The organism is Pseudarcicella hirudinis (assembly GCF_900115665.1).
Classification (GTDB): domain Bacteria; phylum Bacteroidota; class Bacteroidia; order Cytophagales; family Spirosomataceae; genus Pseudarcicella; species Pseudarcicella hirudinis.
Genome location: NZ_FOXH01000019.1, coordinates 1 through 114,925 on the forward strand (window position 1 = coordinate 1; position 114,925 = coordinate 114,925).

Consider the following 114,925-nt stretch of genomic DNA (forward strand, 5'->3'; position numbering starts at 1 on the left):
TGTGGAAGTACAGTAACGTGGTCACCAGGAAACTTAACTGGTTCATCAGTATCAGTAAGTCCAACAACGACAACAACTTATACTGCGACCTGTGCAGCATCAGGATGTAGCGCACAGTCAAGTTCAGCAATTACTGTAATTGTATTGCCAAATGCTACAAAACCAACTATAGCGACAAATGTTCAGGGTCCGGTTTGTGCAGGTACAGAAGTAACTTTAACAGCTGGTAACTGTAATGGTACCTTATTATGGAATACCGGCGAAACTGCTTCAAGTATAAAAGTAAAACCAACTGCGATTACTTCATATACTGTTAAATGTTCTGTAAATGGATGTGAGAGCAGTGTAGTATCAGATGTGACAACAATTACAATAGGTAATCCGGTAACACCATCTGTAACGGCGTCATCGACATTAATTTGTACAGGAGGTCAGGTAACATTAACAGCTTCAGGATGTACAAATGGAACGATATTGTGGTCGAATGGTAAAACAGGTTCAACAATTACAGAGACACTAGGTTCAACAGGCACATTCTCTGCTGTTTGTAAAATAGCAGATTGCAGCAGTCCTGAATCCGCAAAAGTAACTGTAAACGTAAATATTCCGGGTATTCCGATTATCTCATGTTTTGCAAGTACGATTTGTAAAGGAGAAAGTTTAACGTTAACTGCATCCGGATGTGCCGGGGTAGTTAAATGGTCGAACAACCAGGAAGGAACTACAATCACCGTGAGTCCGACTGAAACGACTGATTACTATGCTACTTGTAAAATAGGAACCTGTGAATCTGCTCACTCAAGTGTGGCAACGGTTAATGTTGGATTGCCGGCGGCTCCTCAGGTAAAATGTAGTAATACACTTATATGCGCAGGAACTGAGGTAACACTTTCAGCAACCGGATGTTCGGGAACTACAAAATGGAATACGGGAGATATCGGAGCAACAATTTTAGTTGCACCAAATGTTACAACTACTTATTATGCAGTTTGTAAAACTGAAAACTGTGAGAGTCCGATCTCAAATAAGGTTACAGTAACAGTAGGAGATGGCTTGAAAACTCCTGTTACAACCGACCTTGTTAATGTTTGCCCTTTCAAAACGGTTGATCTGGCTTCGGCAGTAACAAGTTTGATTTCAACAACAGGAGGCGTATTCGAATTCCATACCGGAATTTCACCAACATCTCCGCTGGTTTCTAATCCAAATGCAGTTGCCGTAACAGGAACATATTATGTATTTGAAAAATCTAACGGAAGTTGCTACTCATCTCCTGCAGCAATTCATGTTTATATCAATAGTAACTGTACAACAGTAAGTTGTATTACGAACCCGGCTACAGTAAATGCTGGCCCGGATCTGACAACCTGTGCAGAGAAACTGATTAAACTCAATGCAACGTTTGGAGGAGCTGCAACAAGTATTAAGTGGACTTCAACAGGAACAGGAACATTTGATAATCCATTGTCACCAACGGCAACCTATCGTTCTTCTCTGGCTGATGTGATTGGCGGAACAGTAAAACTGATTGCTACCACAAATGATCCGGATGGCGCAGGTTCTTGTAAAGCAGCCTCTGATACGCTTGTGTTCACGATGACAGGAATTAAGTTTAAACCTTTGGTTGATGTTACCGGACAACTGAATCTTTGTGGAACCGATTCTGTAGTACTTACTGCTAAAGAGGGTTATCAATACAAATGGTATAAAGTTGGAGATGCTTCATTTGCAGCCTCGACAAGATCAATTGTTGTAAGAGGAACAAGCGGAGGAAGTTACTACTATAAATTAGTTGATCCGAATAAGTGTTGTTCAATTGAATCTGATACCATTAAAGTAAAAGCTGTTTTAGAAGGAGTAACTATTCCTCAGTTTACCGTGAAAAACGGAACAGTAAAAGTACCGGGTACGATAGATTTGACAACCTTGATTCTAGGTCAGATTGATAAGAGTACGATTGTGTTTAAAACATCAGCATCGGCCACCTCTCCAACAATTGCGAATCCGAAAGCAGTGGGTGTAGGTACTTACTACGCATTTGTTAAAGTATCAGGTTGTTTGGTAGGTGCACAGAAAATAGAAGTACTTTCTGAAAGCATTAAAGATGCCGATGTAGTTGTTACGATTACTACAAATAAATCGACATATGCAGTTAACGATACAGTTACGACTACAATCAATGTGAAAAACTTAGGTTTAGGTGTAGCAAAAGGAATTAATGTTCAGACAACGATTCCAGGCACTGTAGTTTATCTGTCAAGTACAGGAGGACTGGTTAAAAATGGAAATGTTCTTTCTGTCAGTATCGATAGCTTGTTGAAAGATAAAGACTCTACTTATACGTATAAGTCAATTGTAAACGGAACCGGATTAACGAACTTTGGTGCATCTGTTACCACAACTTCACCTGATCCGAATACATTGAATAACACGACTAAGGCGCCAGCTACCTTCAACAGTACCGGCGGAAGCTCAGCGATTGCAGATCTTCAGGTGACGATACTAACGAATAAAGTATCTTACGCTTTGGCTGATACGGTTACAACAACCATTACAGTTAAAAACAACGGACCTGCTACTGCGAAAAATGTTAAAGTAATTTCTCAGATCCCTGGAAGCTGGACTTATGTTTCTTCTACAGGAGGTTTAGTTAAAACCGGAAATTCTTTGACAGGTGCTTTGGATAGTCTGAAGAAAGACAGTGTGAAGGTTTATGTTTACAAAGCTGTTATCAATAATACAGGTCAGACACAGGCAGCAGCTACGGTTTCGTCTGATAATGTAGATAACAACCTTGCAAATAATACATCTCAATCGCAGGTTATCAACTCAGGTAATACAGGAAGTGCAGATGTCGCAATTACAATAACAAGTAATAAAGATTCTGCAAGTGTTGACTCAGAAGTGATTTATACGATTTCGATTGTAAATAACGGACCGTCTACTGCGAAAAATGTCAAGGTTACCAACTTGCTAAGTGCAGATCTTGAATTTGTTGCGACAACTTCAACACCGGCTCTGAGCAAAACAGGAGATACTTTGAGTATCAAACTTGACTCATTGGTAAATGGTGCTACCGGTACATACTCTTACAAAGCGAAACTTAAGAAGATAGGTACAATAACAAATGCAGTAACTGTTGCTGCGACAAATGATTTCACCTTGCCAAATAATGCAGCTTCAATTAATGTTCAAGGCTTGCAGGCTGTTGAATCTGACTCTGCAGATATTGCACTTGAGTACACAGTTGACAAAACTGTCGCAGGTAAGGATGATGAATTGACATTTGTTATTACGGTGAAAAATAAAGGACCTAAAACTGCAACGGGCATTGTTGTGAATAGCTTATTGCCTAAGTATTTAGACTTTATTGCAGAAGGAAGTGCTCCTGCTAAATTAGGTGACACATTGAGATTGAGTATCGGAAGCCTTGCAAACGGTAATACAAATCAATACACTTATAAAGCAAAAGTTAACAAGGATACAATCATAGTAAGTACAGTTACTGTTGCCAAGTCATCACCGGCTGATCCGGTTCTTTCAAACAACACGGCTTCTGTAACAATTGCACCTGCAAGTGATACAACCTTCGCCGACCTTGCTGTAGCAATTGTTCCAAGTAAATTGACAGTGGTTAAAGACAGTTCGCTGACTTACACGGTGACATTGACAAATAATGGAGCTGGAAATGCTAAAGATGTTGTGCTGACTAACTTGTTGCCATCTGGTTTAGTCTTTGTTTCAAGTACAGACTTTACGAAAACTGGTGATACGTTGAAAGCAACTATCCCGGTTGTTAATAAAGGAGATGTTAAAGCATTAACATTCATTGCCAAAGCTACTCAGTTAGGTGCTGTTACAGATTCAGTAGCAATTACCAAATCAAGTAAAACAGATATTGTTCTAAGCAATAACAAGGCTGCAGCAACAATTACGGTAATTGATAAAGATACGGCTTCTGCTTGTAAACTTGGTTTGGCAATGTCAGTCGATACTTCTGCGAAACAGTCTGACGGAAGCTACTTTGTAACCTATAAACTGATTGCTAAAAACTTCTGCACAGATACACTGAAAAATGTATCATTGACGGATAGCTTAAGTAATGCCTTCCCGTCACCGGCAGTGTTTGCAATCAGTGTAGCGCCGACAAACCTGAATCCAGCGACTCACTTAGTCTTGAATCCGGGCTTTAACGGAACGAGCGATGTGGCATTGATTAATCCGACAACAAGCTTTATGTTACCGGGTGCGGTTGATTCACTTGCTTTTGTAGTGAAACTGACACCGAATAATAATGGTAATAAGAAAACATTCCTGAACCAATCTGAGATCAAGGGTAAAGACAAAGCCAATAATGTCCTTACCGCTAAATCAAGCAATGGAACGGATGTTAACGCGGTCTCTGGCAAAACTCCTTTGACCTTCGGCTTGCCAAATACAAGATTCGGCTTAGCTAAGGATGTTGATACATTGTTGACTAAACAGGATTCAGTTAATAAAAACCTATGGACAGTTACGTACCATGTATATGTTCAGAACTTAGGTAATAATGACATCAGCAACATTCAGGTAAGAGATAGTCTGGACAGAGTGTTTACCGATAAAGGTGTGGTGATTAAAGGAAAACCGGAAGTATCAGTTATTAATGGTACAGTATTTGTCAATCCTAATTACACCGGACAAGGGGCATTGACCAACTTACTTGCTGATTCAAGTAAACTGAAAAAAGGTGAGTCGGCTGATATTAAAGTGGTCGTGAAGGTTGATGTAAGTCATACTACGGTTTCTGATAATGTCTATAACAACGTGGCAGTCGGAACAGCGAAAGGTACAGACGGAGTTACGTACAATGATGTTTCTACCAAAGGTAAGTTATCAGATCCTGACGGAGATGGAGATCCATCTAACAACTTTGAAGCTACTCCGGTTACCTTACCAGGTCTGAATGTGATAGTTCCTTCAGTAGTAGGTTTAGCGAAGAGTGCACATGTTGATTCTTTAGCAAACGGAACGTTCAATGTAACTTATACTTTAACCGCAATCAATTACGGTGATGCTAAAGTGAAAAATGTTCAGATCGGAGATACCTTGAAAAATGTGTTCAATGGCATAGACGCTAAGTATACTCTTCTGGGCCATCCGACAATCCTTAAAGGTACAGCGAAAGCAGATTCAAACTTTAATGGTTCAACTAAGCTGGGACTGATACGTGCAGATACTAATGCAGTAATGAATGCTAAGGATACATTGGTAGTCAGATTCGTAGTAAATGTTTACAACATAACTAAAGAGTTGTTTGAGAACCAGGCGATCATCTCAGGTGTAAATACAAGTGATGAAACCAATTTCAGCGACCTTTCTACAAATGGTGATAATCCTGATCCTAATGGAGACGGCAAGCCAACTGAAGACGAGAAAACACCGATTATGCTTAAAGTTTCTGAGGAGCTATTCATACCTGAAGGGTTCTCTCCAAACGGCGATGGTGTAAACGATGTATTCCTGATCGGAGGATTCAACAAAGACATCCACGTAGTAGAAGTGATTATCTACAACAGATGGGGTAATGTAGTTTATGCAGTACCTGAATATGACAATGCAAATCCATGGAAAGGTGAAGCTAACCAAGGTATAACTTTATCAAAATCAGGATTACCTGACGGTACTTACTACTACAGTATTACTAAGAAAGATAAAGCTACCGGTGCGATTATCGGTAAGACCCATGTGAGATACATGACAATTTTAAGATAAAACAGGTTGAATGGTTTAGACTTCGGGTTTGAGTGTTAAAACTCAAACCCGGATAAGAGCCGGATTCAGACCCCATCAAAATTTTAAATAACAAACAGAACTCGATATGAAAATCCTAATTATGCTTTCGAGAGCTAAAACCATTGCAGTGTTGACAGTAGCCGTAGTGTTGGGACTGAGCAATAGAGCTAAAGCCCAGCAGGAGGCGTTGTATTCCCAGTACATGTTTAATATGATGGCGGTTAACCCGGCCTATGCGGGAAGTCGTGACGTATTAAGTATGACAGGTTTATTTCGTCAGCAATGGGTAGGAGTAGAAGGGGCGCCAACAACGCAATCCTTCACTATCGATATGCCTCTGAAAAAGGAAAAAGTAGGATTAGGTTTACAGGCTTATAATGATAAAGCCGGAGATATTTCCAATACCGGTGTTTATCTGACCTATGCCTACAGAGTTAAAGTTTCTGAAAAAGCAACACTTGCCATGGGTATAACCGGTGGTGTTACTAACTTAAGAGCAGATATTATTGGTACAAAACTGACACAGGACGGAGACGTTGCTTTCAGTCAGAATGTAAGCCGCTTCCTTCCAAATGTTGGTACAGGTTTATACTTGAGTACAGACCGTGGGTATATCGGGATTTCCTGCCCTGCATTGATTCAAAATACTTTTGGCCAGGTCGATACTACCAAAAAACAACAGGGAAAACAGGCCAGACACTATTTTGCAATGATGGGATTTGTAGTAGGTCTGAGCAATTCTTTGAAATTGAAACCTTCATTATTAATTAAAGCCTCAGAAGCCTCTCCGCTTTCTTTTGATGGAAATATCAACCTGTGGATAAAGGACAGAGTGGCACTTGGAGCCTCATATCGTACTACATTAAAAAGAGATCAGACATTGAGTAATGGTTGGACAGACAGACTTGGAGATGCTGTAATTGGTATGTTGGAATTACAGGTTTCGGATCAGATACGTTTTGGATATGCTTACGACTTTATGGTTAACGGATTGCAGAATAAGCAAAATGGTAGCCATGAAGTAATGCTTAGATATGAGTTTGGTTTCAAGAAAGCAAAGATTCTTACGCCTAGATATTTCTAGGAATTTATTAAACAATAATAGTTTGGCATCTTTAAGCTTTAAAACATAATATTCTTTGCCTAATCTGCTTAGTCAAAACTTTGTACCATAATACCATGATTAATTTGAAGAAATCCGGACTATCACTCCTGTTAGCGCTTTTGATATTGTTTAAATCCTTCGGACAAACTGCTTTACAGCAAGCCGAAAAACAATACAATAATTTAAGCTACCTGAATGCTACCGAATTGTTTGAAAATGCACTGAAAGGAAAACTTTCAGATGCAGAAAAACAATCAGCAAAGATTAAACTTGCTTATGCTTACCGGCAAATCAGAGATTCGCAGAATGCTGAACGTGTTTATCGGGAAGTAGTTGAAAGTGGTGCAGATCTTTCCGGAGATGCTTCAAAAGCATATTTATATTATGCACAGGCACTAGCCAGTAATGGTAAATACAAAGAGGCTCAGGAAATTTATGATAAATATTCAAAAATTGCTTCTGCTGATACCAGAAGCTCCGGTTTTCAGAAATTATACCAAAATCCGGAATCTTTGAGTAGAAATGCAGGCTGTTATAAAGTAGATTATCTGAATATAAATTCCGGCAAAGCAGATTTTAGCCCGATGTATTATAAAAACGGACTGGTTTTCTGTTCAGGACGTACTGAAGGAGTTGGTTTGAAGAGAGTTTTCAGCTGGGATAATTCAAGGTTTTTGGATATGTATTATCTGCAGGATCTTACCCAGCTTACGACAACAGCATCCGGTTTGGGTGGTTCTAACAGCAATACGGGTAAGGTTAAAAAAAGCGGAGGGCAACTTGGATCAGATGAATACACCCCGCTTACTGCGAATGATTCCAAGACACTTGGATATTACGGGGGAACATATATTACACAGGGTGCTAACTATTCTGAGGAACCAAGTGTTGATTCAAAAATATTCAGTAAAACTATTAATACGAAATATCATGAAGGCCCTATGACCTTCTCAGGTGATGGTTCGAAAATGTATTTTACCAGAAATAATTACAATAACGGAAAATATAAAACCAGTTCTGATAAAATCAATAAGTTGAAAATCTATACAGCTGAGGATAAGTCGGGCACCTGGACCAATATCAAAGAGGTTCCTTTTAACAGTGATGAATATTCAACAGGACATCCGAGTATTACAAGAGATGATAAGTTGATGTACTTTATTTCTGATATGCCAGGAGGTATCGGAGGAACGGACATTTATGTAGTGCAGAATACAGGAGGCTCGTGGGGTGTACCGGTTAACCTCGGACCTGAGATTAATACGGCCGGAAATGAAATGTTTCCCTTTGCAGATGAAAAAGGGAATTTATATTTCTCATCAGATGGACATCCGGGATTAGGAGATCTTGATGTTTTCTATGTGGAATTAGCAGACGGAAAGGTAAAAGGAAAAGTTAAAAATCTTGGAACACCGATCAACTCGAGCAAGGATGATTTCGGATTTATTGCAGATGGAGAAAGAAAAACAGGATTTTTCAGTTCTAACCGTAAGCGAGGCGGCTTAGATGATGATATTTACAGATTTACAAGAGAATGTGATGAAAAACCTGAATGCAGAGAACTACAGGTATTAGTATTTGATGCTGATTCAAAAATGCCATTGGATAATGCGGATGTGGAGGTTGCTACTGGTAGTAAAATAGAAATGAAGAGAACAGACACAAACGGCCAGTTCAAGTTGTGTCTGGATGATGATAAGGAATATACTTTCCGTGCATCAAGAGATGGCTATCTGCCAAATCAGGTAGGATTCTCTACAAAAGGAGATAACAATCAGTCGACGCTTGATATCCCTCTTTCAAGACAGAAAACGGATACTACTAAAGTGGCGAAAAGTGTTTCTTTGCCTTGTAAAGTCACAACAATCAGAGGAAAAGTGACGGCCAATCGTGATAAGAAGCCAATTGAAGGAGTAGTTGTTACCCTGAAAAATGAATGTGACGGAACCACCCAGCAAGTAATTACTGGTAAAGACGGAAGTTATCAATTTGATATTTGTGAGGGTTGCGACTATCAATTAGATGCTGCTAAGGAAAACTTTGGGTCACGCAGTAACAAAATTAAGAAAGTCGGTAAGGATGCTCCTGAGTTTATCAGCTCAAATCTGAGCATGTTTGAAGAGAATGAAGTGGTTCAGATGGACAATATTTACTACGATTATGGCAAGTATAATATCCGCCCTGATGCCGCTAAAGAATTGGAGAAAATTGTAACAATGATGAAACGTTATGGCAAAATGAGAATCGAAATACGTTCTCATACAGATAGCAGATCATCTTCTGAGTTTAATCAGCAGCTTTCAGAAAATCGTTCTAAATCAGTAGTAAGATATCTTCATAAAAGAGGAATTGCGCTTCACAGAATGGAGGCCAGTGGTTATGGAGAAACACAGTTACTCAATGAATGTGCTGATAACGTGGAATGTACGGAAGAACAGCATGCTGTAAACCGCCGTTCAGAATTTAAAGTGCTTCAGTTGAAATAGCAGATTTTATCTCAATAATGTAAGAAATCCCCGGATCACGACCTGATCCGGGGATTTTTGCTTTCGGGGCTTGATTTTGAATCCATTCAATAAATAATTGGAATTATTCAGCAGATATTGGTTTGCGGGAATTTTCTGAAAGAGGATTTTGACCAATTCTGACAAAATAATTGTACTTTTTTTATTTTATTAATCTGTAATTGAATTAATGATATAACTTTTCCGTTATCTTTGTGTAGAGATTCAACCTCAAAACACTACAGTCATGTTGGAAATTATTGGTTACATCGCTGGTACTTTAACGACAATAGCTTTTGTACCTCAGGTCTTGCAGATATACAAGACAAAGTCCGCTAAGGATGTTTCCTTAGCAATGTTCCTTTTATTTACCTTAGGAGTATTCATGTGGCTTGCCTATGGTATTATGACAAGATCATTTCCAGTAGTTGCAGCCAATGGAGTAACACTTTTGCTTTCACTGGTTATTCTATATTTTAAAATTAAATACAGAAATGCTAATTCCTGAGGGAATGATATAAATACGATTTTTGTGAACAGACCTGTCGAAAGATAGGTCTGTTTTTTTGGGAAGAAAATCATAAGAGCTATGTAATGGTCGTTAGGTTCTTAAAGGCTTTTGTTTTAATCTTACAAATTGTAACTTCAGACATTTTTCAAAATTCCATGCTATGAAACTACATAAACTGTTCTCTTCTGTCATCCTGTTATTCCTGATAATTACAAAAAGCTTTGCCCAGCAGGAGCAGCTTTATATAGTGTATCCTTTTATGCCTTTAAGCGTTAACCCTGCATATGCGGGAAGCAGGGGAGTCGTTGATATTACAGGGATTTACCGGAGAAAGCCCTTATTTCAAAACCTGGGATTTAGTTCTAATCAGCAATATCTGAGTTTTGATATGCCGATTGCCCAGGACAAGATGGCGATAGGTTTTCAGGCTTTTAATGCTTCGCAGGCTTTCGGAACGGTTGGAGGAATTTCCGGAAATCTCGGTTTTTATGGAGATTATGCTTATAAAATCTATTTACCGCATGATGGAGTTCTTTCATTAGGGGCACAAATAGGATTGACTCAGATTCCTGTAGTTGCACAGGGTAGTACTTCTCAATTCAAAACATCACTTGGTTTAGGAGCTTATTACAGTAACAAAGACTGGTATGCAGGTTTATCATTTTTGAACCTTGCAGGAAGCACAGAGTTTAATTATACCAAACCTGTTTTCCTTACGGCTGGTTATTTATTCGATTTGTCTGATATGGTAAAATTAAAAACAGGTATTCTGGCAAGAAGACTTTCGGGGGGAAATGTTAACACCACAGATCTTGACTTTAATGTAACAGCCTGGATTAACCAGCGTTTCGGCATAGGAGTCTGGTACCAGAATACCGGTTCGGAATTTTCTAATAAAGCCATTTTAGCCTCATTGGAAGTGCAGCTTGGTGACAATATCAGAGTCGGGTATTCTTATGATTTTGACTCAAGTGATGTTACTGCCGGAAGCCAGACCGGGCAGATAGGGGTGGGAGGTTTTCATCAGCTGATGTTCAGGTACCAGCTGGATTCAGGAAACGGGAAAATAGCTACGTTCAAGTATTTCTAAACGTTTCTCTGAGTATTCGGATAATTAATGCCCGAAATTATATAGTTTATCTGAAAAAAACAGAATAAGCCTGTCTTGAAACGCATTAGCTATATAATAAGGTAAATATTTGACAGTTTCAATTCCAGATGAGTATCTTTGAAAGATAAAACTTTTTGATTAATTTATATAAATTATCAAATACGTAAAATCAGGTATGAATCTAAGTAATCATTGTATTTTATCAAGAAAAACTAACTTGGTAAAATGATATTTAAATGTCTATAGTAATTTGGCAAACTTATAGCAAAAAAGGCTTGAAAATTTGTACTTTAATTTGGCATCATCCCGTAACTTTGCCAAACTTATTTTAAGTTTAGTGTTTTTTATAAAAATAGAGATTTAGATTTCTCGAAATATGGACCAATTTTCGTATATCGCCAACGCTGACACGGCGGTAATTGCTGACCTTTACGAGTCATACCTGCAAAACCCTGCTTCGGTTGACCAAAGTTGGCAAGATTTCTTCAAAGGTTTTGATTTTTATTCTTCCTGGAATAATAATGGTTCTTCAAATGGAAAAGCAGGTACTGCAACGGTAACAGCTGCTCCTGATGGAGTTATGGTGCAGAAGGAGATGGCAGTAATCAGTCTGATTAAAGCATTTCGTTCAAGAGGACATCTTTTAGCAAAGACTAATCCGGTTCGTGAACGCAAAGATCGTCGCCCGAGACTAGATTTAAAAGATTATGCTCTTTCTGATGCTGATCTGGACACTGTTTTTCAGGCGGGAAACTTCCTGGGAATCGGTGCAGCTACGCTCCGCAATATTCTTGAAACACTTTATAAAATTTACGCAGGTTCTATCGGTTTTGAATATTCATATATCCGTGAATCTGATGTAAAAGACTGGTTGAGAAATAAGATTGAAAAAGAGGCAATTGCATTTAACCCATCTTTAGATGAGAAGAAACAGATTCTTCAAAAACTAAATGAGGCAGTTGTTTTCGAAAATTTCTTAGGTACAAAATATTTAGGACAGAAACGTTTTGGATTAGAAGGTGGTGAGAGCACAATTGCTGCCCTTGATGCCATTATTAATACTTCTGCTGAATTAGGTGTGCAGGAAGCAATGATCGGGATGGCTCACCGTGGCCGTCTGAATGTGCTTGCCAATATTATGCACAAATCTTACGAAGCTATTTTTGATGGATTTGAAGGAAATCTTCCTGATCAGATTCATGGCGACGGCGACGTAAAATACCATTTAGGTTATTCTTCAAAACATATCACTCCTTCCGGCAAAGAGATTTCTCTGAAACTAGCGCCAAACCCTTCACATCTTGAGGCTGTAAATCCATTGGTAGAAGGATTCTGCCGTGCCAGAGCGGATGCACATTATGAAGGTGATTATGATAAAATCTTACCGATTCTGATTCATGGTGACGCTGCGGTAGCAGGCCAGGGGATTGTATATGAGGTAACACAGATGGCGAAATTGCGTGGTTATGAAACAGGTGGTACCATCCACTTTGTTATCAATAACCAGGTGGGTTTCACGACTGATTTTGAAGATGCCCGTTCTGCAATTTATTGTACGGATGTAGCTAAAATCATTGATGCTCCTGTATTCCATGTGAACGGAGATGATCCGGAAGCTGTAGTTTTCGTGTCAAGAATGGCTGCGGAATTCCGTCAGCAATTCAATCGTGATGTATTTATTGATATGGTTTGTTACCGTAGAAACGGTCATAATGAGTCTGATGAGCCTCGTTTTACACAACCAACCTTGTATTCTAATATTACCAATCACCTGAATCCCCGTGAGATTTATACTCAAAAGCTGATTTCACATGGAGCGATTGATGCCAAACTGGCAAGTCAGATGGATGCTGAGTTCAAATCAGAACTTCAGGCTCGTCTTGATCTGGTAAAACAAAAAGTTCGTCCTGAATACAAACCTTTAAAATTAGATAATCGCTGGGCTGAACTGCGTTATGCAGAGCCTGAAGATTTTGAAAATTCTCCTAATACAAGTATTACTCAGGAGGAGATTGACAAAGTTGCCGCAGCGATGACAAAATTGCCGGAAGGTTTTCATGCCTTAAAGCAAATTGAAAAAGTAATTTCAGATAGAAAAGCGTATTTCGAGAGTGGTTCACTTAACTGGGCAACAGCTGAATTGCTTGCATATGGCTCTTTGCTGGCTGAAGGCAAGTCAGTTCGTGTATCCGGACAGGATGTTCAGAGAGGTACTTTCTCTCACCGTCATGCGGTTTTACATGATGCAGAAAATAACGCCAATTATAATTCATTAAACTATATTCAGGAAGGTCAGGAGCAATTCCAGATTTTCAACTCATTGCTTTCTGAATACGGGGTTTTAGGTTTCGAATTCGGTTATGCTCTGGCCAACCCGGATGCTCTGGTGGTTTGGGAAGCACAATTCGGTGATTTTGCCAATGGCGCTCAAACAATGATTGACCAGTTTATTTCTTCTCATGAATCGAAATGGGGAACAATGAATGGTTTGACCATGTTATTGCCTCATGGTTATGAAGGACAAGGACCTGAACACTCAAATGCACGTCCTGAGCGATACCTTCAGCTTGCTGCAGAATACAATATGATTGTGGCGAATTTAACTACTCCGGCAAACATTTTCCATGCATTGCGTCGTCAGTTGTCATGGGATTTCCGTAAGCCTTTGATTGTAATGTCGCCGAAATCTATTTTCCGTCATCCGAAAGTAATGTCGCCTATTTCTGAGTTTACCAATGGATCTTTCCAGGAAGTTTACGCAGATACCTATGCTGATGCGAAGAAGGTGAAGAAAGTATTGCTTTGCAGCGGAAAAGTTTATTATGATTTGCTGGATAAACAGGAAAAGGATCAGCGTAAAGATGTGGCGATTGTCCGCATCGAACAAATTCATCCATTCCCGACAACAAAGGTTGAAGCTGAATTAGCTAAATATCCTAAAGCGAAAGTTTACTGGGTTCAGGAAGAACCTGAAAATATGGGTTACTGGTCATTTGTGATCCGTGAATTTGGATGGAAACCGTTTGAAGCATTGATTGCCCGTAAGAAAAGTGCATCACCTGCAACAGGATTCCTGAAAATTCATAATGAAGAGCAGGCTGCTTTAGTAGAGAGAGCTTTTAGTTAATTTTGGAATTTTGATTACGAATTTTAACAATTATAATTCGTTCAAATAACCATCTCAATATTCACACAGAAATAATTAAAATTAAGATAAAGTCAGGGATTTGAATTTCGCAGTCTGATCAGGCTAAGGAATTCAAATCCCGAAATCCGAAATCGAATTATGGCAATCGAAATGAAAGTTCCGCCGGTAGGCGAGTCAATAACGGAGGTAACAATTGCTTCCTGGAACAAAAAAGATGGTGATTCAGTAAAAATGGATGAAGTTTTGTGTGAACTGGAATCAGACAAAGCTACTTTCGAATTACCGGCAGAGGCAGAAGGTATTTTGAAGATTGTTGCAAAAGAAGGTGAAACCCTTCCTATCGGAGCTGTAATTTGTATCATTGAAACAGTTGGAGCGAGTGCAGGCCCATCAGCACCTGCTGCCGTGCCGGCAACGGAAGCTGCTGCTCCTGTGGCAGTTCAGGCCCCTGCTCAGGTTTCAACTGAAGCTAAAGTTATTGAAATCAAAGTTCCGGTAGTCGGAGAATCTATTACAGAAGTAACAGTTTCTTCATGGAATAAAAAAGAAGGAGATACTGTAAATATGGATGAAGTTTTGTGTGAATTAGAATCAGACAAAGCTACATTCGAATTACCTGCCGAAGCAGCTGGTGTACTGCACATCATTGCTGAATCAGGAACTACTTTACCAATCGGAGGATTAATTGCCACGATTTCTGTCGGAGCCGGTTCTGCTGCCCCTGCAACATCAGCTCCTGCAGCGGCACCTGCTGCCGTGGTATCTGCCCCGGTTGCTGACAATGGCTATGCTGCCGGTCATGCTTCTCCTGCTGCTGCAAAAGCATTGGCAGAAAAAGGAATCGATCCTGCAACGGTTTCCGGTTCGGGTGTTGGTGGAAGAATTACAAAAGAAGATGCTCAGAGTGCTCAGAAACCTGCCGTACCTGTTGCAACACCTGCTCCTGCAAAAGTAGCTGCTCCTGCGGTGGTACAGGCCGGAGAAGGAAACAGAACTACCCGCAGAGAAAAAATGACTTCTCTTCGTAAAACTGTTGCCCGCAGACTGGTAGCTGTAAAAAATGAAACAGCAATGTTGACTACCTTTAATGAGGTTGACATGAAGCCGGTTATGGATTTACGTGGAAAATATAAGGATAAATTCAAAGAGAAACATGGTGTTGGTTTAGGTTTCATGTCTTTCTTTACCAAAGCTGTTTGTGTTGCTTTAAAAGAATTCCCTTCAGTAAATGGTAAAATTGACGGAGATGAGATTGTTTTCCATGATTTCTGTGATATTTCAATTGCCGTTTCAGCTCCGAAAGGATTAGTTGTTCCGGTAATTCGTAACGCAGAAGCCTTGTCTTTAGCAGGTATTGAGTCAGAAGTTGTTCGTCTGGCTGGCCGTGCAAGAGATAACAAATTGACCCTCGAAGAAATGACCGGAGGAACCTTTACCATCACTAATGGCGGGGTATTCGGTTCAATGATGTCAACTCCGATTATCAATGCGCCACAAGTAGCTATTTTAGGTATGCACAATATCGTTGAGCGTCCTGTGGTAGTGAACGGAGAAATCGTGATTCGTCCGATGATGTACCTTGCCCTTTCTTACGATCACCGTATCATCGACGGACGTGAATCGGTAAGCTTCCTGGTTCGTGTAAAACAACTATTGGAAGATCCGGCTCGTTTGTTATTAGATGTTTAGGACATAATTCAGGTAGGGATGCAATCTTTGTGTCCCTACTATTTTTTTTGTGAATACTGACTCTTTCCTGTATTCACATTTATCATGTAAAATCAGTTTATCTATATATTTCTCTGATTTTACAATGACTCAGGATTAATATTTATACCATATTCTAAAAAGTTAGAAACACAAATATTTTGTAATTCTTCCTGCTTTAAATTGGGCAGTTTCCCGCCCAAAATCAGAAAACTAACATATGCAATACGACGTAATAGTTATCGGCTCTGGTCCTGGTGGTTATGTAGCAGCCATACGTGCAGCACAATTAGGCATGAAAACTGCCATTGTTGAGAAATACTCAGTTTTGGGAGGTACCTGTCTTAATGTAGGCTGTATTCCATCAAAAGCTTTGCTGGATTCATCAGAGCATTTTTATAATGCTGCTCATTCTTTCAAAGAGCATGGTATTGAAATTTCAGATCTGAAAGTAAATCTTGAACAAATGATTACCCGCAAACGCGGAGTCGTTGAGAAGATGAACAATGGAATTTCATTTTTGATGAAAAAGAACAAAATCACTGTTTACAATGGTTTTGGTTCATTTGTGAATAAGAATACTGTAAAAGTGGCAAAAACAGATGGTTCATCTGAAGAAATCACTTCTAAAAATATCATTATTGCTACAGGTTCAAAACCAACAGTTTTGCCTTCAATGCCTGTAGATAAGAAAAGAGTAATTACTTCTACCGAAGCCTTGAATCTGACCGAAATTCCTAAACACCTTGTAGTAATCGGCGCCGGAGTAATCGGAGCAGAATTAGGTTCTGTATATGCCCGTTTAGGAGCTAAAGTAAGTTTTGTTGAATTTGCTGATTCGATGATTCCTACGATGGACAAAACGATGGGTAAGGAATTACAGAAATCTATCAAGAAACTTGGTGCAGAGTATTATTTCAGTCATAAGGTAACTTCCGTTGTAAATAACGGAGATGATGTAACCGTAACGGCGAAAAATGCTAAGGATGAGGATGTGACAATCACCGGTGATTATGTATTGGTATGTATCGGCCGCAGACCTTATACTGACGGTTTAAACCTTGAGGCAGCCGGACTTGCCGCTGACCAGAGAGGCAGAGTCGAAGTAGATGAGCATACTTTACAAACGAAGGTAGAAGGTATTTATGCAATCGGAGATGTTATCCGTGGTGCAATGCTTGCTCATAAAGCTGAGGAAGAAGGTGTTTTTGTGGCTGAAACTATTGCAGGCCAAAAACCTCATGTAAATTATTTACTGATTCCGGGTGTAGTTTATACCTGGCCGGAAGTGGCATCAGTGGGTTATACAGAAGAAGAATTGAAAACTTCAGGCCGTGCCTATAAATCAGGTTCTTTCCCATTCAAAGCATTAGGCCGTGCAACAGCCTCAATGGATACAGATGGTTTGGTGAAAGTGCTTGCGGATAAAGCTACTGACGAAATCCTCGGAGTTCATATTATCGGAGCGAGAGCTGCGGATATGATTGCTGAGGCCGTTGTTGCGATGGAATACCGTGCAAGTGCAGAGGATGTTGCCCGCATGTCACATGCGCACCCTACTTATACAGAAGCGATGAAAGAAGCTTGTCTGGCCGCAACTGAGAATCGTGCGATTCATGCATAGATTTTGCTGTTCAAATCATCAGAAAGGCCTTTGGAAAACTCCGAAGGCCTTTTTGATTACAAGCTATTTCCCCCACCGGCTTTCTGCCCAGATTCTTTGTTGCGTCTTATCCATAAATGTCCAGGCAACTATCCGGCTGATTTTCTGACCTTGTGCCATTTCAATGGTTTTAACTTCCTGTGCCTTCACTTTGTTCAGCGCTTTATAAATACCGGGGAGGTTGTCCTTTTTTGAAATCAGGGATGAATACCAGAGACAATTTAAGGGCAATTCAGCGCTTTCTCCGATCATTGATCTGACAAATTTTACTTCGCCTCCTTCACACCACAGCTCACCGTTTTGTCCCCCGAAATTCAGTACAGGATTTGATGTTTTTTGCCCGCTGAGGTTTTTAACTTTTCTGATACTCCCGGCATTTGCCTCTTGTGCGGAGGTATGAAAAGGAGGGTTACAAATTGTAAAGTCGAAAGTTTCTCCGGGCTTTATAACTCCTCTGAAAATATGATCGGGAGAAGGCTGATGCCTTAGTTCAATGAAAGATTCCGGAAGGCTGTTAGCATTTAAGGTTTCCTGTGCTGCATTCAGAGAAATCCGGTCAATATCAGAACCTGCAAAACGCCATCCGTATTCCTTATTTCCCAGCAGGGGATAAATGCAATTAGCCCCGGTTCCGATGTCCAGTATCCTTACAGATTCATTTTTCGGAATGACTCCTTTATTCGAATCACTTAAAACATCAGCTATATAGTGAATATAATCAGCTCTTCCGGGAATAGGAGGGCAAAGATAACCGGCAGGAATATCCCAGTGCTCTATTCCGTAAAAATGTTTCAGAATGGCTTTATTGAGGACTTTAACTGCTTTTGGATTGGCAAAATCAATGGATTCTTCCTGAAATTTGTTCAAAGCCACAAAAGGTTTTAATTCAGGAAGTGTGGCAATCAGTTGAGGAAAATTATATCTGCCGTTGTGCTTGTTTCTGGGGTGTAAACTTTTCTTCTCAGGATTGGTATGTTTATTCTGCTGAGTCATTTTATACAATTAGTCATTTAAATCTTTTGATTTCAGAGATAAAGTTAAACAAATGCACCGGAAGCGACACTATTTTCGGTGCAAAGGCTGATCCCCGCGGTTGCAATCGGGAAAAACAGAGCATTTCTCAGGATTGTATGAAGTAATTTAAGCTGTTTTTTTCTTAGAAAGGAGACTGATGAAAATGCTTTTGTTGAAAATTCATGAAATACTATGACTTTTCTCATTCATTTAAAAAGCTTTCAGGTTTGCTCCTGAAAGCCTTTTTTGTTAGTTTTGAAAAATCTTAACCAGTCCTGAATTATGAAAGGTTCATTTCTTTGTATTATCACATTTGTCATTTTTGGATTAACTGCCTGTAATTCATCTGATTCAAGGCAGGAAGCGAAGAAGGATTCTATTCAGACGGGCAAAGATTCTTCCGGAACTGGAAATGTGGTTTCTCAGAAAAAGATTGAGAAATCGCTGTATTTGGAGGATGTACTTACTTGTATAAATCTGGAAGGACTTGAAAAAAAATACGGTAAGGAGAATATCAAGAAAGAATCGAAAATTGAATCAGGAGAAGGCGTTTTTGAGGTAACCAAGTTATTTCCTGATACAGAGAAAGAGGTTTTGATTTATTGGAAAATTAACGAAAAATTCAGGCAGATCGCTGACGCAATGGTGATGGTGAAATATGGCCGGGATGAAAAAGAGAGTTTTAGTAAAGAATGGGTTTCTAAATCAGGGATTCATCTGGGAATGAAACTTTCTGAAGTGGTGGCATTAAATCAAAAAGCTTTTACCATAACTGGTTTAGGCTGGGATTTAGGAGGTAGTGTAGTGAGCTGGGAGGGAGGCAAACTGGCCAATCAGAATCTACATGTACGCTTTAATGATTTCAGCGGAAATAACGGAGGATTGACAGAAGAGGAGTACAAACAAATAAGCGGAGAATTAGAATTTGATGTATCTCATCCTTCCCTTAAAAAACTGAATCCTGTAGTTGATCAGCTTTCTGTTTCTGCAAAAATTACGCTTGACCCGACTACCGGGAAAAAGATGGGGGCTGAAGTAGAGCGAAAGCAGATTAAAAGATAACATTATGAAATGCCATATTACTCTTTCCTGAGTTTATGGTACATCCGGACAATTACTTACCTTCCCTGTCTAAACTATGTTAATGGGCCTTTCTTCCTGAAAGGCTCTTATATTTTCAACAAGAGTATATACAATTCTTTGCCTTGCCTCAAAACTTATCCAGGCATTATGAGGTGTTATCAGGCAGTTTTTAGCAGAAAGTAATGGATTTGAGGCCTGAGGAGGCTCTGTTGAAAGTACATCCAGTGCAGCTCCGGCTATAATGCCTTCATTAAGTGCTTTGACCAGATCTGCTTCATTAATAAGCTGACCTCTGGAAGCATTAATCAGAAAAGCTCCTGCCTTCATAGAGGAAAGTAAACTCAGATTTACAAATTGGTTGTTTTCGGGAGTTAAAGGGCAATTGAGGGAAATAAAATCGCTTTGACTGAAAACAGCCTCAAGACTGGTATAATCGGCATAGGGGCTTTGTTTGGGTGTTCTGTTATGGAAAATAACCTTCATGCCGAAAGCATTGGCAATTTGAGCCGTTTTTTCTCCGATTTTGCCTAAACCGACAATACCCATAGTTTTTCCTGCCAGTTCAATAATCGGAGATAAGGAATACGACCAGTCACTTGCTGTTACCCATTCTCCCTTCGCTACACTTACGGCATTTTTACCAACATGATTGGATAATTCAAGTAGTAAAGCTATACTGTGCTGCGCAACAGAATCTGTTCCATAAGCCGGAACATTGCAAACAGTTACCTGTTGTCTGGCGGCCTGCATATCTATTACATTATAACCTGTAGCCGCTACCGCAATTAATTTCAGATCAGGTAATTGACGAAGGGTCTCCCCGGAAAAAGGGACTTTATTTGTAATTACAATGCTTGCCTCTTTACAACGTTCCACAATGTTTTCAACCGGAGTGCGGTCATAATAAACTACTTCCCCGAATTGATTGAAAATCTCATAGGAAAGGTCATTGGAATGAAGTGTATAGCCGTCAAGAATTACAATTTTCATAGATTTTCGATGTTTTAGAGAAAACAGACTTATTTCAGTTTTTCATTTTCCTGATGACGTGTAGCATCACGTCTGGTTTTCTTATCAAGATTTTTCTGCAAAGCTTCTGTCAGATTTATACCTGTCTGATTAGCCAGGCAAATCAAGACAAACAATACGTCAGCCATTTCATCACCCAGGTCTTTGGCTTTATCAGATTCTTTTTCTGATTGTTCGCCATACCTGCGGGCAATAATTCTTGCCACTTCTCCTACTTCTTCGGTAAGCATAGCCATATTGGTAAGTTCATTGAAATACCTTACGCCTACAGTTTTAATCCATTCATCTACTGTTTTCTGAGCTTGTTCAATGGTCATATGTTGACAGATTTTGAAGATTCTTAATTATTTGCTGAGAAAACCCGCTTATTTCCCTTCAAGCGCTTTTCTGAAAAATGATCCCATAAAACCACCAAAAAGTACAGGCAGCGGAGAAATATAGGTTGAAAACTGGTTGATGCCTGCTGCTTTGGGTTCAAAACCGGCTATCTGACCAATAAAATATCCCGCAAATATCCCGATTACAAATTGAAGCGCAGAAATCCAGCCTTTTTGAGGTTGTAAATAACCAAGACCTAATGAGAGTAATAAAACAACTAAAAGCGGAATATGAACAACATCGCTGTTAAGATTGGTATAAACAACGATTATCGTAGCGAGAAGGGTTAAAAGGGTATTTCGTATCATGCCTAAATTCTATTCTTAGAGTCGATAATAATCGTAACCGGGCCATCATTGAGAAGGGAGACTTTCATATCTGCCCCGAATTCTCCGGTTTGTATGGTTTTTCCCAGATCACTTTCCAATTGAGTTATCATAGATTGATATAAAGGAATAGCAACTTCTGGCTTTGCTGCTTCCAGAAAACTAGGTCTGTTGCCTTTTTTCGTACTGGCATGAAGGGTAAACTGGCTAATCAGCAGGATGCTTCCTTCAGTTGCCAACAAATCCAGATTCATTTTTCCTTCTGAATCTGAAAATACCCTGAGTCCGATGATTTTCCTGGAAAGCCATTCGGTATCTTCCTGCGTGTCAAGGTGTGTGATGCCTAAAAGGATGAGAAAACCCTGCGAAATGGCTCCTTTTATTTCTCCATCAATCCTCACAGATGCTTCCGTTACTCTTTGAATGACTGCTATCATATTTGTTTTATTGTAACTCCATTGTAACCACATAGGAACATAGATCACATAGAGATAAAATTAGTGTACCGAATTGCAACCTCATAGGAATATTGATTACAGATTACGTAGAATATAACCACATAGACATATAGGGCATATAGATATAGAATGTAACCATATAGACTCATAGAAATAAACTCTTGTGTTTCATTTCTAGAACATATTTTTCAGAATATGGGCAATGTAAAAATATACTCCATAACCAACCAGGTCGTTTGCGGTGGTAATAAACGGACCGGAGGCTACGGCCGGATTTATTTTAGTTTTTGAAAGAAATATCGGTGTAACGGTTCCCATGAAAGAGGCCAGGAGGATTACTGAAACCAGTGATAATGAGACGATTGTACATATTTTCAATTCATTCCCTACCAATAAATTAATCAGAAAAACCAGACCCGAACTCAATATACCATTCATCAAAGCTACTTTGAATGTTTTGACTAATCTTTCAGAAAAGCTGATACTTAAACCTGATTTATCGGCAAGACTTTGAACCATCAGTGAGGAAGACTGGATTCCGGCATTTCCTCCTGTAGAACCGACAATCGGAATAAAAGCTGCCAGAATCGGGTAGAGTGCAATATCTTTGTCGAAAAACTGAATAAATTCTGCGCCAAGTAAACTGCCGCCCATTCCAATCAATAACCAGGGAAGACGGGAACGTACTAACTTCCAGACAGAGTCATCTTCCTCAACATCTTCTGAAATACCCGTCATGGCCTGCACATCTACAATGGCCTGCTCTTTAATAAAATCTACCACGTCATCAATGGTAATTCTTCCCAGTAATCGTCCCTGAATATTCACAACCGGAATGGCTTCCAGGTCATATTTCTGCATAATATCGGCTACTTCCTCACCTTTCATGTAAGTTTGAACGGAGACAATATCAGGTTCGTAAACATCTGAAATCTTAGAGCCACGTTTGGCAAGAATGATTTTTTTCAGGGAAACTGTTCCCAGCAAAATGCCGTCATCATCAACTACATATACGGAATACACTTTTTCCACATCCTCAGCCTGCCTCCTGATTTCTTCCACACATTCTGTTACAGTCTGTTTTACATTAATTTTGACAAGCTCCTTTTGCATCAGACCACCCGCACAATCCTCGTCATAATGCATAAGATCGATAATAAACCGGGCTTGTTCACGATCCTTCAGCAGTGCAATGACTTCCTCTCTGATTTTAACAGGCTGTTCGTTAATAATATCAACCGCATCATCAGAGTCCAGAATATTGATGTACTCAGCAATTTCCGCAGAAGAGAAGTTTTTAAGAAGCTTTTTCCGCTCATCAGAATCAAGATCAGATAAAATTTCGGCAGTTACTTTGGTATCAAGCAAACTGACTACATAGTGCGCTTCTTCTCCTGATAATTCATAAAGAATGGAAGTAATATCAGCCGAATATAATTCTTCCATCTCAGCCTTAATCAAATCATGATTTTCCTCAAGAATTGCTGACTGAATTTTTTCTATATACTCTTTGGTTAATTCAAACGGTAAGTGTTGATTTGATACTTCCATCGACCGATTTCTTTTAATTTACAAAAATAAGTTTTGAGATAATACTTTGTAACTCAAGGGTTAATTTGCCGGCAATAACAGCCAGTCAATCAAGAAATCAAGTGGTTTGTCCTACTCTTCTTCAGGCTCTTCTATCTCCGAAATGGCCTGATCCGGAACATTGGCAGCCATATTTGTCAGGATGATAAAGTCCTGTACACCAAGCTGTTCAGCTCTTTTGTCCATCAGTGGATTATCCGGTAATCCTAAAGCACGAAGTGCATTTCTCAAAGTTTTTCTTCTTTGATTAAAGCCCATTTTTACGACCTGAATAAATTTCTTTTCATCGCAGCCCAAATCAGAGATATTATTTCTCTTCAGGCGGATTACACCGGAGTTGACTTTCGGAGGAGGATCGAAAACATGAGGGCCTAAAGAAAAAGAATATTCTATGTCATAAAATGCCTGTAATAAAACGCTCAGAATGCCATAATCTTTGTTACCTGGCTTTGAGGCAATTCTTACCGCTACTTCTTTCTGAAGCATACAGACAACCTCCGGAACGAGATCTTTATTCTCAAGTACTTTAAAGAAAATCTGTGAGGAAATATTGTAAGGGAAATTCCCGACAATTCCGAAAGTTTTCCCTCCGAAAAGTGTAGTCAGGTCCAATTTTAAAAAATCCGCTGAAAAAATCCTTTCTCTTAATTGCGGATAGAATTTATTAAGATATTCAACTGATTCACGATCCAGTTCAACTACAGAAGTGGTATATTCTTTATGTTCCAGTAAAAATTGGGTTAAAACACCCATTCCAGGGCCAATTTCCAGAACATCATCATAGCCGCCATGACGGGACATCAACTCCACAATCCTATGGGCTGCATCAAGATCCCGCAAAAAATGCTGACCCAGACTTTTCTTTGCTCTTACTTTCAAACAGTTTATCCGGTTAAAGTTACTTCAGCTGAAGTAACCATAATGAGTACTTATTTTTGATACCTTAAAATTACCTCAAATTTTGTACTTTTAAGGCATAAATGCTCATTAGAAAGGTAAATTTAATGAATGAGAGACTTTCAGAAGTAGTTGGCAGATACCTAACATTGCTTGAAAGCAGAGAAAACCTGTTGGTAATAGAGCAGTTTTATGCTGATGAGATTATTCAGTACGAGAATTATGAAGAGCCGATTACAGGTAAAAAGCATTGTTTTGACCTCGAATGTGATAACCTACGGAAAGTAAACCGGGTCAAAACACAGATAAAGTCGGTATGTATAGATGAAAGCAGCGGGCTTGTGACGGGAGAAATAAAGATTGTATTTGAAAATAAGCAAAAAGGTTTGAAATTACTGGAAGAAGCATTTGTTCAGCAATGGTCTGAGGGAAAAATTATCAGTCAGAAATTTTACTATCAGGAAATCAGGGAGGCGGAGGGAGAAATTTGATTTTTCATTTTGAGAAAATTTATGTTAAAAATATGCGCTGGTCACATAAATCCAAAGAACAATTAATCACAGAGATTCGCCATTTGAAGAAAGAGCTTGCGGTGCTTGAAAACAATGATAAAGCGAATTTTTTTACGCCGAAGGCTGGTTTCGATATTGCTAAAACTGTCGAAAGCCTGAATCTGGTAGGGCTTATTCTGGAAGCTGACGGGAATATCGTATTTTGTAATACATTTACCGAAAAAGCACTGGGTTGGACGGCAGAAGAATTGGTGGGACAGAATTTCTTCGATGTACTTGTTCCGCCTTCTCAGCGGGAGCAAAGGCTTGATGCCTTTAAAACTGCTATGGAAAACGGAGGTATTTTCGGAACCAAAGAGCGCACATTACTGGCTAAAAATGGACAGACACGTTATATTGAACTGAATTCAACCATTTTTAACAGTGCCGGAGAAGATCAGTATCTTACCATTATCGGTGAAGATGTAACAGAAAGAAGAAAAGTTTCAGAAGCACTGACACGCTCCAATTCTCAGCTACAGGATTTAGTAAATAATACCTCCGATTTAGTGCAGATCATCAGCATTTCCGGTCGTTTCCTGTATGTAAACAAATCATGGCAGGAAAGTATGGGGTATCAGTCGGATGAACTGACCTCTTTAAAACTGAAAGATGTACTTCACCCGGATTTTGCGGAGGATACACTTCATAAACTGGAAAGAGTTAAAAACGGAGAAAAAATACCGGATTTTGAAACCGTTTTCAGAAGAAAAGACGGAAGACGGCTCTATCTTTCCGGTTCGGTAAACTGCCGTTTTGAAAAAGATGTTCCGACTGCTTTTCGTTGTATTTTCCACAACTCTACTGCAAAAGTGAGAGCGGAAAGAGCGACGAAACTCTATTCAAGTATTGCACAAACAACTATTAATTCTACTAACCTCGATAATCTTTATGAGAATATTCATAAGGAACTGGGAGAAGTAATTGATGTGAAAAACTTCTTTATTGCGCAATACGACCCTGCCAAAAGCTTCCTGTATTTCCCATATTACATAGATGAATATTTTGACAGCAGGGTGCATTTTACAAAACGTAAACTGGGGAATGGTCTGACAGAATATGCGATTATGGCTAATCAGCCTTTGATTTTGCAGGATGTTGATATACAAAGACTTGCTGAGGAAAAGAAGATTTATTTGTACGGTGTGGTTCCTAAAGTGATGCTCTGTGTTCCGTTGAGGATTGGCGACAGGGTTACCGGAATTATCGGGGTGAAATCATATGAAAGGACAAATAAATACGAGCGAAAAGATTTGGAACTGCTCGACTTTATTTCCAGACAGGTTGCGCTGGCAATTGAACGTAAGCAGGCAGAAGAAGCTCTGGCACGTGAAACGGCTCGTTTGAATGCTATTTTTGAGGGAAGCTCGCACCTGATGTGGTCTGTCAACCGTAAAATGCTGCTTACTTCCTTCAATCAGGAATACAGTAACCTGCTGGCTAGTCAGATAAATGTGAGGCCACAGCTGACACTAAGTACAGAAAGTATGGGTTTCAGAATGCTTTCGGCACCGGACAGAAGGATTTTGGAGGAGAAATATAAACAGGCTTTCAAGGGTTTCCAGCAACATTTTGAACTTCAGCTTGAAACAGCACTAGGAGATGAGAAATGGGTAGAAATTTACCTGAACCCGATTTTGCTGAATAATGATGTAATTGAAGAAGTTTCAGGGATAGGCAGGGATATTACAGACCTGAAGAAATATCAGCAGGATATTGTAAAAGCCAAAGATGAAGCCGAACGCTCGTTGAAAGTGAAAGAACGTTTTCTGGCCAATATGAGCCATGAAATCCGGACACCGATGAATGGGGTAATAGGAATGATTGATTTGCTCAATGATACACCATTGGATATTGAGCAGAAAGATTATGTTCAAACGATCAAGAAATCTTCTGAAACGTTGCTTCATATTTTGAATGATATCCTTGACCTGGCTAAAATTGAGGCCGGGAAAATGGTTTTACATGAAGCCCCTTTGGTTTTCAGAGATCTTTTTGACCGTTTACTGGCACTGTTCTCTCAGATTGCTGCCAATAAAAGGAATAAAATCGTCTGCGAATTTGGGGAGAATTTACCTGAATTTGTCATTGCAGATGAAACCCGCCTGCTTCAGATTTTATCTAACCTGACATCGAATGCCCTGAAATTCACGGAGAACGGGGTTGTGAGGATAAAGATCAATCTGTTAGAAAAAAGAGGGAAATTCAACCGTTTGAAAGTAGAGGTATTAGATTCCGGCATCGGAATTACCAGAGAAAATCTGGCGATTCTGTTTAATGCTTTTCAGCAGGTTGATAATTCTACAACAAAAACTTTTGGCGGAACTGGTCTTGGTCTGGCTATTTCAAAAGAACTTTGCCGTCTGATGAAGGGAGAAATAGGCGTGGAGTCGGAATTGGGAGAAGGAAGTAATTTCTGGTTTACGGTAGAGTTGAAGCAGACAGATATCAGTCCTTCGATGATGATCAGAAATAATGATGAATTCCATATCGTAGATCATTTCAAAAATTATCAGCCGCATTTACTTTTGGTGGATGATAATGCTACTAACCGTAAAGTCGCCAGTCAGATTTTAATCAAAGCAGGCTGTAAAGTAATCACAGCTGATAGCGGTATGAAAGCCATTGAATTGGTAAAAAGTTCTGTAAATGAACGTTTTGATTTGATTCTGATGGATATTCAAATGCCTGAAATGGATGGGATTGAGACGACAAAGAGACTCAGAGAGATGGAAGGTGCAGGACTGCCTCCTGTAGTTGCAATGACGGCTTATGCGATGAAAGAGGACAGAGACAGATTCTTATCGAACGGAATGAACGATTATATTTCCAAGCCGATCCGTGCGGAGAATCTGGTGAGAAAAGTAAAAGAATGGGTTGATAAAAAGCTTTCAGTGAAGACAGTAACTTCGGTTTCGGATCAGGAAAAACCCAAAAGTGAGGAAAACCTGGTTGCTGAAGCCGGGAGCCCGGAACTTTTTGAAGAAATTTTGAAAAAACTTCCGGTACTTGACAACGAAATTCTGAAGCAGCTTGCCGATAGCGTAGGTGGTGAAATGGATTTTGTTGTTTCAATCCTTGAAGGATTTGAAGAAGAAGCACTTGAACAGATCCGGAACGCGAAAACAGGTTTCCTGGAAAATGATTGCAGAGCTGTTCAAAGCGAGCTCCATACCCTGAAAGGAAATTCAGGCACATTGGGTGTAATGCGTCTGCATGAAATTACGAGACATATTGAAGTAAAAGCCAAAGTTTGTGATTTCAGGGATTTTGAAGAAGAAATCAGGATTCTGGAATCTGAATTTGAGGCGTTTCAGGAGGTTTACAGAGAATTGGCCCAAAAAGTATCGGAAAAGTAATAGAGATTTTGTAAGATAAAATTCAGGAGTTGACATAAATAAGGCACAGCATCCGGATGCTGTGCCTTTTGACTTTTAGGATTGGCGGTTCCATTGAGTCAATAAAATCAGCCATTGGTAATCTATGAGAGGCAAATAATTTTTAAAACTAAATTGCCCTGACTGACAATTAGTTATCCCGATATCCGTAGATTAAGAAGTCTGATGTTGTGTTATGAGATAAAGATAGTTTATAAACCTGATTTTGCAACTTCTTTTGGGATAAACGGTGTTTTAAATAAGGTGAAAATACCTATAAACCCCTGCAAATATTTCTTAATAGAAAGGTCGTTTCAATCAGCACCAGGTAAAAGGATGATATGATTTAAAAAAGCCATTGCGTCATTGTTTTGAATAAAATCCAGTCATTTCGTCCTGTTTTTCTGCAATAAATCTTTTAAAAACGGTCAAATTTTCCGAAAAAGCACTTTGGCTTTTGGTTTGTGGAAAAGTAAACATCTGAGTAATAACAAGACATTGATAAAAATGAATTTCGATAAGTACACCACCAAAACCCAGGAAGTAATCCAGCAAGCAGCTTCGATTGCTTCAGCAGGCGGCCAGCAAGCCATTGAAACGGGGCATTTGCTGAAAGCCATTTTATCAGAAGATATGAACACTTCTTCTTTTTTACTGAAGAAGCTCGGTGTAAATGCTAATCTGCTGAACACAAGATTAGAAAGCCTGATTAATGCTTATCCCAAAGTTTCGGGCGGGCAACCCTATTTATCCAATGAACTAGCCGCTGCCCTGCAGAAAGCAGAAGGCTTTATGAAGGAATTTAATGATGAATTTGTAAGCGTAGAACTTGTTCTTTTGGGAATTCTGGCAGGAAAAGATGCCGTTTCAACTTTGCTGAAAGAGAATGGTTTCAAGGAAAAAGAACTAAAATCCGCTATAAAGGAATTGAGAGGAAATAATAACGTGAAAGACCAAAACGCAGAAGCTACCTATCGTTCTTTAGAAAGGTACTCAAAAAATTTAAATGAATTAGCCCGTTCCGGAAAGATTGATCCGGTAATCGGACGTGATGAGGAAATCAGGCGTGTGTTGCAGATTTTATCTCGTCGTACAAAAAACAACCCGATCCTTTTGGGTGAGCCAGGTGTCGGTAAAACCGCCATTGTCGAAGGCCTGGCTCAAAGAATTGTAGCCGGAGATGTTCCTGAAAATTTGAAATCAAAGACCATTATGTCGCTTGACATGGGTTTATTGATCGCCGGAGCGAAATACAAAGGTGAATTTGAAGAACGTTTGAAAGCCGTTATCAAAGAAGTAATCGATGCTGAAGGTGAAATTATCTTGTTTATTGATGAGATTCATACCCTGGTTGGTGCGGGAGCGGGTGAAGGTGCGATGGATGCGGCCAACTTGCTGAAACCTGCGCTGGCTCGTGGAGAATTGCATGCAATCGGTGCCACAACGTTGAAAGAATATCAGAAATACATTGAGAAAGATAAAGCGCTGGAGCGTCGTTTCCAATCTGTGAACGTAGAAGAACCTGATGTTCAGGATGCGATTTCAATCTTAAGAGGTATTAAGGAAAAATATGAATTGCACCATGGCGTCAGGATTCAGGATGATGCGGTAATCGCAGCAGTGGAATTGTCAAACCGTTATATTTCAGACCGTTTTCTTCCGGATAAGGCCATTGATTTAATGGATGAGGCTTCTGCCAAAATGCGATTGGAAATTGATTCCGTTCCTGAGGCAATTGATGATATTCAACGAAAAATCATGCAGCTGGAAATTGAAAGAGAGGCGATCAGAAGAGAGAATAATACGGAAAGACTTGCTGTTTTGAACAAAGAACTGGCTGATTTGCAGGAAAACAGAGATGCTTTGAGAGCGAAATGGCAAAGTGAGAAAAGCGTACTGGATGCCATTCGTGCGGAAAAGGAGAATATCGAACGTTTAAAACTGGAAGCAGAACAGGCAGAAAGAGCAGGAGATTATGGAAAAGTTGCAGAAATCCGTTACGGAAGGTTGATTGAAAGTCAGAATAAATTTGCAGAACTTCAAAAGCAATCTGCCGGAGAAGGAAGTATGTTACAGGAAGAAGTAACGGCTGAAAATATAGCAGAAGTAGTGGCAAAATGGACAGGAATTCCGGTAAGTAAAATGCTGCAAAGTGAAAGAGAAAAACTGCTTCACCTGGAAAGAGAATTAGGAAAAAGAGTAGCGGGCCAGGAAGAAGCAATAGAAGCTGTATCGGATGCTGTTCGCCGCTCAAGAGCGGGAATGCAGGATCCGAAACGCCCGATCGGTTCGTTTATTTTTCTTGGAACGACCGGTGTCGGTAAAACCGAACTGGCAAAAGCCCTGGCCGAATATCTTTTCAATGATGACAGTGCGATGGTCAGAATAGATATGTCTGAATATCAGGAACGTCATGCGGTAAGCCGTCTGATCGGAGCGCCTCCGGGATACGTCGGATACGATGAAGGCGGACAATTGACCGAAGCGGTAAGACGTAAACCTTATTCTGTAATTTTGCTGGACGAGATAGAAAAAGCACATCCGGATGTATGGAATACTATGCTCCAGGTGCTTGACGAGGGCCGTTTGACTGATAATAAAGGAAGAATTGCCAATTTCAAGAACACGATTATCATCATGACTTCAAATATAGGAAGCCATATTATTCAGGAAAAAATGACTGAAATGGAGGGCTGGAATAATCATCTGGTGATGGAACAGGCAAAAACAGAAGTAATGACACTGTTGAAACAAGTAGTCAGACCGGAGTTTTTGAATCGTGTGGATGAAATTGTAATGTTTGAACCTTTGACACAGAAAAACATTCGCAAAATTGTCAATATTCAGTTCAGACAGATTCAAAAACGGTTGGAGGAACAAGGGATTACGCTTGAAGCTTCAGACGAAGTACTTGATAAATTTGCTGAGGAAGGATTTGATCCTGCCTTTGGTGCAAGACCTTTGAAGAGGGTTCTTCAAAAACAGATTCTCAATGAGCTTTCAAAAGCGATTTTATCAGGATCTATCAATAAAGATGCGGTAATAATGATAGAATTGGCAGAGGGGGGCACTTTAAGATTTGAGAATGTAGGGAAAGTGGAGATGTAAAATTAAAAATAGCATGTAGTAACAGAGGTCAGGCCGTTAAGTCTGACCTCTTTTGTTTTCAGTGGATTTCTTAAGGTTTCGCCCATTCATTTCTGATATCGGCTAAAATCTCATAAGAACGTAATCTTGCCTGATGATCAAATATCTGGGAAGTAATAATAATTTCGTCAGGCTCAATATCTTCCATGATCTGCTGCAACTGCATTTTTGCATACTCTTTGTCACCGACTATGGCATATTGAAGTGCCTGATCTACCCCAAATCTTTCCATGGGAGTCCAATACGAATCCATACTTTTCACCGGAGGAGGAATTTGTCCGGCACTTCCTCTTCTGATGTACGTGAATTGTCTTTGTACAGAAGTAAAATGAAAAGCAGCCTCTTCTTTAGTATCTGCCACAGAAGCGCCGAGCCCCATCATGAAATAGGGTTTCGACAGAAATTCGGATGGTTCGAACTGATTTCTGTAAATCTGTAAGGCCATTTTAAGATCTTTCGGGGCAAAATGCGAAGCAAAAGAATAAGGTAGTCCTAGCTTTGCAGCCAGTTTAGCTCCGAAAAGGCTGGAACCAAGTATCCAGACGGGAACATGAAGACCTGCACCCGGTACTGCACGCAGCGTTTGTTGTTCCTCTTCTTCCTGAAAATATTCCAGTAAGGTCATTAGATCATGTGGAAAAGTATTATTGGTCTCCATATCTCTTCTTAAAGCCCTTGCTGTATCCATATCAGCACCCGGAGCTCTTCCTACTCCAAGGTCGATTCTCCCCGGATAAAGAGATTCTAAAGTGCCAAACTGTTCTGCAATAACCAAAGGAGAGTGATTGGGTAACATAATCCCACCAGAACCTACACGGATAGTGTTAGTTCCGGCCGCCACGTAGCCGATTACTACCGAAGTTGCGGCACTGGCGATACCCGGCATATTATGATGTTCGGCCATCCAGTAGCGATTGTATCCCCACTTCTCAGCATTTTGAGCAAGATTCAGGGTATTTTGAAAGGCCTGTGCCGCAGTACTTCCTTCAAAAATGGGAGAAAGGTCTAGTATTGAAAATGGAATCATTGTTTTTTTTTCTAAATGATGATAAAGCAGCCCGTCTTTAACGGATTCTGATAATACCTGTGTTCTGCTGCCTGATTAGAAAAATGAGAAATAACCGGTTCTGGTTCCCGGAAATGAATCTGATTATCGATGAAACCTGCTTTCAATAAGGTAGGCTGCTATATTTTGAAGGAATTTTAGTTTTTTCGAAGCCTTACTCAGGAAAATAAAACTTATGCACTGCCCTTTTTATACCTTATTATTTCAAAAGATATTCCTTAAAAACACTGATTTTAGTGATGTTCATATAATAAAACACGGTATTTATTGTAATATCTTGCTGATTTAGCTTTATTGCAAACATAATCCTTTAGCTTCCTGATACTATTAAACCCCTTGCAGATTATTATGAAACAGAAATTATTACTCATTTTCGGATTAATTATTCTTACTTTTTCTTCGGGAAAAGCACAGCAATTGATTACCGGTAAAATATCCGAAAAGAACGGAAGTCCCATCGTCGGTGCGACAATTCTGGAAAAAGGAAGTTCAAATGGAACTTCTACGAATGGAAATGGTGCATTTTCACTGAAAGTTAACAAATCAAAAACCCGCCTTGTGATTTCTTCAGTCGGATTCCAGACAATCGAGATTGATGCCTCACCCGGGACGGAGGTTTCGCTGGTTTTGGAAGAAAGCTCAGTGAATCTGGATGCGGTACAGGTAGTTGGTACCAGAAGTTTGAACCGTTCCGCCACTGAAACTCCTGTACCGGTAGATATTATCCCGATTCAGCAGGTTACCAATTCAGTTGGTCAGGTAGATCTGAACCAGATACTTCAATACGTTGCCCCATCTTTTAACTCCAATCGCCAGACTGGTTCGGATGGTGCTGACCACGTTGACCCTGCTACACTAAGAGGTCTGGGTCCGGACCAGACGCTTGTGCTCATTAATGGAAAAAGAAGGCATCAATCAGCTTTGATTTACCTTTTTGGTACCCGCGGACGAGGAAATACCGGAACAGATTTAAATACCATTCCGGCTTCCGCCATTGATAGGATCGAAATCCTGAGAGATGGGGCCGCTGCGCAATATGGTTCCGATGCTATTGCCGGAGTAATTAATATTGTGTTGAAAACAGATGTGGAAAAATTGACAGGAGGAGTGAACACCGGAATTTATGACAAAGGTGATGGAAAAATGATTAATGCTTATGCTAATTATGGCGTAAAAGTAGGAGAGAAGGGCGTAATCAATTTTACGGTTGATTATTTAGGAAGGGGAAAAACCAATCGCCCGTCTGTTCCGGATGGTCCGCGCGCTTATTTCGGAGATGCCTCGGCACAGAATACTTCCGTTTTTGTCAATTCTAAAATTCCGGTCGGACAAAAATCAGAGTTTTATTTCTTTGGAGGATATAGCTACAGATTTTCAGATTCTTATGCCTGGACAAGAACTGCAAAAATTGATACCGGAGATGTGAATGTAGGTACGATGGATAATCCCAGAAACGTTAAGGAAATCTATCCCAATGGATTTACACCAAGAATTCAGGCTACGATTAATGACGCTTCAGGTTCAGTAGGTTTAAGAACTAAATTTGGCGCCTGGGATGCTGATTTCAATACAACCTACGGTTCAAACAGATTTCATTATACGGTAGACGGAACGTTAAATGCTTCATTGGGAGTAAGTTCTCCCACTCATTTTGACGCAGGAGGCTTTGGGTTTAGCCAGCATACAATCGGAGCGAATTTTACCAGAAATTTTGCAGATATAGCCTCCGGATTTAACCTCGCATTCGGTTCTGAATTCAGAAGAGATGCTTATGATATTGTAGCGGGAGAGGAGGGATCCTGGAAACAATATCCTACGGCAGATAACAGACCGGGTGGTTCACAGGGTTTTCCGGGCTTTCAGCCTTCAAATGTATTAGATGTTTCCAGAACAAATATCGCCGGGTATCTGGACACAGAACTTGATGTGACAAAGCATTTCCTTGTATCAGGTGCGGTTCGTTTTGAAAACTACAGTGATTTTGGAAGTACGTTTAACTATAAACTGGCAACGCGTCTTAAATTGTCAGATGCTATTTCTTTCAGAGGTTCTTATAGTACCGGTTTCAGAGCGCCATCTCTGGCACAGCGCTATTTCAATACCACCTTTACAAATTTTGCAGGTGGGGTAGCCGTTGACCAGATTATCGCCAATAATGAAAGTGTTATCGCTCAGACAGTGGGTATTCCTAAATTAAAGCAGGAAACCTCTCAAAATGCCAGTATCGGTTTTACTGCAAAACCTGCTTCAAACTTTAACGTAACCGTTGATGCGTATCTGATTAATATCAAGGACAGAATTGTATTAACCGGAACATTTAGTGATCAGGATGATGCAATCGGGAGTATTCTGAAAAAAATGAATGTCGGAAATGCTCAGTTCTTTACCAATGCTCTTGACACTAAAACGTATGGTCTGGATGTTATTTTAACCCATCAGGCTTATGTAGGAAGCGGACGCCTAACAACCTCTTTTGCAGGGAATTTTAATTCTATGGAATTAGGTACAGTAAAAACGACAGCGAAACTGGCCGGAAAAGAAGATACTTATCTGGATGCCCGCGAGAAAGCGTTTATTCTGGCATCTGCTCCTAAGAGCAAACTTAATTTAACATTGGATTACAAAATCCACAGATTCAATACAAATTTAAGATTAGTTCATTTCGCTGCCGTTGATCTGGTAAACTACAATTATGTAATCAATCATTACAGCGCAAAAATGACTACAGACCTTGCTTTTGGATATGAGCTGAGTAAGAATTATACTTTGTCGATTGGCAGTACAAATATTTTTGATGTTTATCCGGACAAACAGGATCCGTTTAATACTGAGACAGGCGGCATGTGGGATCCGGTACAAATGGGCTCAGCCGGACGTTTTTATTTTGCCAGATTAAGGTTTAAATTCTAAAATAATACTAATTTTCACAAAGAATCCCAGACAACCTCATGGTATCTGGGATTTCTGCTTTATTGTTTTCCGGATTGATTACTCAGCTGCCTGCGATAATATTTTTTATTTCCTGAACTTTTTCCTCAAAAGAAACTCCGATCGGAATTTCGGTCGTTCCGATCCAGATGCTTTGGCGACTGATTTTGTTGATTTTCCCGATGGGAACAATATAAGAGCGGTGAATACGCATAAATTGGTTTAGAGGTAAGAGATTTAATACTTCGGTAATGGTTTGCCGTGAAAGTAATTTTCTGGTTTTCAGAACAAAGGTCATGTAATTGCCTGCTGCTTCGATGTACGAAATCTCATCCAGCATCACTTTTTCTTCTTCGTATCCGGTTTTGATAAAAATATAATCTTTGGCTTCTCCGGAGTAAGCCCTTTTGAAATCAAGCGCTTTATTGCAGGATTTAGTAAAACGAGCCAGTGAGAAAGGTTTTAACAGAAAATCTATGGCATCTAATTCAAATCCTTCCACAGCATATTCCGAATAAGCTGTGGTAAAAATAACCATAGGTACTTTCTGAAGACAGTTGATGAATTCAATACCGGAAATATCCGGCATTTTAATATCCAGAAATATCAGGTCGATCTTATGCTGTTTCAGAAAAGTAATGGCCTCAAAAGCATCTGTAAATGAAGCCGCTAATTCCACGAAAGGTACTTTTGAGGCGAATATCTGAACCACTTCCAATGCCAGGGGTTCATCGTCAATAGCGATAGCTGTTATTTTCATATGCCGGTATTAAAATTATATAGCCAGAACAAGAGATATAAAGAAATCATGATCAGATGATTGAATATCAAGGGAATAACGATCCGGGTATATCAGGTCGAGCCGCTTTTTTACATTGTCCAGGCCAACACCACTGTGTTCTTTTTCCGGATCATGCTCGTTTTTCTGAAAAAAGCTATTGTGTACTTTAAAGTACAGTTTGTCCGGATCATAGGTAAGTGTAATATAAATCCAGGAAGGTTTTCTGAAACTTATACCATGTTTGAATGCATTTTCCACGAAGGGATTCAGAAGCATGGGAGTGATAAAAATTGACCGTTCCGGTTCCTGAATATTAATCTTGATTTCTACAGAATGCGATTCATCCAGTCTCATACGCTGAATGTCAATATAATTGTATAAATATTCTATCTCTTTGCGAATGGGAATCCCTTTCTGATGGTTTTCATGTAACATAAACCGCATCATATCTCCCAGTTTTTGAATGCCTTCGGAGGTTTTTTCTGCATTTTCCTTCAAAGCAACAGCATAAAGTGTATTCAGGGCATTGAACAAAAAGTGAGGATTAATCTGTGAATGTAATGAACTCAATTTGGCAGAAGAAAGAGAAACTTCTGTTTCAAGTTGTCCTTTTTCCCGGATATTAACCCGTCTGATATAAGCTATTGCCACCGAAGCAATCAGTGCTATAGTGAAAAGCAGAACAGAAGTTTGTGGTCTGCTATAATCAAACTGATTGATAATGCCCCAGATAAACATGGCTCCCAAAAAACTGAAGCAAATAAACAGGAATATATTTGTTAAGAATTTCTGAGATTTCGGGGTTTGAATATACGGGAAAACCTGATCCAGAAAATAGGATTGCAATAGATAAACCAGGCCGGATAAAAGAGAAAATATAATCAGATTCTGCATTCCTGAATGTCTCATATTCCGGGTAATATTCCAGAAAGTGTATGGCAACTTTCCGATGAGCGCAAACATTATCAGGAATATCATGGCGGTGCCCAGCATAAAATAACTGATGTAGCGATAGTTTTTTTCTTTTTCCTGTAACAGCCTTTCATGCAGAAAGTAGAATGACTGACTAAGAAATTCGTATATGGCCAGAAATATCAGGACAACAAAGGTTCCGGTTAATACAAAAAGCTTCCGGTAATTTGAAAAGACGACAAAACCTGTTATTGACCCGTTATAATGTGTTGATATTCTGTAATACATGCGAAAATAATCATGCAGAAAGATGCTCAGAAAACAGAGCAGCAGTAAAGTTCCGCCGGAAATGAACCATAATTTTTCCTTGGATTTTCCAGCCCTGATGGAAGGATAAAAGATATAATGAGAGACATACCAGGCACAAAAGTAGAAAAGACCGCCTAAAATAATGGGAATTGTTGTGTTGACAAAAAAATCATAATGCCTTAAATCAAATAGTACTTTCTCAAAACTTATTTGATTTTCCTGAACATTTTTTACATCAGACAGAAAAATACTTTCTGCTGCAAAAATGGTTCGTTGAATATAATAGACGAATAGTATTAAAATGAAATAGAATTCGAACTTCCTGATTTTATGTATTTCTTCCATAGTTTTGACTTTCTTTGTTCAAAAGTAATAAGAGAAAGTAGACGCCTGTTATAAATGTGCCGGATGCATTAAAAAATGGGGTAAGTTTTCAGGAAAGATATGCCCCGGCTTTTAAAAATAAATAGTCGCCACCTGTCTGAACAAGTGACGACTATCTGAAACGTATAAATTACCTGGTATGTTAAGTTAAAAGTATTATTTTTCAAGAATCCCTTTCAGATTATTCAGTCCGGTTTCAAAGTCTCCCCCGATTTGCTTTTCCATATTCATAAACAAAAGCATCAGGTTCATAGGATAAGGCATATTCCCGCTCATACTCCAGGTTACTTTAGTCTGGTTGTCACTGATACTTTGGGTTGTCATAAAAACAGGACTTGTTGCTTCGAAAGGTTTGATAAACCTTAGCTCAAAGTCTATTCTTTCCCCTTCAGTAATTTTCTTGATTTCCTGTTCTCCTTTCCCAACATCATCATTTCCCTCCCAGGCTGAGATAAACCCTACAGTGCCATCTGTTCCGCTGTAAGTTTTTTTCATAGCAGGGTCTATTTTTGCCCAGACACTCCAATTGTCCTGATTCTTCAGCAATTTGAGATAATTGAATACCTCTGTTTTGGGTTTGTTAATGGTAACAGATCGTTCAACTGTGTAATCTTTGGGAGCGACAAGAGCAATAATGAGGAGCAAAGCGACAATCCCTAAGAGAATGTAAAGAACTTTTTTCATGATATTGATTTGTTTAAGAAGAAAGAACGGTTTAAAATAGCACTTTGAAGATATTTTTTTTCAATTTAAGCATTTTTTAGATTGTAGGATAGGCGTACCTTAATAATTTTTCAAAGAATTGCCTGTCAAGGATTTATATAGATTTAACGGTATTTATTTGGAGTTTGCGGAATAGTGGAGAAATTAGAATTTTCAAATATATTTATAGATGTTTAACCTGTTTGTCTTATTTAACGCATTCTATCAAAAACCAAAATTCCTCATGAAATACCTGTTAGCATTACTTTGTCTGATCGCTTTAGAGAGTGCCGGACAAAACAAACCTGTTTCTGCAAAATTTATCGGATACCAGACTATACCTTTTGAAAAAGATAAACAAGGAGGTATTTCCGGCATAGAATATAATCCTAAAGACGACAAATGGTATCTTGGGTCAGATAAGGGAATATGGGACCTTTATACTTTCAGAATCACTTATGACGACAACGGTGTAAACCCACCCGTCCGGCTGGATTCATTTGATCTCGGACCAATCAGAAATATAGAAGCGATTCGCTTGGATACCAGTGGTAATCAGCAGAAGTTTATCTTAGTGAATGAACCTGATGATATTAACGAACTGGCTGATATTTTTTCATGGAATCCTGCTGAAAAAGAGGCCAGAGTGAAAATGCAGATTCCTTCGAAACTTCATCCGTTTAAAGATAATAAAGGTTTTGAAGGGCTGGTACTGGACAAATCCGGGAATTACTGGATTGCTTCTGAGCAGGCAAGAGAAGCGGATGGAAAAATGATTCGGTTTTCCCATATTGATAAAAATACTTCCGGAATTATAGAGCAATATGCTTTTGAATATGATGCTTCTGTTTGCAAAGACAATGGTGTTTCAGAAATTCTAATGATTGATGAAAAGCGGTTTTTAGTACTCGACAGGTGTTATGATGGCTGTAAAGTATTTGCAAAGCTTTATCAGGCCGAAATTACTTCGCAATCAGTTGATGTAAAAGACAAAGAAGCATTAGCCAATATGAATCCGAATGAGTTGATGACCAAAAAAGAAGTTTTGAATATCAATTCAGTTTTATTTCCTGATAACCTTGAAGCAATGACCTGGGGCCCATCTTTCCCCGATGGCAGTAAAGCGCTGGTTATTGTGTCAGATGACAACCTGAAAAAGAAAGCACCTCAGATTACGCAGGTTGTTGTCTTCAAAATCAGTGGATTTTGATTTTTGAATTGTAAGGGTTCTCGAAAACGAAAAATAAATCGGTATTTTAATGCTGATTTATTTTCTGTTTTGAGAAAAAATCATCAGAAATGCCTGTTTCTTGACCTGTATTGCCTGTTATTGTCCATTATTTTCTTGCTAACTTATAAATTAATGGTCAACTTGAGAAAGAATTTACCTTAAACGTAACCAATCTTTCTTCATGACCAAGCTACCTTTATACATTCTGGGATTAGTCTGCCTGATTTTTACTACTAAAATACAGGCCCAGTCCAAAATTGATACATTACTTCCCGTCAGAGGGTTTTGTATCGCCGCTCCCCAGCCAAAACAACTTGACACATTTATCAGGTTTATAAATGAGGAACTGGCCACTCGCCAGATTAATATGCTGATTTTAAGAGTTGATTTTAATTATCAGTTTGAAAGCCATCCTGAACTGCGTGACAGTATAGCTCTTTCAAAAAAAGAAGTAAAAAGACTGGTGCAGGCCTGCCAAAAGAATAAAATTAAGATTATTCCTCAGATTAACCTATTAGGACATCAATCCTGGGCAAGTACCACTTATAATTTACTGAAAGTTTATCCGGAATTTGACGAAACACCGGCCGTGAAAATGCCCGAAAAATATGTCTGGCCAAATGCTGACGGACTTTATTGCAAAAGTTATTGCCCGTTACACCCGGATTTGCACAAAATTGTTTTTGCCTTAGTAGATGAAATCTGTAATGTTTTTGAATCGGAAGCCTTTCATGCAGGCATGGATGAGGTTTTTTACCTCGGTGATGATAAATGTCCGAGATGCGGAGGCAGAGATAAAGCAGAATTGTTCGCAGGAGAGGTTAACCAGATCCGCAATTTTCTGGCGCAGAAAAACAGAAAATTATGGATTTGGGGAGACCGTCTGATTGATGGAAAAACTACCGGAATCGGTATGTGGGAAGGCAGTTACAATAATACTTATCGTGCTATAGACCTGATTGCCAAAGATGTAACGATCTGCGACTGGCATTATGAAAGACCGGATCAGACGGCTGTTTATTTTGCCATGAAAGGATTGAATGTTATTACCTGTCCATGGAGAAAACCAAAATTTGCTGTGACTCAGACGCAGGATATGTTGAAATTCAGACAATCGGCAACACCGGAAATGAAACAACATTATCTGGGAATGATGCAGACTATCTGGTCGGGAGCGGGGTCTTTTTTAGATGAATTTTATGGCGTAAAAGTTAATAAGGAGGCTGGAGAAAATACGCAGGCAAACTGCTTTAAGGCACTGACAGAGGAGATTAAGAAAATTTCTAATTAACCGGAATCAAATTAACCTCAACTATAAATAACTATGGAAAACCAGTTAAAAAGAGTTCGTTCAATCGACGTGTTCCGGGCATTGACCATGCTTTTAATGATTTTTGTGAATGATTTATGGTCATTGTCCGGAATACCTTACTGGTTAGAGCATGCCAAAGCTGATGAGGATTTTCTGGGTCTGGCAGATGTTGTTTTTCCCTGTTTTCTGTTCATTCTTGGTATGGCAATTCCTTTTGCTATTCAAAACCGGATTGCCAAAGGAGAGTCTGATCCGGAAATCGTAAAGCATATCATCATCCGTTCGGTCGCCCTGCTGATTATGGGCATTTTTACTGTAAATGTACCGGATATCAATGCCCGGGCTACCGGAATCAGCAGTCAATGGTTTCAGATTCTGATGGTCATTGGTTTTTTCCTGATCTGGAACGTATATCCCAAAGCCAATGGCTCAAAAAAAATGTTTTTTCATGGTTTGCAAATTGCCGGAATCATCTTGCTGGTATTTCTGACTGTTATATTTAAAAGAGGAGAGCAGGATAATCTGACAGGAATGCTGCCAGCCTGGTGGGGGATTTTAGGGCTTATCGGATGGACTTATCTGGTTTCTGCACTAATCTATCTCTTTTTCCGTCAGAAACCTGTTCTTTTAATCGCTTCATGGCTCTTTTTTACCATTTTTACGATTGCCGGTCATAGCGGATTCCTCCAAAGTATATGGAAGGACGGTCCGAGAGACTGGATTTTGGGAAATGGTGCTTTTCATGCATTTGCTTTTGCCGGGATAATGGCGACTTTACTGCTGGAAAAATATTATACTCATGAAAGTAAAACCAAACTGCCTTTGATTTATGTATTAGCGGGCTTTGCCTTTCTGATTGCAGGATTTGCAGCAAGAAATTTTTTCATTATTTCAAAAATTCATGCCACGCCAACCTGGATATTTCTGTGCTGCGGTATTGCTTTTATCTTTTTTGCATTGGTATATTGGGTTGTGGATCTGAAAGGCAAAAATGACTGGTTTTCACCGATAAAACCTGCCGGAACAAGTACCCTTACCTGCTATCTGATTCCGTATTTGTATTATAGTCTGGCTGATTTATCGGGAATCGCCTTGCCTGGTTTTTTGAAATACGGACTGGCAGGTTTGGTCAAATCGCTTATTTATGCTTTTATTGTAATCGGAATTACGGCCGCTTTGGGAAAAATTAACATTAAACTGAAAATCTAAAGAGAGAATGCCATTTCAAAATCCCTGAAATTGCATTCAGAATCAATTATGAAAAAATTACTCATCATCTGCTTTTTACTGTCAGCCCGGTTTGGTTTTGCTCAGCATGCTTTCGAAAATGAAATCCAGACCTTCGAAAAACAGGATGCCGATGTTAAACCGGCAAAAGGAACTACCCTTTTTGTAGGAAGCTCTTCCTTTAGACTTTGGGTAACCTTTACGAATGACATGAAAGGCTTCCAGGCTATTAACAGAGGTTTTGGCGGTTCACAGATGAGTGATGTTCTCTATTTTTTCGACAGGGTAGTAAAGCCTTATCAACCGAAATGGATTTTTCTGTATGAAGGTGATAATGATATCAATTCCGGAGAAAACCCAGAAGCTATCTATGCTGAATTTCAGGAGTTTGTAAGCAAGGTAAAGCGTGAATTACCGGGAACCAGAATTGCTTTCGTGGGATTAAGGCCCAGCCTGGCCCGGTTACAGAATATGGATAAGCAAAAGCAGTTAAATTCTCTGGTAAAAAGCTATTGCTCACAGACTGAAGGCATGTATTTCATAGACACCTTCAGCCCGTTTTTTGATGAAAAGAATGAATTGCTGAAAGATATTTTTGTAGCAGATAATTTACACCTTAATACAAAAGGATACCAGATCTGGACAAATACAATTACACACTTTATGGCTGAAAAAGGGGTTAAGTAAAATTATTTTATTATGAAAAGTCACTATTAATCTAAATTTCATTCTATGAAACAGTTAATTGAAATTGCTAATCAGCTTCATGTTCTTGAAAAGAAAATAGCAAAAGCTCCTGATACAGCTCAATGTATTCGTCATATTCAAAGAATCAAGAAATCGCTTGAGGAAATGGAATTTACATATTATAGCCCTCAAGGTGAAAAATATACTGATAGCCGAACTGATGTTGAGGCTAATTTAATGGGGGAATGCTCTGATAATATGAGAATAACCGAGGTAATTAAGCCTATAGTTATGCAAAATAATAAAATTGTTCAGGTTGGAGTTGTAATTGTTGAGGCGATTGTCTAAGAATAGACAAGGCTCTTAAAGAATTATTGGATTAGCTCGGTTATTAAAAGAATTTCAGTAAAGTACAGATTTTAATTAATTTCCATACCTCAAAATATAAATTTACATCTAAAACTAACCCTTAGGCATGTACTTATGAAAACAATTAATTTTGCAATAGATTTAGGTACTACCAACTCATTAGTGGCTCATTTTACCGGAGTAAATGTCGAAGTTTTTAAAAATCCAATAGGCTTAAAAGAAACATTACCCAGTTGTGTAGCTTTTCGTGGGGATCGCGTAATCGTAGGTGAGAAAGCTCGCGAATGGCTCTTAAAGGATTCATTGAATGTTTTTTCAAGTTTCAAACGTAAAATGGGTACCGATGAAAACTATTTCGCCCCTTCTCGCAATATTTCAATATCGCCTTTAGAATTGTCTTCATTTGTTTTGAAAGAGTTGAAAAATTTTATTCACAGTGGAGAAATACCTGAAAGTGTAGTTATTACTATTCCAGCAAGCTTTGATACTGTTCAAAGTAATGCTACCAAGCAAAGTGGTTATAATGCTGGTTTTAAAGAAGTAACTCTTCTTCAAGAACCCATTGCAGCCTCCTTAGCATTTTTCAACAAGTACAATTCTACAGAGAAAGCAGAAGGGAAATGGCTTGTTTATGATTTAGGAGGAGGTACATTTGATATAGCTTTGGTTGGAGTTAATGAAAGTGAATTACGAGTTCTTGATCATCAGGGAGATAATTATTTGGGAGGGATAGATTTTGATCGCAGTTTAGTGATGAACGTTATCGTTCCAAAATTGATGCAACAAACAGGTAATCTTCAACTTCTGGAGAAAATAGATACTAAAAACAGCAATTATGAAAAGCTTTACCACATATTGTTATTGAAAGCCGAAGAGGCCAAAAAAGAACTTAGCAGCCAATTAACTAGTGAAATAGAGTTTATTTATGCTTCTGAAGAAGGTAATGAGGAAGATATCTACTTAATAATTACTCGCGAAGATCTGAAATCTGTGATAGAGAATAGTATTGAATCTACCTTATCAATGTTGGAAGCTATTTTAGAAAGAAACCAATTGTCTTCAGCCGACATTGAAGAAATAATTATGATTGGAGGAAGTACTTATATCCCTTATATCAGAGAGACAATTAGTGAAAGAACTGGTATAAAGGTAAACACTCAAGCTGATCCTACTACAGCAGTTGTCGTAGGAGCAGCATATTTTGCCGGGAATAAGCCTTTATCAAAAGCGATTACATCAGATACCCGAAGTGATGATGTCAATAGAATATCTATTTTAACAGGATACGGTGCAAGTACCAAAGACGCAGAAGAATATATTACCGCAAGCGTCAGTAATTTTAAAGAAGGACTTTTTTATCGTATTCTCAGAAGTGACGGAGGATTTGATTCAGGTTTAAAGAAATTAAACCAAAAGTTTGGAGAGTTTGTATTACTTATGCCAAATAGAGTAAATTCTTTTCAAATAAAGATATATGATAAGGATAATAATCCTGTCGATGTGGAGGTTGATATTATAAATATTGCTCAAGGTTTATTTAGCCTGTACGGACAACCTTTACCTGAAGACATTTGTATTGAGGTAGATGATTTAAATAATAATTCAACTAAATGTGAAGTTATTTTTGCTCGTAAAAGTATTTTGCCGCTCTCCAAGACTATTTATAAGGAACTTAGCAGAACAATCAGAAAATACTCTGACGATAGTTTAATTATAAACCTTTTAGAAGGTGATGCAAATCAGTATCCTAGCACAAACAAAGTAATAGGAGTAATTGAGATCAAGGCAGATATGTTAATGAATGATCTTGTAAAAGGATCTGATGTTGAGATAAAAATAGAAATGAGTGAATCTCGGGATTTATCTGTAAATACGCATTTGGGTATTAGTGACCAACAATTTAAGGGAATTTTTAATCCAACAATGCGATATGTTAATATAGCAAAATTAAAAGATGAAATCCAGGAGCTGCGAAGAGAATTGGAACTTGATCTTAACAAAGCCATAAGAAAGGAAGAATTTGAATATGCGGCTGAAATTCAGACAAAATTAGAGAGTGCAAATAGTTTATACAATCAGGTAAGGGCCTTAAAAGAAGATTCTTTTACAGATGAAAAGTACCAGTTAGATGAAGCAAAACGAAAATTAGCTAGGCAAATTTATACTAACGGGAGTATTAATAGTCGTGTTTTGAAGATTAAGGAGACATATTATGAAGAGATAGAATTACTTAATTCCTGGTTGTTTTATTTTGAGGATATTCCGGAAAAATATCAGAATGATATTAACAAATTAAAAGAGGATGGCATACAAGCCATGAGAAGTAATAGCTATATCACTGTTGAATCTCATGCTAAAAAAGCGAGTAAGCTACTACAAAACATAATACTTTATACCCCAACTTTACTATTCACATATTTTAAGATATTTGCCGAATTACCGCAAGAAAGTTACACTGACTTTAACAAGGCAAAAAAAGAGATCGAACGTGGTGAAAAAGCCATGGATAGACAACATAATGATGAACTTAGAGCGGTACTAATTTCGCTTCATAATCTGACTATTAATTCAGAAATAATAGAAACTAAAATTAAAGGAACCGGACTAGGTTAAAATGTGAAAGTGATATTACAAAATCAATTTTTTAAGCAAAAACCCTTTCATTGAAAAATGTCATATCATTCACCATTACATTTACTTGTGTGTTTGCAGATTTCTCCTGATGAAATAAACGCAGAAAGCATTCTTAGATTAAAAAGTAAATTATTAGCAGAATTTAGTTTAACCACTGATATTACGATAAACATTAATGGAACCGCTTATACAAAAGATGCTATTTTAAAGATTATTGACCAGTTAAAAGTGGTTGATGATTTAACAATTCATAAAGAAATATATAGTAAGACATCTTTGTTAAATTGGATGGAAAACCCTACACAGAAAGTATTTCCGATTGATTTGGCAAAAGACATCTTAAATACAAATACAAACAATGATTTGCTTCAAAACATAATGCTTGAAGCCTTTGGTGAATATGTTAAATTCAATTTTCAGAAAGGAAGGTTTCGATTATTTGCGAATATTTTAGATTTTATTCCAAATTTCAGCGAGGCTCATAGTTTGATAATTTATGAATCACTTTATTACGGAATAGAAAATGTTATCAATGATATTAATAATGCTAAGAAATTACCGGATATAAAAACTAATAAACTTGCATTTGGATTTATTTCTGAACCTAATTGGACTGATTTTCTGAATAATTTGCCAAGCTCTTTTGAAGAAACTCGTAATTTATATTGTGTCAGTGCTATTGATTATATAGTTCGAATTCAAAAAATAGATTATGAATGGACATATGAAATAAGTGCTCAACTTGAACAAACACTTTGTGAAGAATCATTGAAGCAGGTTATTTCCCAAAACCATGAAATTTGTGCCCGAAAAAGTAAAAGTCGTCGTGAATCTCAACTAGAAGGTCCTTGGATTTGGTTGCCAGTATTTATATTTACAGCCCTCTCTCGTATAGTGTCATGCAATAATTCTTCTAAGCCAAAATATGATTATGATCAACGGGACAATTACAAATATTCTGTTCCTGCTCCTTCTTACAGACAACCATTAGATTCATTACTTCACTGATTCAACTCAGGCAGATAGTTTTATTGACCCAGCATTGCCAGATTGAAGAACTTAGACAGGCTATATAAAAAACTTATTGTGCTGCGAATAAATGTGTAAATTCATAGACACCTTCAGCCCGTTTTTTGATGAAAAGAATGAATTGCTGAAAGATATATTTGTAGCAGATAATTTACACCTTAATACAAAAGGATACCGGATCTGGACAAATACAATTACACACTTTATGGCTGAAAAAGGGGTTAAGTAAAGGAATATCCGGAAACAATCGCCCAGATTTCTCCGGCAAAATAAAAGACAAAAGTTGCGGATAGCAGTATCATGATCCAGGCAAATACTGAAATGAAGAAGTTACTTTTTTTAGAAATGACTTCAAGACTCATGGCCATCATCAGTACAAAACCAAAAAAGGCATGAGAAAATAGCCTGGAATGGAAAAAAGGCCAATCGTCGTATTTTATTCCGGCAGCAATGGTAAAACCAATACTCGAAAGAAGAAGCAGGAAGACTGTAATATAGAAAAAGTCAATCTTAAAAGTTTCTTCTTTCTGTAAACTATAGTTTTTTAAGACCATAAAAGTCTTTTTGCAAAGTAGCAGACCTCCGTGTGCTAAAAGCAGGGTTGGAATAAAGGCAAGCATATAAATTACGCTCCCGACGTATTTGAAATTGGTTTTTGCAGCCAGTTCAAAACCATTCTCAAAACTAATATGCTTGCTCCACCAGAATGTTGCATACAGCATTAATGGATAAGAATGTCTGCTTGAATGGATCTCATCAAAAACCGGATTTTCAATGAGATTTGGTAAGTTGAAATTGATGACAGACTTAATGCCCTGATAAATATCCTGACCTCCTAATGGAAAGAAATCCAGGTTATGAACAAAAGGATTCCCTTCATAATACCAGTTTTCCAGCAGTTTATAAGAACCAAGGACCAGCATTATTGCTGAAAAACCTGCCAATGCTTTAAGGATAGCCAGCCCGGAGTCTTTCCGTCTGAATCTGACCAGAATAAGCACCCCTAAAATAATTGGTACAAAACTGATAAATGTTGTCTTGGTAAGTAAAGCCAATCCCGTCAGTATTGCCAGGAAGCGCTCATTTTTCAGAGATTGATCTTGAATGTAATCATATACTTTTGAAATAATCCAGGTTCCCATCATAAATGACAAAGGATCATTAGAAACGTAAAGTGAGTAAGTCAGATAGGTATAAGAAAAGACCGCAAGCATAAAGCTCAGGTTTTTGGAAAGCATCGGGATCGGTAATTTCCTTAATAAGTTGTAAATCAGATACAGATTGACACAGGAAAATATCAGCGAAAGAAACTGGGTATGTTTAAGTTCGGTTGGTGTATCAAAGAAATAAAAAGGCTGTGCTAATAAATAATAGAGAGGAGGATGGCAAGCCAGAAAAATTTGCCTTGTTAACGGAAGACTATGATTTTGAGCAATATAATTTACAATTTCAGCATGAGCATCTGAATTGGCCGGAGGAAGAAAGATGTAAACAATAATTCTTAGAATGAAGCCGACCCATAATAAAGATCTGAGAAAACGTACCGAATTAAGTATTCTTTTTATCATGTATTGAATCAAGTGGTATAACTGGCGGCAGGAATTTCTTAACAATAAAATTAACAAAAGATGATTTAAAATATGGTGGAAAGAGGGAAAAAGATTGTAACTCATAGCCTCATTACCATCTGTAAAACTGATTTTCAGGTAAAAAGTAACAAGCTGTTTTCAAAAATTAAGCTATAGACTGAAGTATTTCGCGGGATTTATAAAATTTTAAATAGTCAACTTGGAATATTCTGATTTTTTCATAACTTAGTCCTAATCTTTCAAAAACCATCATTCTATGGAAAATAGCCACTCACATTCATCAGATTTACCAAACTGGGTTTTAGTAGCCACGTTTGTCTTTTTTTTATTTATTCTCTGGTATTTTACCGACACTTTTACCGCCGTTTTAGGAACTATATTGGAAGGAGTAGTTTTTGCAGTTGCCTATGACGCTGAGCATGAACATTAATTTTAGTATATTTTAGTTTTCATTTTATTAGCTAATGGATCATGAGCTCATTAGCTAATTTTTTTGCCCTAGTTCTCCGGCAATTTTCTGTTCCCATTTACTCTGCTCCGCCTCATTCAATCCATGTAAGGTTTCCTGATCATATTTTTTCTGCATGATATTCATTTCCCGGTATAAATCAATGAATAATAACTGAAACTGGCTGTCGTAATCTTCAATGGAAAACTCTGTTTTCAGAACTTGGGCTTTAAAACGTTCTACAATAAGTTTGGTCAGATCAAAATGGGTCTGTTCATGTTTCAGACTATAATCTCCCGGTGCGTCAATGGATTTCCACGACATGTCTTTAAGCATGTAAGTCTTCATGGTCAGTTCAATCACCAGACTATCATGTTCGTATTTTACCGGAGCGAGATATTCGAAGTTGCTAAAAATCTGAGCTGTGTATCTTGACGTGCTAAGTGGTTTTGCCTGAAAATCATTCCAGGTCAGTTTCCGATCAGGATGATAGAAGACCGTATCAGTATCATTACCGAAATAGTAATCCGGTTTAACTAAAACCCGAACACCTTTTGCAAATTTCGGGTTGATATATTTCTGGATGCCAAACCATTTATTATAGAATTTTGTGGCGGAAAGCATGGCATTTTTAACCAGCCAGTCTATATGTTCCGTGTCATCTTTGCTCGGCCTTGAATAAATAAAATTAGTTTTAAAGTTGCATAAAGGTACATAAGTTGAATCTCGGAATATCTGAAAATCAATATCTACTCCCAGGTTCCCTTTTATTTTGGCTGGAGATTCAGGAATTTCACGGATATTAAAGTCATTAATTTTCAGGATGATATTATAGTCCGTGTCGGCATTCTCCGGATTTTTTGAGAAAAAACTTCTGATTGCGGTAAGATAATTCTTTTGAAGAAACAGGGGACGCTTCTCATTGTCGGATCTGATAATGATTTTAGATGATTTATCAGCAGATTTACGGTTATCAATTATTCCGGTAACGGAACTTTTGGTAAGGATAAGAGGCAGTGGTATTTTTTGGAAAGTGACCTGGACTTCGCTATTTTGTCCGGACAGCGAAATAGAAAGAAACAGCAAAGGAATGATATATTTCATTTTCAGGAAATTATGGCATGAATTGGCTCATGCCATAATCCAAAAATAAAGAAATTATTTCATATTATGATATACGTTTTGAACGTCATCATCTTCTTCTAATTTCTCAATAAGTTTGTCAACATCAGCCATTTGCTCATCTGTAAGCTCCTTGGTATCGTTAGGAATCCTTTCAAAATCTGCTCCTAAAATTTCATGCCCGTTTTCTTCAAGAAACTTTTGAATTGCTCCGAAAGCAGTGAATTCGCCATAGATGTTTACCTGATTGGTTTCAAGATCAAGGAAAATTTCTTCCGCACCATAATCAATTAATTCCAGTTCAAGTTCTTCAACATCAATGGCATCTGTTTTAGCAATTTTAAAAACAGATTTACGATCGAAAATAAAGTCAAGCATACCTGAAGTTCCTAAACTTCCTCCGGTTTTATTAAAATAGCTTCTTACGTTAGCGACAGTCCGGTTTGTGTTATCGGTGGTAGTTTCTACCAAAACAGCAACTCCGTGCATGGCGTATCCTTCATAAACAATTTCTTTATAATCTTCCTGATCTTTAGAAGTGGCACGTTTAATAGCTCTTTCAACATTGTCCTTAGGCATGTTGGCTGCTTTAGCATTTTGTATAATTGCTCTTAAACGGGAGTTTGAGGTCGGATCCGGTCCGCCTGCTTTTACAGCTAATACAATGTCTTTACCAATTTTCGTGAAGGTTTTTGCCATTTGCCCCCACCTTTTGAATTTTCTAGCCTTTCTAAATTCAAATGCTCTTCCCATTTTTTGAGTTTTTGATTATTCAGTTATATGTAATTCTGTTTGAGATTAGGAAAATAGAAATTATGAAAATTCTTCCCGTTTTCTTAATGTGAATGCAAAGTTAAAAAAAGATGTGAAAACAGAGAAGCACTCCTTTATTCTCTGTGCTATTCTCTTTTAAAGTTTGCGCCCTTACAACTTTAAAAATATTTAAAAAAATTTTACTTCAGATTATTGTCTCAATTCATATAAATACAATGCCAATTGTCTTATTCTCTCCGCGAACAACCAATTTATTATCTTAACAAAAGTTAACCGGGTGCCTGAGTTTTGATTAATAAATGTTAATATTATACTTTTACGACAATATTTCTACATTCACAATAATAATTAATCAGTGAGCATAAAACATTTACTTCATTTACTACTAACATTTATTACATATATTGCATTTGGGCAAAAAAAGAACGAGGGCTTTCAGATACATGTTGAAAGGACCTCTGCTGCTATTTCAGTGGACGGAGTTCTGAACGAATCTGCCTGGACAAAAGCTCAGACAACTTCAGATTTTTATATGGTTACTCCTGTGGATACTGGCCTGGCTTCCGTAAAAACCATTGTAAAGCTCACCTATGATAATCAGAATCTCTATATTTCAGCCGTTTGTTATAATAAATTTAAAGGGAAAAATATCGTAGAGTCACTTAGAAGGGATTTTACTTTTAATAAAAACGATCACTTTTTGATTTCTATAGACACTTTTGATGACCTTACCAATGGCTTTACTTTTGGGGTAAATGCTGCCGGAGCACAATGGGACGGACAAGTGTATGAAGGAAGTAAAGTCAATGCCAACTGGGATAACAAATGGCAGTCTGCTACTAAATCTGATGATGAAAAATGGGTTTTTGAAGCGGCAATTCCATTTAAAACCATGCGTTATAAAGCAGGTATCGGCAGATGGGGAATCAATTTTACCAGGTATGATATAAAAGCGGGAGAAAAATCTTCATGGGCCCCTGTACCGCGGCAATTTGATCCTGTAACGCTTGCCTTCACGGGTGTGCTGCTTTGGGATACCCCTCCACCCACGCCTAAAAATAATATTTCTGTTATTCCTTATGCACTTAGCGGCGTTTCCAAAGATTTTCAGGCTGAAACAAACACCAGCTTCCGCAAGGATCTGGGGGGGGATGTAAAAGTGGCTGTAACTTCTTCCATGAACCTTGATCTCACGATCAATCCTGATTTTTCTCAGGTTGATGCCGATCGGCAGATTACCAATCTTAACCGCTTTAAGCTGTTTTATCCTGAAAAAAGGCAGTTCTTTCTTGAAAACGGTGATTTGTTTGACAATTTCGGGTTTGACGGATTAAGACCGTTTTTTTCAAGGCAAATAGGATTAAGTCTTAATCCGAACACCTGGCTTTATGAACCTGTGAGGATTCAGTACGGACTTAGATTGAGTGGAAAACTTGATAAAGACTGGAGATTGGGGCTGATGAATATACAGACAGAAAGCAATTCTGAGGCAAGTTTACCAACGCAGAATTTTTCGATTTTCTCTTTACAACGAAAAGTATTTTCCAGATCCAATATTTCTTTACAATTGATAAATAAGGAATCGTTTGGACTGGATGAGAAACTCCATCCTAATTCTTCAAAATTCAACAGGAACCTCGCACTTGAATATAACCTTGCTTCCAAAAATAATAACTGGACAGGTAAAGTGCTGTATATGAAATCTTTCTCTCCGAAAGATTCCTCTGATTCTTTTGTACAGGCTGCCAATGTGACCTACCAGAATACGAACTGGTATTTGTCGTGGCAGCATGAATACGTCGGGAAAAACTATAATGCTGAAGTCGGATTTATCCAGAGAACCGGGTATTATAAGATTAATCCTTTTGCAGGATACTATTTCTATCCTAAAAACCCACATAGCAAGATCGCTAACCGGGCTGTTTCAATTAATTCAGTTTTTTACTGGAATAAGCAGAATCTTACAGATAATGAAACTACACTTTCCTATGCTGTAACTTATAAGAACCGTTCCGCCTTTCTGATTTCAGGAGCAAACAGCTTTATAAAATTACAGGCACCCTACGATCCGACTAATCAGGGAATACCCAATATTACCTTACCGGCAGGTTTCGACAGCCGATGGACTTATGGATTGGTGAATTATATTTCTACGCCGCAGAAAATGCTGACCTATTCCTTACTCGGACGTTACGGAGGATATTATGCCAATGGGAATTTGCTGACAATCAGCGGAGAACTGGGGTACAGGTTTCAGCCATACATGAGTTTTTCGGTCACGTATGAATACGACCATATCAGAAATATACAGATTCCTGATAAAAATTCAATGGACGGAAGTATTAAAACCACCTCCGGTGTGGAATTATGGCTTATTACTCCCAAGCTGGATTTTACCTTTACAAATAAGCTGTTCTTCACAACCTTTATTCAATACAACAAACAACTCAGTAACCTGAATATTAATGCCCGTTTGCAATGGCGTTATAAACCTGCTTCAGACCTGTTCCTGGTTTATACGGATAATTACTTTTCAGATAATCTTCTGGCTAAAAACCGGGCAGTGGTATTGAAATTTACCTATTGGTGGAACCTTTAATTATGAATAAAATGCATCGTAAGATTATCCCAGCAATCCTGATAATAGCTGCAATAGTAACTTCCTGTTCGGCAGGAAAAACTATGAAATTTACGAAAACCGAGCTGTTTTTCGGACTGTCTGTTCCGGATGGAACTAAAGTTACTGCGCAGCAGTTTCAGGCTTTTTCTGATACAGTAATTGCTAAATCTTTTTCAGAAGGATCTACCATTTTTGATGCCAAAGGACAATGGCTGGGGAATAATGGCGTTTTAGTTTCTGAAGATACCAAAGTCGTTATGGTTCTCAATAAAATGACACCTGAAACTTCCCGGAAAATCGATGAAATCAGAGAAAAATATAAAAAATATTTTAAACAGGAAGCTGTGCTGAGAATCGACGCAAAGGTAAAAGGAGCATTTTAAGAAGGAAGATTTGCCAGGGCTCTTTGATAACATTCCTGGATAAAAGAATTTTCCTGATAAATTCTGGACATCATCACAGCTCCCTCAAACTCTATTACCGTTTGCTGGGCCAGTTTTAAGGCATCTTCTTCTGAATGATTGCTAAGGTATAAGTGAGTTAAAGCAATAATCCAGCTCTCGAAAATTTCTTTAATAATTGTTCTGAAATCAGGATAAATGGCAACAGTTTCCAGGGTGATATTGCCAATAATACAACCACTTTCCTTACTTAGTAAAGTCTTCCCAAAAGACTTCAGTAGTCTGGAAAGTCGTTCCCTGGGAGAAAGACTTTCATCAAAAACTACCGGATTTACCCGTTCATTCAGGTAATTTTTAAGTTCAGTAAGTACGGCTTTCATGATAGCTTCTTTGCTCTCGAAATAATGATAGAAACTACCTTTCTGCAAACCTACCGCTTCAGCCAGGTCCGACATAGAAGTATTATGATAGCCTTTTGAACGGAAAACGTCCGTTGCTTTACCAATAATTTCTTTTTTTGTTACTTTTTGAAGGGGCATCTGCTGAAAAGAATTTTCCGTATAAACAAACGGTAATGCTAAGATGAAATTTTATCTTTTTCCCGGCAAATTTATCTTTGATTTTGTAATAAAAGCTAAATTGCCTGAAAAGACTTTCATAAAAACATTTAAAAACCGGGAAAAATAGTAATGTGCAGAAACTAATTACTCATATTTAATGATTCAGAAACCTAAAATAACGATAGAATATTGTCCGAAATGCGGCTGGCTGCTTCGATCGGCCTGGATGGCTCAGGAATTGCTCAATACTTTTACAGAAGAATTGAAAGAAGTTGCGCTGAGACCCAGTGAAGTAAGCGGACGTTATCAGATTTTTCTGGAAGAAACCTTAATTTTCGACCGTAAAAGAGAGGGCCATTTCCCGGAAGCAAAAGAATTGAAACAAATTGTCAGAGATCTTATAGCACCAGGCAGAAATCTTGGGCATATCGACAAACATTCATCAAATCAAGATCAGTCATAAGGATTTAATAACCTGTAACAATAATGAAAAAAATACTCTATTCTTGTTTAATAGCATCTTTTGCCCTGTCATCATGTCATTCCCAGAAATCGGAAAAGAAAAATGAAGTAGTCAGTGATTTTAAACTAAATTATAATTTCAGTAAACCGGATCAGAAATATATTTTACCCGATGTCCTGGAAGAAATTTCGGGACTGTCATATTATAAAGGTAATCAGCTGGTTTGTCTGAATGATGAGGAAGGAAAGGTTTTCTTTTTTGATTATACCACCGGAAAAATAGTAAAAGAGATAAAATTTGGTAAAAAAGGCGATTATGAGGGTATTGAAGCAGTTGGGGAGAAAATATATGTCATGAAAAGTAATGGCGAACTTTACGGCTTTTTGCCTGAAGAACCCCGTGAATCTATTATTTCGGTAGATTTTGATGGCCAAAATGAATTCGAAGGTTTATCTTATGATCCCAGACATAAGTATTTTCTGATGGCAGTAAAGCAAAGGGAAAAAGAACTTGATGATGTAAAAGTAGTTTATGCTGTAAGCGCAAGTCAGAAAAAAGCATGGAAAGTAATAGGAATACCTTTAGAGGCCCTGTTTGATAAAAATGTAAAGAAAAAAGAACGGGTTTTTAAGCCTTCAGGGATATCTGTTCACCCGCTTAGCGGCGATATTTATATTTTGGCATCAGTAGGGAAAAAATTACTCATTATCGGAGACGATGGAAAGAAAAAAGCCTTCATCAGTCTGGATCCTTCACAATATATTCAGCCGGAAGGGATCTGTTTCAGCCCGAACGGAGACCTTTTTATCTCTTCTGAAGGAAAAGGAGGAGCAGGATATATTTTGAAATTTAGTTATAAAAAATAAAAATATTGTCATTTTATAGAACTTTATCTGTAAATTTCGTTTATTCGATTAGTACTAAATCTTAAACGTAACATAATAATCCAATTTAAAACAATGAAAAAATTATTTGCAATTGCCCTTACAATGCTTGCATTTACAAGTTTTGCACAAGAACACAAAACTCTTGCTTCGCCTCCTGCCTCAACCTCAGCTAAAATTGGTAATGCCTCGTTAACAATTACTTATCATCAACCGGCAGTAAAAGGAAGAAATGTTTGGGCCGGAGATCTTGCACCTTATGGTAAAGTTTGGAGAACCGGTGCTAACGATGCAACAAACCTGACTGTATCCGAAGATGTAACGATTGAAGGTAAAAAACTTGCTAAAGGTACATATGCTTTATTTACCATTCCGGGAGAGAAAGAATGGGTAATTATCATCAATAAGACTGCCAAACAGTGGGGAGCTTATGACTATAAAGAAGCAGATGATGTTTTGAGAGTAAAAGTACCATCTAAATCTCATGCTATGACTGAACGCTTCACTATTAAGGCAGAAGATTCGGGTAAGGTAGCTTTATTATGGGATAAAGTTGAAGTAGATTTTAATGTGAAATAATTAGAAAATTCATACAGAAAATGCTGTTTTCGCAAGGAGACGGCATTTTTTGTTACATACTTAAAATACATTTGAACCTGATACCTGAACTTTCACAATCATCTCTTTTATTTTTATGAAAAAAAATCTATTCATTATTGCATTAATGACATTTTCGTGTCAATTTGCTTTCGGACAAGTTGTTGTCAATGGTAAAAATATAAATGAAGATGCCCGTGTAAAGTATTTAGAAGTTTCTATAAATAAATGTTTGGGAGTGAAAGGTCTTTGTGTAGAGGTGGATTTCGGGCAGGAAATAGGTGTCTGGTCAAGAAAGCAGAAACAACTGACGGATACAGGTAATAAAACATCCGGGTTCAACAGTAAGGTAGCTCTTTTCAACTTTTTATTTGTGAATGGCTGGGAATACGTTTCCAGCGAACAAATCCCGGCACAGCTAACAGAGTCCGGGAATCCTGTTACCCAATATCTTTTCAGGCGTCGAAACTCAAAATAGATTCAAAAAGTATCCGGATTTTATCTAAATAACATAATTACTTCGCAAACTGAAGGCCTCAGGCATAAAATCATTTGAAATGCGAGCAGCCCTTGTTAAATTTACAACTTAAACCCCTTAAAACCGAATTCGATGAAAAAAGTGTTAATCGCCGAAGACAGTTCTGTTATCCAAAACCTTGCGAAGAAGATATTGGAATTTCAAAATTTCGAAATTCACTCAGTTAAGAATGGTCAACAAGTCTTGGATGCTCTGGAAAAAGAGCAATTTGATATCTTATTATTGGATATTAATATGCCGGTTATGGATGGTATGGAATGTGCCAAAGCTGTAAGATCATTGCCTGAACCGGAAAAAGCAAATCTTCCAATGATCGCGATTACCGGAAATGCCCGTAATTATTCAATGGAAGATTTTAAAGAAGCCGGTTTTAATGACTTTTTAGCAAAACCACTTAATTTTGATGCATTAGTTGCTCAGGTAAAGGCCTTAACCGAGTAATGATTTAGTTATGAGTGGCAGGTTTCAGCTCAGGACATGACAAAACCTGCCGCTTACAGGTCATCAGATATTATATGAAAATTACCTTCCTGGGTACCGGCACTTCGCAAGGAGTTCCTGTTATAGCTTGTGGTTGTGAAGTTTGTCGTTCTCTTGATTTTCGGGATAAGCGATTAAGGGTATCTGTTCATCTGGAAGTTGATGGAAAAAGTTTTGTGATAGATACTGGCCCGGATTTCCGCCAGCAAATGCTTAGAGAACGAATTAACCACCTCGACGCCGTAGTTTTTACACATGAACACAAGGACCACACCGCTGGTCTGGATGACGTCAGAGCCTATAATTTTTTCCAGAAAAAAGACATGCCTATTTATGGCCGTCCTTCTGTTCTGGAGCAGATCAGACAAGAATTTCATTATGCCTTTGCCGAAGTTAAATATCCCGGCATTCCTCAGATCAAACTTCATGAAATAGATGATCAGCCTTTTGAGATAGAGGGCGTAAGATTTATTCCTGTCAATGTAATGCATTTCAAATTGCCTGTTTTCGGTTTCCGGGTCGGTGATTTTACCTACATTACTGATGCCAATTATATTTCCGATACCGAAATTGAAAAAATAAAAGGCTCTAAAATCGTTGTGCTGAATGCCTTGAGGAGAGAGAGTCATATTTCACACTTTACTTTATCCGAAGCTATTGAGGTTTTGAATAAAATCCAGCCGGAAGTAGCCTATCTGACACATTTAAGCCATCAGATGGGCTTACATGCGGAAGTTGAAAATGAATTACCCGAATTCATCCGACTAGCCTACGACGGCCTTAATCTAGAAATTTAACATGACTACAATTGCATTGATTTTTGACATGGACGGGGTTTTGGTAGATAACCTTCAGTACCATGTGGAGGCCTGGCTTGCCTATTGCCGTAAACATGATATTCCTCTCACACGGGAAGAGTTTTTTGAACACCTGAACGGTAAAAATGCCCGGGATACCTTTGAGTATTTTTATAAGAAACCGATTGATACCAAGGTGGCAGATGAATTGAATGAGGAAAAAGAAATCCTTTACCGTGAAATTTATAAAGACCATATCAAACCTGCCGAAGGATTGATTACACTACTGAAAGATCTGAAATCGAAAGGCGTGAAGCTGGCCGTTGGAACATCTGCAGCAAAGAATAACATTGATTTTACTTTGGATAACACTGGAATCAGGGAATATTTTGATGAAATCATTGATTCTTCGATGGTTAAAAAAGGCAAACCTTTTCCGGATATTTACCTGAAGGCAGCCGAAAAACTAGGAGTACCCCCGACGCATTGTATAGTAGCAGAAGATGCCTTAATGGGTATTCAGGCAGGTTTAAGTGCCGGTATGAAAGTAATTGGTGTTACCACCTCACATACTGCGCAGGAGCTTAGCCATACCGATCTGCAAGTGCAGGATTTCAGAGAGGTAACTTATGAAAGTTTGTTAAAATTATTGAGTTTATAATTTCTCAGAAGATTCCCTGAAAATATAAAGAGGTTTCATCTTTACAAATGAAACCTCTTTATCAAAATTAAAATGTCTCAGACATTCAGTTTTACCAATTCTACAATTTCACCGCTTTCTTTCTTCTTCACAATCACCTTGATATCTCCGTTTGGGAGAATTTCATCTTTGATAAACCAATGATCTGCATCATATTCCTCAAATACTGATGGTTTGGTCAATCCGGTTTGTCCTCTCCATTCCGGCAGAACGACAGGTTCCCACAGTTTGGTCTTGGCAGATTTGTAAGCAGCATCAATAACTGCATTTACTACGTAACCATCGTAAAATGATTCCTGTGGTGATCTTCCTTCCTCAATGGCATTAAACATATCTGTAAACATGTTTGTATAACCAAGTTCGTGGGTTTCATCGCCAACCGGGAAAAGCCAGCCTGAGGTGGATTCAGCTTTTTCAGCAATATAATTACCATCTCCTTTTCCTGTAGAGAACATTTCAAATCCGGTTCTCAGAAATGAATTGATCCAGATGGTTCCTTCTGTACCCATAACTTCATCACGTAAATCCATACCACCCCTGAAAGTCCAGGATACTTCAAATTGTCCGATTGCCCCGTTTTCGTACTTTACCAGCCCAATGGCATGATCTTCAGCATCAATAGGCTTCACTTGTGTATCTGCCCAGCACATTACTTCAACAGGTTTAACATCTTTTCCGATGAAGTTTCTGGCAATTTCTATGCAATGGCACCCTAAATCCAATATGGCACCGCCTCCGGCCATATTTTTATCCCAAAACCAGTCAGAATGAGGACCGGGGTGTGTTTCTCTTGATTTTGCCCATAAAATCCGACCGATCTGCCCGGCTTTCACGCTGGTTAAAGATTTCAGGAATTTTGGTGTATAGCAAAGGTCTTCAAGATAACCGCCGAAAACGCCCGCTTCTTCACAGGCTTTGGTCATTCTGAGTGCTTCTTCTGCATTTCTTCCTAAAGGTTTTGTACAGAGAACGGCTTTTTTGTGCTTCACGCAAAGCATTACCGCTTCTTCATGAAGATTATTTGGAAGTGCAATGACAACCACTTCCGTTTCCGGATGGGCAACAGACTCTTCCATATTTGTTGAAAAATGAGGAACATCATAGTCTTTTGCAAAGCGTGATGCTGTTTCCTCTCTTCTTGCGTATACCACAGTTACACGATCACGACCACGTTGTCCGTGCAATGAGCTGGCATAAAAGCGGCCAATAAATCCGCCGCCTAAAATGCAAATTTTAGCCATAGTTTATTTATTTTGAGATTGTCAGAAGTATAATTCATCAAAGCGTAATAATAGATGAGAAGGTATTTTGTAAAATCTGAAAGTCTTATATTTCAGCTGTAACAGCTTTTTTTCTATCGTTAAAGAAGATGATAAATAGAAAGAGCACAACTATTGCAATACCCGCCGGAACCATCCAGATAGAAGTCCAGTTGTGAATACTTGCCTGGGTAACAGGATCCAAAGTAGTATATTTGTCAAGAACCAGTCCTGAGATTTTTGACCCGATTCCCATCCCGATACCATAAGTCGCTAAAGTGATAAGACCCTGTGCTGAGTTTTTGATTTTAGCACCGGCTTTATTGTCTGTATAGATTTGTCCGGTAACAAAGAAGAAATCATAACACACTCCATGAAGAATAATAGCCAGATAAAGCATCCATTCTGTAGTGTTAGCATCTCCGTAACCAAAACAGACAAATCTGGTAATCCATGCCAGCAATCCAATAATCAGCATTTTTTTAACCCCTAATCTGCTGTAAGCCAATGGAATTAAGAGCATGAAAATAACCTCTGAAAATTGACCTAAGGACATCTTATTTTCTACATTGGTCATATGAGATTCTGTCAGTGAAGGATTCGCCATAGCATAATAAAATGAAAGCGGAATACAAATCAGAACAGATGAAATAAAGAAAATAAGGAATGAACGGTCTTTAAAAAGAACCAGAGCGTCTAAGCCCAGAATCTGGGAAATACTGACTTTTCCGGTTGCTTTCGGAGGTGTATTTGGTAAAAAGAAAGAATAAATACCCCAGATGAAAGAGCTGACCATAGAAATTTTGAAGATAATAACCTGATCTCCCAAACCATAGAATCCGATGATATTAGTTACCACAATCCAGGCGATAGTACCAAGTACTCTGATTCCCGGGAATTCTTTTTCCGGGGTCTCCATTTGATTCATGGCAATAGAGCTTGACAGTGCCAGCGTAGGAGCGAAGCAAAGAGTGTAAGCCAGAATATACCAGAAAAACTCGTTCGGATCAGTTGTCTGAATGAGAAAAAATAAAACAGCGGAACCCATTAAGCTTAAAATACCCATTACTTTCTGAGCTGCAAAAAAACGATCTGCAATCATTCCGATAAAGAACGGGGCAATAATAGAAGCAATCGAAAAAGTGGCATAGGCATTACCAACGTGATCACCGGAAGCTTTTAAACCTGTTAGAAGATACTTAGACATTTGGCCATACCAGGCTCCCCAGGTAAAAAACTGAAGAAACATCATGACCATCAACTGAATTCTTATGGAGATACGCATAGATAATGTAAAAGGTTGTTAGATATGAAAAGAGTTAATATGTAAATAATATGTTTGATTATGCAATTTAGTCTTTCTTGGTTAATCTGTTATCATTGACTAAAGGGTAAAAACGATTAATTAAATGCTTCGGTAACATACTGCGTATTAGCAAAAAGTCTGATCTTTTCCGAAGCAGATTCTGCATAATTTATATCAGAAAGTCCGGATTTGAAACCTCAAAAATGTGCTTAGTACAATTTTTATGTGAAGAGCTGTTGTTTTGCAAAGCATTTTATTGAAAATGTCTGTTTTTTCACAAAACGAGATTGAAAATTGAAGATTACAGAGAAAAAGTATCATTAAAAATATTTTTTCTTTCAAAAAAATATTTTTTTCGGCAAAACAGGCTTCCGGTAAATCAGTTTTTACAGAAAAATACAATTCTTGTCTTAAATGGGTTTATAATGTAACCTAATGTTTGTGGAAATTGCTAAAAAATGTCTCAAAATACCCTTTTTTTAAACATAGAAGCAATGTTTGTCTGATATCTAAATGCTTGATTTTCAGTTTTATTTATGCTTATTTTGTTTAAAATATCAGGGCAGATACGTTGTCCCAGGAGTAAGCAGATTCTTAAAAAAGTGAAATTTTTAAAACTGACTGAAACAGATATTTTATTCATCAACCAAATAATTGTTTTTTCTAGTACATAAATATAGAGTACCATGGAAAGTGTATTAAGTTCAATTCTTCTTATATCAGGTCGTCCTGCTGCAAATTATGCGGGCCCGACACCTGTTTTTATGGTAGTTTTTACAATTATCGCAGTAGCATTATTAGTTGTAGGAGCTTACCTTAGCCAGCGTCGCCGCCAATGGCTTCAGCATTCTGCTCTTACTCAGGGTAAAATTGTTGAAATGACCAAGCGTTATGCACGGGATGACAATGCGGGTCGTTTCCCGATTTATTTCCCTATTGTATCTTTCAATGTAGGAGAAAAAGAATTCAGAACAGAGGCAGAAAAAGGAATGTCAAGTTCAGTTCAGATCGGTCAGCCGATAGAGGTTCGCTATAATCCGGAAAATCCTTATGAATCAGCATTGGGGACTAAAAATATACCGGTTCCAAAACCAACTATATTTTTCATCCTTGGATTGGTAATGATGTTGAGTTCTATCTTTTTAATGCAATACTAGTAAAGAAACAAGACCATAAGACTTTAGCCTTCAATTTCCTTTTTTGAAAATTGAAGGCTTTTTTTATGGCTTTTGAATAAGCATAGAAATTTTATCTCTGATTATGTTATAACCGGAGCCGGGGTTTTTCCTGTTTTTCAGGAAAGGCAGAAAAATATCACCCACTATGCTGCTGATAGTGACGCATACTCTACTTTTCTTTTTGCTATTTAGGCGGAAGCAATAAGGGTCTGTTTAATTTAACTGATAAACAGTTTCGAGAAAGGTAATTGACGTTCAGATCAATGAAGAAATAAAATCTCTATACATAGATTCTATTTACTTGTCAATAACAGATTGATATAGGCTATCAATAAATCGGCGGAAAAATAATCCTATAAATGTTAAAGAAGCGGCAAGATTCAATAGAGATTGGCGGGGAGCAGGATTAAATTTTGTTCTCTTTCATTAGTAGTCTGTTCTGTAAATCAATAATTTGTCTTTGCATGTCTAATACTTCATCCATTTTAATGTTTACAAATCCTGCCTGTTGTTCTTTAGCATTCGGGAGTTTTTGTAAATCACTCTCACCTGTCAGATATGAAACTGAAACATCCAAAACTCCGGCTATTCTTGAAAGTTGTGAGTATTTGGCGTCATTACGGTTAAGTATTGCATGAAGAGTAGCTTCGGTAATTTTTGACTGGATTGCTAGTTGTAAAAGAGTCATATTTCTTTCAGCAATCAGAACCCTGATTCTATCTTCAATTCTCTTCATAAATATTGTTTTTGATATGTTATAAGTTATTGTTTGATGACTGTTTCGGACGAATTTTTAGGTAAAAAATAACAATTTTTCCAATTACGAATCTAATTTACTCAAAAATATGAGAGTTTAATAAATTGTTGAAAAAAGGTTATGTAATCTAATAAAGCCAATTGGTATTTGTTTTTAGGGTGTTCATCATTTTGATGAAATTTATTCGCTTATAAATTATAAGTTTTACTCATAAAAATATAGTTTTGTACCTGCCTAGCTTAATTGCCTAACTCCTAAGTAGGTTTAACACAAACTGTTAGACACAAATATATATAAATTAATATAATATGCCGCCAAAAGACATTAAAAAAACGGCCGAGATCCTCAAAAGCAGGGTTAAAGAATGTAAAGCCTTTTTACCTAATAACTGGAGACAACGAATAATAAAGATCGCTCCTGAATACGATAGCTTAAGAGGAGCAAGGCTTATGGACAATGTTTTTAAACTGCGTTCATCAGATCTTAAACTTACAGAATTGATAGAAACTATTTCAAAAGAGTATCTTAAACAAGATGAAGAGAAACTTCAGAAAGAGGTAGTAAACTAGCGGTTATCTCCAGAATTTATAGGATTTGTAAATGCATACATATTTGTTTATATGTAGTTTTATGCCTGATTTCCGGAAAAATAATTCCGGTTACAAACAAAAAAGGCTCATTTCAACGGAATGAGCCTTTTTTGTTTGTATATTTATCAGCGATTAAATCTTATCTACCAGCCATCATCCGATTTTGGTTTTACATTAGCGGAAGAAGGTTTTTTCCCCGGAGTTTTCTGCGCAGAAGCAGTTGCAGCTCCGTTACCAACGCCGACTCCTTTGATATTATCTCCCAGATCTGCTTTACTGAATACTCTTGTAACAATTCTCCATTCGTTGCCAAACTTCAACATACTCAATAAATCAACGTATTTAAAGTCTGCAAATTGTAATTCAACTGTAGCTAATGCTGAAATACCAATATAAGCATAAGATACAATTTTCGTAGTAGCCTGAACACCTCCTGCCGGAGTTTTAGCAATAAAGTTTCTGACAGGAATGTCATAAAGTCTGCCATTGACAGAGTTTATACTTCTGAGCATCGCTGTCGGATGAAATGCTTTGTTCAAACGGGATGTATCACCTTTTGTAACACCTTCCAGATAATTGTTGATACACGCCTTCACATTGTCATCTTCAGATTGAGCATTAACCGAAAAGGTAAAGCCGGTTAAAGCAAAAAATAAGTATAGTAGTATTTGTTTCGTTTTCATGATAAACATGGAAAAAGTGGAAGAGGAGATTGGTTTTGCACGTCTAATTTACAAAAACCTTTCCAGTTGAACGGTTTTTTTGAATATTTTATTGTTCTGTCTCAAACCACCGTTTATTCAGTTACTTTCAGTTTTCAGCGATAACTCAGAGAATGACAGTTATTCACTATCCAACTCATTTGGTAATGATTCTCCGGACATGAAATACCAGGCTTTTTCAGGATAAAGAATTGACTGAGCTACCTTAATTCGGCCAAGGTAATGACTTGCTACATTTCCCAGTACGATGATAGCGCTATTATCACGATGATTGTGAAGGTAATAGTTTTTGAATCCGTGCCACCATCCAGTATGGAAAGTAAGCCATGAGCCATCATCCATCAGTTGCAGGCGCCAGCCAAATCCATAATTTTTGGTAATAAGATTTCTGAAAGAATGAGCCGGCTGAAATGCATCGTCCAAAGTACTGAGTTTTACCAGCTTTTCACTATTTAATGCCATATCCCATTTATAAAGGTCTTCAACAGTAGAATAAACACCTTTGTCGCCCACTGCTCCGTCGAGATGATCAAATGGAACCTGCCAGTAACCTCTTCTTCTTGGTGAATATCCGACTGCGGCACCTGCCACCTGTTCAGGATGCATCGGGTCATAGATGAAGGAATGGGTCATTCCGGCCGGTTCGAATAAGTTTTTTCTGGCATACTGCCTGAAATTCATACCGGATAGTTTTTCAACAATATAAGCCAGCAATACATAATTTGAATTATTGTAATTGAACCTTGAATTCGGGAGGTAATTGATTCCGGGTCTGTATCTGGCAAAAAGATCCACAACTTCCTGGTTAGTAATGGGATTTTTTTTGTTAAAAACCCTGTCAAGCGCATAAATATAATTCGGTATTCCTGAAGAATGTGTCAGCAGACTCCGGATGGTAATACTTGAATCATAGGGGAAATTCGGAATGTGTTTCCAGACGGGATCATCATAATTAAGTAACCCTTTTTCCTTTAACTGCATAATTGCGACTGCTGTAAATTGTTTGGAAACAGAAGCTAACTGAAATGGAGTATCAACCGAAAGAGAATCTCTATGAGAAAAATTGGCAAAACCGAAGGCTCCTTTGTAAATGATTTTACCGAATTGTGATACAAGTACAACCCCGTTAAATCCACCTGTTCTATGAAGCTTTTTGAAAAAAGTATCAAGTTTTGCAGCTTTTCGTGCTGCAACTTTTGGATCAAATAAGTTATTAAGACTGTCATTTCTGACATCGACCGGTCCGGTAGGAATATCCGACAGGCTTTTTTGCTGGTGTGAACATGATATGATGCCTAAGAAGAACAAAAATGTAGTGGCGGAAACAAATTTCGTTATTTGCAAAATCTTCACAAGTGTGTCAAATTAAAGTAACAAGCAATTTTTATCAGCCCGCAAGATACAATCTGAAGTTTGATTAAGCCAATTTTCAGAAAAAATTGTAAATCTTACCGGTTGATTTATAACGAAAAAAAGGGTTGAAATTGCGGAACCCCATCAATTTCAACCCTTTTTTGAGTGTATTTTTATTCCTTTAATCCAGAATAACTTCTTTTGCAGGATTTTTATGAAATTCAAACATTAATTCAAGCTGAGAAAAAGTATTTCTGACTTCAGAAAGAGGAGGGAGCTCTTCCAGACCAAAATAGGCAATCTCACTGGTCTCGTTTGTTTCCCGGGAGATTTCTCCACCGGTTTTTTTGCAAAGAACAAAGAATTTATAAACATACCATGGTTCCGGCGGATGCGGATGACACTTTTTATCTAAAACAGCCAGTAATCTTTCAACTGTTACTTCAAGACCCGTTTCTTCCATCACTTCTTTCACAGCCACTTCTGAAGGAGTATGTCCTATATCAGCCCAGCCTCCGGGCAGAGCCCAGCGACCATCAATTTTCTCTTTAACCATTAAAATCTTATGGTCATCATTGAAAATAACAGCACGAATATCTGATTTCGGGGTTTGATAGCCGAATCTCTCCGTAAATAAAGGTGCGATTTTTTCAATAGGTTCTTCGGTAAGTCTGTGAAGAATATCAACACTTATCTCAGAGATTTCCTGATAACGTTCCAGGTCATATCCACTTTGAGAATAAGCCAGTCCTGCCTGAGCGAGTGCCTGCAGGCGTTTTGCGATAGATAACCAATCTGTGTTGTTCATTAAAGAAAAAGGATAATCAGATTATGAGGAGGTAATATGAAAAAGAGAACCGGATAAGAATTCCTTAATTCTATCCGGTTTCCCGTTGAGACTTTTTCTGAGATTAATTCGATTTTGGCGCCTTGTAATTCAAAGGTTTCCAGGTATTATTCTTGGAATTGATGTCAGGAAGAACATGATCCGGGTCAATGCTTACAGATTTAATCGGACTTGTTGAATTCACTTTGAATGTCCAGGAAGCACCTCTTTGCCATATTTCTACCGGAAGAGAGACTCTTTCTTTATTGCCACCGACATACTCTACATCTACCGTTACAGGCATGGCAAGTTTTTCAAGGTTTTCGATAGTAATTAATGCACCTTTTGAAGGATCCTGTTCAATGTAAACAACATCTTTCACAGATTGATCAAGTTTCCAGGTTTCATAGAACCACCCTTTCCAGAACCATCCTAAATCCTCACCTGCTGCATCTTCAATGGTTTTGAAAAAATCATATGGGGTTGGATGTTTAAATGCCCAGCGATTGATATAGGTTCTGAAAGCATAGTCAAAACGCTCGGGTCCTAAAATCTGTTCACGAAGTAATTTAAGGCCGACACCTGGTTTATAATAAGCTTCATATCCCAGACCGTTTGCCTGAATTGCATCAGGAATATTCATAATCGGCTCAGCAGATTCACGGAAAAGTTGTTTGGCCATTTGATGCATATCCATTTTACCGCCTTTGTACTCTCCGGAATTGAAATTATCGGTCGAATAGAAATTGATAAATGTATTAAAACCTTCATCCATCCAGGCAAATTTACGCTCATTACTTCCTACAATCATCGGGAACCAGTTATGACCAAACTCATGGTCTGTCACTCCCCAAAGGGCATCGGTCTGATCTCCGGATCCGCAGAATACGATTCCCGGATATTCCATTCCGCTGACAATGCCGGCTACATTGGTTGCTACAGGATAAGTATATTCATAAAGCCATTTAGAATAGTATTCGATTGCTCCTTTTACATATTCCGTAGAACGGCCCCATGCTTTTTGTCCATCTGATTCAGCAGGATACGCAGACATAGCCAATGATTTTTTCCCGCTTGGTAAATTGATTTTTGCTGCATCAATGATAAAAGCCTTCGAAGTGGCAAAGGCAACATCACGGGCATTTTGACAACGGAATTTCCAGGTCAGTCTTCCTTCTTTTTTCGGTCTTGAATTCGGATCAGTTACTTCGTCTTTACTTCTGATAATAACTGTTTTATCGCTGTTGGCAGCCTGGGCAAATCTTTTTACCTGTTCTGCTGTATATACTTCAGGTTGATTAAGCAATTCTCCGGAACCTACTACTATGTGAGAAGCAGGGACATTGACAGTATATTCAAAATTTCCGTATTCGAGATAAAATTCTCCCGCTCCAAGATAAGGCAAAACATTCCAGCCTTCAATGTCATCATACACGCAAACACGGGGATACCATTGTGCCATTTCATAAATTACGCCATTTGTCGTTTCTTTATAACCCATTCTGTCAGAGCCATATTTGGGAATTTTAAATGAATAGACAATTTTGATTTTAGCAATTCCTGTTTTTTCTGGCAAAGGCTGAGAAAGCTTGAGCTGCATTCTGGTATCTGTTACATAGAAATCAACGTTTTTACCATCAACTGTAACAGATTTAATATCATAACCTCCCTCAAAACCCGTATTTCCGAAACGTCCGCCCAGAACAGAAGTTGTAGCACCCCCGCGGGATTTTGAATTAAATTGATTCTGATCTAACTGAAGCCATAGGAACGGTAATTTATCCGGAGAGAAATTTTTATAAGTAATCTCCACATCTCCTGATACTTCGTTTTTCTCGTCGTCCAGACTTACATTGATTTTGTAATCAGCTGCATTTTGCCAGTAAGCTGCACCCGGAGCACCACTGCCACTGCGTGAGGGTGATGGATTTCCATAATTAAATAATGGATTAAATAAATCGTACTGACTGTAATTTGATTTTGTTTGTGCCTGAGATTCAGAGATTGTCAATAAAGCAGCAAAACCTAAAAGGAGTTTTTTCATGTTGATTTAGTTAGTGATTTCGAAAAGGGCTAGAACCCATATTTAGTTGTTGATTTTAATATTGTTTCTTAAGAAGAATGTGCTGAATGATTTTCTCAGCATGTACCCTGGAATTTTCAATAAAGAGTGAATGTGTATCCATTCCGCCGCAGATTACACCTGCAAGATAAACGTTCTCCAGATTTGTTTCTTGTGTTTCTTCACTATAAGTTGGTTTCATTATTTCGTCTTCTGCCAGAGAAACCCCCGATTTTCTGAGAAAATCCAGATCAGGCTGATAACCGGTCATGGCAATGACATAGTCGTTCGAAATAGTTATAATTCCTTCCGGGGTTTTGATATCTACCTCATTTTCCCGTATTTCGGTTATTTCTGAATTAAAAAAGGCTTTTATCGATCCTTCTTTGATGCGGTTTTCGATATCCGGTTTGGCCCAGTACTTTACTCTTCGGCCGATCTCACTGCCTCTTATCACCATCGTTACGTCAGAGCCCTTTCTCCATGTTTCAAGAGCTGCATCTACTGAAGAATTATTGGCACCAACTACCAATACTTTCTGGAAAGCGTAAAAATGAGGGTCTTTATAATAATGTGTTACTTTGGGAAGACTTTCTCCGGGCACATTCATATTGAAAGGTATGTCATAAAAACCTGTCGCAATTACTATATTTTTAGCAGTATATTCAGTTTTTAAAGTCTGAACCAGATAGGATTGCCAATTTTCTCCGGGCAGAGATTTTATACCTGTTACTTCTTCAAATAGATTTACCTGTAGTTTTTGGTGAATAGCTACCCTCCGGTAATATTCCAATGCCTCGGAGCGTGTAGGTTTGGCATTGTTTGAAACAAAGGGTACATTACCAATCTCAAGTCGTTCAGAGGTACTGAAAAATGTCATATTGATCGGATAATTGTATAAAGAATTGACTAAACAGCCTTTCTCTAAAATAACATAATCCAATCCTGCTTTTTGGGCTTCTAAACCGCAGGCCAGCCCGATAGGACCACCTCCGATTATGATTAATTCAAAATCCTTTTTTTCCATAATTATGGTAACAAAAATACTATAAAAAAAATCCCAACCAAAAGGTAGGGATTCTTGTTTGTTCAATGAAAGTGTAAGCGTGTATCTTTTATTCCCTGCCGGTTTCTTTTCTCAGATAGCAGGTTGCATTTCATTAGAAATAGTCAGTACTTCAGGATCAGTAAGACGTACTGATAAACTGAGTGTTTTCACCAGTTCATAATGAAAATAAAACTTCATTGTATGGATTTTAGATTCATAAAAAGCCAGTTCGTCTCCCGTCGGATTTTTAGTAACCAATGCGGTTTTGGCAACAATTCCCTGCTTCAGCCATTGCCAGGCAACAGTTACAATCCCAAAGAACTCCATATATAAGTTAGCATCTGATAAAAAGACCTCATTGTCGCCTTTCTCAGCAATACCCAGCAAATGCATGGTAACCTTCTGTAATCTTCCTAACTCTTTTTCCAGTTTTTCTGCATATGGAACAAGATCGTCGTGGGTTTGAGCCTCCTTAATAGTTCCGATCATTTCGGCAAAAAGCAACTGAGGAGCTTTGCCACCCTGAAAAGTAATGCCCCGGCCTAATAAATTAAGTGAATGGATTCCTGTGGTTCCTTCATAAATCGACATAATTCTTACATCTCTGGCCATTTGTTCCAAAGGGAAATCTTCGGTATAGCCATAGCCTCCGAAAACCTGCAGGCCTTCATTGACAGATTTAATGCCTGATTCCGCTGGATAGGTTTTGGCAACCGTTGTAAGCAGATCTAAAAGCATCTGGTATCTTTGCCCTTCTTCAGATTTGGCTCCGCTAGCGTGGATCATATCTTCCCAGAAATAACATTCCAGTAATAGTCCCAGGCATCCTTCTACCATTGCTTTCTGAGACAAAAGCATTCTTTTTACATCGGGATGATTAATGATGAACGTTTGTTCCTCTTCCAGATTGCGGTTATTCAGTCTTCTTCCCTGAGGTCGTTCTTTCGCATATTCCAGAGAAGCATAATAGGCTGAGGAGGCGATATAAGTTGCTCCCATACCCACACCTAAACGCGCTTCATTCATCATCTGGAACATGTATTGTAAACCTTTATGAGGTTCTCCTACAAGATAGCCTACAGAATCATCTTTGTCTCCGAAAGTGAGGTGCATAGCCGGAGTGGCTTTTTGCCCCATTTTATGATAAATTCCGGTGGAAACAACATCATTGTCAATGCTGAAATTCCCCTGATCGTCTGCTCTGTATTTTGGTACCACAAAAAGAGAAATGCCTTTTGTGCCGAGCGGAGCGCCATCAATTCTTGCCAGAACCAGGTTAATAATGTTACCGGTAACATCATGGTCTCCTGCTGAAATGAAAACCTTCTGACCTTTTATCTTAAAGGAACCGTCAGCCTGAGGAGAGGCGGTTGTTACTACATCAGAAAGAGAGCTTCCTGCCTGTGGTTCAGTCAGACACATGGTTCCTGACCATTCTCCGGTAATCATTCGGGAAGCAAAAGTTTCTTTCAACTTTTCTGAACCAAAGGAAAGAATGAGATGCGCTGTTCCGGTGGTAAGACCAGTAAACATCACAAATGAATTATGTGCAGCTCCTCTGATGAACTCATTGGCGGCACCTATTACGGTCGGTAATTGTTGTCCTCCGTCTTCATAAGGAAAAATGGCTCCGATCATACCGGAATCTCCCATAGCTTTGACATAATCCTTTACAGCAGGATGAACTTTTGTTTTCCCGTTAATAAGTTCTGGCTGTTTCCGGTCGGAGTCGATGTAAGAGGGACGCAAAATTTTGTCCGCAATTTCTTCCGCGGTATCCAATACCATATCAAACATATCAGGTGTATAATCCTGAAAATAAGGATATTTGATAAGTTGATCAACCTGAATAACTTCCTTTAATAAGAAATCAAGATTTCTTCTCGAATATTGCTTTGCCATGGTTCTGAGAATTTTCTGCTGAAACTGTTTGAGTCCTGATTTAACCGAACCTTAGATCGGTTAAAAAACGTCTTGTAAAAATACAAATAAAAAATAATATTATGCAAGCATACTATTATTATAAATATATGTTTATCTTAATTGTAAATAGAAGCCATAGATATTAGGGAAATACATAGGAAAAAGGGTAATTTTAGGGTTGTTATTTATTGAGTTTTTTGTTAGTTTTCTATTGTTAAGTATCTGAAAAGCGATGAGCGAAATGTATTTTATTGATGTTTGATAATTATTTAAAGAAAAAGATGTTTTTTTTTATTAGTCGTGTGACTTTTTAAATCAAAAACAGTTTTATATGTATAAAATTTAGATTCAAGGCGGTGTGGGGAAAGAATTTCGACGGGAAAACTTTCACTAGAGCCAGCTGCTTTTGAACTGTATTTTGGTGTGTTAGTGATATAGAATCGGCAAGCTCTTTTGGGCATGCCGATTTTTTTTTCCCCGGAATTTTAGAATTATCCTATTTTCCTGTCTTTTGGTCGGCTGTATTTGAAGGATGAATAATGAGAAAATTACCCTTCAAATTATTTCGGATGTTAAACCTGAAACTTTAAAAATTATTTTTTACGCCTGAAATGTCGGTTAAATTATTCTCCTGATTCACTATCTGTTAACTTTTCGAAAGGTTTTTTATAAAATTCAATAGCCTTTTTAACATATTAAGTAATTTTGCACTTATGTTTTTGAAAAATGACAGATTTCTTCTTCATTTTCAGATGAACCATTTTACAATTAATAAAAAGTCATGAATCACTTTCTCTCGGTCAAAGAGGTCTACAACTTAGACGTTTTGGTTAGAAACGCTTTGTTGTTTAAAAAAACGCCATTCGCAGACAAGCATTTGGGCAAAAACCGCACAATAGGTTTGCTTTTCTTCAATTCTAGTTTGAGAACCCGATTAAGTACTCAAAGGGCGGCGCAAAACCTGGGCATGGAAGTGATTGTTATGAATGTTGGCGCTGATTCGTGGCAACTGGAAATGGAAGAGGGTGTAATTATGAACTCTGACAAAGCTGAACACGTAAAAGAAGCTGCTGCTGTTGTCGGCCAGTATTGCGATATTGTCGGAGTAAGAAGTTTTCCTTCTCTGACTGACCGTGAAGCGGATTATTCAGAAAAGGTTATGAATCAGTTTGTTAAATATACAGGACGCCCGATTATAAGCCTGGAATCAGCAACCCGTCATCCTTTGCAATCGCTCACCGATTTGATTACGATCAGTGAATATAAGACAAAAGCCCGCCCGAAAGTTGTACTTACCTGGGCGCCTCATGTCAAAGCTTTACCGCAATGTGTTCCGAATTCTTTTTCAGAATGGATGAATGTAGCTGATGTTGATTTTGTAATTACGCATCCTGAAGGGTATGAATTAGCCCCTGAATTTTCAGGAAATGCTAAAATAACGCATAACCAGAATGAGGCTTTTGAAGGAGCTGATTTTATTTATGCCAAAAACTGGTCTTCATATACCCATTACGGTCAGATTCTGAATCAGGATCCGGCCTGGATGGTTACTATGGATAAAATGAAACTGACTGATAATGCCAAATTTATGCATTGTTTACCGGTAAGAAGAAATGTAGTGGTAGAAGATGCCGTGCTTGATTCAGACCATTCTATTGTAATTCCACAGGCAGGAAACCGTGTTTGGGCAGCTCAGGTTGTTCTCAAAGAAATGCTGATGGGATTGAATAGAAAGGAAAGCCCATATTTGTTTTAAGAAAAACTGATAGTTTCAGAGAAGAATGCCGGAAAGTAGAAACTGCCTTTTCAGGATATAATCAGCCAAAAGGCGGTATATCATTCCTTTTTTCCTGAAATCTGTTATAAATAAAAATTAATGAAACTTACCGTAGTGAAAATCGGGGGAAATGTGATTGATAATCAGGAGTTTTGCAGGAGTTTTTTGCAGGATTTCTCCCAAATTGAAGGCCCAAAAATACTTGTACACGGAGGAGGGAAGATTGCGACAAATATTGCCGAAAAGCTGGGGATTGAAACACTGATGGTTGATGGCAGAAGAATTACTGATAAACCTATGCTGGATGTAGTAACAATGGTGTATGGTGGATTGGTAAACAAGAGCCTTGTAGCACAACTGCAAAGTTTTAATACCAATGCAATTGGCTTGACGGGAGCCGACGGCGGCGTGATTTTATCAAGAAAAAGACCGGTAAAAGAGATTGATTATGGTTTCGTCGGAGATATTGAAAAGGTAGATTCCGGGCAGATTGCCGGAATGCTGGGACAGGGACTTACCCCTGTTTTTGCACCTTTGACATTTGACCGCGACGGTAATATGCTTAATACCAATGCTGATACCCAGGCTCAGGCGGTCGCAGTGGCAATGGCAGAGGAATTTGAGGTAAATCTGGTTTATTGTTTCGAAAAGAAAGGTGTATTGTCAAATCCTGAAGATGATGATTCGGTTATTTCGACATTAATACCTTCACTTTATGAACAATATAAAGCCTCCGGGGCTATTTTTAAAGGCATGATTCCAAAGCTTGATAATGCCTTTAAAGCTCTTTCTGAAGGTGTATCACAGGTAATTATTTGTCATGCAGCTGAAGTAAAACAAGCTGTCAGTGAAGGAATAGCGGGGACGAAGTTGGTTTTGTCTTAAAATAACCGGCAAATTGTATTTGTCAGGAGGAAAATGAAAGAACACATCAAAGGATTTTTATTCGGAACTACCATTGGCGACGCTTTAGGCGTTCCGGTAGAATTTATGAGCCGTTCGTTCCTCAAACGTTCTCCGGTTGTAGATATGAGATCAATGGGAACACACTGCCAGTTAGCAGGAACCTGGTCTGATGATACTTCCTTAACTTTCTGCCTGACAGAGCAAATTATTGAAGGGTATAATCTGGAACATTTATCGGAGAAAATCTGTAAATGGTACACACAAAATTACTGGTCAGCCAGGGGTGAGGTGTTTGATATTGGTATTTCCACAAAGAATGCCCTGGATCGTCTTCTCAAAGGAACACATCCAGCTGAATCAGGAGAAAAAGGAGAGTATTCTAATGGAAACGGTTCTCTGATGCGGATTTTACCTTTGGTTTTTTACCTGAAAAATAAAAGTATTGAACATCGCTTTAAAATCATTCAGGAAGTTTCCGGAATTACGCATGCTCATATCAGGTCGCAAATTGCCTGCTTTTTTGCTGTGGAACTTTCCATTAACTTATATAAAGGCCTTGAAAAAGCCAAAGCTTATCTTGATACCCAGAATACGGTCAGGGACTACATTAATACCATTCATATTCCGGCATCAGAAAAAGAGCTTTTTATCAGAATTTTTTACGATAACATAACACAGGTTCACGAATCTGAAATTTATTCATCCGGATATTCCTTACATACGCTTGAAGCAAGTTTATGGGCTTTTTTAACCACAGACAGTTATAGTGAGGCGGTTCTGAAAGCAGTTAATCTGGGGGATGATTCTGATACTACAGGCTGTCTGACAGGAGGATTTGCAGGACTTTATTATGGTTTTGATGCAATTCCTCAGGAATGGATTGCGCAGCTTGCCAGAAAAGATGATATTATGGATTTATCTGAAAGGCTGACAAACTGGGCTCATAAACAATGATTTACGTATTGAAGGGTAAAGAGACAAGAGCGTGAAGACAATAAACCAGGGCTGTGAATTAAACTGTATCCGTAAAATTTAATCAATTGATTTTGAATCTAATAGCTTTTGGCAAAATGCCGGCTAACGAATATGACCCTACAACAACAACTTACTCAGAATGCTGTTGAGTTATTAAAAAAACTCATTTCCACACAATCTTTCAGCAGAGAAGAAAACCAGACAGGAGATATTTTGGAGGAGTTTTTCAGAGAACAGAATATTCCTTTCAGAAGAAAAATAAATAATGTCTGGGCAAGGAATCAGCATTTTAACTCTGCTTTACCTACTGTTTTGTTAAACTCCCATCATGATACGGTCAAACCAAATCCTTCATGGACGCTGAACCCGTTTGAACCGCTTATTCGGGATGGAAAACTTTATGGTTTGGGCAGTAATGATGCCGGAGGATGTCTGGTGAGTCTTTTGGCAACATTTTGTTATTTTTACTATCGCAATGATCTTAAATTTAATCTGCTTATCGTTGCTTCTGCCGAGGAAGAAATTTCAGGCGTAAATGGGCTGGAATTGTTGCTGAAGGAAAATGATTTACCGGAAATAGATTTTGCGATTGTAGGTGAACCGACACAGATGCATCTGGCAATTGCCGAAAAAGGACTCATGGTACTGGATTGTGTAGCGCATGGGAAGTCAGGCCATGCTGCGAGAGAGGAAGGAGATAATGCCATTTACAAAGCTATCCGGGATATTAACTGGATTCAGAATTATAGTTTCCCGAAAGTTTCTCCGGTTTTAGGACCTGTAAAAATGTCTGTTACCATTATTAATGCCGGCAAACAACATAATGTGGTTCCGGATGCCTGTTCTTTTACAATTGATTGCCGCGTAACTGAACAATATTCTCTGGAAGAAGTTTTTGAGGTAATTGATAAGCATACAGAATCTGAGATTGCAGCAAGATCAATCCGGCTGAAGCCTTCTTCTATTTCTGAAGACCATGATATTGTAAAAGCCGGATTGGAATTAGGAAGAACAACTTACGGTTCTCCGACAACTTCAGACCAGGCGGTTCTTTCCTGTCAGTCGCTGAAGTTAGGACCCGGACATTCAGAACGTTCTCATACAGCTGATGAATTTATTTATCTTTCTGAAATAGAAGAAGGTATAGATCTTTATATCAAAATGCTTGGAAAAGTAATAACCGGCTGATTCTGAATGAGATAAATAATTAGTTTTTGGCAGATATTTTCTGCATTACATCTTTAAAACATTTGAAAAGTGGCAAAACTTTGGCAAAAAGATAATTATTCAATAAACGATAAAATTGAAAAATTTACAGTAGGACGTGATCCTGAGTTTGATGTTCTTCTGGCAGAATATGATGTTTTGGGTTCAATGGCACATACCACTATGCTGGAAAGCGTAGGTTTGCTGGAAAAAGAGGAATTGAAGGAGCTTTTGGCGGAATTAAAGAACATTTATGCTGAAATCCAATCCGGAGACTTTGAAATTGAAGAAGGAATAGAAGATGTTCACTCGCAGGTAGAACTGATGCTGACCCGTAAGTTAGGCGAGGCCGGAAAGAAAATACATTCAGGCAGGTCAAGAAACGACCAGGTTCTGGTTGATCTTAAGCTCTTTACCAGAGCAAAATTACAGGAAGTGACTGAGGCTGTAAATCATTTGTTTGAATTATTGATTACGCTGAGTAATACCCATAAGGATGTTTTATTGCCAGGTTATACACATTTGCAGATTGCCATGCCATCTTCTTTCGGGTTATGGTTTGGGGCTTATGCAGAAAGTCTGATAGATGATACAGAAATGCTTCAGACAGCTTATCGTCTGGCGAACAAGAACCCTTTGGGATCAGGAGCAGGATACGGGTCTTCTTTTCCGTTGAACCGTACCTTAACAACCCGGTTACTGGGCTTTGATAATCTGCATTATAATGTGGTTTATGCACAAATGTCGAGAGGAAAAACAGAGCTTTTTGCCGTAACAGCCATTGCTCAGATTGCCTCAACGCTCTCAAGAATGGCAATGGATATTTGTTTATATAATTCACAGAATTTCGGGTTTATCAAATTACCGGATGAAATGACAACCGGAAGTTCGATTATGCCGCATAAAAAGAATCCGGATGTAGCGGAATTGCTGCGTGGAAAAACAAACAGATTGAAAGGTCTGCCAAATGAAATTATGCTGGTTTTGAGTAATTTGCCTTCAGGATATCATCGTGAAATGCAATTGCTTAAAGAAGTACTGATGCCTGCTTTTGATGAAATATTAAATTGCCTCGATATTACGCATTTTATGCTTTCAAATATTCAGGTAAAAGAAGGTATCCTGGAAGATCCTAAATATGACCTTTTGTTTTCAGTAGAAAGGGTTAATCAGCTGGTATTGGAGGGTGTTCCTTTCAGAGAAGCATATAAAATTATCGGAAACGAAATTAATTCTGACACTTATGCTGCCAACCGGGATCTGGCACATTCGCATGAAGGAAGTATAGGAAATCTTTGTAATGATCAGATTACTGCTATGATGGATGAAGTTCAGGGAAGATTTGGTTTTGAAAAGGTAAAAAAGGCTATTGATGAATTGTTGTCTTAAAGGTATCTTCAAATCATGTTAAATGGATACGTTATTGTTGAGAAAAATACTTCTGCTTTCCTTTATTTTGCTGAAATTCGGTAGTACTTCCGGGCAGATTGTCTCCGGAAATCCTCCTGAACCGGCAAAAGAAAAAGACAGTGTAACCATTCGCCGGAACCGGAAGGCATTACTGGATATACAGATAGATCAGAGAAAGTCATTTCTGGGGCAGCCTGATTTTCCTATTACGATAAACGGATTAAACGTAGGCTGGACCTATAATAAAAGAATCAGATTCGGAGTAGGAGCTTATTTTGTGAATGCTGTTACCCCAAATGCCTATTTTGTACCATTTAATCAGTTAATTAAGGATTCAGCACCCGGAGCCACGATTCTTTACAAAGACAAAAAGGCGCTTTATCTGGTAGAGGCGACTACCAAGCTTTATTATATTACTCCAAGTATCCAATATAACTTTTATCGCTCTAAATGGCTTGATATTGGAATAATATTTGAAATCGGAACGGGATACAGTGAAAAAATTCAAACAGATTATTTTTCCGGAGAAGTTATTCCTGTAATCAATAAAAAAGATAAAATTTTAAAAACAGAGAACTGGTTTTTCCCGGCTTCAGGCGGAGTTTCCTTTCTGGTGAAATTATCTGAAGATGTTGGTATTTCGGCAGCTGCAGGATACAGACAGATTGTAGAGGAAGTTGGGGTGAGTGATAATTTCAACGGGTCATATTATCAGCTGGGTCTTCGTTTATTTCCATTTCGTATTAAATCTGAAATTGCGAAAGATCTTAAGACATTAGGAAGAAAAAAAGAACATCCGGAGCTTAATAAAGAGAAGAATACTCAATAACTTTACGTTATCTCTAAAAGCTCTTACATGGAAGAAAATCAAACCAGTCAACCATCAAAATTTAAATCCTGGCTCAAACGACTGGGATGGGCGGGCTTTTTATTCTTTCTGATAAAAGGCTTGCTCTGGCTGATTATTCCATACCTTATCGCAAAAGGTTTCTGGAAATAATTTTAAATAAATTTTTGTTTTAGACAAACAGCATGTTTTAAAAGCGAAAGGTTCAGAGAAATTCCCTGAACCTTTCGCTTTTTTCATACTGTATTTTGCGCTCAAAAATTTATTTATTCATCAACATACTGGGTAACAAACTGATATTTCCCCACCCGGTCTCTTAATTCCTGCATGGTGAGCGTAATGATTTTACCAGTTCGTTTGCCATTGTGGTAGGTTACAGCTTTGAGAACGGTTGCATTTTTAGGGATATCCAGCGCTCTTCCCTGATATTTAGGGTAAAATGAATCGGGATTTGTACCGTCAAAAGTATAGTGAATATCCAACCCTTCCACTTCAGTACTCATATCGATTTTGATGTTGTCATTTTCATCCTTCAGTGTCCTGATAATCGCATCAAATGCACTTCTTGAATAATTGATTTCAGCTTCGTCCAGTCTTTCAAAGTGGTTCTCTACCTTTTCTACAAAGTGATTCCAGTTTTTGTTACTTTTCTGAGACCAGTACACTTCAGAAAGGGCAAGCAGTCTTGGATAAAGCATATATTCAAGATGGCGGGTATTAGGCACGGATTCTGTCCATAAATTTCCCTGACCTCCCAGAACCAATTCTTCATTTACTCCTCCGGGAACCGGCTCAAAACTATAGGATTTCTTTAAACGGCACATTCCATAAGTAACAGGCTCTGCCGCCGGATCACCCTGATAGAGATCCAGATAAACATATTCAGAGGGAGTCATGATAACTTTATGACCTTGTCTGGCAGCTTCAATTCCGCCTTTTGTTCCTCTCCATGACATTACTGTGGCATCCGGAGCTAAACCTCCTTCCAGAATTTCATCCCAGCCGATTAGTTTTTTACCTTTGGATTGAATGATTTTCTCTACTTTTTTTACAAAATAGCTCTGGAGTTCTTCGCTGGATTTGAGATGCTCTCTTTTCATCAGATTCTGACAGGCCGCAGATTTTTCCCAGAAACCACGATAACATTCATCACCTCCCATGTGGATATAAGGATGCGGGAAAAGTTCTGCGATTTCCTCAAAAACCTTATCCAGAAATTCGTAAACCTTTTCATTGGAAGGACATAATGCATTTTCTGTTTCTTTATAAAATTTAGAACCTGCATTTACCTGAAATGTTCCGCCTTCACAGGAAAATTCGGGATAAGCAGCGAGAATGGCCATGCTGTGCCCGGGAACGTCTATTTCAGGAAGGATCTGTATATTTCTTTCCTGAGCATATTTTACAATTTCCCGGATATCTTCCTGGGTATAAAAACCGCCGTAAGTGGCAGCTTCTTCGGGTTGCGCGGGTTCTCTGTCCCACCAGTTTCCAACCCTGGGCACACGCCAGGCTCCGATTGAAGTAAGTCTGGGATAACTTTTAATTTCTATCCGCCAGCCCTGGTCGTCAGTAAGATGCCAGTGAAAAGTATTCATCTTGTAACGGGCTAACTGGTCAATAAACTTCTTGACATATTCCTTCGGGAAAAAATGCCTGCTTACATCCAGCATAGCACCTCTCCATCCAAATCTCGGATAATCGCTGATACTTACACCGGGAATTTTCCAGGAAACTTTTTGAGGGGAATTAGCTTCGATTTCTTTGGGAAGAAGCTGTAAAATGCTCTGAATTCCATAAAAAATACCAGCAGGTGTATGGGCCTTTACCGTAACTTTTTGAGGACTGACCTCAAGTGAATAACCTTCTTCCTGCCCGATAACTTTAAAGGTGGTCTGGTCTATTTTTAATTCAATGATTCTTTTGGTCTTAATGAGTTTTTCATCAGAAACTGCAATTTTATAACCTGTAGGTTTTTCAAGTGTTTCCGAAAGAAATCTGCCTAGTCTTACCAGATCCGGATTGGTAGCAGAAATCGAAATTCTGACATCCGGTGTGAGTGAAAATACCCCGGGATTTCGGGTCAGACTTACAGGCTCAGGAATAATATGTATATCTTTCTGCGCAAAAAGATTGCCGGCAGAAAATAAAAATACGAAAAGGAGCTTCTTCATTATAAATGTTTTGACAAAATGATGTTTAAAGGGCTTTCATGAAAATTGAAACAAGATTACCTTTTTTGAACCATCCGGAGGTTAGCAGCAAAGACGACCTCAAATTTATAAATTCATCATTCTTTTTATATACTTTCCTACAATGTCAAATTCAAGGTTTACTTCATCCCCGATTTTGAGTGCATGGAAAATAGTATTCTCATAAGTGTAAGGAATGATGGCAACTCTGAAAGCGTCAGGCTCAGAATTAAAAACAGTAAGGCTGGTTCCGTTAATACATATTGAGCCTTTTTCAACTGTAACATTATGACTATCAGGTGAGTATTTAAAATCAAAAAGCCAGGAGCCATTCTGTGGCTGAATATTGGTACAAATGCCAGTCTGATCAACATGCCCCTGAACAATATGCCCGTCAAAACGGCCATTGGCTGCCATGCAGCGTTCGAGATTTACTTTTGTCCCGATTTGTAATTTACCCAGATTTGTTTTTTGCAAAGTTTCATCAATGGCAGTAACAGAATAAGTATTGTCTGAAATATCAATGACCGTCAGGCATACACCATTATGCGAAAGACTCTGGTCTATTTTTAATTCATTGGTAAACGGACAGCGTAATTTGAAAGTAATATTGGTTCCTTCACGTGTGATGTCAACGACTTCTCCGAGGGCTTCTACAATTCCTGTGAACATTTTGGCTATGAAAGTTTCGGGTTTTAGATAGTTAATTTTACTAATTTTGAGGGTAATTCTGAAAACGTTCTTTCTCAGAACTAATTTCTCAACAAATTAAAGGTAAACTTGGTTGCCCTGAAAATTTTATTGAATGGAATTGCTTTTGCAGGGAAATTTTGGGACAATTTTACGATAAAAGAATCAGACTCTGATAAAAATTACTAGTATTTCAATAAGAACCGGTATTATTTAAAAAATCATAATCCAATGAAATTCAATTTTAAAATATTTATTCTGGCAGCAGTTGTGGTAATCGCTGTTTTCTCTTTGTTTCAGATTAATTCTGAAAATGAGGCGGCGAAAATAAAATCTCAGTCGGGTGAAAAAGAAACTTATGAGAAAGGTATTCAGAAAATCCGTCTCGACAAAGATGAGTTGCTTGAGCATGATAAAGATTCTCCGATCGAAGATAAAACCAAATTCAAAGGATTAAATTATTATGCAATTGACCCTGAATTTAAAGTGGAAGCAACACTTGATTTGCTGGTGAGCAATCAGAAAATCAGGATTCAGATGACTGGAGGAGAAACAGTTGAATTTGAGGCATATGCCAATGCAACTTTTGAACTGGAAGGCAAAAAATGTGCTTTAAAAATCTATAAAAATGAAGAAGGCGGCTTATTTCTTCCTTTCAGAGACGAGACTAATAAATCTGAAACTTATGGAGGAGGTCGTTATCTTGATTTGAATATTGATGAGGTAAAAGACAGAAAAATCCTTATCGATTTTAATCTTTGTTACCTGCCTTATTGCGCCTATAATCACAAATTCACCTGCCCGGTTCCTCCGGCTGAAAATACTTTGGCTTTGGCGGTAAGAGTAGGGGAGAAACTTTAAAAAAGAGAACCGGGAATATATTCAAACCCGGTTCTGTTTTTTAAATTAGTCAGCCCTTACGGAAGAAGCTCCTGATGAGCTTTTTCTTAATGAAGGATTTCCCTGATAGCGTACAGATGAAGCACCGCTTGCTTCCACATTAAGAGTCTGCTGAGCGCTTATTTTTACACTGCTTGCTCCTGAGGCATCAACGTCTGCGTCACGGGCTGTGAAACCATAACAATTGATATCACTTGCACCAGAGGCATCCAGGTTAAGTTTAGAGGCTTTTCCTGTCATTTTTAATTTTGAAGCGCCGGATACATCCATTGTTACTTTGTCGGCACTAAGACTAATATCTGAATTTGAAGCACCTGAAAGTTTCAATGTCAATTCTTCCAAATCATTGAATCCGGCGATTTTTGATCTGGTTGCCCCGGATAAATCAACCGCCTTTAAGTTTGGCATCACTACTGTAAAATGAACATTTTTACGGTTTTTACGCCACCCGATTCCACTTTTATATTTTGCTACCAAGGTAGAGCCGTTTACTTTTACATCAAGATCGTCGAGGTCTTCCTGACGTTCGGCATCAACAGAAACTTTGAAAGAGTTGCCTCTGGTAACTTCAAGAGAAAAAGCACTTGAAAAATCCAGCTTGGTAAAGTTAGAAAGAGAAAGTTCTTTTTTGTATTGTGCGTTACTAACAAGGCTGGCAAACAAAAGAGCAGTTAGAATTAAAGAATTACGGAGCAGTGAACGAGTTTGCATAAGTTTGTTTTGATTTAGTGAAATTTTCGTTTTGGAATAAGATGATAAAACTTTCGGATACGTTGCATGAAATACATTTTATTTTCAGAATTTCCGGAAAATACATGGCTTCTGGTTTCATGAATCTTAAAAATTACCACCTTGGAATGTTTAAGATTGAAAGTCTGCCAAAAGTATCGTAAAATTTATGCCAAAATGATAATTGACTGAAAGACAACAGGTTGTTTTTAAGATTTAGAGATAAGACTGTCCGTTTATGATACAGGTTTCGTTCATAAACGGACAATTTTGTTTTTATTCGTTAGAATGATCAACTTCTTTTACAGAACCGGAGTTTGTGGTAGATTTCGTTACAGAGGCAGAACCTTTGTATAAAACAGTACCGGAATCAGCAGCTTTTGCCTTTAGTTCTTCAAGAACATTCACTTTGGCCGTAGCATTCTGATTAACTTCAATGTCTGCATTGACGATTTCTGAATCAAATGCCTTCAATTCCGAAGAGTTAGCCAGTTTGGCTTTAATATTTTCCCATCTTCCGTTTAACGTCAGGACCTGGTTATTAGCCAGTAATACTTCCAGTTTATTGACATTAAAGTTTTCGATATTTGAGTTACCTGAAGTGTTGATGTTAATACCCCGTAATTCAGGCATAGTAATAATTACTTTTGCAACCCCTGAAATATTTTTGAGATAAAGCGTTCCATCTTTGACTTCAGCCTCTATGTCGTTCATATTTTCCCTGAAACCACCTGCCTTAACACTGTAGTGGTCACCTTGTCTGATATGAACATCACATACTGCGCCATCCTTGCCCTCGATTTTTACAAATTTGAAGCTGTTTTTATCAAAATATTTAATAAAATCTCCGGCAGGGAAGTCCTGTGCATTGTCTTCATTATTTCCGTTTTCATCTCTGATAACCGGTTTACGGTTCAGGCAAACAATGTCTCCGTTTTTAGTAATTTTCCAGAGAGATCCTTTGAATAAATCTCCTTCAGAATGATCAAAATAGCCATTATCGAAAGTGTTTTCCACGAAACGGGCGAATTCTTCTGTCATGCTGAAAGGTTTCTCATAAGGAATAAAGAGCTTCATTCTCAGTCTTTGGTCACGGAAAAAAGCATGTTCTTTCAACTCAATAATATTATCAAATTTAATAACAGAGTCTTTTTGAATAATGCCATAAGAAATTGTTTGAGCATTTCTCTCAGCATCTACTTTATTTTGGCCTTCAGCTTTGAAAACCTGCTGAACCTGTAAAGCTTCTCCGTCATATCCTTCCAGTTCAAGGGAAGGTCGGAGGTTGAAATTATTCTGGTAGTCTTCAATATCAAAAAGCGGGATGGAGTTTCCGGTAGTATAGTTTACCGTTTTTTCGATGCTTTGATCTGTACTGAAGTTGGCTGCATATCTTGTTCCTTCGAATAAGCATATGATACTTCCGATGAAGAAAACACCGAAAAGACTTTGCCAGACCAGCGGAACAAACAGATTTCTCTTAACAATCAATGAAATACCTCCCAGGCCTACCGCAACTGTCGGTGCAGCACATGCCAGAAACAGAGCCAGAATTGACCATGATGAAAAATCTTTCGCGAATACACCAAAAGGAATGTCATGAAAGATAAAAACCGGAGCTGATTCAAGCGCGGCTACCCCTGCAAAAAGTGCTACAAATAAGCTGAACAGTATGCCAAGTGCAGTTGACACCATGATAAATCCTGCAAATATTCTGAGCGCAGTCAGAAAGAATTTAGCCAAAGGTGTAAATGCCTTGAAAACCTCTGCCATAGCTCTGAAAGGAAATAAGAGAATCTTAGACAGACTGTCTTCCTGCTTTCCTTCTAGGTTCAGGCTTCTTTTAATATTGGTTTCAATGTTTTCAAGCGTAATAGGCTCACCTGTCATCTGCATTCTGTCAGTGAGGGTTTTAGCCTCAGGAGAAATAGCCCATAATACCACATAAGCCACAATACCGGTTCCGAAAAACACGATACTCAATACGAAAAGAAAGCGAAGCATTCCTAAATCCCAGCCTGTGTATGAGGCTACACCGTTTACCACTCCGCCGAGCACTTTTCCTTCGGGATTTCTGTAGAATTTTTTCACTTTATCATCTTCTTCCAGGGTTGCATTTGCCGGGAAAGCTACCCAGAATGCAATATACAATACCAGTGGAAAGGCACTTAAAGGGCTGTTTGTTACAGGAGATCCGACGAACAGGAAGATCAGGAAGAACAATCTTACCCAGATAGGATCAAAATTGAGATAATGTGCAATTCCTGCACAAACTCCACCCAGAAGTTTTCGTTTTACATCACGGTATAACCTTTTATGAGGCAGAGGAATCTGTGTCTGCTCATTAGGTATTTCTGAAGTTCCCGGCTTTTCTTTGGCTTTTTCAGACGAAGTGGTAAATCCGGCACTTTCAGTTTTTGCCTTTTGTCCTGACATTTTTGCCAGATCTTCTTCTTCTTCCAAAGCCTGAAAATCTGCTACAGAACCCATTGAATGAATCAGTTCATTGACGTCATCCAGTGAAATAGCCTGTTTGTCTTCCTTCTTCTGCTTGTCCCAGAATTTTTCTGCAATTCTGCTTTCGATGTCTTCAACAATTTCCTTAGAACCTTCATAAGCAGAAAAATACTTTTGAATTGCTTTCAGGTAGGCACTTAGTTTTTCATACCCGTCTTCTTCGATGTAAAAAACGATGCCAGCTATATTGATAGAAATAGTCTTTTTCATTGTCTTAATTTGAGTTTTGAATAAGTGAATGAGTGTTTTGAATAGGTAATCCAGAATTTAGTTTTCCATGACAATTCACTTACTCTTTGTTCTCATTTTCTTTAGTTATTTGGTTTACAGAGCTTTGTAGTTCAATCCATGTTTCTTTAAGCTGGTCAAGGAAGGTCTTTCCGTCGTCTGTCAACACATAATATTTTCTGGGAGGTCCGGATGTTGATTCTACCCATTTGTAATCGAGCAAACCCGAATTTTTTAGCCGGGTGAGCAATGGATAAAGAGTTCCTTCTACTACCATGATTTTAGCGGAGGTAAGTTCCTCCAGCATATCAGAAGCGTAGACTTCCCCTCGTGAGATGATGTGCAGAATACAAAATTCTAAAATTCCCTTTCGCATCTGCACTTTGGCATTTTCCAAGTCCATAATATTCCATTTAGCTGTGAGAGTTGTCCTGTAAACAATTTGCCGGTCAGCCGATACTCCTTGCAAATTGATGAAACAAATATATAAATAGTACTTTGTATTGCATAGTACTATTTGAAATATTTTTTATTTTTACTGATAAACGGTAAAAAAAGGATGGTTGGACGGATGGTATACGGGAGTTTTTACGGCAATAAAAAAGTGAACATCCAGATTTTATGAAACCGGAATGCTCACTTTTGGTACTCTGATTAATATTATTTGCAAAAAACTATAAAGAAATGATTGATTTTCAATAGCGTATGGTCCTATGCCTCGACGGAGATCAGCTCAATGAATGCTGAATGATTCATGGGATGTGAGAACATGGCAAAGTCTTTACTGGTGGCAACATCTTGTTCTTCCTGGCTGAGTGTTGCCGTGCAGTCTGTCAGGGTAATGACATTATAACCTTTTTCATAAGCCGTTCTCATGGTTGATTCCACACAGCAATTGGTAAGGAAACCTCCTAATATAACGTTTTGAAAACCTCTGCTTCTCAGAATAAAATCAAGATTGGTACTGGCAAAGCCACATAATCCTCTTTTTCCTTCTATAATGATATCCTGAGGTTCGGGGGTAAGGACTTTTACGATTTCAGCACCCCAGGTATCTTTTTTAAAAGCATGATTATCCACTACGCCTTTTAAAATACCATAAGGATTAGGGGTAAGTTCATGATAATCATTTGAAAAGGTGATTGGCACAAATACTATCGTAATTCCTGCTTCCCGGGCGGCTTTTACCACTTCCACAGTATTGGCAAGCATATTATTGGCTTCCATTACTCCCTTTACACCGTTATGAAGTACTCCCCCTTCGGTAGTGAAGTCATTTTGAAATTCAATCAATACGAGGGCTGATTTTGAAGGTTCAATTTGCATGTCAAATGTTGTTTATAGATTTGAAAAAATGTCTTGCAATACCTTTTCTTATATATTTTTAATGGGGAGGGGTCAGAATTACAGGTAGGTGTTCAGTTCAATTTTTTTAAATTTCCGTTATGTTTTAACGTTATTTCTATATTTGTACAATTTACCAAAAAATCAGATTTTTACGGAGTTGATAAAATGATTTTTTTGTGAAATTGTATTTAAATACCGGAATCCAGATTTAATATAAAGCTTCTTAATGATTCTTAACGTAGATATATATAACAGAACAAACTGGCTGAAAATCGCCTTTTTGATAGGAGGAGTAATTGTAATTGCTTTCTCACTGTATTACACCGACCGTATTGTAAGCCGGATTGAGGAAAGGGAAAAGCAGCAGATTCAGTTGTATGCTGAGGCTTTAAAAGATAACCTGATGATGGAAATGGACCAGAGTACAGGTTCTTTAGTCTCTCAGATTATTCAATCAAATGCCAATAATTCGGTTCCGGCCATTCATAAAAGCCATGGAGGTGCCTTAATTTCCAGAAATATCGAAATACCTCCCGGATTGAATGCTAAAGAAGAACAGGCTTTTTTACAAAAAGAATTGTCAGATATGATTAGCGGAGATCACGGAACGATTGTATTTGACAATGGTTTGGGCCAGAATGATTATATCTATTATGGTGATTCCAAGTTGCTTAACCAGTTGAGGTATTATCCTTTGGTGCAGTTACTTGTGGTAGTGATTTTCTTTCTGGCAGCATATTTATGGTTGAGTTCTTCACGAAAAGCAGAACAGAATCGTGTGTGGGTAGGGCTGGCAAAGGAGACGGCTCATCAGTTAGGAACCCCGCTTTCTTCACTTACGGCCTGGGTCGAGTATTTTAAAACAGATCCCCGTTTTGATGAGGAAATTGTCAGGGAAATAGAGAAAGATGTACAGCGCCTGGATACGATTACCACACGTTTCTCAAATATCGGGTCTGTGCCGGTGCTGAAAGATGAAAATATTTTTGAAACTGTTGAAGTATTTATGAATTATCTCCAGAAAAGAATTTCTTCAAAAGTACATATCAGTATTCAGAATAACCTGTCCGATGGTCACCAGACAGTAAGGATCAATAAATATCTGTTTGAATGGGTGATAGAAAATATCTGTAAAAATGCTGTAGATGCGATGGGTGGAATAGGCAGCCTTACTATTACAATGAAAGAGAGCAGGAATAAGCAGATTGCATTGGATTTTTCGGATACTGGTAAAGGAATTAGCAAGAAAAACCTTAGCAAAGTTTTCAATGCAGGTTTCAGTACGAAAAAAAGAGGCTGGGGTTTAGGCCTGACGCTGGCCAAAAGAATTGTTGAAAACTATCATAACGGAAAGCTGTATGTCAAAAGTTCTGAAATTGGCAAAGGAACCATCTTCAGGATTTTACTTCCTTATGAGCCGAATATGACCAATGCAGGCAATCATCTTTCAGAAGATACAGCTTCTCAGGTTTCGAACGTTCAAAGCTGATCCTGATCTGTTTTGTTAAGAAACCCGGATTTTTCCGGAAGGAGCTTTTGCGATTTAACGGAAGATATACGGCAGACTATTGATGCTGAACCCAAAATCGACGGAATTATTTAGAGATAAGTCAATAATGTACCGTAAATTTGCAGGCATTTTGAGTTGAAAATTGAAATCAGAAATCTAATGACAGTACTTCCATATAAAGAGCAGGACGCTTCCAAGAAAGAGCAGGTGGCTCAAATGTTTGATAATATTTCTCCCAAATATGATTTTTTAAATCATCTCTTAAGCGGAGGTATAGATATTTTATGGCGTAAAAAAGCGATTAAGCTATTGCGTCCGGCCAATCCTAAAACTATTTTAGATATTGCTACGGGAACGGGAGATTTTGCCATTGAAGCACTCGCCCTCAAACCGGACAAAATTGTCGGGGTGGATATTTCAGAAGGAATGTTAAGTTTTGGTCGTGAAAAAATCAGGAAACTTGGCATGGAAAATGTGATTGAATTGCAAAAAGGCGATTCGGAGCGTTTACCTTTTCAGGACAATACTTTTGATGCTGTTATCGTTAGCTTTGGTGTACGTAATTTTGAGAACCTTGAAAAAGGTCTGACAGACATGGCCAGAGTAATGCGCGTAGGAGGAACCTGCATTGTTTTGGAATTCTCAAAGCCTAAACATTTTCCGTTTAAGCAGTTATATAACTTTTATTTCAAATTTATTTTGCCCGTAATTGGTAAAATTGTTTCCAAAGACAACGCTGCCTATACTTATCTCCCTGAGTCTGTACAAGCGTTTCCGGATGGTGATGATTTTTTGAAGGTTTTTCAGAAAGCGGGCTTTACCCAAACACAATGCTTACCACTTACTTTTGGAATCAGCACAATTTATATTGGCAGAAAATAACAAATAATCCTGTAAAATTCCCTTTACATAAACGGAGGGAATTTTTACCTGTAACCCCGAAAAGATGTATTCAATATACATCATTTCTGCTTTTCTTCTTATCCTTCGGATTTCTTCCAAAAGCTCAGGCACAGCATAGCAAATACGTTAGAATTTATGACGAATTCTATGATGACAAAAAAGTCCACTTTGGATTTTTATTTGGCTTTGCCAGTTCAAGATTCAATGTTTACCGTAACGACAAATACCTTAGTGATACAACACAGAATATAGTTTCTCCGGAAAGTTTTGCTTTTCAGGTAGGAGGGATTATAAATATTAAATTAAACGAGCGTTTCGATTTTAAAACCGGCCTGAATATCGCATTATATTCAAGACAGGTAGATTATTCTTTTCCGAATATTCCTCAGCCAATTACCGAAATCAGAGAATCTACATGGCTTGAAGTACCTTTATTGCTGAAATTTAAATCACAGAGGAGGGGAAATACAAGGATGTTTGTGGATGCCGGAATTAAGCTCGGAATTGAAGCGAATGTGCGCAAAAATGCTACCATTGCCCGTTTAAATACTTCTACCAATGATCTGTCACTTGAATATGGAATCGGATTGGAGCGGTTCTTTCAATTTTTCAAGTTTACTCCTGAGCTGAGGTTTTCACATGGGCTGACCAATATCTTCCTTCCGCCCGCTAACAGTTCTCAAAGCGCGCTTAGCAGAGATATTGATCGTTTGCAAACCCATAATGTGACACTTTATCTGATGTTCGAATAATTTCTCCGAAACTATTTAATATTTGTTCTGGCTTTTTTAGGATCAACCTTTGTTTCAAAGGTGCTGATCGCAGAAGTACCAAACCATCCGGCAGCTTTCTTTCCGGAAACGGAACTGATGTTGGTCGGGATACTTGAGGTTGGTCTGGAGAATAGTCCGCCATTGTTTAACTCCTGACGTGCCTGGTTCCAGAAATTAAAATTTCCTTCGGTGATTGATGAAAGTTCAACCTTAATTATGTCGTTTTCAAGATATAACTGATGAGAGATAGAACGGCGTACCGGAAGAATAAACATCAGCCCATCTGTTTGAGCACCTTTTTGAAAAGCTGCATCGTAGATAATGACAATGTCTGCCGGTTCATTGAATAATTTACCGTTTCTATAAGTTTTCACTCTGTAACAATCTCCTTCGCCCTTAAAATCTCTGGCATAAAACTGGGCATCATACCCTTTCTTGGGTTTATCATCTCCGGTCTGATTCTGAGAAGCATCATCAAACTGATAAAGGATAGAATCAATTTTCGGCACTCTCTTCAGCTCAGAAACTGCCTGGTAGGTTTCTCCGTTGGTTTTCACCTCCAAAGAATATTTTTTACCAATTTCTCCCATGATTTCATCCGCCTTTGCCGGAACCCAGATGTACTCACCATTATTTTTCAGGTCTTTGAAGTCATAAACCTTTCCGGTATTGTCAGTTACTTTCACACTCGCACCAGTCACTACTGGAGCCTGGGTATTATCGAAATATCCCTGAGACATGATAAGTTTGATAGTTTGATTACCCGGGAGGTTGTTAATGTTACCATCTACCACAAGAACCGGAGTATATTTGGCACCCTCCAGCTGGACTACGTCTTCGCAACTTGTCATTGCAAAAGCCAAAGCAACAGAGAGTAAGGTCAATAATTTAGTTTTCATCTTATGAATGAGAATATATTTTATTTCGGACAGGAGATCTTCCTGCTGAAATCTGAATTTTTTAATGTTTTTCGGTCAACTCAACCCTAGAACTTGAAATTGTAAGTTACTGATGGAATGAGAGAACCTATGATTGAAAGCTGTACCGCCTCAGTTTTTACAGGAGTCTCGCTGTTTGCCGCAGTTCTTTCAGTCTGTCTTGTATAAACTGAGAACGGGTTACGATGGTTGTAAAGGTTATAAACAGAGAATACCCATTCCGATTCACCTTTTCCAAAAAGAGCTTTCTTATTTTTCTTGGTAGCGGAAACATCAAGTCTGTGGTAATCCGGTACACGGATATTCCCTCTTGTGCCGGGAGCAACAATTGGTAAGGAATAGCCATCTACATTGGCTTTAGAATCTGCAATAGAATAAGGAACACCTGTTATATAAGCGAAATTGGCTCCAAAGCTCCATTTTTTGCTGTATTCGTATTGAGCAACTACATTTAAGGTATGTGTACGGTCGTATCTTGTCGGATACCAGTTGCCGTTGTTCAGACCATCAATCTGTCTTTCCGTGCGGGCGAGTGTATAACTTAGCCAGCCTGTTAATTTTCCGGTATTTTTCTTGGCAAAAAACTCAACTCCGTAAGCTCTTCCTTTCCCGAATAACAAATCCTTTTCAAAAGTAGGATTGAGGAAAAGTCTTGCGCCATCGGCATAATCAATCTGATTCTGAAGTTCTTTATAATATACTTCCACAGAAGTTTCATAATCATTTCCTGATGGTCCGAGATTCTGGAAATAACCTAAAGCTACTTGGTCAGCAATCTGTGGTTTGATGTTGTTGGTACTGGAAGTCCAGACATCCAACGGCGTTGAAGCTGCCGTGTTAGACATCAAATGAACATATTGAGTCAGACGGTTATAACTTGCCTTGATTGAATTCTGATTTCCCAGTTCATATTTCATTGAGAAACGGGGTTCAAAATTATCGTAGGTTTTGAGAGTTTTGCCTTTGGTATTCGGCAATACTTTCAGATCATATCCTGAAAGGTTCTCATTGGTTACAGGCACTTTCACACGCTCATAATAAACGTCATCCTGGCTTGAATAATTATACAATGAATAACGCAATCCGTATTGAACAGAGAATTTGGTTGATAACTTCCATTCGTCTCCTACATAAGCGGAATACTCGACGCCATTCTTATCCGGTTGTCCGAAATTGGTACTTTCTCCGGCAGAACTCGCAGTAGCTGCACCGGGTTTGAAGCTGTAAGTAAGAACCTGCCCTCCGAAAGTAAGGGTATTTTGAGGATTAATGTAATAGGTAAAATCAGGTTTGATACTGTGATTTACGATGTTAGAGGTCCAACGGAAACGATCATTAGGTTTTTTGTTCTCGATATCAGAATCGAGCAGGTAATCATAATTACTATAAAAAGCGGTGGTATTCAGGAATAATCTGCTGTTGAAAACGTGATTCCAACGGGCAGTCAGAGTACTGTTGCCCCAGTTAAAGCCAAATTGATTTCCGAAAACATCTCTCCCGAAATATCCCGAAAGGAATACCGTATTCTTATGGTTGATGTTGTAATTTACTTTGGCAGTAAGGTCATAGAAATTGAACTTTGAATTGGCATTGTTTCCAGTTAAAAAAGGTTTAGCCAGAATATCAATGTAAGAACGACGTGCTGCAACGATGAAAGACGCTTTATCCTTTATGATAGGAGCTTCTATCGACAAACGGCTGAAAATAGCTCCGATACCCCCGTTGATCTCAAGATTTTTGGTATTACCTTCTTTCATTCTTACGTCAAGAATAGACGAAGCCCTTCCTCCGTACTGAGAGGGAATACCACCTTTGATAAGTTTTACATCTTTTACCGCATCCGGGTTAAAAACAGAGAAAAAACCAAATAAATGGGAGGAATTGTAAACGGGAGCATCATCTAATAGTACAAGATTCTGATCTACTCCGCCACCACGGACATTGAAGCCGGAAGCTCCTTCCCCAACTGTTGAAACACCCGGTAAAAGCTGAATAGCGCGAACCAAATCTACTTCCCCTAATAAAGCAGGAATCTTTTTGATCGTTTTCATTTCTACTTTATTGACAGACATTTCAAGGCTTTTGACGTTCTCATCTTCCCTTTTAGCCTTCACTACCACCTCGTTTAACTCAGTTCCTGATTCTTTCATTTCAAGAGTTAGCTCAAGGTTGCTTTCCTTTAATTCTATAGTTTTTGTGACTTTCTCAAAACCCACAGAGGTAAAAACAAGTGTGTAAGTCCCTTTTGGAACGGTAATGGAATAAAATCCATAAGTGTTGGTTGCGTTTCCGTTGCCAAGTTCTTTTACAAAAACCGAGGCTCCAATAAGACCTTCTCCATTCCTGGCATCTTTTACGTAACCACTCACTGTAAGCTTTTGAGCCTGAAGTCCAATTGGAAAAAGCAGGAGCAAAAACATTTTTTGAATATACGTCTTCATAATTTAAATATAGTAACAGAATAAGTAAAGCAATCCCCTTATCTGATTTTTGATAAAAAGTTTGAATTTGAAAAGTACAAAATTAAGTTTATTCAACATGAAGTGCCGGCTTTTATGATGAATGGTCTTGGTTCAGACAATATAAAAGACAAATCCCCCCACAAATTGTTTGAAAAAAAATCAGTTTTATATTTTAATAGAACTAATATTTGAAATAATTGTATAATATGACTATTTTTTGGATTCAGTAGATATCTTTGAAGAGATGAGGTAAACGGAGAACGAAAGTACTTAAAGATAATGGATTTAGAAATAATGCCAGTTGATTCTCAAATCATTCTGCAATGGTGTATTTTTGAAATGTAATAGTAATATATTTCCGATAAAATTATTTTATTTTCAAATAAACTTTTATTTTTGCTGAAAAAAAGAAATAAATTACTAATTATGGACTTGATTCTGATTGGCAAAGTAATTCGGGAGAAAAGAAATGCCTTGTCGCTCCGACAGGAAGAGCTCAGTGAACGCAGTGACGTTGCCATTAAAACAATACATTCCATTGAATTAGGCAAAGGAAACCCTTCACTCAAAACTATCGCAAAAATTCTGGATGTGTTAGAGTTAGATATAATTATTATCAGTGCCAAAAAATAAAACCGGAACTTGGTGTTTTACTTATTAAATTATCACCAACCAAAGCCTTAAAATCTTAATTTCAATGGAACAAGCCATTAGCTACGAAAGAATTCCAACCAATATTTATGCAGACTCGGAAGAAGCATCCAAAGCGGTTGCACGTGAGATTGCAAACCTGATCCGCCAGAAAGCCAAAGATGGAAAACAGGCCATTCTGGGTTTGGCAACAGGATCTTCTCCTAAAAAGGTTTACGCTGAACTGATCAGAATGCACCGTGAAGAGGGTTTGAGCTTTAAGAATGTGGTGTCATTTAACCTTGACGAATATTATCCGATGGAGGCTGATGCCGTTCAGAGTTATATCCGTTTCATGAGAGAACAGCTTTTTGATCATGTAGATATTCCTGCCGGAAATTTTCACCTTCCTGATGGAACTGTACCTATTGAAAAACTGGCTGAATTTTGCCGTGATTACGAACAACGTATTGAAAATTACGGAGGGCTTGACTTCCAGCTATTAGGTATTGGTAGAAACGGGCATATCGGTTTTAACGAGCCTGGTTCACTGGTTAATTCCCGTACCCGTTTAATGACCCTTGATCTGACAACCAGAATTGATGCTACAGGTGATTTTGGAGGTTTGTCTAAAGTTCCGAAAAAAGCTGTAACGCTTGGTATCGGTAAGATCATGGAAGCTAAGAGAATCGTGTTGCTGGCCTGGGGAGAGCACAAAGCTGAAAATGTAGCACGTGCTGTAGAGGGTTCTGTAACCTCAGATGTACCTGCATCTTACCTGCAGCTTCATCCGAATGCTTCATTTATCATTGATGTGGCAGCGGCAGCCCAGCTGATTCGTATCAAAACGCCTTGGTTAGTTGATTCAGTTACCTGGGATCGTCCGATGATTAAGAAAGCCGTTACTCACCTGGCTTTGACTGTGAATAAACCGGTATTGAAACTGACCAATAAAGACTATAATGAAAACGGTTTATCAGATTTATTGGCTCTTTACGGTCAGGCGTATGATATAAACATTGAGGTATTTAACTATCTTCAGCATACAATTACCGGATGGCCGGGAGGTAAACCGAATGCAGATGACAGCAATCGTCCGGAAAGAGCTTTTCCTGCCAAAAAACGTGTGATTATTTTCAGCCCGCATCCTGATGATGACATCATCTCAATGGGAGGAACGTTCCAGCGTCTGCACGATCAGGGGCATGATGTACATGTAGCTTATCAGACTTCGGGTAATATTGCCGTGGCAGATGATGAGGCTTTACGTTTTGCGGAATTTGTAATCGATTTTAACGAGAAATTTGAAGCTTCAAATACCAAAGCGAATAAGATTTATAAAGAAGCAGTAAAATTCCTTAAGAATAAGAGAGATTCAGAAATTGATATTCCGGAAGTAAGACATATTAAAGGGCTGATCCGTAAAGGAGAAGCAAAAAATACCTGTCGTTATGTAGGAATCAAGAAAGAAAATGTTCATTTCCTTGAAATGCCATTCTATGAAACAGGAACAGTAAGAAAAAATCCTATTGGAGAGGCTGATATTCAGATTATCATGGATTTGATTGAGGACGTTCAGCCACATCAGATTTATGCAGCCGGAGATTTAGCTGATCCGCATGGAACCCATAAAGTTTGTCTTGATGCTATCATGGAAGCAGTAAATCGTCTTCGTCATCGTGAGTACATGATTAATTGCTGGGTATGGTTGTATAAAGGAGCCTGGGCAGAGTGGGATATTGATCAGATTGAAATGGCTGTACCAATGTCTCCGGATCAGGTGCTGAAGAAACGTGTCGGAATCTTTAAACACCAGTCTCAGAAAGATGGTGTGGTATTCCAGGGAGATGATGCGAGAGAGTTCTGGCAAAGAGCTGAAGACAGAAACCGTGCAACGGCGGAATTGTATAATAAACTTGGTCTGGCAGAATACGAGGCAATGGAAGCCTATGTAAGATGGAGATTCTAATCTGCAAATGAGGTTTAATAGAAAAAGGGTTGAAAATCACTGATTTTCAACCCTTTTTCTATTAAACCAAACCAATGCGCTAATTTATTGCCAGGAAGTGGTATGTCTGTCACATACCAAGGTGATAGCCGTATACTACGTTTAAATCTAAATAAGCGCCTCAAACAAAATTTCGATGGTATGCAAAGCGTGTTTTCCGGTTCCGTCATGAATCTGATGACGGCAACTTGTTCCGGGTGCTGCAATAATTACTTCATCCGATTGCTTGCGGACAGTAGGGAATAATACCAGTTCTCCTACCTGCATAGAAAGATCATAGTGTTCTTTTTCATAACCAAAAGATCCTGCCATACCACAACATCCTGAAGGAATCAATTGTACTTCATAGTTTTCCGGTAAAGAAAGCATTTTCTTAGAAAATACCAGCGAAGACAATGATTTCTGCTGACAGTGTCCATGCAGTTTAATCATCTTTTTCTCTTTGGTGAAAAGCTCTTTTGAAATCGCTTTTTTATCAACTTCTCTGGCAATGAATTCATCAAAAAGTAGGACATTTTTAGCTAAGGCCTTTGCATCTTCCAGCAAATGTTCATCAACCAGGTCAGGATATTCATCTCTGAAAGTCAGAATAGCAGAAGGCTCTATACCGATAAGAGGTGTTTCTGAGGTAATTACATCTTTAAGGAGTGCAATATTTTTGTTTGCCAGTGCTTTTCCTTCATCAAGCATACCTTTTGATAAATAAGCTCTTCCTGAGTCAACATGCTGAGGAATAATTACCTCATAGCCAAGTTTTTCAAGGAGAATTACAGCCTTTTTGCCAATTTCTGTATCGTTATAATTGGTAAATTCATCTGCAAAAAGATATACTTTAGAGGCGTTTGGTTTCGTATCTTTTGTATGGTTGCTAAACCATTTCCTGAAAGTTTCTTTGGCCATTAAAGGCATGCTTCTTTCAGGGTGGAAACCAACTACCGAGTTGGCAATTTTACGCAAAGGGGCATTTTCAAAAATGAAATTATAAGCCCAGGGAACATAAGAAGCGATTTTTGAAAGTTTGGAGAAATTTCCGATTAATCTGCTCCTCAATGGAACGCCATGATCTTTATAATACTGATGCAGAAATTCAGCCTTCAGTTTGGCTACATCCACATTAGAAGGACATTCAGACTTACAGCCTTTACAAGACAAACATAAATCCATTACCTCCTTGATTTCTTCATGGTCATAACGGTTGGTTTTGTCTGAATTGGTCAGGTATTCTCTTAAAATATTGGCTCTTGCTCTCGTCGTTTCTTTTTCATTCCGTGTAGCCATGTATGATGGACACATCGTTCCTCCTGAAAAATGTGTTTTACGACAATCTCCGGAACCGTTACATTGCTCGGCGTGTTGAAGGATATCCTGATCCTGAAACCTGAACGTCGTTTTAAACTCAGGCGTTTGTTGCCCCGGTTTATAACGAAGGAAAGTATCCATAGGAGGGGTATCCACAATTTTATTAGGATTGAAGATATTGTATGGATCCCAGGTAGTTTTTACTTCCTTCATTAATGCATAGTTCTTTTCACCCACCATTTGTTTGATGAACTCACCTCTTAAGCGGCCGTCGCCATGCTCTCCGGATAAAGAACCATTGTATTTTTTGACTAGTGTGGCAATTTCTTCAGCAATAATCCTGAATTGTTTATTTCCTTCTACCGTTTTCAGATTAATGATAGGGCGAAGGTGGATTTCTCCCGAGCCTGCATGCGCGTAATGCACAGAATACATACCATGTTTGGCCAGGATCTCATTGAATTCAGTAATATAATCAGGTAAATCATTCACATCTACCGCGGTATCTTCAATTACGGCAACAGCCTTTTCATCACCCGGAAGATTTGACAGCAAGCCTAATCCGGCTTTACGCAGATTCCATACTTTTTTAGAATCCTCACCAAAAAGAACAGGAAAGTGGAAGCCCAGACCAGCTTCGCGCATTTCTGCCTCCATTTGTCTGGCAATCACATTAATTTCTTCACGATTATCTTTTCTGATTTCCACTACAAGAATGGCTCCCGGATCACCCTGAACAAAAAAACGATTGAGTCTTTGTTCCGGATTGGCTTTAGTACATTCTAAAATATAATGATCAATAAGCTCAGAAGCTGAAGGATTATATTTTAAAGCAATCAGGTTAGCTTTCAGTGACTCGTTGACATTGTTAAAATGCGCACAAATCAACCCGATTTCCTTCGGAGGCATTTCGTTTACATGCAGTTTGATTTCTGTCAGGAAACACAAAGTACCTTCTGAACCGGCAATGAGTTCACAGAAATTAAAAGGTTTACCCTCTTCTGAGAAAGGGGCACAATCAAGCAGCATGTCCAGCGCATAACCTGTGTTGCGTCTTTCGATGGTTTTTTTGGGAAATTCTTTTCGTATTTCTGCCTGATTTTCCGGATTGCTTAGTACCTCAAATGTTTTTTGATAGATTTTACTTTCCAGAGAATCATCAGAATATTTCCCGATTTCATGATTGGCCTTAAATTCTATTTCTGAACCATCCGCAAGAATAGCTTTTACTTCCAGCAGGTGATCTCTGGTTGATCCGTAAACGACTGAATTGGAGCCACAAGAGTTGTTTCCGACCATTCCGCCAATCATGGCCCGGTTAGCTGTAGAAGTTTCAGGGCCAAAGAAAAGGCCATATTTAGCAAGCTCCATATTCAGCACATCCCGCACTACGCCCGGTTGTACTCTGACCCATTTTTCCTCCTTATTGATTTCAAGGATTTTTGTAAAATTTTTAGAAACATCAACAACAATACCATTTCCAACTACCTGTCCTGCCAGCGAAGTTCCTGCCGTACGAGGAATAATGGAGGATCCATTTTCTCTGGCAAATTTTATCAGTTTTTTGATATCTTCAATGGTTTTAGGGATGGCTACCGCAGTTGGCATTTCACGATAAGCAGAGGCATCAGTCGCATAAAGCGTTCTCATGACTGTGTCATAGTGTAAATTTCCTTCCAGCTGTGTGGCAAGTTGCTGTAATTTAGCGTTCATTGTTTTTGAATTATTCAAAGTTTTGCATTGGGAAACTCTGGCAGTTTTGAGCTTCAAAATTACCAATAAAATCAATGCGAATCTGAACAAATCCTTAGAAATCCATTATTATCCCAAATTATCTGCCGGGTTCTTCTGTTTTTTCCAAATAAATTTCCACCGGATTATTCATAATTCACTCCCCGAAAAAGGCGGTTCGTCTGAAATATCTTCATTTCACCCCTGATAAATAATTGTTTTGTATCAGAAATAAGCAGGCTGTTTAAAAACACATTTATGAAAAATTATCTCAGCACTGTTGTGAATAAGTGATTATTTATCCTCAAAACTTAAACCTTAAAGCCCGGAAAGATGATTTGATCCGGATTTATGATTCAGACCTTTTAAAATATTACTTCTCATGAAAACTTTTATTATCATTTTAGTCTCTTACTTATTAATTATGGCACCCAGGTTGTTTGCACAGACTACCATAAAGGGAAAAGTGACTGATGCAAAAGGGCATGGATTGCCGGGAGCCAATGTCTTTCTGAAAGGAGCATATGATGGTGCTACCGCTGATGCAGAAGGTAATTTTAAATTCCAGACCTCCGAAAAAGATACAGCGACGCTTGCCTGCACTTTTGTGGGATTTGAGGCATTTTCCAAAAAAATAACCCTCAGCCAGCAAACCATTGAGGTTTCTATCAAGCTCAGGGAAGCTGTGAATGAATTGAATATGGTCACTATTACAGCCGGAGCATTTGAAGCTTCAGATGAGAGAAAAACTACACCGATTAAACCCCTGGATGTGGTCACCACCGCAGGAGCAGCTGCGGATGTAACACAGGCAATGCAATTACTGACACCGGGTTCTCAGAGAAACGGTGAATCAACCGGAATGTTCGTCAGAGGAGGTTCCGCTCAGGAATCCAAGATCCTCATAGACGGACTTACTGTGCAGAATGCCTATAATACACCTTCTCCGGATGTTGCTTCCAGAAGCCGTTTTTCTCCTTTTCAGTTCAAAGGCATGGCATTTAGTACAGGAGGGTATTCAGCCCAGTACGGGCAGGCTCTCTCGGCTGTATTATTGATGAATACCATGGATCTTGCTACAGAATCAGGGCATTCAGTGAATGTTAACCTGGCGGGTGTTTCTTATGGATACACTCACCTGACTGATAAGCTTTCTTTCTCAAATAATGTTAATTATACCAATGTAACCCCTTTATTTAAGGTATATCCTCAGAATATTACCTGGACTCATATTCCGGAACAGTTTAACTATTCAAGCTCTTTTCACCTGAAACCTACTTCAGCATCCCTCTTTAAAGTTGATGCGGTTTATGCTACCAGCCAGACCGGAATGTTATTCAAAAACGTTGGAGATGAGTTAAATCTTACTGAATACGGAATCAGAAATAAAAATCTACTGGTAACAAGCACTTACCAGAATATCCTGGATAAAGAAGCGAACTGGACAATGAAAACCGGACTGTCATACTCCTATAATCTAGATAAAATCAATATCGGTAATCTTTATCTTGAAAAAACCGAACAGCGGTCGCAGGGCAGAGCGGTATTTACCAGAGCTTTGGGTACAAATTCTAATTTACTTTTTGGTACTGAATTTTCTTCAGCACAATATGACCTGGTGGTTGACCAGACTCAAATTAACAATGGTTCAAAAAACAAATATGGTCTTACCGACAATTTTTCCACGGTATTCTCAGAATCTGAGTTTTACGTAACCCCGCAGCTGGCAGCCAGAGTAGGACTAAGAGGAGAATATTCTTCCCTGTCTTCAGGTTTTAATGTTGCTCCCAGGTTCTCACTGGCCTATAAAACAGGTACTTACAGTCAGGTTTCTCTGGCCACCGGAAATTTCTACCAGACTCCTGATTATCAATATTTTTACTACGGAAATAAACCTACGTTTGAAAAATCGACCCATTATGTGCTAAACTACCAGTACATCAGAAATCAGAGAACTTTCAGAATAGAGGGGTATTATAAAAACTATGCTTCATTGGTCAGAGAAATGCCTGCTACCGAAGGGTATTTTGACGCAAATCCCAATAGATTTCCTGTCGGAAAGACTGATAATACAGGCTTTGGCTATGCACAGGGAATTGACGTTTTCTTTCGGGATAACAAAACTTTTAAAAACGGACAAGTATGGATTAATTACAGTTATCTGGATTCCAAAAGATTATATGCCAATTACTTAACTGAGGCCATGCCGACTTTTGCCTCCAATCATAACCTCAATGTGATTTATAAGCAATATATCTCTAAGCCTATGATGACTGCCTCTGTCACATATTCCTATACAAGCGGAAGACCTTATTTTAACCCGAATAATACAGTTTTTCTGGCTGACCGGACACCTGATTTACACAATGTCAGTGTAGGCGTCAATTACCTGACGCATGTGAAAGGCAATTTTCTGGTAATATATTTTCAGGCAGATAATGTTTTCGGATTTGACCGGGTTTATAACTACAGATATACGGAAGACGGAAAATCAAGATATACTGTTGGTCCGACGGCAAATAGAATGTTTATCATCGGAGCATTTATCTCCATTTCAAAGAAAAAACAATTACCGGAAGATATGCGGAAAGAATGACAGAAAAGTTCATAAAGGAAAAGAAGAGATTCATTCCTCCAAACAGGCTGTTCGTCTGAAATGCTTTCGAAAGCCTTATATAAAAACAGAAATTTGACTCAATTATTAAACAATTATAAATCACTCAACATTATGAAAAAGGTACTCTTTATTTTCTCATTATTAATTTCAGTTTTGGTAGCTAAAGCAAATCAGGATGAAAGATTTGTTAAAGCGATGGAAGCAACACTTTTGCAGTTTCGTGAGGCAAAAGACCTGAATGCTTTTCAGGAAATAGCTAATAAATTTGAAAGAATCGGTAATTCAGAGCCGAACGAATGGCTTCCTAATTATTACGGAGGGCTGGTTTATACGATAATGGCAGCAAGAGTTGAAGCCTCAGAAAGAGATAAATACCTTGATAAAGCCGATGTTTTCGTAGAAAAACTGGAAAAACAGATCTCTAACAATGATGAAGTTGAAGTATTAAAAGGTCAGGTTGCCTTAATGCGTATTTCGGTAGATGGCCAGTCGAGATGGATGAAGTATGGTCAGGTATTCGAAGGAGCCATTGCCAAAGCCAAATCTATTAATCCTGAAAACCCGCGAGCTTATTCACTGAAAGCCCAGAATTTATTTTATACTCCTGAGCAATTCGGAGGGGGATTAAAAAATGCCTGCCCGGAAATACAGAAATCTTTGGAGAAATTTGCCGGTTTCAAACCTGCTTCAAGTATCTCGCCAAACTGGGGTGAAGGAGAAATGAAAGCACTTGCCAAAAAATGCCAATAAGTTTCAAATCCTGTAATTTTCCGGGAAAACCTCTTTAAACCTGTGTGAAAATCCTTCGTCAATGAAATGGCGGAGGATTTTTCAGTTACTCTCTGACAGGCAATTTCCAGTGTTTCACCTGCATTTTCTCAATATGCTGAACTTCACCTATTCCAAATTCCCGGAATCCTGCTTTTTTTAATACATTTTGAGAAGGGAGATTGAAAAAAGGAGTATCTGCGATAATGGTTTTAAGGCTTGGTTCAAGGCTTGCCCAATTAATAAGACAATTCAGGGCTTCTGAAGCATAACCTTTCTCCCGGAAGTTTTTATCAATGAAATAGCCTATCATTGTTACCCCTTCCTGATCCGGTAAACCCGCTAGTCCGATCCCGCCGATTGACAGATTCTGATCTGCCAGTACGATTTCCCAATTGGTACACCAGAAAAAGGTATCAGGATTTTCCGAGGTCATGGGAAGCCAGAAATTTTCCAGCGCATCAATGGTTTCAGCCAGGAAAAAATCTTCTATAATCCAGTCGGAAGCTTTTAACCCCAGTTTTTCTTCCATAGCATTTCTGCCTGTCTCTTTCCAAAGGCTAAGTAGTTGATGGTCAAGTGGAATCAGCTTTAATCTTTCACTATATATTTCTATCATTTCTGTTTCTTAATTAATGAGAGAAACTCTGATATCTCTCCATATTCTGTTTCTCTGGCAAATGTAAGTAAATTTTAGTTCGGGTAAACGGCTGACACTTAAGATGAAAACAGTACAATAATTCCGGTTTTCTGAAATGACTTAAGAAACGAGAGGGCTATAGTCTTTAAGAAACAGTCAGGAAAAACAGTATAGTGAATTGAAAAAAAATAAAAAATCATTTGGAAAAACCTTTTTGATAATTTTACTTTGCAATACAAAGTAATTTGAAAAACATGAATCAGCATTTGCAGGACCTTACTGAGATTCGTTCTATGATGGAACGCTCCACCCGGTTTATTTCTCTTAGCGGATTGTCGGGGGTATTTGCGGGAACGTTTGCTTTGACAGGAGCATATTTTGCCTATGAGCGGATATTACAGGAAAGTACTGATGCTTTGCAGAATGATTCGTCTTTACTTAGATTTATAGCAACAGACGGGGCGATAGTTCTGATTCTTTCTCTTAGCTTTTCGGTATATTTCACACTCCGGAAGGCAAAAAAGAAAAGTCTGAAAGTATGGGATAATACCTCCAGAAGGTTATTATTCAATATGGCAATACCCCTGGTGGCAGGAGGATTATTTAGTCTGATTTTACTGAAACATGCTCCTCATCTGATTGATTCTGCCACACTTATCTTTTATGGATTAGCGCTGGTAAATGCCTCGAAATACACATATGATGAAGTTCGTTACCTGGGATATATTGAAATCATTCTGGGGCTGATTTGTGGGTTATTAGATGAATGGAGGCTTGGTTTGCTGTTCTGGGCTGTGGGGTTTGGCGTTTTACATATTATTTACGGGATATTGATGTACCGTAAATATGAATCTTAATCCGGAGATCTGATAATTGAATATTCTGATTGAATTATCAGATTGAGCACTATGCATACAATTATTTCAAACATAAATAAGTCATTTGAAAACCGGGTGAGGTTGGGCGTCATGTCAGTCCTGATTGTAAACGACTGGGTTGATTTCAATGAATTAAAGGAAACACTCAATGTGACAGATGGGAATCTGGCATCTCATATTACCGCACTTGAAAAGGAGAGATATATTCTGGTGCGTAAAGCATTTATCGGGAAAAAACCGAATACATCTTTTCAGGTTACCTCAGAAGGCAGGCAGGCCTTTCAGGAACATTTAAACGCTTTGGAAGCCTTGATTAAAGGTAAATTATAGTTTTTCAGCGGATTGATGTAATTCGTTTTTTTAATGTATTTTCACTTTGTAATTCAAAGTAATTTGTAAAATAAATAAATCTATGAGCCTTAAATTAATCTTTCTTGTGCTTGCTTCAGCGGCCTATTCTTATCTGTTTTATCATCAGACAGCGGGTATCAATTTTCTGATTTTTGTATCCATAATCATTGTTTTTATGGTCATTGCTCAACCAGAATACCTGAAGAATAAGATCTGGTGCGGGGCCGCAGCCGGAAGTATTTTGTCCGGAATGGCCATTGTATGGCAGCATTCATCATTAGCTGTATTTGCGAATATATGTTCTCTGATATTAGTAATGGGAATAGGGTATAAGTTCAGGACGTCGGTATATATGGGATTGATAAAAGGAGGAATCACCTGTGGGTTCTCATTTTTTCTGAAAATATTTGATAAGCTTATGAATACGGAGGAAGGCACGAAAGCTGCCAATCCGGCTAATTTCTCCGTCACAAGAATGCTGGCTTTTTATATTATTCCTCTGTGCGTAACCGTCGTATTTTACATGTTGTATGCTTCTGCCAATCCGGTATTTGAACACTTTTTTCATTTTCCCGATATTGAAATATCCGCAGAGTTCGTCTTGTTCAGTTTAGGAGGGATTATTCTGATTACAGGATTTTTCTTTCCTTTCGAATATCTTAAACTTAATGAATGGGATAGCCAACAACCGGATACTTTGCTCAGAATCAGGCAAAAAGTAAAACGCCATTTTATATTGGTTGCCATTAAAATTGAGAATAAAAAAGGGGTTATTTTACTGTCATTGCTTAATATACTCTTGCTTATCCTAAACATTGTTGATGGAACATTTATCTTTTCAGGACAGGAATTACCGAAAGGGGTAGATTATTCCCAATATGTTCACCAGGGAGTGAATACATTGATTGTCAGCATTTTACTTGCCATTTCTATCATTCTTTATTTTTTCAGGGGAAATCAGAACTTTTATCAGAGAAATCAATGGCTGGTACGACTTACCTGTTTATGGATTTTGCAGAACGGATTCCTGCTTGTCAGCATTATTTATAAAAACCAGCTTTATATTCATGAATTTGGTCTTACCTACAAACGTATTGGCGTATATGTGTACCTGCTTCTGACTTTAATCGGATTGATAACGACGAGTCTGAAAGTTCTTCAAAAGAAAACAAATTGGTATTTGTTAAGAAAAAATACCCGGGCAGGCTATTTTATACTGGTGCTAAGCAGTTTTGTTAACTGGGATGCTATCATTGCGAACTATAATATCTATTACGCCAGGAAGCTGGATGTAACGTATTTATTAAGTCTGAGCAATAACGTTCTGCCTGAATTAAACACTTTACTCTATGATTCCAAGGCTAAGCTCAATCCGTTCATTATTGATAATTCCAATATTAAAAGTAGTTATACGCCTCCTTATATATCACAAAGAGAATTTATTGTCAAACGCATAGAACAATTCAGAAATGACTATGAAAAGAAGCAATGGCAATCCTGGAATTATGCTGAGTCCGAAATTCTGAAACAATTAAATGCAAAGAAACTATGAGAATTACAGCGTTTTTCTGTGCACCGGCAGCCGGAATTCTTATACTATTCTCCGGTATCTTTTATTTCGACAAAGGAAGTAACAATGAGTATTTTTTCTCTGTGATTGCTGTCTGGTATTTGATTGCCTTAATGGTTCAATTGCTGGCAGAGCTGATAATGTTCTTACTGTCGAAATGGATCAGCACAAATGTAAAAGTGTATTATATATTGTCTTTGATACCCTGTTTTATATTAGGTATGCTGATTTCGTTGAGGAACGGAGATTTATCGATTGACAAATTTACAGGGTATTTCCTGTTAATTTTTACTTATACTTCTGTTAACGTGTTTTGTTATTACCATTTATATTTTAAGCAGCAAATTGCTGATGAAAAGGCCTGATAGTTCTACACCAGGCAATTTAATACCCTTCCCATATAAAATTCGAAGCCCGGATGACGTAAGCATCCGGGCTTTTGGGTTTTTAAGGAAAAGTCTGCTCAAATAAACACAGACTAATTTTTACAGGATGCTTTCTCTGGTAGCTCTTTATAAGGTAAGTGATAATGCTCTTCAGTTAGATATTCCCTCCAAAACCAGAATTTCAATACATTGATTTTGAAATTTCGATATAGAATAGTATCGTTTGGATTTTTCTTTTTATAAAGATTAAATTGCTTAATCAAATCCTTATATAATGCTGTTGTTGTTTCGCCTTTTAAATGTCCAGGACTAGTTTGGAATTTCCCATTACCGCTACTATAATTATAGCTATTATCATAAAAGAATTTAGTCTGAGTAAAAACCCCAATGATGAAGCTTACAATTGAGATATTGGATATGATTATTACTAAGATAATGGCAATTGCCCATTTGAGGATTTTTCTGTTTGCCCGAGTCATGATTAGTTACAATTTTCAGGAGAGTTTTTTTAATATCCAATAAAAAAGAACAAGTATAGCTGTAGAATATATAAGCAAAAATTCCATAGCATACCATCCTATTGTAAAAGACTTGCCATAGTCATTTTTGAAGAAAACAATAAAGTTCCGGATTAGCCAAACACCATAAACAATAAGCCCGAAGACAGACAATATATTTAAGTATGACTCAGAGTCGTCTATTCTATTCCGGTGAATGACGGCTATATATCCTAAGACAGAAAGTATTGAAATTGTGATGATTATATCCATCTCAAACTATTATTTTTCAAGATTATATTTCAGTGAAGAGAACATTTTGATCACCTGATTATAAATCTTCCTCAGGATCAGCTGGATTATAAGCAGTTCTCGAACAATAAAGAGATTGTTGACCCTAAGAAAGATTTACGTGTAATGATGATAAACCAAAGACATAGATCGTACACTCATTTAGTATAAGCGGGTAGGGGTGTCATCAATGATTACGGAGTTATCATAAAGTTTGTAGATCCGAACACTTGGTCCGCCAAACATAAATATTTCATTGGGCCTGAAATTTGTACCTTTTTTGGTAACACCATCTATTGTGAGATAAACATCCTCCCCCGGAAAAAGAAAAGGTTCTATGATTTTCTGAAATGCCCTTTTACTATCAGTCGAGTATTTCAGATTTAATGTATTTCTTATTTCATCCGAATAAAACAGTACAATTCTATTTTTCACCCAACTGTAAAATAATGGGAATCGGAGGTCATTGTTCAGATCATCGAAATTTAGAAAGTCTTTGATAATACGATAGCTTACCTGCGTTTTTAAGCCTTTGTATTCTTTATTGGAGATAAAAACTTCAATATAGCCCCTGACCTTAAAAGTGGTGTCAATAAAGGTTTGTGCCTGTATATATTTTTCTATCTGACTTTTCAACAAAGTATCCCCGATTTCGGTTTGCTGGATTTTCAGATAAGTATTATCCTGCGCATATATATGGCTACAGAAAGAAAAGGATAGTACAAAAAATAGGATATATCGGTTATTAATTAACATAATTGCACAATTAGAATATCAGATATCGCAACAATTAAGACGATGAACCAATTTAGGATTTTTCTTTTCATTTTTGAAAAACAAGGAAACAACGAGCCTGTTTCAAAATGTTAATAGTTCGTTTAGAAACAGACCCGTTATTTTCTAATTCGTTTTCATGGACTCTTCTTTAGGGAACTCTTTATAAGGTAAGTGATAATGCTCTTCAGTTAGATATTCCCTCCAAAACCAGAATTTCAATACATTGATTTTGAAATTTCGATATAGAATAGTATCATTAGGATTTACCTTTTTGTAAGCCTTGAATTGCATGATTAGGTCATTATACATGGTATTGAAGTCATCTCCCTTTAGATTTGAAGCACTAACATGAAATTTCCCTAAGCCACTTCTGTAATTGTAACCAGTTCCATAAAAGGACTTAGTCCCTGTAAAAACACCAATAAAAAAACTCACAATTGGAATATTAGATATCCCAATAACTAAGATGATGATTATGGTCCATTTGAGGATTTTTCTGTTTGACTTATTCATCGTTAATTACAATTTACATTTTGAGGTGATTTAAGATCATTTCCAATCGTAATTTTATCGCCATATTGGCCTGCATTTTCGCGTAAATCTTGCCCGAGATCTGCCGGATTATAACCTGTTCCTAAACGATAAAATGATCCTTGACCATAAGGAAGATTTATGTAAGGTGATAACATACCATAAGCAACTGTTGTGCAATTGTTGTTTACGATATGGTAATCCGGAGTACCTCCATTTTTAAGATTATATACAACATCCTTGAATTGACTTGCTGTTAAATCTGTTTTTAAGGAAACATCATAATTGCTATTACTATCATCTCCCCAAGCGCCGGCAATAAAGGTACCTGTTAATGCTGATAATTCACTTTCTACATAAAAACCTATAACCTGTCTGATTACAGCCCCGGACTGAGAATCATATCTTTCTAATCCAAAATAAGAATGACCAGGTTTTCTTTTAGGTAGTGACATATTTATAATTCCTCTTGATCCATTATTAGGTTGATCTACATACAAAGTCATACTGTATTTATATCTGCTGTCATCAGGGATAGTACCAAAACAATTTAATTTTTGTGATAAATTGGCAATAGGTTTATCTGGACCAACTAATTTATAATTTTCCATAAATTGCTGTTCCGCAGAAGAACCACCAGGAGTTCCCCCTCCGCCATTTCCCCCACCGCCTCCGCCGTTTGGATTATCATTAGTACAACTGGTGGTTGTGTAAGAATCAATCAATTCCCAATCTGTACAGCTGGCAATTTGGCCATGGTCTGTTACACAAACTCTTTGGTAAACATCAAAATATTCGATTTCACAATAAACCGCTAATCGTTTGTTCCTGGAATCTTTCTTTTTGCTAAGACCAGATATTGCTGAAACTTCTTTTCCGTCAACTAATTTCGATCCATTGATAAACTTCTCATCATAAGTTTGATTAAGAATAACTCCTGAAAATTTGCTTGCCTCTAAATTTCCAAAATTTACTTTTCTGAAATCGAATTTCTGCTTTTTCAAAAAGCTGGCATCAGGGATATAAGTTCTGAAAAATTGCTGGAAATTCTTGCCTTGATTTTTAGATAAGACTAATGTTGTTATTCCGGAAATGTCATCAGGTTTTGCTTTTAAAGAATTACTTTTATCCTGTATGAAAAAACCTCTGGAAGTACCCCCGAATCTGACAGGAACTTCTATTGTGGAGCCTATAACTAGAGCAGATTCCCAATCAGGATCTACAGATGGTAAGTTTGCATCGACTCTTCCGTTAGGTATTATTTTTTGATTTTTAGCTAAATTCGTATTAAAATAGACCTTAGCTTCTTCTATGGTAATACCAGCAGGTTGAATGACTTCTGTGGGTTCCTGTCTGCACGCATAAATAATAATGCTTGTCAAAATAGTGAAAAAGAGAGTTTTCCAGTTTAATCTTTTAACCGATGTAGTAATTCTTTTCAGGGTTGTAATTTTTTTCATGATTTGTAGTTTTAAAATATTTTCATACAAATCTCAAAAAGTGAAAATTTAAATCCTTTGATAATTATCAAAATCGGTATAGTGGATTGGAAATCAGCTACTTTTTCTTTCCTCTTATTCTGCTGAGATGCTCCTGTGTTATGCCAAGATAAGAAGCTATATAACCTAGGTTCACTCTGTTGAAAACATCAGGCATTAGTTTAATTAAGCGCTCATACCTTTCCTCTGCATTACAAAAAGCAAATAGCTTCATTCTCTCATCCAATAAAAGGTAATTGTGGGTAATCAATAACCTACCCAAACGCTCTACTACCGGGTACTGAGCAAAGACTGGTTCAATTTTATGATATTGCAAACTCCAGATTGCAGAATCTTCTAATAACTGAATGTTGTAATTGCTTGGTAAACCTGTAAATAAACTATCAATAGCGTTGGCAATGGCATTTTCATTGGTAAACCAAATTGTGACTTCTTTGCCGTTTTTGTAATAAAATACTCTTGCCAGACCTTTTTCTACAAAATGAAATTCCTTGCATATTTCACCATTGCGGAGAAGGTATGTTCCGGCAGAAAGATGTTTGCATACAGTTATTTCATTAATGGCTTTTTGAACGGGCTCATCTAATGGAACCAGCGTTTTCAGGAAATTGATAAAATAATTCATGATTTTAGTATAACGGGATTAAAGAGGATATTGGGGGTTTCCGGGAGATGGGATTTTTGGCGTAGACTCATAAAATCTCTTGAAAGCCTGGAAGCTTTATCAAACTTACAAAAAAAATATTCATTTATCCAAAACGGTTTTCGCAAAATAAAAGCCCGGATACGAATGTCCGGGCTTTTGGGTTTTTAAGGAAATGTCTGTAAAGCTGTGTGGCAATAACAGAAGGTATTACAACATACAAACAGCAGTTGTATCCATAAATACCTTAAGAAAAGTTTTTCATAAAAATGGCAAGAAGCGCTAAGAATGAGACGGTTGCAATAATTCTTAAAACAGATGGCAACCAATGCCTTTTCTGATTGCGGCTGCGCAAATAGCTGTTGTGGTAATAATCCGACATAGTTATTAATGGTTAAGTATGGGTGTGTGTTTATTTTATAAAATTATAGAAAAAAATATTATCCTATGTTAATATTTTTTAAAATTAAGTGTTTCCTACTAGTAAAATTTGAAGATTATAACATCTGATTATCAGATAGACCCTATTTGCAGTCTTTAAAACACATAATTATCTGATCAATAAGGATTTGTCGGTAGATATTGGTTTGGAATAAAGACGGATAAAGATGTCGCGGAAGCTCAGACTTTCAGGAGGTTCAAAATATATGATAACAAAAAAGTATGTATTCCCGTTTATAGAAGAGTATATAACTTTCTCTTATTAAAAAAAGTGTCTGTTTCTGAAAATCACAAAAAAGTTCCTCAATAATGTTATTTTTTTGTTAACAATTGTTGGTTTTCCTGATTTAGTACATTTTAAAGTAAAAAAAATGCTTACCTTCACTTTTGTTAACGCTTCAGACATTGTTGTTTTGTACTTCTAACTTCTTCTGATTCAGAATTAATTAGCAAATACGTTTCAAACTCGTTTCGATTGTCGATAAGATAACACTGATTATTCAACTTCTATTTTTTTAAAACAGTAACTAAAATTAAGTTGAAGTTCGCAGAGAGTTTGTTTATCCGGAATAGCTAATTGATCGAAATTACTAATCTGTCAGGCCTCTTATTTCATGAAATGCAGCTGAACTTCCCAAAGGGAGGAGTATCTGTTTTTGACTTGTTTCTTTATTTTCATGCATAACAATAAAATTTAATATGGCATTTTTAGATAATGTTTTACAGCCGCCTGCCTATGGCTGGTTAGATGAAGCAGGAAATTTTGTTAAACCAAGTCCGAAACAAATCTTTCATGAGTTTTTTTCAAGATTGAACGTTTTCAAATCAAAGAAAAACTGGCTTCCATTTTTTAGCTGGCTTAAAATTTTATGTCTCACACCTTTTTTCTTTCTCTTCCTTTTTAAGTTTCTGAGCATCGGAATGTTTGCTGTAGCCTTTTTATACAGCATGGTCATTATGGGAACACACGGAACCATCTGGCATCACCGTTATTGTACACACGGAGCATATCGTTTTAAAAATAGTTTCTGGAGATTTTTTACTCAAAATCTTACTATAAGCGTAATTCCTGAAGAAATTTATGTGATTTCTCATCATGTTCACCATGCGAAATCAGACCAACCCGGTGATCCGTATAATGCAGAAGGAGGGTTTTTATACTGTTTTCTGGCCGATGTTGTTCATCAGCCTATTGCAAAAGATTTAAGTGAAGCTGATTACAATCGTGTCAGATTGCTTATGAAACATACAGGAATCACTGGCAATACTTACAAACAATACCTGACGTGGGGTTCATATGCAAATCCTCTTCGTTCTACCGTTTCCTGGATTCTTAACTGGTCATTCTGGTATCTGGTGTTCTTTAGCCTCGGAGGGCATGCACTGGCTTGTACAATATTCGGTTCGGCAGGTTTCTGGGGTGTTGGTGTAAGAACTTTCAACTACGAAGGACACGGAAAAGGGAAAGATGTACAGCGTGAAGGGATAGATTATAATCAGAAAGATAAATCAATCAATCAGGTTTGGCCTGGTCTTGTAGCCAGTGAATGGCATAACAATCATCATTTGTTCCCGAAAAGTGCCAGAAGCGGATTTAAACCTTTTCAATTTGACATGGCTTTTGGTTATATCAAACTTCTTAATATAATCGGGGGTGTAAGTTCTTATAAAGATTCTAAAGCGCAATTTTACAAACAATATTATAAACCACATCTTGCAGAGAAACAGAAAAACGAACCTGCTCTTCAGCCTTCTGTGGCAATTTTAGAGGTAAATGCATAATATTAGTCCAGAAGATGTGACTATTAAGGAGAGTGCCCGAACGGCACTCTCTTTTTTTGTCAAAAAACGGGAAATCATCTATCTGAGGGAACACATTTATCAGATCAACGCAAAAACTTGCGGAGTTATAGATATCAGGCATATAATTGGATTAGCCTGATAAGGGGACAATCTGACTCACTTAACACTACGGAGGGAGTCCACCTAAGATTACCACACAATCGTTTGCGCAGTAATCCTGTTTATTCTTCAATTATCAGCATCTTCGTATTTTCTTACCATAAATCAAAAAATTCCTCATTTTATGATAAAAAACCCAATAAAATGAATCGTAGATTTGGGTATTTTAATTTTTAAACAGAAATTCACTTTTGATAATAATGACATTTTGTTCTATTACTATCTATAACACTCCACTTTTAATCATCCCCCTAATACTTTTCATGAGTCGGTTCTCCGGCTTTATTGCTTCAACACACCACTGTTTGATTTATTAATCTAAAATCAACTATAGTATATGTTGAAGTATTACCGATCCGTTCTCTCACCGATCAAAGTCTTTCTGATTCTACTTCTGATTATTTCTCCTTTCGGGGAAAGGGTGCTTTTGGCCCAGAGTAATTTCCCTGTCAGTTGCAGCCCCTATTTGTTGCCTCAGTATAGCCTCAACTGGAGTGCCTTAACCTCTTCCAATAATTTCCTGAAAGTTACCCTGGTACTCAAAGATGAAAAATATCAGAGTGGGATTGTTCCTGTGTTTTTACGTTTCAGGTTTGAACAGGCTGGTTCTGTGATTAGTACAAGACTTGACTATGTCCCGGCTATTCCCATCAATTTAAGTTTCGGTACTCCTCTAACCCTCTATGGCAGTGATTTGGTTAACTACTTTCAGGCTGGTAATTTAATAGCCCAGGGAGCAGTGGATGAAAGCCTGTTGCGTCAGGGCGGTCGTTTGCCTGATGGTCTGTGGACACTCAGTGTTACCGCCTATGAGTTTGATGCTTCCAGAGGACATCGACAAATCTCAGAAACAGGAATAGCCATGATGCAGGTCTTTTATGGTTATCCTCCCCAGATAACTTACCCTGCCGAAGGACAGGTATTACAGGAACAAGAGGTACAGAATCTGTTGTTTTCCTGGATGCCCCGTGGTACAGCCTCCCGTGGGGGGATTTCAGGGCTGATTTATACAGTAGAACTTTATGAGGTATCAGATGGGGAAGTACCCAATGCGGTAGTTCAGGGGAAAAGACCCATTTTCAGTACAACCACCAATACCAGCAATTATTTGTATGGTATTACCGACCCAGCCCTGATAGTGGGACGGAAGTATG

93 protein-coding genes are annotated in these 114,925 nt (G+C 38.1%); 54 read left to right on the top strand and 39 right to left on the bottom strand.

Annotation, left to right across the window (positions count from 1 at the left end; genetic code table 11):
* The 8 genes from BM179_RS22795 to lpdA all read left to right on the top strand — a co-directional run.
* Positions 1–5,754 (top strand): T9SS type B sorting domain-containing protein (locus tag BM179_RS22795; RefSeq protein WP_143095303.1); only part of this gene is annotated, 5,754 nt, incomplete at its 5' end.
* A gap of 106 nt (positions 5,755–5,860) precedes the next feature.
* Positions 5,861–6,859 carry a PorP/SprF family type IX secretion system membrane protein gene (locus BM179_RS22800; protein WP_229633018.1) on the top strand — a complete coding sequence of 333 codons (999 nt, stop codon included), beginning with the start codon at positions 5,861–5,863 and terminating at the stop codon, positions 6,857–6,859.
* Positions 6,860–6,954: 95 nt separating this feature from the next.
* On the top strand, positions 6,955–9,366 hold the full coding sequence (locus BM179_RS22805; protein WP_092019489.1) for an OmpA family protein: 2,412 nt from the start codon (positions 6,955–6,957) through the stop codon (positions 9,364–9,366).
* 265 nt (positions 9,367–9,631) lie between these two features.
* Positions 9,632–9,892, top strand: coding sequence for an SWEET family sugar transporter (locus tag BM179_RS22810; RefSeq protein ID WP_092019490.1), 261 nt, complete (start codon positions 9,632–9,634; stop codon positions 9,890–9,892).
* A gap of 163 nt (positions 9,893–10,055) precedes the next feature.
* The gene (locus tag BM179_RS22815) at positions 10,056–10,985 is read left to right on the top strand and encodes a PorP/SprF family type IX secretion system membrane protein (RefSeq protein WP_092019491.1); all 930 of its coding nucleotides are present in this window, start codon (positions 10,056–10,058) and stop codon (positions 10,983–10,985) included.
* A gap of 397 nt (positions 10,986–11,382) precedes the next feature.
* Entirely contained in the window at positions 11,383–14,133 is a 2,751-nt protein-coding gene (locus BM179_RS22820; RefSeq protein ID WP_092019492.1) for a 2-oxoglutarate dehydrogenase E1 component, read from the top strand.
* A 159-nt stretch (positions 14,134–14,292) separates the two neighbouring features.
* Entirely contained in the window at positions 14,293–15,843 is a 1,551-nt protein-coding gene (gene odhB, locus BM179_RS22825; protein WP_092019493.1) for a 2-oxoglutarate dehydrogenase complex dihydrolipoyllysine-residue succinyltransferase, read from the top strand.
* 238 nt (positions 15,844–16,081) lie between these two features.
* Complete coding sequence (gene lpdA, locus BM179_RS22830) at positions 16,082–17,485, top strand: dihydrolipoyl dehydrogenase (RefSeq protein WP_092019494.1); 1,404 nt, start codon at positions 16,082–16,084, stop codon at positions 17,483–17,485.
* Positions 17,486–17,548: 63 nt separating this feature from the next.
* On the opposite strand, the gene rlmF is transcribed toward lpdA, so the two are convergent.
* Complete coding sequence (gene rlmF / locus BM179_RS22835; protein WP_092019495.1) at positions 17,549–18,517, bottom strand: 23S rRNA (adenine(1618)-N(6))-methyltransferase RlmF; 969 nt, start codon at positions 18,515–18,517, stop codon at positions 17,549–17,551.
* 303 nt (positions 18,518–18,820) lie between these two features.
* Here rlmF and BM179_RS22845 point away from each other — a divergent pair, with 303 nt between their 5' ends.
* Positions 18,821–19,600 carry a hypothetical protein gene (locus tag BM179_RS22845; protein WP_092019497.1) on the top strand — a complete coding sequence of 260 codons (780 nt, stop codon included), beginning with the start codon at positions 18,821–18,823 and terminating at the stop codon, positions 19,598–19,600.
* A 69-nt stretch (positions 19,601–19,669) separates the two neighbouring features.
* On the opposite strand, the gene BM179_RS22850 is transcribed toward BM179_RS22845, so the two are convergent.
* The 6 genes from BM179_RS22850 to rsmA all read right to left on the bottom strand — a co-directional run bounded on the left by BM179_RS22850 (position 19,670) and on the right by rsmA (position 24,281).
* Complete coding sequence (locus BM179_RS22850) at positions 19,670–20,611, bottom strand: D-2-hydroxyacid dehydrogenase (RefSeq protein ID WP_092019498.1); 942 nt, start codon at positions 20,609–20,611, stop codon at positions 19,670–19,672.
* 29 nt (positions 20,612–20,640) lie between these two features.
* Positions 20,641–20,967 carry a nucleotide pyrophosphohydrolase gene (locus BM179_RS22855; protein WP_092019499.1) on the bottom strand — a complete coding sequence of 109 codons (327 nt, stop codon included), beginning with the start codon at positions 20,965–20,967 and terminating at the stop codon, positions 20,641–20,643.
* A gap of 48 nt (positions 20,968–21,015) precedes the next feature.
* Positions 21,016–21,336 carry a hypothetical protein gene (locus BM179_RS22860; RefSeq protein ID WP_092019500.1) on the bottom strand — a complete coding sequence of 107 codons (321 nt, stop codon included), beginning with the start codon at positions 21,334–21,336 and terminating at the stop codon, positions 21,016–21,018.
* A gap of 2 nt (positions 21,337–21,338) precedes the next feature.
* The gene (gene dtd, locus BM179_RS22865; protein ID WP_092019572.1) at positions 21,339–21,791 is read right to left on the bottom strand and encodes a D-aminoacyl-tRNA deacylase; all 453 of its coding nucleotides are present in this window, start codon (positions 21,789–21,791) and stop codon (positions 21,339–21,341) included.
* A gap of 195 nt (positions 21,792–21,986) precedes the next feature.
* A complete protein-coding gene (mgtE, locus tag BM179_RS22870) occupies positions 21,987–23,363 on the bottom strand; it encodes a magnesium transporter (RefSeq protein ID WP_092019501.1) in 1,377 nt (458 codons plus the stop codon).
* A 111-nt stretch (positions 23,364–23,474) separates the two neighbouring features.
* Positions 23,475–24,281, bottom strand: a complete 807-nt coding sequence (rsmA, locus tag BM179_RS22875) for a 16S rRNA (adenine(1518)-N(6)/adenine(1519)-N(6))-dimethyltransferase RsmA (protein ID WP_092019502.1) — start codon at positions 24,279–24,281, stop codon at positions 23,475–23,477.
* A 125-nt stretch (positions 24,282–24,406) separates the two neighbouring features.
* Between rsmA and BM179_RS22880 the strand changes: the two genes are divergently transcribed.
* From BM179_RS22880 to clpB, 3 genes are all read left to right on the top strand, one after another.
* Complete coding sequence (locus BM179_RS22880) at positions 24,407–24,790, top strand: hypothetical protein (protein ID WP_092019503.1); 384 nt, start codon at positions 24,407–24,409, stop codon at positions 24,788–24,790.
* A 32-nt stretch (positions 24,791–24,822) separates the two neighbouring features.
* Positions 24,823–28,209 carry a PAS domain S-box protein gene (locus BM179_RS22885; RefSeq protein ID WP_092019573.1) on the top strand — a complete coding sequence of 1,129 codons (3,387 nt, stop codon included), beginning with the start codon at positions 24,823–24,825 and terminating at the stop codon, positions 28,207–28,209.
* 525 nt (positions 28,210–28,734) lie between these two features.
* A complete protein-coding gene (gene clpB, locus BM179_RS22890) occupies positions 28,735–31,335 on the top strand; it encodes an ATP-dependent chaperone ClpB (protein WP_092019504.1) in 2,601 nt (866 codons plus the stop codon).
* A 70-nt stretch (positions 31,336–31,405) separates the two neighbouring features.
* Here the strand turns inward: clpB and BM179_RS22895 are convergent, their stop codons facing one another.
* Positions 31,406–32,401 carry an LLM class flavin-dependent oxidoreductase gene (locus BM179_RS22895; protein WP_092019505.1) on the bottom strand — a complete coding sequence of 332 codons (996 nt, stop codon included), beginning with the start codon at positions 32,399–32,401 and terminating at the stop codon, positions 31,406–31,408.
* Between the two features lie 387 nt (positions 32,402–32,788).
* Here BM179_RS22895 and BM179_RS22900 point away from each other — a divergent pair, with 387 nt between their 5' ends.
* The gene (locus tag BM179_RS22900; RefSeq protein WP_092019506.1) at positions 32,789–35,350 is read left to right on the top strand and encodes a TonB-dependent receptor; all 2,562 of its coding nucleotides are present in this window, start codon (positions 32,789–32,791) and stop codon (positions 35,348–35,350) included.
* 82 nt (positions 35,351–35,432) lie between these two features.
* Here the strand turns inward: BM179_RS22900 and BM179_RS22905 are convergent, their stop codons facing one another.
* The 3 genes from BM179_RS22905 to BM179_RS22915 form a co-directional block, all read right to left on the bottom strand.
* Complete coding sequence (locus tag BM179_RS22905) at positions 35,433–36,128, bottom strand: LytR/AlgR family response regulator transcription factor (protein ID WP_092019507.1); 696 nt, start codon at positions 36,126–36,128, stop codon at positions 35,433–35,435.
* A 15-nt stretch (positions 36,129–36,143) separates the two neighbouring features.
* On the bottom strand, positions 36,144–37,715 hold the full coding sequence (locus BM179_RS22910; protein WP_092019508.1) for a sensor histidine kinase: 1,572 nt from the start codon (positions 37,713–37,715) through the stop codon (positions 36,144–36,146).
* 195 nt (positions 37,716–37,910) lie between these two features.
* On the bottom strand, positions 37,911–38,438 hold the full coding sequence (locus BM179_RS22915; protein WP_229633019.1) for an SRPBCC family protein: 528 nt from the start codon (positions 38,436–38,438) through the stop codon (positions 37,911–37,913).
* 262 nt (positions 38,439–38,700) lie between these two features.
* Here BM179_RS22915 and BM179_RS22920 point away from each other — a divergent pair, with 262 nt between their 5' ends.
* The 8 genes from BM179_RS22920 to BM179_RS25445 all read left to right on the top strand — a co-directional run bounded on the left by BM179_RS22920 (position 38,701) and on the right by BM179_RS25445 (position 47,174).
* The gene (locus BM179_RS22920) at positions 38,701–39,666 is read left to right on the top strand and encodes an esterase-like activity of phytase family protein (RefSeq protein WP_177219491.1); all 966 of its coding nucleotides are present in this window, start codon (positions 38,701–38,703) and stop codon (positions 39,664–39,666) included.
* A 202-nt stretch (positions 39,667–39,868) separates the two neighbouring features.
* Positions 39,869–40,978, top strand: a complete 1,110-nt coding sequence (locus BM179_RS22925; protein WP_092019511.1) for a family 20 glycosylhydrolase — start codon at positions 39,869–39,871, stop codon at positions 40,976–40,978.
* Positions 40,979–41,011: 33 nt separating this feature from the next.
* A complete protein-coding gene (locus BM179_RS22930) occupies positions 41,012–42,208 on the top strand; it encodes a DUF5009 domain-containing protein (protein WP_092019512.1) in 1,197 nt (398 codons plus the stop codon).
* A 48-nt stretch (positions 42,209–42,256) separates the two neighbouring features.
* Positions 42,257–42,913, top strand: coding sequence for an SGNH/GDSL hydrolase family protein (locus tag BM179_RS22935; RefSeq protein ID WP_092019513.1), 657 nt, complete (start codon positions 42,257–42,259; stop codon positions 42,911–42,913).
* 45 nt (positions 42,914–42,958) lie between these two features.
* Entirely contained in the window at positions 42,959–43,261 is a 303-nt protein-coding gene (locus BM179_RS22940) for a hypothetical protein (protein ID WP_092019514.1), read from the top strand.
* Positions 43,262–43,396: 135 nt separating this feature from the next.
* Positions 43,397–45,895 carry an Hsp70 family protein gene (locus tag BM179_RS22945; RefSeq protein WP_092019515.1) on the top strand — a complete coding sequence of 833 codons (2,499 nt, stop codon included), beginning with the start codon at positions 43,397–43,399 and terminating at the stop codon, positions 45,893–45,895.
* A gap of 57 nt (positions 45,896–45,952) precedes the next feature.
* A complete protein-coding gene (locus BM179_RS22950; protein ID WP_092019516.1) occupies positions 45,953–46,924 on the top strand; it encodes a hypothetical protein in 972 nt (323 codons plus the stop codon).
* 91 nt (positions 46,925–47,015) lie between these two features.
* Entirely contained in the window at positions 47,016–47,174 is a 159-nt protein-coding gene (locus BM179_RS25445) for an SGNH/GDSL hydrolase family protein (RefSeq protein WP_177219492.1), read from the top strand.
* On the opposite strand, the gene BM179_RS22955 is transcribed toward BM179_RS25445, so the two are convergent.
* Positions 47,167–48,513, bottom strand: a complete 1,347-nt coding sequence (locus tag BM179_RS22955) for a glycosyltransferase family 39 protein (protein ID WP_177219493.1) — start codon at positions 48,511–48,513, stop codon at positions 47,167–47,169. The genes BM179_RS25445 and BM179_RS22955 overlap by 8 nt on opposite strands.
* 277 nt (positions 48,514–48,790) lie before the next feature.
* Between BM179_RS22955 and BM179_RS25450 the strand changes: the two genes are divergently transcribed.
* Complete coding sequence (locus BM179_RS25450; RefSeq protein WP_177219494.1) at positions 48,791–48,964, top strand: hypothetical protein; 174 nt, start codon at positions 48,791–48,793, stop codon at positions 48,962–48,964.
* A 54-nt stretch (positions 48,965–49,018) separates the two neighbouring features.
* On the opposite strand, the gene BM179_RS22960 is transcribed toward BM179_RS25450, so the two are convergent.
* On the bottom strand, positions 49,019–50,086 hold the full coding sequence (locus tag BM179_RS22960; RefSeq protein WP_092019518.1) for a hypothetical protein: 1,068 nt from the start codon (positions 50,084–50,086) through the stop codon (positions 49,019–49,021).
* Between the two features lie 54 nt (positions 50,087–50,140).
* On the bottom strand, positions 50,141–50,857 hold the full coding sequence (locus tag BM179_RS22965) for a YebC/PmpR family DNA-binding transcriptional regulator (protein WP_092019519.1): 717 nt from the start codon (positions 50,855–50,857) through the stop codon (positions 50,141–50,143).
* A 376-nt stretch (positions 50,858–51,233) separates the two neighbouring features.
* Between BM179_RS22965 and BM179_RS22970 the strand changes: the two genes are divergently transcribed.
* Positions 51,234–53,477, top strand: a complete 2,244-nt coding sequence (locus BM179_RS22970) for a DUF5916 domain-containing protein (RefSeq protein WP_310586979.1) — start codon at positions 51,234–51,236, stop codon at positions 53,475–53,477.
* 11 nt (positions 53,478–53,488) lie between these two features.
* The gene (locus BM179_RS22975; RefSeq protein ID WP_218159277.1) at positions 53,489–53,881 is read left to right on the top strand and encodes a DUF3574 domain-containing protein; all 393 of its coding nucleotides are present in this window, start codon (positions 53,489–53,491) and stop codon (positions 53,879–53,881) included.
* Here the strand turns inward: BM179_RS22975 and BM179_RS22980 are convergent.
* Complete coding sequence (locus tag BM179_RS22980; protein WP_092019521.1) at positions 53,878–54,438, bottom strand: TetR/AcrR family transcriptional regulator; 561 nt, start codon at positions 54,436–54,438, stop codon at positions 53,878–53,880. The genes BM179_RS22975 and BM179_RS22980 overlap by 4 nt on opposite strands.
* A 178-nt stretch (positions 54,439–54,616) precedes the next feature.
* On the opposite strand from BM179_RS22980, the gene BM179_RS22985 reads away from it, so the two are divergent.
* The 7 genes from BM179_RS22985 to BM179_RS23015 all read left to right on the top strand — a co-directional run bounded on the left by BM179_RS22985 (position 54,617) and on the right by BM179_RS23015 (position 58,879).
* Positions 54,617–54,922 (top strand): Rdx family protein, encoded by a 306-nt coding sequence (locus BM179_RS22985; RefSeq protein WP_092019522.1) that lies wholly within the window; start codon positions 54,617–54,619, stop codon positions 54,920–54,922.
* Positions 54,923–54,945: 23 nt separating this feature from the next.
* Positions 54,946–55,788 (top strand): SdiA-regulated domain-containing protein, encoded by an 843-nt coding sequence (locus tag BM179_RS22990; protein ID WP_092019523.1) that lies wholly within the window; start codon positions 54,946–54,948, stop codon positions 55,786–55,788.
* A 93-nt stretch (positions 55,789–55,881) separates the two neighbouring features.
* Positions 55,882–56,385, top strand: a complete 504-nt coding sequence (locus BM179_RS22995; RefSeq protein ID WP_092019524.1) for a DUF2911 domain-containing protein — start codon at positions 55,882–55,884, stop codon at positions 56,383–56,385.
* A 115-nt stretch (positions 56,386–56,500) separates the two neighbouring features.
* Positions 56,501–56,881, top strand: coding sequence for a hypothetical protein (locus BM179_RS23000; protein WP_092019525.1), 381 nt, complete (start codon positions 56,501–56,503; stop codon positions 56,879–56,881).
* A gap of 132 nt (positions 56,882–57,013) precedes the next feature.
* Positions 57,014–57,382, top strand: coding sequence for a response regulator (locus BM179_RS23005; protein WP_092019526.1), 369 nt, complete (start codon positions 57,014–57,016; stop codon positions 57,380–57,382).
* Between the two features lie 74 nt (positions 57,383–57,456).
* Entirely contained in the window at positions 57,457–58,218 is a 762-nt protein-coding gene (locus tag BM179_RS23010; RefSeq protein WP_092019575.1) for an MBL fold metallo-hydrolase, read from the top strand.
* Between the two features lies 1 nt (position 58,219).
* Positions 58,220–58,879: an HAD family hydrolase gene (locus BM179_RS23015; RefSeq protein WP_092019527.1), complete on the top strand. Its 660-nt coding sequence runs from the start codon at positions 58,220–58,222 to the stop codon at positions 58,877–58,879.
* Between the two features lie 77 nt (positions 58,880–58,956).
* Here BM179_RS23015 and BM179_RS23020 read toward each other — a convergent pair whose 3' ends face one another.
* Positions 58,957–60,159: a Gfo/Idh/MocA family protein gene (locus tag BM179_RS23020; RefSeq protein ID WP_092019528.1), complete on the bottom strand. Its 1,203-nt coding sequence runs from the start codon at positions 60,157–60,159 to the stop codon at positions 58,957–58,959.
* Between the two features lie 85 nt (positions 60,160–60,244).
* Complete coding sequence (locus BM179_RS23025) at positions 60,245–61,462, bottom strand: nucleoside permease (protein WP_092019529.1); 1,218 nt, start codon at positions 61,460–61,462, stop codon at positions 60,245–60,247.
* 707 nt (positions 61,463–62,169) lie between these two features.
* Here BM179_RS23025 and BM179_RS23035 point away from each other — a divergent pair.
* The gene (locus tag BM179_RS23035) at positions 62,170–62,640 is read left to right on the top strand and encodes a DUF3592 domain-containing protein (protein WP_092019531.1); all 471 of its coding nucleotides are present in this window, start codon (positions 62,170–62,172) and stop codon (positions 62,638–62,640) included.
* A gap of 427 nt (positions 62,641–63,067) precedes the next feature.
* Here the strand turns inward: BM179_RS23035 and BM179_RS23040 are convergent, their stop codons facing one another.
* The gene (locus BM179_RS23040) at positions 63,068–63,397 is read right to left on the bottom strand and encodes a helix-turn-helix domain-containing protein (protein ID WP_092019532.1); all 330 of its coding nucleotides are present in this window, start codon (positions 63,395–63,397) and stop codon (positions 63,068–63,070) included.
* A 329-nt stretch (positions 63,398–63,726) separates the two neighbouring features.
* Here BM179_RS23040 and BM179_RS23045 point away from each other — a divergent pair, with 329 nt between their 5' ends.
* Positions 63,727–63,987 (top strand): hypothetical protein, encoded by a 261-nt coding sequence (locus BM179_RS23045; RefSeq protein ID WP_092019533.1) that lies wholly within the window; start codon positions 63,727–63,729, stop codon positions 63,985–63,987.
* A gap of 164 nt (positions 63,988–64,151) precedes the next feature.
* On the opposite strand, the gene BM179_RS23050 is transcribed toward BM179_RS23045, so the two are convergent.
* From BM179_RS23050 to BM179_RS23075, 6 genes are all read right to left on the bottom strand, one after another.
* Positions 64,152–64,691 (bottom strand): nuclear transport factor 2 family protein, encoded by a 540-nt coding sequence (locus BM179_RS23050; protein ID WP_177219496.1) that lies wholly within the window; start codon positions 64,689–64,691, stop codon positions 64,152–64,154.
* A gap of 159 nt (positions 64,692–64,850) precedes the next feature.
* Complete coding sequence (locus tag BM179_RS23055) at positions 64,851–66,083, bottom strand: serine hydrolase domain-containing protein (protein WP_092019535.1); 1,233 nt, start codon at positions 66,081–66,083, stop codon at positions 64,851–64,853.
* Positions 66,084–66,264: 181 nt separating this feature from the next.
* Positions 66,265–66,891 carry an NUDIX hydrolase gene (locus BM179_RS23060; protein WP_092019536.1) on the bottom strand — a complete coding sequence of 209 codons (627 nt, stop codon included), beginning with the start codon at positions 66,889–66,891 and terminating at the stop codon, positions 66,265–66,267.
* 103 nt (positions 66,892–66,994) lie between these two features.
* Positions 66,995–68,953: a M1 family metallopeptidase gene (locus BM179_RS23065; protein WP_092019537.1), complete on the bottom strand. Its 1,959-nt coding sequence runs from the start codon at positions 68,951–68,953 to the stop codon at positions 66,995–66,997.
* Positions 68,954–69,008: 55 nt separating this feature from the next.
* A complete protein-coding gene (locus tag BM179_RS23070) occupies positions 69,009–69,998 on the bottom strand; it encodes a YpdA family putative bacillithiol disulfide reductase (RefSeq protein ID WP_092019538.1) in 990 nt (329 codons plus the stop codon).
* Between the two features lie 111 nt (positions 69,999–70,109).
* A complete protein-coding gene (locus BM179_RS23075; protein ID WP_092019539.1) occupies positions 70,110–71,921 on the bottom strand; it encodes an acyl-CoA dehydrogenase in 1,812 nt (603 codons plus the stop codon).
* Between the two features lie 802 nt (positions 71,922–72,723).
* On the opposite strand from BM179_RS23075, the gene BM179_RS23080 reads away from it, so the two are divergent.
* The 7 genes from BM179_RS23080 (at position 72,724) to BM179_RS25455 (ending at position 79,216) form a co-directional block, all read left to right on the top strand.
* Positions 72,724–73,698: an N-acetylornithine carbamoyltransferase gene (locus BM179_RS23080; protein ID WP_092019540.1), complete on the top strand. Its 975-nt coding sequence runs from the start codon at positions 72,724–72,726 to the stop codon at positions 73,696–73,698.
* Positions 73,699–73,818: 120 nt separating this feature from the next.
* Positions 73,819–74,604, top strand: a complete 786-nt coding sequence (argB, locus tag BM179_RS23085; protein WP_092019541.1) for an acetylglutamate kinase — start codon at positions 73,819–73,821, stop codon at positions 74,602–74,604.
* Between the two features lie 33 nt (positions 74,605–74,637).
* A complete protein-coding gene (locus BM179_RS23090) occupies positions 74,638–75,579 on the top strand; it encodes an ADP-ribosylglycohydrolase family protein (RefSeq protein WP_092019542.1) in 942 nt (313 codons plus the stop codon).
* 132 nt (positions 75,580–75,711) lie between these two features.
* A complete protein-coding gene (locus BM179_RS23095; protein WP_092019543.1) occupies positions 75,712–76,788 on the top strand; it encodes a M20 family metallo-hydrolase in 1,077 nt (358 codons plus the stop codon).
* A gap of 69 nt (positions 76,789–76,857) precedes the next feature.
* The gene (gene argH / locus BM179_RS23100) at positions 76,858–78,195 is read left to right on the top strand and encodes an argininosuccinate lyase (protein ID WP_092019544.1); all 1,338 of its coding nucleotides are present in this window, start codon (positions 76,858–76,860) and stop codon (positions 78,193–78,195) included.
* Positions 78,196–78,217: 22 nt separating this feature from the next.
* Entirely contained in the window at positions 78,218–79,045 is an 828-nt protein-coding gene (locus BM179_RS23105; protein WP_092019545.1) for a hypothetical protein, read from the top strand.
* A gap of 27 nt (positions 79,046–79,072) precedes the next feature.
* Entirely contained in the window at positions 79,073–79,216 is a 144-nt protein-coding gene (locus BM179_RS25455) for a hypothetical protein (protein ID WP_177219497.1), read from the top strand.
* 113 nt (positions 79,217–79,329) lie between these two features.
* On the opposite strand, the gene BM179_RS23110 is transcribed toward BM179_RS25455, so the two are convergent.
* Entirely contained in the window at positions 79,330–81,237 is a 1,908-nt protein-coding gene (locus BM179_RS23110) for a beta-N-acetylhexosaminidase (protein ID WP_092019546.1), read from the bottom strand.
* Between the two features lie 105 nt (positions 81,238–81,342).
* Positions 81,343–81,927 carry a riboflavin synthase gene (locus tag BM179_RS23115; protein WP_092019547.1) on the bottom strand — a complete coding sequence of 195 codons (585 nt, stop codon included), beginning with the start codon at positions 81,925–81,927 and terminating at the stop codon, positions 81,343–81,345.
* 249 nt (positions 81,928–82,176) lie between these two features.
* Here BM179_RS23115 and BM179_RS23120 point away from each other — a divergent pair, with 249 nt between their 5' ends.
* Positions 82,177–82,806: a DUF1684 domain-containing protein gene (locus BM179_RS23120; protein WP_092019548.1), complete on the top strand. Its 630-nt coding sequence runs from the start codon at positions 82,177–82,179 to the stop codon at positions 82,804–82,806.
* Between the two features lie 45 nt (positions 82,807–82,851).
* Here the strand turns inward: BM179_RS23120 and BM179_RS23125 are convergent, their stop codons facing one another.
* From BM179_RS23125 to BM179_RS23140, 4 genes are all read right to left on the bottom strand, one after another.
* Positions 82,852–83,556, bottom strand: coding sequence for a head GIN domain-containing protein (locus BM179_RS23125; protein WP_092019549.1), 705 nt, complete (start codon positions 83,554–83,556; stop codon positions 82,852–82,854).
* A 294-nt stretch (positions 83,557–83,850) separates the two neighbouring features.
* Positions 83,851–86,301, bottom strand: coding sequence for a PspC domain-containing protein (locus tag BM179_RS23130; protein WP_092019550.1), 2,451 nt, complete (start codon positions 86,299–86,301; stop codon positions 83,851–83,853).
* Between the two features lie 79 nt (positions 86,302–86,380).
* Positions 86,381–86,722 carry a PadR family transcriptional regulator gene (locus tag BM179_RS23135; protein WP_092019551.1) on the bottom strand — a complete coding sequence of 114 codons (342 nt, stop codon included), beginning with the start codon at positions 86,720–86,722 and terminating at the stop codon, positions 86,381–86,383.
* 308 nt (positions 86,723–87,030) lie between these two features.
* Positions 87,031–87,645, bottom strand: coding sequence for a cysteine hydrolase family protein (locus BM179_RS23140; RefSeq protein ID WP_229633020.1), 615 nt, complete (start codon positions 87,643–87,645; stop codon positions 87,031–87,033).
* A gap of 247 nt (positions 87,646–87,892) precedes the next feature.
* On the opposite strand from BM179_RS23140, the gene BM179_RS23145 reads away from it, so the two are divergent.
* The 3 genes from BM179_RS23145 (at position 87,893) to porT (ending at position 90,831) form a co-directional block, all read left to right on the top strand.
* Positions 87,893–89,155 carry a sensor histidine kinase gene (locus tag BM179_RS23145; protein ID WP_092019552.1) on the top strand — a complete coding sequence of 421 codons (1,263 nt, stop codon included), beginning with the start codon at positions 87,893–87,895 and terminating at the stop codon, positions 89,153–89,155.
* 180 nt (positions 89,156–89,335) lie between these two features.
* Positions 89,336–90,058: a bifunctional demethylmenaquinone methyltransferase/2-methoxy-6-polyprenyl-1,4-benzoquinol methylase UbiE gene (ubiE, locus tag BM179_RS23150; RefSeq protein ID WP_092019553.1), complete on the top strand. Its 723-nt coding sequence runs from the start codon at positions 89,336–89,338 to the stop codon at positions 90,056–90,058.
* On the top strand, positions 90,007–90,831 hold the full coding sequence (porT, locus tag BM179_RS23155) for a type IX secretion/gliding motility protein PorT/SprT (protein WP_092019554.1): 825 nt from the start codon (positions 90,007–90,009) through the stop codon (positions 90,829–90,831). The genes ubiE and porT overlap by 52 nt, the downstream gene beginning before the upstream one ends.
* Positions 90,832–90,842: 11 nt before the next feature.
* Here the strand turns inward: porT and BM179_RS23160 are convergent, their stop codons facing one another.
* Both BM179_RS23160 and BM179_RS23165 read right to left on the bottom strand, forming a co-directional pair.
* Positions 90,843–91,751, bottom strand: coding sequence for a DUF4249 domain-containing protein (locus BM179_RS23160; protein WP_092019555.1), 909 nt, complete (start codon positions 91,749–91,751; stop codon positions 90,843–90,845).
* 86 nt (positions 91,752–91,837) lie between these two features.
* Positions 91,838–94,231, bottom strand: coding sequence for a TonB-dependent receptor (locus BM179_RS23165; protein WP_092019556.1), 2,394 nt, complete (start codon positions 94,229–94,231; stop codon positions 91,838–91,840).
* 447 nt (positions 94,232–94,678) lie between these two features.
* Between BM179_RS23165 and BM179_RS23170 the strand changes: the two genes are divergently transcribed.
* Both BM179_RS23170 and nagB read left to right on the top strand, forming a co-directional pair.
* A complete protein-coding gene (locus BM179_RS23170) occupies positions 94,679–94,885 on the top strand; it encodes a helix-turn-helix domain-containing protein (RefSeq protein ID WP_218159278.1) in 207 nt (68 codons plus the stop codon).
* A gap of 64 nt (positions 94,886–94,949) precedes the next feature.
* The gene (gene nagB, locus BM179_RS23175; protein ID WP_092019557.1) at positions 94,950–96,851 is read left to right on the top strand and encodes a glucosamine-6-phosphate deaminase; all 1,902 of its coding nucleotides are present in this window, start codon (positions 94,950–94,952) and stop codon (positions 96,849–96,851) included.
* A 147-nt stretch (positions 96,852–96,998) separates the two neighbouring features.
* Here the strand turns inward: nagB and BM179_RS23180 are convergent, their stop codons facing one another.
* Positions 96,999–99,902: an FAD-binding and (Fe-S)-binding domain-containing protein gene (locus tag BM179_RS23180; protein ID WP_092019578.1), complete on the bottom strand. Its 2,904-nt coding sequence runs from the start codon at positions 99,900–99,902 to the stop codon at positions 96,999–97,001.
* A gap of 400 nt (positions 99,903–100,302) precedes the next feature.
* Here BM179_RS23180 and BM179_RS23185 point away from each other — a divergent pair, with 400 nt between their 5' ends.
* Both BM179_RS23185 and BM179_RS23190 read left to right on the top strand, forming a co-directional pair.
* Positions 100,303–102,516, top strand: coding sequence for a TonB-dependent receptor (locus BM179_RS23185; protein ID WP_092019558.1), 2,214 nt, complete (start codon positions 100,303–100,305; stop codon positions 102,514–102,516).
* A gap of 132 nt (positions 102,517–102,648) precedes the next feature.
* Positions 102,649–103,287, top strand: coding sequence for a hypothetical protein (locus tag BM179_RS23190; protein WP_143095304.1), 639 nt, complete (start codon positions 102,649–102,651; stop codon positions 103,285–103,287).
* Between the two features lie 85 nt (positions 103,288–103,372).
* Here the strand turns inward: BM179_RS23190 and BM179_RS23195 are convergent, their stop codons facing one another.
* Positions 103,373–103,924: a GNAT family N-acetyltransferase gene (locus BM179_RS23195; protein ID WP_092019560.1), complete on the bottom strand. Its 552-nt coding sequence runs from the start codon at positions 103,922–103,924 to the stop codon at positions 103,373–103,375.
* Between the two features lie 275 nt (positions 103,925–104,199).
* Here BM179_RS23195 and BM179_RS23200 point away from each other — a divergent pair, with 275 nt between their 5' ends.
* The 4 genes from BM179_RS23200 to BM179_RS23215 all read left to right on the top strand — a co-directional run bounded on the left by BM179_RS23200 (position 104,200) and on the right by BM179_RS23215 (position 107,109).
* Positions 104,200–104,802 carry a hypothetical protein gene (locus BM179_RS23200; RefSeq protein WP_092019561.1) on the top strand — a complete coding sequence of 201 codons (603 nt, stop codon included), beginning with the start codon at positions 104,200–104,202 and terminating at the stop codon, positions 104,800–104,802.
* A gap of 51 nt (positions 104,803–104,853) precedes the next feature.
* Positions 104,854–105,153 carry a winged helix-turn-helix domain-containing protein gene (locus tag BM179_RS23205; RefSeq protein WP_092019562.1) on the top strand — a complete coding sequence of 100 codons (300 nt, stop codon included), beginning with the start codon at positions 104,854–104,856 and terminating at the stop codon, positions 105,151–105,153.
* Between the two features lie 82 nt (positions 105,154–105,235).
* Entirely contained in the window at positions 105,236–106,726 is a 1,491-nt protein-coding gene (locus BM179_RS23210) for a DUF4153 domain-containing protein (protein ID WP_092019563.1), read from the top strand.
* On the top strand, positions 106,723–107,109 hold the full coding sequence (locus tag BM179_RS23215; protein WP_092019564.1) for a hypothetical protein: 387 nt from the start codon (positions 106,723–106,725) through the stop codon (positions 107,107–107,109). Before BM179_RS23210 ends, BM179_RS23215 begins: the two co-directional genes overlap by 4 nt.
* Positions 107,110–107,222: 113 nt before the next feature.
* Here BM179_RS23215 and BM179_RS23220 read toward each other — a convergent pair whose 3' ends face one another.
* From BM179_RS23220 to BM179_RS23245, 5 genes are all read right to left on the bottom strand, one after another.
* Entirely contained in the window at positions 107,223–107,609 is a 387-nt protein-coding gene (locus BM179_RS23220; RefSeq protein WP_092019565.1) for a hypothetical protein, read from the bottom strand.
* A gap of 471 nt (positions 107,610–108,080) precedes the next feature.
* On the bottom strand, positions 108,081–108,674 hold the full coding sequence (locus tag BM179_RS23230; RefSeq protein ID WP_092019567.1) for a hypothetical protein: 594 nt from the start codon (positions 108,672–108,674) through the stop codon (positions 108,081–108,083).
* A 144-nt stretch (positions 108,675–108,818) separates the two neighbouring features.
* Entirely contained in the window at positions 108,819–109,208 is a 390-nt protein-coding gene (locus BM179_RS25635; protein ID WP_092019568.1) for a hypothetical protein, read from the bottom strand.
* A gap of 2 nt (positions 109,209–109,210) precedes the next feature.
* Positions 109,211–110,686 carry a hypothetical protein gene (locus tag BM179_RS23240; RefSeq protein ID WP_092019569.1) on the bottom strand — a complete coding sequence of 492 codons (1,476 nt, stop codon included), beginning with the start codon at positions 110,684–110,686 and terminating at the stop codon, positions 109,211–109,213.
* A 97-nt stretch (positions 110,687–110,783) separates the two neighbouring features.
* The gene (locus BM179_RS23245; protein WP_092019570.1) at positions 110,784–111,350 is read right to left on the bottom strand and encodes a Crp/Fnr family transcriptional regulator; all 567 of its coding nucleotides are present in this window, start codon (positions 111,348–111,350) and stop codon (positions 110,784–110,786) included.
* Positions 111,351–112,508: 1,158 nt separating this feature from the next.
* Here BM179_RS23245 and BM179_RS23250 point away from each other — a divergent pair.
* Positions 112,509–113,591: a fatty acid desaturase gene (locus BM179_RS23250; RefSeq protein ID WP_092019571.1), complete on the top strand. Its 1,083-nt coding sequence runs from the start codon at positions 112,509–112,511 to the stop codon at positions 113,589–113,591.
* Positions 113,592–114,108: 517 nt separating this feature from the next.
* Positions 114,109–114,925 (top strand): hypothetical protein (locus BM179_RS23255; RefSeq protein ID WP_143095305.1); only part of this gene is annotated, 817 nt, incomplete at its 3' end.

Excerpts from the sequence above, each read along its gene's own strand:
- BM179_RS22800 (WP_229633018.1), top strand. The coding sequence starts at position 5,861 with ATGAAAATCCTAATTATGCTTTCGAGAGCTAAAACCATTGCAGTGTTG.
- BM179_RS22805 (WP_092019489.1), top strand. The coding sequence starts at position 6,955 with ATGATTAATTTGAAGAAATCCGGACTATCACTCCTGTTAGCGCTTTTG.
- BM179_RS22810 (WP_092019490.1), top strand. The coding sequence starts at position 9,632 with ATGTTGGAAATTATTGGTTACATCGCTGGTACTTTAACGACAATAGCT.
- BM179_RS22815 (WP_092019491.1), top strand. The coding sequence starts at position 10,056 with ATGAAACTACATAAACTGTTCTCTTCTGTCATCCTGTTATTCCTGATA.
- BM179_RS22820 (WP_092019492.1), top strand. The coding sequence starts at position 11,383 with ATGGACCAATTTTCGTATATCGCCAACGCTGACACGGCGGTAATTGCT.
- odhB (WP_092019493.1), top strand. The coding sequence starts at position 14,293 with ATGGCAATCGAAATGAAAGTTCCGCCGGTAGGCGAGTCAATAACGGAG.
- lpdA (WP_092019494.1), top strand. The coding sequence starts at position 16,082 with ATGCAATACGACGTAATAGTTATCGGCTCTGGTCCTGGTGGTTATGTA.
- rlmF (WP_092019495.1), bottom strand. The coding sequence starts at position 18,517 with ATGACTCAGCAGAATAAACATACCAATCCTGAGAAGAAAAGTTTACAC.
- BM179_RS22845 (WP_092019497.1), top strand. The coding sequence starts at position 18,821 with ATGAAAGGTTCATTTCTTTGTATTATCACATTTGTCATTTTTGGATTA.
- BM179_RS22850 (WP_092019498.1), bottom strand. The coding sequence starts at position 20,611 with ATGAAAATTGTAATTCTTGACGGCTATACACTTCATTCCAATGACCTT.
- BM179_RS22855 (WP_092019499.1), bottom strand. The coding sequence starts at position 20,967 with ATGACCATTGAACAAGCTCAGAAAACAGTAGATGAATGGATTAAAACT.
- BM179_RS22860 (WP_092019500.1), bottom strand. The coding sequence starts at position 21,336 with ATGATACGAAATACCCTTTTAACCCTTCTCGCTACGATAATCGTTGTT.
- dtd (WP_092019572.1), bottom strand. The coding sequence starts at position 21,791 with ATGATAGCAGTCATTCAAAGAGTAACGGAAGCATCTGTGAGGATTGAT.
- mgtE (WP_092019501.1), bottom strand. The coding sequence starts at position 23,363 with ATGGAAGTATCAAATCAACACTTACCGTTTGAATTAACCAAAGAGTAT.
- BM179_RS22880 (WP_092019503.1), top strand. The coding sequence starts at position 24,407 with ATGAATGAGAGACTTTCAGAAGTAGTTGGCAGATACCTAACATTGCTT.
- BM179_RS22885 (WP_092019573.1), top strand. The coding sequence starts at position 24,823 with ATGCGCTGGTCACATAAATCCAAAGAACAATTAATCACAGAGATTCGC.
- clpB (WP_092019504.1), top strand. The coding sequence starts at position 28,735 with ATGAATTTCGATAAGTACACCACCAAAACCCAGGAAGTAATCCAGCAA.
- BM179_RS22895 (WP_092019505.1), bottom strand. The coding sequence starts at position 32,401 with ATGATTCCATTTTCAATACTAGACCTTTCTCCCATTTTTGAAGGAAGT.
- BM179_RS22900 (WP_092019506.1), top strand. The coding sequence starts at position 32,789 with ATGAAACAGAAATTATTACTCATTTTCGGATTAATTATTCTTACTTTT.
- BM179_RS22905 (WP_092019507.1), bottom strand. The coding sequence starts at position 36,128 with ATGAAAATAACAGCTATCGCTATTGACGATGAACCCCTGGCATTGGAA.
- BM179_RS22910 (WP_092019508.1), bottom strand. The coding sequence starts at position 37,715 with ATGGAAGAAATACATAAAATCAGGAAGTTCGAATTCTATTTCATTTTA.
- BM179_RS22915 (WP_229633019.1), bottom strand. The coding sequence starts at position 38,438 with ATGAAAAAAGTTCTTTACATTCTCTTAGGGATTGTCGCTTTGCTCCTC.
- BM179_RS22920 (WP_177219491.1), top strand. The coding sequence starts at position 38,701 with ATGAAATACCTGTTAGCATTACTTTGTCTGATCGCTTTAGAGAGTGCC.
- BM179_RS22925 (WP_092019511.1), top strand. The coding sequence starts at position 39,869 with ATGACCAAGCTACCTTTATACATTCTGGGATTAGTCTGCCTGATTTTT.
- BM179_RS22930 (WP_092019512.1), top strand. The coding sequence starts at position 41,012 with ATGGAAAACCAGTTAAAAAGAGTTCGTTCAATCGACGTGTTCCGGGCA.
- BM179_RS22935 (WP_092019513.1), top strand. The coding sequence starts at position 42,257 with ATGAAAAAATTACTCATCATCTGCTTTTTACTGTCAGCCCGGTTTGGT.
- BM179_RS22940 (WP_092019514.1), top strand. The coding sequence starts at position 42,959 with ATGAAACAGTTAATTGAAATTGCTAATCAGCTTCATGTTCTTGAAAAG.
- BM179_RS22945 (WP_092019515.1), top strand. The coding sequence starts at position 43,397 with ATGAAAACAATTAATTTTGCAATAGATTTAGGTACTACCAACTCATTA.
- BM179_RS22950 (WP_092019516.1), top strand. The coding sequence starts at position 45,953 with ATGTCATATCATTCACCATTACATTTACTTGTGTGTTTGCAGATTTCT.
- BM179_RS25445 (WP_177219492.1), top strand. The coding sequence starts at position 47,016 with ATGTGTAAATTCATAGACACCTTCAGCCCGTTTTTTGATGAAAAGAAT.
- BM179_RS22955 (WP_177219493.1), bottom strand. The coding sequence starts at position 48,513 with ATGATAAAAAGAATACTTAATTCGGTACGTTTTCTCAGATCTTTATTA.
- BM179_RS25450 (WP_177219494.1), top strand. The coding sequence starts at position 48,791 with ATGGAAAATAGCCACTCACATTCATCAGATTTACCAAACTGGGTTTTA.
- BM179_RS22960 (WP_092019518.1), bottom strand. The coding sequence starts at position 50,086 with ATGAAATATATCATTCCTTTGCTGTTTCTTTCTATTTCGCTGTCCGGA.
- BM179_RS22965 (WP_092019519.1), bottom strand. The coding sequence starts at position 50,857 with ATGGGAAGAGCATTTGAATTTAGAAAGGCTAGAAAATTCAAAAGGTGG.
- BM179_RS22975 (WP_218159277.1), top strand. The coding sequence starts at position 53,489 with ATGCATCGTAAGATTATCCCAGCAATCCTGATAATAGCTGCAATAGTA.
- BM179_RS22980 (WP_092019521.1), bottom strand. The coding sequence starts at position 54,438 with ATGCCCCTTCAAAAAGTAACAAAAAAAGAAATTATTGGTAAAGCAACG.
- BM179_RS22985 (WP_092019522.1), top strand. The coding sequence starts at position 54,617 with ATGATTCAGAAACCTAAAATAACGATAGAATATTGTCCGAAATGCGGC.
- BM179_RS22990 (WP_092019523.1), top strand. The coding sequence starts at position 54,946 with ATGAAAAAAATACTCTATTCTTGTTTAATAGCATCTTTTGCCCTGTCA.
- BM179_RS22995 (WP_092019524.1), top strand. The coding sequence starts at position 55,882 with ATGAAAAAATTATTTGCAATTGCCCTTACAATGCTTGCATTTACAAGT.
- BM179_RS23000 (WP_092019525.1), top strand. The coding sequence starts at position 56,501 with ATGAAAAAAAATCTATTCATTATTGCATTAATGACATTTTCGTGTCAA.
- BM179_RS23005 (WP_092019526.1), top strand. The coding sequence starts at position 57,014 with ATGAAAAAAGTGTTAATCGCCGAAGACAGTTCTGTTATCCAAAACCTT.
- BM179_RS23010 (WP_092019575.1), top strand. The coding sequence starts at position 57,457 with ATGAAAATTACCTTCCTGGGTACCGGCACTTCGCAAGGAGTTCCTGTT.
- BM179_RS23015 (WP_092019527.1), top strand. The coding sequence starts at position 58,220 with ATGACTACAATTGCATTGATTTTTGACATGGACGGGGTTTTGGTAGAT.
- BM179_RS23020 (WP_092019528.1), bottom strand. The coding sequence starts at position 60,159 with ATGGCTAAAATTTGCATTTTAGGCGGCGGATTTATTGGCCGCTTTTAT.
- BM179_RS23025 (WP_092019529.1), bottom strand. The coding sequence starts at position 61,462 with ATGCGTATCTCCATAAGAATTCAGTTGATGGTCATGATGTTTCTTCAG.
- BM179_RS23035 (WP_092019531.1), top strand. The coding sequence starts at position 62,170 with ATGGAAAGTGTATTAAGTTCAATTCTTCTTATATCAGGTCGTCCTGCT.
- BM179_RS23040 (WP_092019532.1), bottom strand. The coding sequence starts at position 63,397 with ATGAAGAGAATTGAAGATAGAATCAGGGTTCTGATTGCTGAAAGAAAT.
- BM179_RS23045 (WP_092019533.1), top strand. The coding sequence starts at position 63,727 with ATGCCGCCAAAAGACATTAAAAAAACGGCCGAGATCCTCAAAAGCAGG.
- BM179_RS23050 (WP_177219496.1), bottom strand. The coding sequence starts at position 64,691 with ATGAAAACGAAACAAATACTACTATACTTATTTTTTGCTTTAACCGGC.
- BM179_RS23060 (WP_092019536.1), bottom strand. The coding sequence starts at position 66,891 with ATGAACAACACAGATTGGTTATCTATCGCAAAACGCCTGCAGGCACTC.
- BM179_RS23065 (WP_092019537.1), bottom strand. The coding sequence starts at position 68,953 with ATGAAAAAACTCCTTTTAGGTTTTGCTGCTTTATTGACAATCTCTGAA.
- BM179_RS23070 (WP_092019538.1), bottom strand. The coding sequence starts at position 69,998 with ATGGAAAAAAAGGATTTTGAATTAATCATAATCGGAGGTGGTCCTATC.
- BM179_RS23075 (WP_092019539.1), bottom strand. The coding sequence starts at position 71,921 with ATGGCAAAGCAATATTCGAGAAGAAATCTTGATTTCTTATTAAAGGAA.
- BM179_RS23080 (WP_092019540.1), top strand. The coding sequence starts at position 72,724 with ATGAATCACTTTCTCTCGGTCAAAGAGGTCTACAACTTAGACGTTTTG.
- argB (WP_092019541.1), top strand. The coding sequence starts at position 73,819 with ATGAAACTTACCGTAGTGAAAATCGGGGGAAATGTGATTGATAATCAG.
- BM179_RS23090 (WP_092019542.1), top strand. The coding sequence starts at position 74,638 with ATGAAAGAACACATCAAAGGATTTTTATTCGGAACTACCATTGGCGAC.
- BM179_RS23095 (WP_092019543.1), top strand. The coding sequence starts at position 75,712 with ATGACCCTACAACAACAACTTACTCAGAATGCTGTTGAGTTATTAAAA.
- BM179_RS23105 (WP_092019545.1), top strand. The coding sequence starts at position 78,218 with ATGGATACGTTATTGTTGAGAAAAATACTTCTGCTTTCCTTTATTTTG.
- BM179_RS25455 (WP_177219497.1), top strand. The coding sequence starts at position 79,073 with ATGGAAGAAAATCAAACCAGTCAACCATCAAAATTTAAATCCTGGCTC.
- BM179_RS23110 (WP_092019546.1), bottom strand. The coding sequence starts at position 81,237 with ATGAAGAAGCTCCTTTTCGTATTTTTATTTTCTGCCGGCAATCTTTTT.
- BM179_RS23115 (WP_092019547.1), bottom strand. The coding sequence starts at position 81,927 with ATGTTCACAGGAATTGTAGAAGCCCTCGGAGAAGTCGTTGACATCACA.
- BM179_RS23120 (WP_092019548.1), top strand. The coding sequence starts at position 82,177 with ATGAAATTCAATTTTAAAATATTTATTCTGGCAGCAGTTGTGGTAATC.
- BM179_RS23125 (WP_092019549.1), bottom strand. The coding sequence starts at position 83,556 with ATGCAAACTCGTTCACTGCTCCGTAATTCTTTAATTCTAACTGCTCTT.
- BM179_RS23130 (WP_092019550.1), bottom strand. The coding sequence starts at position 86,301 with ATGAAAAAGACTATTTCTATCAATATAGCTGGCATCGTTTTTTACATC.
- BM179_RS23135 (WP_092019551.1), bottom strand. The coding sequence starts at position 86,722 with ATGGACTTGGAAAATGCCAAAGTGCAGATGCGAAAGGGAATTTTAGAA.
- BM179_RS23140 (WP_229633020.1), bottom strand. The coding sequence starts at position 87,645 with ATGCAAATTGAACCTTCAAAATCAGCCCTCGTATTGATTGAATTTCAA.
- BM179_RS23145 (WP_092019552.1), top strand. The coding sequence starts at position 87,893 with ATGATTCTTAACGTAGATATATATAACAGAACAAACTGGCTGAAAATC.
- ubiE (WP_092019553.1), top strand. The coding sequence starts at position 89,336 with ATGACAGTACTTCCATATAAAGAGCAGGACGCTTCCAAGAAAGAGCAG.
- porT (WP_092019554.1), top strand. The coding sequence starts at position 90,007 with ATGCTTACCACTTACTTTTGGAATCAGCACAATTTATATTGGCAGAAA.
- BM179_RS23160 (WP_092019555.1), bottom strand. The coding sequence starts at position 91,751 with ATGAAAACTAAATTATTGACCTTACTCTCTGTTGCTTTGGCTTTTGCA.
- BM179_RS23165 (WP_092019556.1), bottom strand. The coding sequence starts at position 94,231 with ATGAAGACGTATATTCAAAAAATGTTTTTGCTCCTGCTTTTTCCAATT.
- BM179_RS23170 (WP_218159278.1), top strand. The coding sequence starts at position 94,679 with ATGGACTTGATTCTGATTGGCAAAGTAATTCGGGAGAAAAGAAATGCC.
- nagB (WP_092019557.1), top strand. The coding sequence starts at position 94,950 with ATGGAACAAGCCATTAGCTACGAAAGAATTCCAACCAATATTTATGCA.
- BM179_RS23180 (WP_092019578.1), bottom strand. The coding sequence starts at position 99,902 with ATGAACGCTAAATTACAGCAACTTGCCACACAGCTGGAAGGAAATTTA.
- BM179_RS23185 (WP_092019558.1), top strand. The coding sequence starts at position 100,303 with ATGAAAACTTTTATTATCATTTTAGTCTCTTACTTATTAATTATGGCA.
- BM179_RS23190 (WP_143095304.1), top strand. The coding sequence starts at position 102,649 with ATGAAAAAGGTACTCTTTATTTTCTCATTATTAATTTCAGTTTTGGTA.
- BM179_RS23195 (WP_092019560.1), bottom strand. The coding sequence starts at position 103,924 with ATGATAGAAATATATAGTGAAAGATTAAAGCTGATTCCACTTGACCAT.
- BM179_RS23200 (WP_092019561.1), top strand. The coding sequence starts at position 104,200 with ATGAATCAGCATTTGCAGGACCTTACTGAGATTCGTTCTATGATGGAA.
- BM179_RS23205 (WP_092019562.1), top strand. The coding sequence starts at position 104,854 with ATGCATACAATTATTTCAAACATAAATAAGTCATTTGAAAACCGGGTG.
- BM179_RS23210 (WP_092019563.1), top strand. The coding sequence starts at position 105,236 with ATGAGCCTTAAATTAATCTTTCTTGTGCTTGCTTCAGCGGCCTATTCT.
- BM179_RS23215 (WP_092019564.1), top strand. The coding sequence starts at position 106,723 with ATGAGAATTACAGCGTTTTTCTGTGCACCGGCAGCCGGAATTCTTATA.
- BM179_RS23220 (WP_092019565.1), bottom strand. The coding sequence starts at position 107,609 with ATGACTCGGGCAAACAGAAAAATCCTCAAATGGGCAATTGCCATTATC.
- BM179_RS23230 (WP_092019567.1), bottom strand. The coding sequence starts at position 108,674 with ATGTTAATTAATAACCGATATATCCTATTTTTTGTACTATCCTTTTCT.
- BM179_RS25635 (WP_092019568.1), bottom strand. The coding sequence starts at position 109,208 with ATGAATAAGTCAAACAGAAAAATCCTCAAATGGACCATAATCATCATC.
- BM179_RS23240 (WP_092019569.1), bottom strand. The coding sequence starts at position 110,686 with ATGAAAAAAATTACAACCCTGAAAAGAATTACTACATCGGTTAAAAGA.
- BM179_RS23245 (WP_092019570.1), bottom strand. The coding sequence starts at position 111,350 with ATGAATTATTTTATCAATTTCCTGAAAACGCTGGTTCCATTAGATGAG.
- BM179_RS23250 (WP_092019571.1), top strand. The coding sequence starts at position 112,509 with ATGGCATTTTTAGATAATGTTTTACAGCCGCCTGCCTATGGCTGGTTA.